Source organism: Salinicola halophyticus (assembly GCF_003206695.1).
GTDB classification, from domain to species: Bacteria; Pseudomonadota; Gammaproteobacteria; order Pseudomonadales; family Halomonadaceae; genus Salinicola; species Salinicola halophyticus.
Window position 1 is genome coordinate 230,686 of the sequence record NZ_PZJN01000004.1, and the last position, 115,343, is coordinate 346,028.

At 62.8% G+C, this 115,343-nt stretch carries 97 protein-coding genes (2 of these 97 only partly in view); 35 read left to right on the plus strand and 62 right to left on the minus strand.

Annotated features, from left to right (window positions below; genetic code table 11):
• The 3 genes from DOM58_RS06285 to DOM58_RS06295 all read right to left on the minus strand — a co-directional run.
• On the minus strand, positions 1-1,147 hold the 5' portion of the coding sequence (locus DOM58_RS06285) for an N-acetylmuramoyl-L-alanine amidase (RefSeq protein ID WP_110692343.1). It extends 275 nt beyond the left edge of the window; 1,147 of the gene's 1,422 nt are visible here — the first part of the coding sequence; it begins with the start codon at positions 1,145-1,147; its stop codon lies off the left edge, out of view.
• A gap of 179 nt (positions 1,148-1,326) precedes the next feature.
• The gene (gene tsaE, locus DOM58_RS06290; RefSeq protein WP_110692192.1) at positions 1,327-1,836 is read right to left on the minus strand and encodes a tRNA (adenosine(37)-N6)-threonylcarbamoyltransferase complex ATPase subunit type 1 TsaE; all 510 of its coding nucleotides are present in this window, start codon (positions 1,834-1,836) and stop codon (positions 1,327-1,329) included.
• Positions 1,814-3,355, minus strand: coding sequence for an NAD(P)H-hydrate dehydratase (locus DOM58_RS06295; protein ID WP_110692193.1), 1,542 nt, complete (start codon positions 3,353-3,355; stop codon positions 1,814-1,816). Before DOM58_RS06295 ends, tsaE begins: the two co-directional genes overlap by 23 nt.
• Positions 3,356-3,523: 168 nt before the next feature.
• Between DOM58_RS06295 and queG the strand changes: the two genes are divergently transcribed.
• Positions 3,524-4,615 (plus strand): tRNA epoxyqueuosine(34) reductase QueG, encoded by a 1,092-nt coding sequence (queG, locus tag DOM58_RS06300; RefSeq protein WP_110692194.1) that lies wholly within the window; start codon positions 3,524-3,526, stop codon positions 4,613-4,615.
• A 27-nt stretch (positions 4,616-4,642) separates the two neighbouring features.
• Here the strand turns inward: queG and orn are convergent, their stop codons facing one another.
• A complete protein-coding gene (gene orn, locus DOM58_RS06305) occupies positions 4,643-5,212 on the minus strand; it encodes an oligoribonuclease (protein WP_110692195.1) in 570 nt (189 codons plus the stop codon).
• A 150-nt stretch (positions 5,213-5,362) separates the two neighbouring features.
• Between orn and rsgA the strand changes: the two genes are divergently transcribed.
• A complete protein-coding gene (gene rsgA, locus DOM58_RS06310; RefSeq protein WP_110692196.1) occupies positions 5,363-6,421 on the plus strand; it encodes a small ribosomal subunit biogenesis GTPase RsgA in 1,059 nt (352 codons plus the stop codon).
• Positions 6,422-6,805: 384 nt separating this feature from the next.
• On the opposite strand, the gene DOM58_RS06315 is transcribed toward rsgA, so the two are convergent.
• Positions 6,806-8,122 (minus strand): NCS2 family permease, encoded by a 1,317-nt coding sequence (locus DOM58_RS06315; protein ID WP_075562622.1) that lies wholly within the window; start codon positions 8,120-8,122, stop codon positions 6,806-6,808.
• A gap of 339 nt (positions 8,123-8,461) precedes the next feature.
• Here DOM58_RS06315 and DOM58_RS06320 point away from each other — a divergent pair, with 339 nt between their 5' ends.
• The 3 genes from DOM58_RS06320 to arfB all read left to right on the plus strand — a co-directional run bounded on the left by DOM58_RS06320 (position 8,462) and on the right by arfB (position 10,765).
• Positions 8,462-9,292 (plus strand): sulfurtransferase, encoded by an 831-nt coding sequence (locus DOM58_RS06320; protein WP_110692197.1) that lies wholly within the window; start codon positions 8,462-8,464, stop codon positions 9,290-9,292.
• Positions 9,293-9,463: 171 nt separating this feature from the next.
• A complete protein-coding gene (asd, locus tag DOM58_RS06325; RefSeq protein WP_425353389.1) occupies positions 9,464-10,309 on the plus strand; it encodes an archaetidylserine decarboxylase in 846 nt (281 codons plus the stop codon).
• 39 nt (positions 10,310-10,348) lie between these two features.
• On the plus strand, positions 10,349-10,765 hold the full coding sequence (gene arfB / locus DOM58_RS06330; protein ID WP_075563886.1) for an alternative ribosome rescue aminoacyl-tRNA hydrolase ArfB: 417 nt from the start codon (positions 10,349-10,351) through the stop codon (positions 10,763-10,765).
• Between the two features lie 31 nt (positions 10,766-10,796).
• On the opposite strand, the gene DOM58_RS06335 is transcribed toward arfB, so the two are convergent.
• From DOM58_RS06335 to DOM58_RS06365, 7 genes are all read right to left on the minus strand, one after another.
• Positions 10,797-11,945, minus strand: a complete 1,149-nt coding sequence (locus tag DOM58_RS06335; RefSeq protein ID WP_110692198.1) for a M20/M25/M40 family metallo-hydrolase — start codon at positions 11,943-11,945, stop codon at positions 10,797-10,799.
• Positions 11,942-13,138: a M20 aminoacylase family protein gene (locus tag DOM58_RS06340; protein ID WP_110692199.1), complete on the minus strand. Its 1,197-nt coding sequence runs from the start codon at positions 13,136-13,138 to the stop codon at positions 11,942-11,944. The genes DOM58_RS06335 and DOM58_RS06340 overlap by 4 nt, the downstream gene beginning before the upstream one ends.
• A gap of 45 nt (positions 13,139-13,183) precedes the next feature.
• Positions 13,184-14,704, minus strand: coding sequence for a M81 family metallopeptidase (locus DOM58_RS06345; protein ID WP_110692200.1), 1,521 nt, complete (start codon positions 14,702-14,704; stop codon positions 13,184-13,186).
• 54 nt (positions 14,705-14,758) lie between these two features.
• Entirely contained in the window at positions 14,759-16,477 is a 1,719-nt protein-coding gene (locus tag DOM58_RS06350; protein ID WP_245392180.1) for an ABC transporter ATP-binding protein, read from the minus strand.
• Positions 16,474-17,379, minus strand: a complete 906-nt coding sequence (locus tag DOM58_RS06355) for an ABC transporter permease (protein WP_223162137.1) — start codon at positions 17,377-17,379, stop codon at positions 16,474-16,476. Before DOM58_RS06355 ends, DOM58_RS06350 begins: the two co-directional genes overlap by 4 nt.
• Positions 17,376-18,323 (minus strand): ABC transporter permease, encoded by a 948-nt coding sequence (locus DOM58_RS06360; RefSeq protein WP_075563882.1) that lies wholly within the window; start codon positions 18,321-18,323, stop codon positions 17,376-17,378. Before DOM58_RS06360 ends, DOM58_RS06355 begins: the two co-directional genes overlap by 4 nt.
• Positions 18,324-18,386: 63 nt before the next feature.
• Entirely contained in the window at positions 18,387-20,024 is a 1,638-nt protein-coding gene (locus DOM58_RS06365; RefSeq protein ID WP_223162138.1) for an ABC transporter substrate-binding protein, read from the minus strand.
• 216 nt (positions 20,025-20,240) lie between these two features.
• On the opposite strand from DOM58_RS06365, the gene DOM58_RS06370 reads away from it, so the two are divergent.
• Positions 20,241-21,191 (plus strand): LysR family transcriptional regulator, encoded by a 951-nt coding sequence (locus DOM58_RS06370; protein WP_110692201.1) that lies wholly within the window; start codon positions 20,241-20,243, stop codon positions 21,189-21,191.
• A 7-nt stretch (positions 21,192-21,198) separates the two neighbouring features.
• On the opposite strand, the gene epmA is transcribed toward DOM58_RS06370, so the two are convergent.
• The 3 genes from epmA to efp form a co-directional block, all read right to left on the minus strand.
• Positions 21,199-22,188, minus strand: a complete 990-nt coding sequence (gene epmA / locus DOM58_RS06375; protein ID WP_280951122.1) for an EF-P lysine aminoacylase EpmA — start codon at positions 22,186-22,188, stop codon at positions 21,199-21,201.
• Entirely contained in the window at positions 22,185-22,955 is a 771-nt protein-coding gene (locus DOM58_RS06380) for an SDR family oxidoreductase (protein WP_110692202.1), read from the minus strand. Before DOM58_RS06380 ends, epmA begins: the two co-directional genes overlap by 4 nt.
• Positions 22,956-23,163: 208 nt before the next feature.
• Positions 23,164-23,730 carry an elongation factor P gene (efp, locus tag DOM58_RS06385; RefSeq protein ID WP_075563880.1) on the minus strand — a complete coding sequence of 189 codons (567 nt, stop codon included), beginning with the start codon at positions 23,728-23,730 and terminating at the stop codon, positions 23,164-23,166.
• A 97-nt stretch (positions 23,731-23,827) separates the two neighbouring features.
• Here efp and epmB point away from each other — a divergent pair, with 97 nt between their 5' ends.
• Entirely contained in the window at positions 23,828-24,874 is a 1,047-nt protein-coding gene (gene epmB / locus DOM58_RS06390) for an EF-P beta-lysylation protein EpmB (RefSeq protein WP_110692349.1), read from the plus strand.
• A 19-nt stretch (positions 24,875-24,893) separates the two neighbouring features.
• Here epmB and DOM58_RS06395 read toward each other — a convergent pair whose 3' ends face one another.
• Genes DOM58_RS06395 through DOM58_RS06405 form a run of 3 tightly spaced genes read right to left on the minus strand, consistent with a single transcriptional unit; the run spans position 24,894 to position 27,317 of the window.
• Complete coding sequence (locus tag DOM58_RS06395) at positions 24,894-25,214, minus strand: DUF2834 domain-containing protein (RefSeq protein WP_110692203.1); 321 nt, start codon at positions 25,212-25,214, stop codon at positions 24,894-24,896.
• 46 nt (positions 25,215-25,260) lie between these two features.
• Complete coding sequence (locus DOM58_RS06400) at positions 25,261-26,658, minus strand: ATP-binding protein (protein ID WP_110692204.1); 1,398 nt, start codon at positions 26,656-26,658, stop codon at positions 25,261-25,263.
• On the minus strand, positions 26,655-27,317 hold the full coding sequence (locus tag DOM58_RS06405) for a response regulator transcription factor (RefSeq protein WP_110692205.1): 663 nt from the start codon (positions 27,315-27,317) through the stop codon (positions 26,655-26,657). The genes DOM58_RS06400 and DOM58_RS06405 overlap by 4 nt, the downstream gene beginning before the upstream one ends.
• Before the next feature lie 457 nt (positions 27,318-27,774).
• On the opposite strand from DOM58_RS06405, the gene DOM58_RS17455 reads away from it, so the two are divergent.
• A complete protein-coding gene (locus DOM58_RS17455) occupies positions 27,775-28,521 on the plus strand; it encodes a glycosyltransferase (protein WP_157957503.1) in 747 nt (248 codons plus the stop codon).
• A 72-nt stretch (positions 28,522-28,593) separates the two neighbouring features.
• Here the strand turns inward: DOM58_RS17455 and DOM58_RS06415 are convergent, their stop codons facing one another.
• The 9 genes from DOM58_RS06415 to pgi all read right to left on the minus strand — a co-directional run bounded on the left by DOM58_RS06415 (position 28,594) and on the right by pgi (position 41,241).
• The gene (locus DOM58_RS06415) at positions 28,594-29,088 is read right to left on the minus strand and encodes a DUF3465 domain-containing protein (protein WP_110692207.1); all 495 of its coding nucleotides are present in this window, start codon (positions 29,086-29,088) and stop codon (positions 28,594-28,596) included.
• 331 nt (positions 29,089-29,419) lie between these two features.
• On the minus strand, positions 29,420-29,839 hold the full coding sequence (locus DOM58_RS06420; protein ID WP_110692208.1) for a protealysin inhibitor emfourin: 420 nt from the start codon (positions 29,837-29,839) through the stop codon (positions 29,420-29,422).
• The gene (locus tag DOM58_RS06425; RefSeq protein ID WP_075563873.1) at positions 29,836-30,888 is read right to left on the minus strand and encodes a M4 family metallopeptidase; all 1,053 of its coding nucleotides are present in this window, start codon (positions 30,886-30,888) and stop codon (positions 29,836-29,838) included. The genes DOM58_RS06420 and DOM58_RS06425 overlap by 4 nt, the downstream gene beginning before the upstream one ends.
• A gap of 287 nt (positions 30,889-31,175) precedes the next feature.
• On the minus strand, positions 31,176-32,900 hold the full coding sequence (locus DOM58_RS06430) for an HD domain-containing phosphohydrolase (RefSeq protein WP_110692209.1): 1,725 nt from the start codon (positions 32,898-32,900) through the stop codon (positions 31,176-31,178).
• Between the two features lie 159 nt (positions 32,901-33,059).
• The gene (gene serB, locus DOM58_RS06435; RefSeq protein ID WP_110692210.1) at positions 33,060-34,280 is read right to left on the minus strand and encodes a phosphoserine phosphatase SerB; all 1,221 of its coding nucleotides are present in this window, start codon (positions 34,278-34,280) and stop codon (positions 33,060-33,062) included.
• 95 nt (positions 34,281-34,375) lie between these two features.
• Positions 34,376-36,628 (minus strand): DNA topoisomerase IV subunit A, encoded by a 2,253-nt coding sequence (parC, locus tag DOM58_RS06440; protein ID WP_075563870.1) that lies wholly within the window; start codon positions 36,626-36,628, stop codon positions 34,376-34,378.
• Positions 36,629-36,784: 156 nt separating this feature from the next.
• Positions 36,785-38,665, minus strand: a complete 1,881-nt coding sequence (gene parE / locus DOM58_RS06445; protein ID WP_075563869.1) for a DNA topoisomerase IV subunit B — start codon at positions 38,663-38,665, stop codon at positions 36,785-36,787.
• Positions 38,666-38,919: 254 nt separating this feature from the next.
• Positions 38,920-39,567: a YqiA/YcfP family alpha/beta fold hydrolase gene (locus tag DOM58_RS06450; protein WP_110692211.1), complete on the minus strand. Its 648-nt coding sequence runs from the start codon at positions 39,565-39,567 to the stop codon at positions 38,920-38,922.
• A 24-nt stretch (positions 39,568-39,591) separates the two neighbouring features.
• Complete coding sequence (pgi, locus tag DOM58_RS06455) at positions 39,592-41,241, minus strand: glucose-6-phosphate isomerase (RefSeq protein WP_110692212.1); 1,650 nt, start codon at positions 41,239-41,241, stop codon at positions 39,592-39,594.
• A 119-nt stretch (positions 41,242-41,360) separates the two neighbouring features.
• Here pgi and cmoA point away from each other — a divergent pair, with 119 nt between their 5' ends.
• Both cmoA and cmoB read left to right on the plus strand, forming a co-directional pair.
• Entirely contained in the window at positions 41,361-42,110 is a 750-nt protein-coding gene (gene cmoA, locus DOM58_RS06460) for a carboxy-S-adenosyl-L-methionine synthase CmoA (RefSeq protein WP_075563866.1), read from the plus strand.
• On the plus strand, positions 42,103-43,113 hold the full coding sequence (gene cmoB, locus DOM58_RS06465; RefSeq protein WP_075563865.1) for a tRNA 5-methoxyuridine(34)/uridine 5-oxyacetic acid(34) synthase CmoB: 1,011 nt from the start codon (positions 42,103-42,105) through the stop codon (positions 43,111-43,113). Before cmoA ends, cmoB begins: the two co-directional genes overlap by 8 nt.
• A 13-nt stretch (positions 43,114-43,126) precedes the next feature.
• Here cmoB and DOM58_RS06470 read toward each other — a convergent pair whose 3' ends face one another.
• From DOM58_RS06470 to DOM58_RS06500, 7 genes are all read right to left on the minus strand, one after another.
• On the minus strand, positions 43,127-45,202 hold the full coding sequence (locus tag DOM58_RS06470) for an LTA synthase family protein (protein WP_110692213.1): 2,076 nt from the start codon (positions 45,200-45,202) through the stop codon (positions 43,127-43,129).
• A 147-nt stretch (positions 45,203-45,349) separates the two neighbouring features.
• Positions 45,350-46,261 (minus strand): serine O-acetyltransferase EpsC, encoded by a 912-nt coding sequence (gene epsC, locus DOM58_RS06475; RefSeq protein WP_075563863.1) that lies wholly within the window; start codon positions 46,259-46,261, stop codon positions 45,350-45,352.
• Positions 46,262-46,402: 141 nt separating this feature from the next.
• A complete protein-coding gene (gene cysN / locus DOM58_RS06480) occupies positions 46,403-47,899 on the minus strand; it encodes a sulfate adenylyltransferase subunit CysN (RefSeq protein WP_110692214.1) in 1,497 nt (498 codons plus the stop codon).
• Positions 47,900-48,823, minus strand: coding sequence for a sulfate adenylyltransferase subunit CysD (gene cysD / locus DOM58_RS06485; RefSeq protein WP_110692215.1), 924 nt, complete (start codon positions 48,821-48,823; stop codon positions 47,900-47,902).
• Between the two features lie 153 nt (positions 48,824-48,976).
• Positions 48,977-49,699 (minus strand): phosphodiesterase, encoded by a 723-nt coding sequence (locus tag DOM58_RS06490; RefSeq protein ID WP_110692216.1) that lies wholly within the window; start codon positions 49,697-49,699, stop codon positions 48,977-48,979.
• On the minus strand, positions 49,699-50,145 hold the full coding sequence (locus tag DOM58_RS06495; protein ID WP_075563859.1) for a DUF1249 domain-containing protein: 447 nt from the start codon (positions 50,143-50,145) through the stop codon (positions 49,699-49,701). The genes DOM58_RS06490 and DOM58_RS06495 overlap by 1 nt, the downstream gene beginning before the upstream one ends.
• 89 nt (positions 50,146-50,234) lie before the next feature.
• The gene (locus tag DOM58_RS06500) at positions 50,235-50,861 is read right to left on the minus strand and encodes an NUDIX domain-containing protein (protein ID WP_110692217.1); all 627 of its coding nucleotides are present in this window, start codon (positions 50,859-50,861) and stop codon (positions 50,235-50,237) included.
• Positions 50,862-51,173: 312 nt separating this feature from the next.
• On the opposite strand from DOM58_RS06500, the gene DOM58_RS06505 reads away from it, so the two are divergent.
• A complete protein-coding gene (locus DOM58_RS06505) occupies positions 51,174-52,589 on the plus strand; it encodes a PhoH family protein (RefSeq protein WP_075563857.1) in 1,416 nt (471 codons plus the stop codon).
• Positions 52,590-52,696: 107 nt separating this feature from the next.
• Here the strand turns inward: DOM58_RS06505 and DOM58_RS06510 are convergent, their stop codons facing one another.
• The 3 genes from DOM58_RS06510 to DOM58_RS06520 all read right to left on the minus strand — a co-directional run bounded on the left by DOM58_RS06510 (position 52,697) and on the right by DOM58_RS06520 (position 54,504).
• Positions 52,697-52,939: a hypothetical protein gene (locus DOM58_RS06510; RefSeq protein WP_075563856.1), complete on the minus strand. Its 243-nt coding sequence runs from the start codon at positions 52,937-52,939 to the stop codon at positions 52,697-52,699.
• A 164-nt stretch (positions 52,940-53,103) separates the two neighbouring features.
• A complete protein-coding gene (locus tag DOM58_RS06515) occupies positions 53,104-53,730 on the minus strand; it encodes a DUF938 domain-containing protein (RefSeq protein WP_110692218.1) in 627 nt (208 codons plus the stop codon).
• 108 nt (positions 53,731-53,838) lie between these two features.
• The gene (locus tag DOM58_RS06520) at positions 53,839-54,504 is read right to left on the minus strand and encodes an alpha/beta hydrolase (protein ID WP_110692219.1); all 666 of its coding nucleotides are present in this window, start codon (positions 54,502-54,504) and stop codon (positions 53,839-53,841) included.
• 189 nt (positions 54,505-54,693) lie between these two features.
• Between DOM58_RS06520 and DOM58_RS06525 the strand changes: the two genes are divergently transcribed.
• Positions 54,694-56,412: an LTA synthase family protein gene (locus DOM58_RS06525; RefSeq protein WP_188113785.1), complete on the plus strand. Its 1,719-nt coding sequence runs from the start codon at positions 54,694-54,696 to the stop codon at positions 56,410-56,412.
• Here the strand turns inward: DOM58_RS06525 and DOM58_RS06530 are convergent.
• The 7 genes from DOM58_RS06530 to DOM58_RS06560 form a co-directional block, all read right to left on the minus strand.
• Complete coding sequence (locus tag DOM58_RS06530; RefSeq protein ID WP_075563852.1) at positions 56,369-57,370, minus strand: TerC family protein; 1,002 nt, start codon at positions 57,368-57,370, stop codon at positions 56,369-56,371. The two genes, DOM58_RS06525 and DOM58_RS06530, sit on opposite strands and share 44 nt — an antisense overlap.
• Positions 57,371-57,631: 261 nt before the next feature.
• Complete coding sequence (gene purU / locus DOM58_RS06535; RefSeq protein WP_075563851.1) at positions 57,632-58,498, minus strand: formyltetrahydrofolate deformylase; 867 nt, start codon at positions 58,496-58,498, stop codon at positions 57,632-57,634.
• Positions 58,495-59,169 (minus strand): sarcosine oxidase subunit gamma, encoded by a 675-nt coding sequence (locus DOM58_RS06540; protein WP_110692221.1) that lies wholly within the window; start codon positions 59,167-59,169, stop codon positions 58,495-58,497. Before DOM58_RS06540 ends, purU begins: the two co-directional genes overlap by 4 nt.
• 13 nt (positions 59,170-59,182) lie before the next feature.
• Complete coding sequence (locus tag DOM58_RS06545) at positions 59,183-62,272, minus strand: sarcosine oxidase subunit alpha family protein (RefSeq protein ID WP_110692222.1); 3,090 nt, start codon at positions 62,270-62,272, stop codon at positions 59,183-59,185.
• The gene (locus tag DOM58_RS06550) at positions 62,269-62,625 is read right to left on the minus strand and encodes a sarcosine oxidase subunit delta (protein ID WP_110692223.1); all 357 of its coding nucleotides are present in this window, start codon (positions 62,623-62,625) and stop codon (positions 62,269-62,271) included. The genes DOM58_RS06545 and DOM58_RS06550 overlap by 4 nt, the downstream gene beginning before the upstream one ends.
• Positions 62,626-62,636: 11 nt before the next feature.
• Complete coding sequence (locus DOM58_RS06555; RefSeq protein WP_110692224.1) at positions 62,637-63,887, minus strand: sarcosine oxidase subunit beta family protein; 1,251 nt, start codon at positions 63,885-63,887, stop codon at positions 62,637-62,639.
• Between the two features lie 209 nt (positions 63,888-64,096).
• Positions 64,097-65,134, minus strand: a complete 1,038-nt coding sequence (locus DOM58_RS06560) for a substrate-binding domain-containing protein (protein ID WP_245392181.1) — start codon at positions 65,132-65,134, stop codon at positions 64,097-64,099.
• Between the two features lie 152 nt (positions 65,135-65,286).
• On the opposite strand from DOM58_RS06560, the gene DOM58_RS06565 reads away from it, so the two are divergent.
• From DOM58_RS06565 to DOM58_RS06585, 5 genes are all read left to right on the plus strand, one after another.
• Entirely contained in the window at positions 65,287-66,273 is a 987-nt protein-coding gene (locus tag DOM58_RS06565; protein WP_110692226.1) for a substrate-binding domain-containing protein, read from the plus strand.
• Positions 66,274-66,345: 72 nt separating this feature from the next.
• Positions 66,346-67,836 carry a sugar ABC transporter ATP-binding protein gene (locus DOM58_RS06570; RefSeq protein ID WP_223162139.1) on the plus strand — a complete coding sequence of 497 codons (1,491 nt, stop codon included), beginning with the start codon at positions 66,346-66,348 and terminating at the stop codon, positions 67,834-67,836.
• Entirely contained in the window at positions 67,829-68,821 is a 993-nt protein-coding gene (locus tag DOM58_RS06575) for an ABC transporter permease (protein WP_110692228.1), read from the plus strand. The genes DOM58_RS06570 and DOM58_RS06575 overlap by 8 nt, the downstream gene beginning before the upstream one ends.
• A complete protein-coding gene (locus DOM58_RS06580) occupies positions 68,818-69,801 on the plus strand; it encodes an ABC transporter permease (protein WP_223162140.1) in 984 nt (327 codons plus the stop codon). Before DOM58_RS06575 ends, DOM58_RS06580 begins: the two co-directional genes overlap by 4 nt.
• An 11-nt stretch (positions 69,802-69,812) precedes the next feature.
• Entirely contained in the window at positions 69,813-71,369 is a 1,557-nt protein-coding gene (locus DOM58_RS06585) for an FGGY-family carbohydrate kinase (protein ID WP_110692229.1), read from the plus strand.
• 36 nt (positions 71,370-71,405) lie between these two features.
• Here DOM58_RS06585 and DOM58_RS06590 read toward each other — a convergent pair whose 3' ends face one another.
• From DOM58_RS06590 to DOM58_RS17460, 4 genes are all read right to left on the minus strand, one after another.
• Positions 71,406-71,996, minus strand: coding sequence for a DNA-3-methyladenine glycosylase I (locus DOM58_RS06590; protein WP_110692351.1), 591 nt, complete (start codon positions 71,994-71,996; stop codon positions 71,406-71,408).
• A gap of 188 nt (positions 71,997-72,184) precedes the next feature.
• The gene (gene fdhA / locus DOM58_RS06595; RefSeq protein WP_110692230.1) at positions 72,185-73,378 is read right to left on the minus strand and encodes a formaldehyde dehydrogenase, glutathione-independent; all 1,194 of its coding nucleotides are present in this window, start codon (positions 73,376-73,378) and stop codon (positions 72,185-72,187) included.
• A gap of 218 nt (positions 73,379-73,596) precedes the next feature.
• Positions 73,597-74,697, minus strand: coding sequence for an FAD-binding oxidoreductase (locus DOM58_RS06600; protein WP_425353388.1), 1,101 nt, complete (start codon positions 74,695-74,697; stop codon positions 73,597-73,599).
• 217 nt (positions 74,698-74,914) lie between these two features.
• The gene (locus tag DOM58_RS17460; RefSeq protein ID WP_223162141.1) at positions 74,915-75,079 is read right to left on the minus strand and encodes a hypothetical protein; all 165 of its coding nucleotides are present in this window, start codon (positions 75,077-75,079) and stop codon (positions 74,915-74,917) included.
• 67 nt (positions 75,080-75,146) lie between these two features.
• On the opposite strand from DOM58_RS17460, the gene DOM58_RS06605 reads away from it, so the two are divergent.
• Complete coding sequence (locus tag DOM58_RS06605; RefSeq protein ID WP_110692231.1) at positions 75,147-76,436, plus strand: aromatic ring-hydroxylating oxygenase subunit alpha; 1,290 nt, start codon at positions 75,147-75,149, stop codon at positions 76,434-76,436.
• A gap of 110 nt (positions 76,437-76,546) precedes the next feature.
• Here the strand turns inward: DOM58_RS06605 and DOM58_RS06610 are convergent, their stop codons facing one another.
• Positions 76,547-78,697 carry a TonB-dependent receptor gene (locus DOM58_RS06610; RefSeq protein ID WP_110692232.1) on the minus strand — a complete coding sequence of 717 codons (2,151 nt, stop codon included), beginning with the start codon at positions 78,695-78,697 and terminating at the stop codon, positions 76,547-76,549.
• A gap of 268 nt (positions 78,698-78,965) precedes the next feature.
• Positions 78,966-80,990 carry a TonB-dependent siderophore receptor gene (locus DOM58_RS06615; RefSeq protein WP_110692233.1) on the minus strand — a complete coding sequence of 675 codons (2,025 nt, stop codon included), beginning with the start codon at positions 80,988-80,990 and terminating at the stop codon, positions 78,966-78,968.
• 270 nt (positions 80,991-81,260) lie between these two features.
• Between DOM58_RS06615 and DOM58_RS06620 the strand changes: the two genes are divergently transcribed.
• Both DOM58_RS06620 and fhuB read left to right on the plus strand, forming a co-directional pair.
• Positions 81,261-82,175 carry an ABC transporter substrate-binding protein gene (locus tag DOM58_RS06620; RefSeq protein ID WP_157957505.1) on the plus strand — a complete coding sequence of 305 codons (915 nt, stop codon included), beginning with the start codon at positions 81,261-81,263 and terminating at the stop codon, positions 82,173-82,175.
• Complete coding sequence (gene fhuB, locus DOM58_RS06625) at positions 82,172-84,169, plus strand: Fe(3+)-hydroxamate ABC transporter permease FhuB (protein WP_110692235.1); 1,998 nt, start codon at positions 82,172-82,174, stop codon at positions 84,167-84,169. Before DOM58_RS06620 ends, fhuB begins: the two co-directional genes overlap by 4 nt.
• 166 nt (positions 84,170-84,335) lie before the next feature.
• Here fhuB and DOM58_RS06630 read toward each other — a convergent pair whose 3' ends face one another.
• Positions 84,336-84,578, minus strand: coding sequence for a hypothetical protein (locus DOM58_RS06630; RefSeq protein WP_342588583.1), 243 nt, complete (start codon positions 84,576-84,578; stop codon positions 84,336-84,338).
• Positions 84,579-84,739: 161 nt separating this feature from the next.
• Here DOM58_RS06630 and DOM58_RS06635 point away from each other — a divergent pair, with 161 nt between their 5' ends.
• Positions 84,740-85,375, plus strand: a complete 636-nt coding sequence (locus tag DOM58_RS06635; protein ID WP_110692237.1) for a transglutaminase-like cysteine peptidase — start codon at positions 84,740-84,742, stop codon at positions 85,373-85,375.
• Here DOM58_RS06635 and DOM58_RS06640 read toward each other — a convergent pair.
• From DOM58_RS06640 to DOM58_RS06665, 6 genes are all read right to left on the minus strand, one after another.
• Positions 85,369-86,253: an electron transfer flavoprotein subunit beta gene (locus DOM58_RS06640; protein ID WP_110692238.1), complete on the minus strand. Its 885-nt coding sequence runs from the start codon at positions 86,251-86,253 to the stop codon at positions 85,369-85,371. The two genes, DOM58_RS06635 and DOM58_RS06640, sit on opposite strands and share 7 nt — an antisense overlap.
• On the minus strand, positions 86,240-87,571 hold the full coding sequence (locus DOM58_RS06645; protein WP_110692239.1) for an electron transfer flavoprotein subunit alpha/FixB family protein: 1,332 nt from the start codon (positions 87,569-87,571) through the stop codon (positions 86,240-86,242). Before DOM58_RS06645 ends, DOM58_RS06640 begins: the two co-directional genes overlap by 14 nt.
• Positions 87,568-89,577: a (Fe-S)-binding protein gene (locus DOM58_RS06650; protein WP_110692240.1), complete on the minus strand. Its 2,010-nt coding sequence runs from the start codon at positions 89,575-89,577 to the stop codon at positions 87,568-87,570. The genes DOM58_RS06645 and DOM58_RS06650 overlap by 4 nt, the downstream gene beginning before the upstream one ends.
• 193 nt (positions 89,578-89,770) lie before the next feature.
• Positions 89,771-91,828, minus strand: a complete 2,058-nt coding sequence (gene dgcA / locus DOM58_RS06655; protein ID WP_110692241.1) for a dimethylglycine demethylation protein DgcA — start codon at positions 91,826-91,828, stop codon at positions 89,771-89,773.
• Between the two features lie 97 nt (positions 91,829-91,925).
• Positions 91,926-92,456 carry a DUF5943 domain-containing protein gene (locus DOM58_RS06660; protein ID WP_110692242.1) on the minus strand — a complete coding sequence of 177 codons (531 nt, stop codon included), beginning with the start codon at positions 92,454-92,456 and terminating at the stop codon, positions 91,926-91,928.
• A gap of 39 nt (positions 92,457-92,495) precedes the next feature.
• Positions 92,496-93,473: a dipeptidase gene (locus DOM58_RS06665; protein ID WP_110692243.1), complete on the minus strand. Its 978-nt coding sequence runs from the start codon at positions 93,471-93,473 to the stop codon at positions 92,496-92,498.
• 385 nt (positions 93,474-93,858) lie between these two features.
• On the opposite strand from DOM58_RS06665, the gene DOM58_RS06670 reads away from it, so the two are divergent.
• Positions 93,859-94,548 carry an AzlC family ABC transporter permease gene (locus DOM58_RS06670; RefSeq protein WP_245392182.1) on the plus strand — a complete coding sequence of 230 codons (690 nt, stop codon included), beginning with the start codon at positions 93,859-93,861 and terminating at the stop codon, positions 94,546-94,548.
• Complete coding sequence (locus tag DOM58_RS06675) at positions 94,545-94,892, plus strand: AzlD domain-containing protein (RefSeq protein ID WP_075563265.1); 348 nt, start codon at positions 94,545-94,547, stop codon at positions 94,890-94,892. Before DOM58_RS06670 ends, DOM58_RS06675 begins: the two co-directional genes overlap by 4 nt.
• 165 nt (positions 94,893-95,057) lie before the next feature.
• Here DOM58_RS06675 and gbdR read toward each other — a convergent pair whose 3' ends face one another.
• Entirely contained in the window at positions 95,058-96,179 is a 1,122-nt protein-coding gene (gbdR, locus tag DOM58_RS06680) for a choline metabolism transcriptional regulator GbdR (RefSeq protein ID WP_110692245.1), read from the minus strand.
• Between the two features lie 427 nt (positions 96,180-96,606).
• On the opposite strand from gbdR, the gene efeU reads away from it, so the two are divergent.
• The 4 genes from efeU (at position 96,607) to efeO (DOM58_RS06700) (ending at position 101,025) form a co-directional block, all read left to right on the plus strand.
• Complete coding sequence (efeU, locus tag DOM58_RS06685) at positions 96,607-97,452, plus strand: iron uptake transporter permease EfeU (RefSeq protein WP_110692246.1); 846 nt, start codon at positions 96,607-96,609, stop codon at positions 97,450-97,452.
• 4 nt (positions 97,453-97,456) lie between these two features.
• On the plus strand, positions 97,457-98,614 hold the full coding sequence (efeO, locus tag DOM58_RS06690; protein ID WP_110692247.1) for an iron uptake system protein EfeO: 1,158 nt from the start codon (positions 97,457-97,459) through the stop codon (positions 98,612-98,614).
• Positions 98,615-98,773: 159 nt separating this feature from the next.
• On the plus strand, positions 98,774-100,072 hold the full coding sequence (gene efeB, locus DOM58_RS06695; RefSeq protein ID WP_110692248.1) for an iron uptake transporter deferrochelatase/peroxidase subunit: 1,299 nt from the start codon (positions 98,774-98,776) through the stop codon (positions 100,070-100,072).
• A gap of 95 nt (positions 100,073-100,167) precedes the next feature.
• Positions 100,168-101,025, plus strand: coding sequence for an iron uptake system protein EfeO (gene efeO, locus DOM58_RS06700; RefSeq protein ID WP_110692249.1), 858 nt, complete (start codon positions 100,168-100,170; stop codon positions 101,023-101,025).
• 142 nt (positions 101,026-101,167) lie between these two features.
• Here efeO (DOM58_RS06700) and DOM58_RS06705 read toward each other — a convergent pair whose 3' ends face one another.
• Positions 101,168-102,409 carry a DUF2254 domain-containing protein gene (locus tag DOM58_RS06705; RefSeq protein WP_223162142.1) on the minus strand — a complete coding sequence of 414 codons (1,242 nt, stop codon included), beginning with the start codon at positions 102,407-102,409 and terminating at the stop codon, positions 101,168-101,170.
• Positions 102,410-102,566: 157 nt separating this feature from the next.
• Between DOM58_RS06705 and DOM58_RS06710 the strand changes: the two genes are divergently transcribed.
• The 3 genes from DOM58_RS06710 (at position 102,567) to DOM58_RS06720 (ending at position 107,476) form a co-directional block, all read left to right on the plus strand.
• Positions 102,567-103,577, plus strand: coding sequence for a DNA topoisomerase IB (locus tag DOM58_RS06710; protein WP_110692251.1), 1,011 nt, complete (start codon positions 102,567-102,569; stop codon positions 103,575-103,577).
• Between the two features lie 242 nt (positions 103,578-103,819).
• On the plus strand, positions 103,820-104,893 hold the full coding sequence (locus DOM58_RS06715) for a lactonase family protein (protein ID WP_157957506.1): 1,074 nt from the start codon (positions 103,820-103,822) through the stop codon (positions 104,891-104,893).
• Between the two features lie 345 nt (positions 104,894-105,238).
• Positions 105,239-107,476: an NADP-dependent isocitrate dehydrogenase gene (locus DOM58_RS06720; RefSeq protein ID WP_110692253.1), complete on the plus strand. Its 2,238-nt coding sequence runs from the start codon at positions 105,239-105,241 to the stop codon at positions 107,474-107,476.
• Between the two features lie 123 nt (positions 107,477-107,599).
• Here the strand turns inward: DOM58_RS06720 and DOM58_RS06725 are convergent, their stop codons facing one another.
• Positions 107,600-109,096 carry a carbon starvation CstA family protein gene (locus DOM58_RS06725; RefSeq protein ID WP_075563274.1) on the minus strand — a complete coding sequence of 499 codons (1,497 nt, stop codon included), beginning with the start codon at positions 109,094-109,096 and terminating at the stop codon, positions 107,600-107,602.
• A gap of 316 nt (positions 109,097-109,412) precedes the next feature.
• Between DOM58_RS06725 and DOM58_RS06730 the strand changes: the two genes are divergently transcribed.
• The 5 genes from DOM58_RS06730 to DOM58_RS06750 all read left to right on the plus strand — a co-directional run bounded on the left by DOM58_RS06730 (position 109,413) and on the right by DOM58_RS06750 (position 113,546).
• Complete coding sequence (locus tag DOM58_RS06730) at positions 109,413-110,129, plus strand: murein L,D-transpeptidase catalytic domain family protein (protein ID WP_110692254.1); 717 nt, start codon at positions 109,413-109,415, stop codon at positions 110,127-110,129.
• 183 nt (positions 110,130-110,312) lie between these two features.
• Positions 110,313-111,419, plus strand: a complete 1,107-nt coding sequence (locus DOM58_RS06735) for a L,D-transpeptidase (RefSeq protein WP_110692255.1) — start codon at positions 110,313-110,315, stop codon at positions 111,417-111,419.
• Positions 111,420-111,607: 188 nt separating this feature from the next.
• A complete protein-coding gene (locus DOM58_RS06740) occupies positions 111,608-112,111 on the plus strand; it encodes a universal stress protein (protein WP_110692256.1) in 504 nt (167 codons plus the stop codon).
• A 104-nt stretch (positions 112,112-112,215) separates the two neighbouring features.
• A complete protein-coding gene (locus DOM58_RS06745) occupies positions 112,216-112,485 on the plus strand; it encodes a DksA/TraR family C4-type zinc finger protein (RefSeq protein WP_110692257.1) in 270 nt (89 codons plus the stop codon).
• 119 nt (positions 112,486-112,604) lie between these two features.
• Positions 112,605-113,546 (plus strand): LysR family transcriptional regulator, encoded by a 942-nt coding sequence (locus DOM58_RS06750; protein WP_075563278.1) that lies wholly within the window; start codon positions 112,605-112,607, stop codon positions 113,544-113,546.
• 52 nt (positions 113,547-113,598) lie between these two features.
• On the opposite strand, the gene nspC is transcribed toward DOM58_RS06750, so the two are convergent.
• Together nspC and DOM58_RS06760 are read right to left on the minus strand one after the other, a co-directional pair.
• A complete protein-coding gene (gene nspC, locus DOM58_RS06755; RefSeq protein WP_075563279.1) occupies positions 113,599-114,771 on the minus strand; it encodes a carboxynorspermidine decarboxylase in 1,173 nt (390 codons plus the stop codon).
• Between the two features lie 7 nt (positions 114,772-114,778).
• Positions 114,779-115,343, minus strand: partial view of a saccharopine dehydrogenase family protein gene (locus DOM58_RS06760; protein ID WP_075563280.1) — the final stretch only. Its footprint extends 635 nt past the window's final position; only the last 565 of its 1,200 coding nucleotides appear in the window; its start codon lies off the right edge, out of view; its stop codon occupies positions 114,779-114,781.

Sequence of the window (115,343 nt, forward strand, 5' to 3'; positions counted from 1 at the left end):
CCTCTTCACGCGGATTGGAAATGAAGCCGGTTTCGACCAGCAGTGACGGAATATCCGGCGATTTCAGCACCACGAAGCCCGCCTGCTCGACGCTGGACTTGTGCAGCTTGTTGATTCGCCCGAGCTGGTCGAGCACCTGACCGCCCGTCGCCAGCGAGTCGTTCATCGTCGCGGTCATGGTCAGGTCGAGCAGCACGCCGCGTAGCACCTCGTCCTTGTCATCGAGGCTGAGACTGCCGTCGACGCCGCCGATCAGGTCGGACTGGTTCTCGCTGGCCGCCAACCAACGCGCGTTCTCCGAGGTCGCGCCACCTTGAGACAGGGCATAGACCGAGCTGCCATAAGGCTGCCTGCTGCGCACCGCGTCGGCGTGAATCGAGACGAAGAAATCCGCTTTCTGCTGGCGGGCGATCAGGGTGCGCTGACGCAAGCCAACGTAATAGTCACTGTCCCGGGTCAGAAACGCCTTGAACCCCGGCGTCTGGTCGAAGCGCTGCTTAACCTTGCGGGCGATCTGCAGCACGATATCCTTCTCGTGCGTACCGTCGGGTCCCGAGGCGCCGGGATCCTCGCCCCCATGACCGGGATCGACGGCAACGATGATGTCGCGCTTGGGGTGGGGCTGCGCTTCGGCGGTCGATGCCACCGCTTCGGCCTTCTGCGGGTTACCCTCGGCAACCGCTTCGGTCTGTGCCCGCTTCGCGGCAATTTCCTGATCGCGGATCATCGCCTCGATGGGATCGATGGGATCCTTGACCGCGCTGGCGCCAGGATAATCGAGATCGACCACCAGGCGATCGCTGTACTGCTCGTTGGGCGGCAGGGTGAAACTCTTGGGAACGACGGCGCGGTCGACATCGAGGACGACACGCAACCCGCCACTTTCGCGCACGCCGGTGCGCACCTTGGAAATGGCGCTGTCGTCCAGATCGAGCTTGTCGATGTCGAAGTTCAGATCGGTGCGGTCGAGATCGATGACGACTCGATCGGGATTATCGAGAGTAAAGACATTGGCGTTGACCGGCCCTGACATGTCGAACACCAGCCTCACGTGATCCGGCGCCGACCATAAGCGCAGGTTATCCACGTTGACCGCCTGGGCCTGGCCGACAACCCCGAGACAGCACAGCGAGGCCAGTGCGACCATCAACCGACGACCGATTTCGAAATTCCTGATCCGATCGCCGCCGCGTCGAACCGACCCCGTCACGAAGGTCACCAGCAGCAGCGTCAGGGGCAGCAGCGCCCTCAAAACGCCAACACGGTATCGCGTCGAGACATCGCACGGTGAAGTCGCGGTCGTGGGCGATATCTCTCGAACATCTTTCAGCATTCATCTTCCTTGTGACTGACGGGTACTTCACCGCTCACCGAATCGCGCAAATCCACCGGCAGGCTAGCCAGCACGGCGTGTCCACGCGGGCTCCGCGCCCTTGCCAGCGCTTGGCGGCCACCGGTCACCACCTCGAGATGGAGCTCCAGGTCCGGCACTGGCAACCAGCCGGCGCCGCGGCTGGGCCATTCGATCAGACACAGCGCGTCGCCGCCCAGCATGTCGCGCGCACCGATGAACTCCAGCTCCTCGGGATCGCCCAGGCGATAGAGATCGAAATGGTAGACGCAGCCCGTGGCGGTCTCGTAGGGCTCGACGAGTGTATAGGTCGGGCTCTTGACGGCGCCGGCATGACCACAGGCACGCAGTATGCCCCGCGCCAGCGTGGTCTTGCCGGCGCCGAGATCACCGATCAGGTGAACCTGGCCGCGACCGGCCAGCGCCCGTCCAAGGGATTCTCCCAAGGCTACCTGGGCGGCTTCATCGTTGAGAATGATCGGCATGACTCGGAAATGGTTGAGGGTTGGCCAAAGTTCGCGCATAGGATGCCAGATCGGTCGCCAGCAAACCACGCTCGCCGCCATCCAGGGCGGCAGCGTCGGCCGCCAACGCATGCAGCAGCACCCCGACACTCGCCGCCTCGCCGAGCGAGGAGAGCTGGCCGAGCGAGGAGAGCTGAACAACGAGCCCGGCAATGATGCCGGTCAGCGCATCGCCCATGCCACCACTGGCCATGCCGGGGTTGCCGAACGGGCACAGCGTGAGCAGTTCGCCGTCGTAGACCAGCGTGCCCGCGCCCTTGAGTACGATCGTCCCGCCCCATCGCCGCTGCAGGGCAACGACGGCGCGACGCCGATCCTGCTGAACCTCGGCGGTGGAAATCCCCAACAGCCGCCCTGCCTCGCCGGGATGCGGCGTCAGGACCCAGTCGTCGCGGCGGCTCTGGGTCGCATCGCGCGCCAGCAGATTGAGCGCGTCGGCGTCGACCACGCAAGGTTTGCCTGCCGCGAGCACGCTCTGCAGCGCCGCTTGGCCCCAGGCATCGCTGCCGATTCCCGGGCCAACGGCGAGAATATCGGCGGCCTCGACCAGCGGTTCGAGGTCCGGCGCGCCGCGCACGCCTCGCGCCATGATTTCGGGAAATCGGGTCAGGCTGGCCGAGACATGCGCGGCATCGGTGGCCAAGCTGACCTTGCCCGCTCCGACCCGCGCCGCCATCTCACTGGTCATCAGCGCGGCGCCGCCCATGCCCGGCGCCCCGGCTACCACCAGCACGTGGCCGTGACTGCCCTTGTGGCTATTGGGTGATCGCGGTGGCAACGCTGCGACCAGATCCTGGCGATTCTGCCGCCAGGCGACCGGCACGATATCGCCATGCCGCAGCGGATCCACGCCGAGCGTGGCATGGATGACCTCCCCGACCACGTCGAGCGCCGCGCCGGTATGCAGCCCGAACTTGTCGCCGATGAAGGTGATCGTCAGCGTCGCCTTGATCGCCTCGGCTTCGACATGGCCGGTATCGACATCGACGCCGGACGGCACATCGATGGCCAGCACCGGGCAGCCGCTGGCATTGACCTCGGCGATCGCGGCGGCATAGGGCTCGCGAAGAGCTCCTTGAGCGCCGGTACCCAGCATCGCGTCGATCATCAGCTCGCCGTCGAGGGTCAGCCCATCCTCCCACGCTACCGGCACGACACCGGCCTCTGCTGCCAGCGCTGCCGCTTTCCGCGCGCTGCCCTCGAGCTCGGCAACCGGCTTGAGAGCCACCAGATCGACCATCAGACCATCGGCGACGGCCAGCGCCGCGATGACATAACCGTCGCCACCATTGTTGCCACCGCCGCACAGCACGCAGAGACGACGTAGCTGAGGCCATCGGGCGCGCAGCGTGTCGTAGGCCGATTCACCGGCACGCCGCATCAACGCGAAGCTGTCGCCCTCGGCTTCGAGGGCTCGGCGATCCAGTTCGCGCACCTGATCGGCAAGATAGAGCGGGCGCTGAGAGAAAGAGGCGGACATCGTGACTCCTGTCGTCTTCCAAAAATTGCAGATGACCCCGGAGGCCATGGATAAACGCAACCCGTGATGAACGGTGCTGCCGAACGCCAATGCGGACGACGTTCGGCTGACGTCAAACTGAAGAGTGGTGTAGGGTAGCGCCCCCATCCCCATCAGCGTTTCGGCGGTATGTCACAGCCACCCAGCATCGATCTCAATGAGCTCGCCTCACGCATCAAGCAGTGGGGACGAGAACTCGGCTTCCAGGCGATCGGTATCACGGATACCGATCTGTCGAACCATGAGCGCTACCTGCAGCGCTGGCTGGAAGCCGGGCATCACGGCGAGATGCACTACATGGCTAAGCACGGCAACAAACGCACGCGGCCTCAGGAGCTCGTGCCCGGAACGTTACGCGTGATCAGCGCGCGCATGGATTATCTGCCGCCCGAGGTCGAAACCACCAAGATACTCGGACAACCGCAGAAAGCGTATGTTTCACGCTACGCCCTCGGCCGCGACTATCACAAACTGATCCGCAAGCGTCTCGATCAACTGGCCCGCAGAATCGAGGACGAAGTCGGCGAGATCGGCTACCGCGCCTTTGTCGACTCGGCGCCGGTGATGGAACGCGCCCTGGCGCAAAAAGCAGGGCTCGGCTGGTTCGGCAAGAACGCCATGCTGCTCAACCCCCAGGCAGGTTCGCTGTTCTTTCTCGGCGAACTGTATACCGATCTGCCGCTACCGGTGGACCCGCCCTTCGAACGCGATCACTGCGGTTCCTGCTCCAGCTGTCAGACGGCCTGCCCGACGGACGCCATCATCGACGACAAGGTGATCGACGCCCGTCGCTGCATCTCGTATCTGACCATCGAGCTCCACGGCAGCATCCCCACCGAGTTTCGCAGGGCCATGGGCAATCGTGTCTACGGCTGCGACGACTGCCAGCTGTTCTGTCCTTTCACCCGCTTCACCCGCGCCAGCACCGAGCCGGATTTCGCCCCGCGCCACGACCTCGACCGGGCCGAGCTGATCGACCTGTTCGCATGGAGTGAGATCGAATTTCTCAAGCGCACCGAAGGCAGTCCGATCCGACGCATCGGCTACCAACGCTGGCTTCGCAATCTCGCCATCGGGCTGGGTAATGCGCCCTGGAGCGAGCGCGTCGAGAGCGCGCTGCGGGCGCGTCTCGCCTACCCGTCCGATCTGGTTCGTGAACATGTGCGCTGGGCGCTGGAAGAGCAACGCACCAAGCGCGAGGCACGGATCGCCAGCGCCTGATGTCTTGCGACGATGCCGGGGCAGCGTTCAGCTCGGCAACTTGAGGAACGTCTCGCGATAGTGCTTGAGCTCCGCCAGCGATTCGCGAATGTCATCCAGCGCCTGATGCGTGTTCTGCTTGGTGAAGCTGCTCGCCGCCGCCGGATTCCAGCGTTTGGCCAGCTCCTTCAACGTCGAAACATCCAGATTGCGGTAATGAAAGAAATTGTTGAGCGCCGGCATCTCTCTTTCCATGAAGCGGCGATCCTGATGCACGCTGTTGCCGCATACCGGCGAGCTGCCGGGCTCGACGTAGGTCGCCAGAAATTCCAGCGTACGGCGCTCAGCTTCCGAGGTATCGACGGTGCTTTCACCAACTCGCCGGATCAGGCCGGATTCGCCGTGGGTCTTCTGGTTCCAGGCATCCATGCCTTCGAGCAGCGACGCCGGCTGGTGCACGGCCAGTACCGGCCCCTCGGCGATCAGGTTCAGGTCGCCATCGGTGATCAATGTTGCCACCTCGATGATGCGCTCTCGATCGGGGTCGAGACCGGTCATTTCCAGATCGATCCAGACCAGCAGGTCACGGCGGGCGCTTGAAGTGGATGGGTCAGACATGAACGACTCCAGGTTGGTGTCGCCCGGCAAGGAACGCGGGCGGACACGGCAAGACGGTAAAGGCTACAATGCCCGCCATTCTACCCCCAGGGCACAACGGGAGAGCAAACCCATCCGCCAGACAACGACAACCATGAGTCATCATAAGCCATGAGCCGCCGCAAACTGACCCGCCAACAGCGCTGGCGCGTGGAGAAGATCCAGGCAGAACGCACCGAACGAGCGTCAAAAAAGGACGAGCGCGACAGCGGCCGCCTCGATGCCGGCGAATACGGCAGCGAGCGCCCCGGCCGGGTCGCCGCGCACTTCGGCCGTTCGCTGGAGGTCGAATCCGTCGAAGACGATCAGATTCGCCTCCACCGCTGCCACCTGCGCGCCAATCTCGAAGGGCTGGTGACCGGCGACCAAGTGATCTGGCGTGAGGCCAACGATGGCAGCGGCGTGGTAGTTGCCCGGGGCGAGCGCCACAGCGTGCTCGAGCGCCCCGACACCCACGGCCAGTTGCGCCCGGTTGCCGCCAATATCGATCAGATCCTGATCGTCGTCGCGGTCGAACCGGAGCCGCATCCCAACCTGATCGATCGTTATCTGGTCGCCGCCGAGAGCACCGGCATTCCGCCGGTGCTGGTGCTCAACAAGAGCGATCTACTACCCGATGAGGGTGGCGCGCTGCGCGACTGGCTGAGACGCTATGATGCGCTGGGCTATCCGCTGATCGAAGCCTCGGCACGCGGCGAGCACGGCCTCGACGCCCTGCACGGTCAACTGGCAAATCGCACCTCGGTATTCGTCGGTCAGAGCGGCGTCGGCAAATCGTCGTTGATCGACAAGCTGCTTCCCGAGGAGACGCTGCGGATCGGCGAGCTGTCGACGGACACCCGCAAGGGCAAGCACACCACCACCACCGCCCGGCTCTATCCGTTACCTCCTGCGGAGAATCTCGACGTAACCGAAGCCGAAGGCAGTCGACGAGGCGATCTGATCGACTCCCCCGGAATCCGCGAGTTCGGCCTGTGGCATCTCGACGAGCGCGAACTGGCCGAAGGCTTCATCGAATTCCGACCCTATCTCGGCCGCTGTCGATTCCGTGACTGCCGCCATCGACAGGAACCCGGTTGCGCCCTGCTGGGTGCCGTCGAACGTGGCGATATCCATCCTCAACGTTTCGCCAGTTTTCAGCGCATCAGAGACGACATCGCCGCGTCCTGAGACGCGGCGATATCTGATCATCCATAAATGCCTGAGCTGACTCATTCAAACAGTACCAGGTCACCACTGACGAAGCCGCTACCGTCCTCCTGCACGTTACTCTTGAGGGGCAAGCCCCTCAAACTCCCCTTTTTGACGCCACAGAACGGCGGACTCCGAACGCTAGAGCGTCTGCGCTCGGGTCGGCGCGAAAGGGCATCCTGCCCAACGCGCCTCTCGCGTCATCCATGACGCGAGACCCGGCTCGACGCTCTGCGTTCAGCGCCGTTCTGGAAGGCGTCTAGGGTGCGAGACTTCGAGCAAATCAACCAGGCTCAGAAATACAACGCCGCGCCCTGAGGCGCGGCGATTGCTTAAGAGCGGCCTGAGCGCAGGCCGTCTGGATCAACCCTCGAACAACATCAGAATGGACAGGAAGAACAGCACCCACATCGCCGGGCGCACTTCCTTCGACTTGCCCACGCCGACCTTGACCACCACGAAGGTCAGAAAGCCGAACACCACTCCGTGGGTGATCGAATAGGTCAATGGGATCAACATCATCGCCACGAAGGCCGGAATGGCATCGTCGTACTGCTGCCAGTCGATGGTCCGGATCGGTGACAGCATGAATACGCCGACCATGATCAGCGCCGGCGCGGTAGCGATGGCCGGAACCAGCGCCAGCAACGGCGACAGAAACAGAAACGGCAGGAACAGTAGCCCCGCGACTACGGCGACCAAGCCTGAACGCCCGCCCTGGCTGATACCCGCGGCGGATTCGACGTAGGCATTGGCCGGGCTGGTGCCTAGCGGCGCGGAGATCAGCGCCGAGGCCGCGTCCACCATCATCGAGCGGCGAATGTTGCGCGGCTCACCATCGGCGTCGAGCAGATTGCCCGCCTGACACACGCCGATGAAGGTCGACATCGCATCGAAGAAGGTGGTGAACAGAATCACGAAGATGAACGGCCAGTAGGCGATCGACAACGCGCCGAGGAAATCGACCTGCCCCATGGCGCCGAAATCGGGCCAGGCGAAGATGCCGTGGAAGTTGACCAGTGTCGGCGAACCGGTGGGCGACATGGCGCTGGCGTCGCCCCACAGACGACCGATGGGAATGGCGATGATCGTGGTGACGACGATACCCAGAATCAGCGCACCCTGCAGGCGTTTTGCCACCAGCACCGCGGTGATGCCGAGACCGATCAGAAAGGTGACCAGGGTCGGCGTCATCTCGCCGAGGCCGACCACCGTGGCCGGGTTGGAGACCAGCATGCCGGCATTGACCAGCCCGATCACGGTGATGAACAGCCCGATACCGCAGGCGATGGCGTGGCGCAGGGTCGCCGGGATCGCATCGACCACGTAGCGACGCACGTTGAACAGCGCCAGAATCCCGAACAGCACCCCGGACCAGAACACGCAGCCCAGCGCCGTCTGCCATTCGATACCCGCGCCCAGCACCATGGTGTAGGTGAACAGCGCATTGATGCCCATGCCCGGTGCGACCAGGATCGGGTTGCGCGCATAGAGACCCATCATCACGCTGCCGAAGAAACTGATCAGCACGGTGGCGGTCAGCGCGCCGGCGAACGGCACACCCGCACTGGAAAGGATCGAGGGGTTGACCACGATGATGTACATCGCCGCCAGGAAGGTCGCGATGCCCGCCAGCACCTCGGTTTTGACCGTCGTTCCCAGCGAGCGCAGAGAGAACATTTTTTCAAGCACGCAGCAATCTCCTGGCAATCATGATTGTTATTGGTAACGCGAGTCGCGTTGGTAAATTTTGTATACGAAACTAGTTCCAATAAAAAGGTCCGGGAGCCATTCCGTTCAAAAATACATCCCGCCCGATTTTACGGCCAACCGGACCGGCGTATTGGCACCACTCTCGAGCGGCGCGCAGTATAACGAATCCTTCCGTTGCCGCCACCCGCCTGCTACCGGGTCGCTACCCGAGGAGCGAGCGTGTGTGCCATCATCATAGCCATCGCCGCATGACGATCACGACACAAACGATCACGACACAAACGATCACGACAGGAGTCACCGCTCATGAGCTCGGAAATTCCTCAGTTGCCGCTGATTGTGGATCCGGCCACGCTTGCGCAACATCTCGAAGATCCACACCTGCTGATCATCGACGTTCCGCTCAAGGCCGAAAGCTACGAATCGGGTCACGTGCCGGGTGCGATCTTCCTCGAGTCCCGCCGCCTACTGGCCGGCTCGGGCGAAGTGCCCAACGATGTGCCTTCCGAAGCCGCCCTGAGCGCGCTGTTTTCCGAACTTGGGCTGACCCCGGAGACCCATGTCGTCGCCTATGACGACGAGGGCGGCGGCTGGGCCGGGCGTCTACTGTGGACGCTGGAACTGATCGGGCATCGTCGTTACTCGTATCTCAACGGCGGCATTCACGCCTGGCGTGCCGACGGCCAGCCGGTCTCCACGACGCAGGACTCGCCGCCCCCCAGCGAATACCAAGCGGCCTATCTCAACCCTCGAGCCCAGATCCGGCGCGAGGAGCTGATCGAGCGTCTCGACGACCCAGATCTCGCAATCTGGGACGCCCGTTCCGATGAAGAGTACCGTGGCATCAAGGGCGACAACCGGCAGCTCGGGCATATTCCCGGCGCGGTCAATTTCGACTGGCTGGACGTGATGGATAAAGATCGCGACCTGCGTCTTCGCGACTATGCGGAGCTTGTCACCGAACTGGAAGCTCGCGGCCTGACCCAGGCCAAGGAGATCGTCACCCACTGTCAGACCCATCACCGCAGCGGGCTAACCTGGCTCGCCGCCAAGGCGCTCGGTTATGACAACGTTCGCGCCTACCCCGGCTCGTGGAAGGAATGGGGCAATCGCGACGATACCCCCGTCGAGAAATAGTACGAGTCGCTCGTAGCTCGTAGCTCGTAGCTCGTAGCTCGTAGCTCGTAGCTCGTAGCTCGTAGCTCGTAGCTCAGTCTATTGCGCGGACCGGGGACTCTCGCTACCTTGTCCGCCTTTCAGCTTATCCGTCTTCAAGCGGGTCTCTCTTCCAATATCGGGGTCGTCATCGTGGATCGCCAGGAACTCTTCGCCAGAATTCAGTACCCGCTGCCCCAGCATGCGATCTCGCGACTGATCGGCCAGCTCGCCGATTGCCGAATCGCCGCGGTCAAGGACCTGTTCATTCGCCGCTTCATCGACACCTACGGCGTTGACATGAGCCAGGCCCTGGAGCCGGATCCGACCCGCTACGCCTGCTTCAACGATTTCTTCACCCGCGCCCTCAAACCCGACGCTCGCCCCATCGGCGAAGGGCTGGTATCGCCGGCCGACGGCGTGCTTTCGCGCTACGGGCGTATCGAACACGGCACCCTGATCCAGGCCAAGGGCCAGACCTACTCGCTCAGCGCACTGCTCGGCGGCGATGTCTCGCGCGCGGCGCCGTTCCGTCAGGGCAGCTTCGCCACGGTCTACCTCGCGCCGAAGGACTATCACCGCGTCCACATGCCGATGACCGGCACCCTGCGCGAGATGACCTACGTGCCGGGACGGCTGTTTTCGGTCAACAGCGCCACCGCCAACCATGTTCCCGGACTGTTCGCTCGTAACGAGCGGCTGGTGTGTATCTTCGATACCGAACACGGGCCGTTGGCCATGGTGCTGGTCGGCGCGATGATCGTCGCCGCGATCGAGACGACGTGGGCCGGCCAGGTCACCCCGTTGAGCGGACGCGTCCAGACCACCCGTTTCGATGAGCCGATCGTGATCGAGAAAGGCGAGGAGATGGGCCGCTTCAAGCTCGGCTCCACCGTAGTGATGTGCCTGGGTCGCGAAACCGCGTTCGGTGACTTCGACCCCGAGGGCAACCCGATCAGCATGGGCCAGACGATGGGCGCACTGCCCGGCACCATCTAAAACACCCATTCAATCTATGGACACTTCAGGGAGCATGCAATGCCACTGGAAATCTCCCGCAACGTGTCGATCCCCGACAACGAGATCGAGCTCATCGCGGTTCGCGCGCAAGGCGCCGGGGGCCAGAACGTCAACAAGGTCTCCTCGGCGATTCACCTGCGCTTCGACATCCGTGCCTCGAGTCTACATCCCGGCTTCAAGGAAAAACTGCTGGCGCTCAGTGACCGACGTATCACCCGCGACGGCGTCGTCGTGATCAAGTCACAGGAGCACCGTACCCAGGAGCTCAACCGGGATGCCGCGCTGGTCCGGCTCAAGCAGCTGATCAAACCCGTGCTCTACGGCGACAAGCCGCGGCAGGCAACCAAGCCCAGCCGTAACGCCAAACGCAAGCGCGCCGATAGCAAGACCCGCCAGGGTCAGAAAAAGCGTCTGCGTGGCCGCGTGGATGAGTGAACTACCTACCCTCTTCGAGACGGTCGAATCGCTATGTCAGTCTTGCCATCAAACCGGCCATCAGTCTCGAGCGCTCGATCAGGCTGTCGACCTCGATGTGTTCGCTCAGGGTATGAATACCGGCACCGCGCAGGCCCAGACCGTCGAGCGTCGCCAGCCCCAACGCCCCGGTGAAATTGCCATCGGAACCACCGCCGTTGCTGGAATGCGGCAGTGGCATTTCCAACTCATCCGCAACGGCCTTGGCGTGATCATAAAGCGCTAGCGTCGCCGCGTTCGGCTCCCACACCGGACGCACCACGCCCAGCTTGACCTCGAAACCGACCCCGCTCTCGTCAAGCTGGTTCCATCGCAGCATGCGTTCGATACCGCGATCCAGATCGGTCTGACGCTTGGCCATGCTCAGCGCCTCGCCGCGGCAGGTGGTCGACACGCAGTTGACCCATTGACCGCCCTGCACCACACCGACGCTGAAGGTACAGTCGTCGTCGGTCATTGCCTCGATTTCGGGAATCCGCGCGACCATCTCGCGAATCGCCGAGTGCCCTTCCGCCAATGCGGCACCGGCATGACTCGGCCGGCCGTGAGCCAGCAGCTCGAAACGGGCAATGGCGTAGCGCCCGCTGACCACGCCATTGCCCTCTCGCGCCGGTTCCGGCACCAGAATATAGCGATGTTTTGACGCTTCCCGTTCGATCAGCTCGCGGGTGCCGGGACTACCGATCTCTTCATCGCAGGTCAGCAGTACATGAATCGGTAACGCTGTGTCGATTCCCGCTTCCCGTAGCGCGACGACCGCTTGAAGCGCGGCGTAAGTCCCGCCCTTCATATCGCAGATGCCGGGGCCGTAACAGCGAGTACCCTCCTGCCTGAAGGGCAATGTTTCCAGCGTCCCGACGGGATGAACCGTATCGAGATGCGCCATGATCAGAATGCCGCCACGTTCGCTATCGGGATGCGGAAAGCTCGCCTTGAGGCAATCGCCAAGCCCCGGCGGACCCGGAATGCGCTCGACATCGGCACCCCAGGTGGCCAGGTCTTCCGCAGCCAGCGTCATCATGCGATTGACCGCACCGGTGTCGAAGGTCGGGCTCTCGCACTCGATCCAACGCTTCAGGCCCGCCAGCAGTTCGTCGAGATCGAACGCAAGAGTCCTTGTGAAATTCTGAGCGAGACTCATGCGCTGATCGCCCCGGCTGCACTGATACCGGCCAGCTCATTGAGACGGCGCTCGGCAATTCGCGCCAGTAGGCTCGCGCCGACCGGCAGAATGCCATCATCGAGCACGAATGCCGGGTTATGAACCGGGATATCGCCAGCGTGACCGACCCAGCAGTAGGAGCCCGGGACTCTTTTCAGCATGTCGGCGAAATCCTCGCTGCCCATCACCGGACGGCCGAGATCGCCGACGCCGGTCTCACCGACGATCTCTCTGGCCGCTGCCGCCAGCGCTTCGGTCTGTTCGACGTGGTTCTCCAGCACCGAGAAGATGTTGCGGATATCGACATCGATCTCGACCCCATAGGCGTCGGCGAGCCCGGCGGCCAGTTCACGAATGCGTCCGTGGATCAACGACGCGACGCTGTCGTCGAAAGTGCGAATGGTCCCGGAGAGCGTGGCCGACTGCGGAATCACGTTATAGGCGGAGCCCGAATGCAATTGCGTGATCGAGACCACGGCAGCGTCCAGCGGGTCGGTATTGCGGCTGACGATGCTCTGCATGGCCTGTGAAAGCTGGGTCGCCACCACGATCGGATCCCGTGCGTTATTGGGCTGCGCACCATGGCTGCCTCGGCCGTGAATGACGATATCGAAAAACTCCGCGCCCGCCATCGCCTTGCCGCTCATCACACGAATATGACCGTGATCGAGGTGCGGCGCGTTGTGCAGCGCATAGACTTCATCGCAGGGAAACTGGTCGAACAGGCCCTCTGCGATCATCCGCCGCGCCCCGCCCAGCCCCTCCTCCGCCGGTTGAAAGATGAGGATCGCGCGACCGGCGAAGTCCCGGGTCTCGGCAAGATAGCGCGCCGCGCCCAGCAGCATAGTGGTATGACCGTCATGACCACAGCCATGAAACCGGCCGGGATTTGTCGACGCAAACGGTAGCCCCGTCTCTTCGTTCATGGGCAGCGCATCCATATCGGCACGCAGCCCTACGGTCTTGCCCGGCCCATGATTACCCTCGATCACGCCGATCACCCCGGTTCCACCGATGCCGGCATGGACCGCGATGCCCAAGCGCTCGAGATAGGCACTAACGATTCCAGCGGTGCGCAGCTCCTCGAAGCCGATCTCGGGATGAGCGTGAATATCGTGACGAATCTCGATCAGTTCAGCGGTAAAGGCATCGATGCGCGGCAACGTGGTCATGAGAACTCCTCGGTAGGGAAAAATCCGCATTGGCGAAAGTCGGGATCAGGCGGGTTCGATAGCCGGTACGAACGCCTGGCCCGATGGAGAGGTACGAACGCCCGGGCGCAGCCGCTTCCAGGGCAGCGCTCCGGGATCGACCGCCATCGGACCGGGTGCAGCGCAGACCAGAATCGTCTCCGCGATCGGCGCGAAGTCGGCGCGGAAATGGACCGAACTCTTGTTGACCAGAATGGCCTGCTCCAAGGGTTCGATGCCCACAGAACGATACATCGCCTGGTCCGCCATCTGCGCCTTGCGGCTGACCACCACGACACAGATATCGTCGATTCGCAGGCAGGCCGAAGGGCCCATGTCGAGGCGTCCGCCGCCGTAATAGGGGCCGGGCGCAATAAAGCGACCGTCCGAGAGCGCTTCGACCGTGAACGCCGCCTCCAGCGGCGAGTCTCCCGCCACACCGGAATGCCCACCGAGCGCCAGCCGGATCACCGCGCCGACGCCCGTCTCGTGTGCGGCACTGGCCGAGGCCGGGTCGAACACATTGCCGATGGCGGCGCGCTGGGCTCTACAAGCGATGAGCGCTTTCAGCATGCCCATGGTGTCGGAGTCGCCACCCGCGCCGGGGTTGTCCTGGGTATCGGCGATGATGACCGGCTTCATCGCCCGTTCGGCCAGGCGCATTGCTTCGCGTACGCCCGCTTCCGGGTCGAAGACCTGTCCGGCAAATGCCGACTCCTGCGCCGCAATCCGCGACACCAGGGCATCGGCAGCCTCATCCGCGCGGGCCTGATCCGCGCCATAGACGATGACACTGGGACCGCAGTCGGCAAAATCCGCGGCCGGGAATCCGGTCAAGAACGACACCGAGGGTAGCGATTCGCTCTCCATCGCCGCCACCTCTGCGTAGAGCGAGCGGCATGGTTCTTCCGCCGTGCACTGCCAGGCGATCGGCATCAGGAAACCGAGCTGGCGAAACGCCTTGGCCGGACGCTGTCCACTTGCCAGCAGCATCGCCAACGCGGCGGCACAGCGGGCGCCGGTTGCGGCCATATCGACGTGCGGATAGGTGCGATAGGCGATCAGCATGTCCGATTGTTCGACCATCATCGGCGTGACGTTACCGTGCAGATCCAGCGTGGCGACGATCGGTACGCCTTCACCCACTAGGGCCCTGACGCGACGGAGCAACTCGCCTTCGCCGTCATCGAAGTGTTGGGCGACCATGGCACCGTGCAGATCGAGATAGACGCCATCGAGCGGCATCGCCTCGTCGATGGCCGCCAACAACCGTGCGGCAATACGCTCGAAGGCGTCCTGGGTGACATGGGCCGACGGACTCGCCGCCGTCCAGAGGGTGGGAATCAGTGTCCATGCCCGCGTTTCGGGAGCATCGATGAAACCGCACAGGCCTATATTACTGGCGGCCACCGCGTCGAAGATTGCTTCGCCCTCGCTCAGCGGTGGCGCTCCACCACCGCGCAGGAAGTCTTCATAGGTCGCCTGACTAGGCGCAAAAGTATTGGTTTCGTGGAGAAAACCACCGACGGCAATCCGGGGGTGTGACATGAACATTCCTTGGTCATGGGGAAGAGAGGATTCGGCCATGTGGCACCCGACCCTTCACTGATAGACGGTGGCGGTTGATGTCGGGTGATCTTCGAAGACGCGATCGAGCGGCCGAAACCCGGCGAAATCCCAATGTCGTCCCGGGGCCGCGAGCATCAGCGAGCGGGTGTAGGCATGCTCGGGCGAGCCCAGCACGCGCTCGGCCGGCCCATACTCCACGACTATCCCTTTCTGCATCACCATCACCTCGTCGCAGATCTGGGCGGCAACACGCAGGTCATGGGTAATGAACAGCACCGCGATGCCGAGCCGACGCTGAAGCTCGTCGAGCAGTTCGAGAACCTGGGCCTGAACCGAAACATCCAGCGCCGAGACTGCTTCGTCGGCGACCAGCACATCGGGCTCCATCGCCAGCGCCCGGGCGATGGCGATCCGCTGACGCTGTCCACCGGAAAACTGATGGGGGTAGCGGTCCAGCGCATCTTCCGGCAAACCTACCAACGCCAGCAGCTCGGCGGCTCGCGCCAGTGCCTCTTCCCGAGGCGTACCGTAGTTTACCGGGCCCTCGACCAGACTGGTGGCGATCGTCAGCCGCGGGTTGAGCGAACGGAAGGGATCCTGAAAGATCATCTGAATCCGCTTGCGATGCGGCTTCAGCGCGGCGTGTCCGAGGCTGGCGATATCCTTGCCCATCACCCGCACGCCACCACCGGTGGGCTCGATCATGCGCATGACGCAGCGCGCTACGGTCGACTTGCCCGAACCGCTCTCACCGACGATGCCCAGCGTCCGCCCGCGCGTCAGCGCGAAGTTGATGTCACTGGCCGCCGGCGTCTGCAATGCCGTCTTACCGGTCCAGCGCGCCCAGGCCGAACGTTCGCCATAACGTTTCTCGAGTTCGATCGCCTCCAGCACGATTTCGCGATCGGTCACTGCGCGTGCCGTTCTCGGTCGCAGGCTCGGCACCGCCGTCAGCAGTTGGCGGGTGTACTCCGTCTTGGGCCAGCGCAGCAGATCCTCGATCGGCTGCGTCTCTACCACTTCACCGTCACGCATCACGCAGACACGATCTGCAATGTCGGCCACCACCCCCATGTCGTGCGTGATGAACAGCACGGAGGTGCCATGGCGCTTCTGCAGTTCATTGATCAACTTGAGGATCTGCTTCTGCGTGGTGACATCCAGCGCGGTGGTGGGTTCGTCGGCAATCAACAGCTTGGGCTCGAGGATCAACGCCATCGCGATCATGATTCGCTGGCGCTGGCCGCCCGAAAGCTGATGCGGCCAGCTGGCGTAGACGCGCGCGATATCCGGCAGCTGTACCTGGTCGAGCATCTCCAGCACGCGGTCCTGGCGCTGCTTCGAAGAGAGCCCCTTCTGGTGCATGATCAGCACCTCTTCGATCTGCTCGCCGACCCGCATCAGCGGGTTGAGCGCCGTCATCGGCTCCTGGAAGATCATCGACATGCGACTGGCGCGAAGGTCTCGCAGCCGGCCCCTCGAAGCCTCGAGCAGGGAATCCCCCTCCAGGTCGATATGTCCCCCGGTTGCCTTGAGAATGCCCTTGGGCAAAAGCCCCATGACCGCCAGCGAGGTGACCGACTTGCCGGATCCGGATTCGCCGACCAGGCAAAGCGTTTCGCCCGCGGCAATCGTGAAGTCGATGCCCTTGAGAATCGGCTTGGTCGGCGTTGATTGCGGCGCGACCCTCAGCCCCTCGATAGTCAGCACCGGATCCGGCATCCGGGCGGGATGGATGGCTTCATGGATCATTGCGCACCTCCACGTTTCTGCAATCGGGGGTCGAGGCGGTCACGGGCGGCGTCGCCGAGCAGATTGATCGACAGAATGCAGATCGACAGCATGATGCCCGGCCAGAAAATCAGCGATGGCTTGATCAGGAAGTAGGTTCGGCCCTCCGCCATGATATTGCCCCAGGTCGGCGTCTCGGTACCGAGGCCAGCGCCCAGGAAGGAGAGAATGGCCTCGGTCAGAATCGCCGAGGCACAGATATAAGTGCTCATCACGATCAGCGGCGCCAGCGTGTTGGGCATCAGATGGCGCCACATGATGGTGAAAAGACTGCTGCCCAGCGCCACGGCTGCCTCGACGTAAGGCTCTTCCCGCGCGGACAGCACCACCGAACGGACCAGGCGCACGATCCGGGGAATTTCGGGGATGGTGATCGCCGCCATGACCGTCCACAGGTTGGCACTGATCAGGGAGACGATGGCGATTGCCAGCAGTACGCTGGGAATCGCCATCAAACCATCCATGACGCGCATAATCACCGCGTCGAGACTGCGAAAGAAGCCGGCCAGAATACCCAGCGGCAGGCCGATGACAACGCTGATCAGGGCGCTGCCGATCCCCACGGTCAGCGAGACTCGAGCCCCGTAGAGCACTCGTGACAGCAGGTCTCGACCGTAGGCGTCGGTTCCCAGCCAGTAGGTGTCGTCAGCCGGCTTCAGGCGGTTTGCCGGCGACATGTTGAGCGGATCGTGAGGCGCCAGCCAGGGTGCCAGGATGGCCACGACAACGATCAGGATTAGACAGATCGCGGCCAGGATGATGGTCCATCCGGGGCGTCGACGTGGCCACAATCGCAGTCGCCGTCGGAGTGGCATGGTCTCGGAGCGCTCAGCGGCAACGGCTTCGGGCCTTGATAGACTCATTGGTAACGAATCCTCGGGTCGAGCAGCGCATAGGAGAGATCGATAGCGAGATTGATCAGCACGTAGACCCCGCTGGTGACCAGAATCAAGCCCTGAATGACGGGATAATCGCGGGAGAGAATGGCATCGACGGTCAGACGACCGAGTCCGGGAATGTTGAATACGCTCTCGGTCACGACCACACCGGTGATCATCAACGCGAAGCCGGTACCGATCACCTCGAGTATCGGCACGCCGGCGTTGCGCAGCGCGTGCTTGAACAGGACCCGCTTCTCGCTGGCGCCCTTGGCGTGCGCTGTACGGATGTAGTCTTCACCCAGCACGTCGAGCATGCTGGCGCGGGTCATGCGCGCAATCAGCGCGATATAGATCGTCGACAGCATCAGCGCCGGGAGAATCGCATGCTGGATGAAAGGTCCGAAGCCATCCTGAGAAATTCGCTTGAAGCCCTGCACCGGCAACCAGCCGAGATCGATGGCGAAGATCTTGATCAGGATGTAGCCGATCACGAACACCGGTACCGAGAACCCCAGCACCGACATCGACATGATGGCGTTATCGATCAGGCTGCCGTGTTTCCAGGCCGCGATGACGCCCATCGGCACTGCCACGACTACCGACAGCGCGATGCTCAATAGGGCCAGGCTGACGGTCGGCTCGAGACGCTGCGCCATCAATTGCGTCACCGGAAGATTCGACATCAACGACGTGCCGAAATCGCCGCGCAACAGCTCGCCGGACCAGTGGAAAAACTGAATATAGATGGGCTGATTCAGCCCCAGGGTTTCGCGGATGCGATCCAGTTGCTCCGGCGTGGCCATATCGCCGGCAATGATCGCGGCGGGGTCACCCGGCGAGAGTCGCAGCAGCAGAAAGACGAACAGCGCAACCACTACCATCACCGGTACTGCCGCCAATGTCCGACGCAGACAGTAGCTGAACATGAGCGTACTCCGTTGCAGTTCACAGCAGGAACGGGACGCGACGACAGCCGCGCCCCTCCTCGATCACTCGGACTTGGTGATGTTCCAGAACACCGGCACCGGCGAATGCAGAATGCCGGAGAGATCGTTATTCCAGGTTGCGGGGACCGAGTACTCGCCCAGCGGGATATAGGTCACCTGTTCGAAGGCATGCTGCTGAATGCGCTCGGCAATCGCCTTGCGGTCATCGTCACTGGTGGCCTTGGCGAACTCGTTGCGCATCGATTCGAGTTCGGCATCGTTCGGCCAGCCGAACCAGCCGCCGTCCTTGCCGCGGCCGTTGAGCATCGGGTTGACCAGCGGATTCCATACCTCGGGGATATACCAGTTGGTAAAGAACATGTTCCAGCCGCCTTCCGACGGTGGCTGCTGGCTGGCGCGGCGCGTCACCAACGTCTGCCAGTCCATCGGCTGCAGATCGACAGTGAAACCGGCCTGGCGCAACAGCTGCGCTGCTATCACTGGCTGTGGGCTTACCGTCGGCGCGTCGGTCGGCTGCATCATGACGACGGGCGTACCATCGTAGCCGGCGTCTGCCAGCATCTTTTTCGCCGCCTCGGTCCCGCCACCGGCTGCCAGCGAGTCCGGTGCGCCGGCATCGGTCGCTAGCGGCGTCTGGCAGCCATACATCGAATCGCAGGGTGTGTAGAACTCGGGATTGCCGATCAGGGAAGCCAGCACATCGGTCTGATTCATCGCGAGTAGCGCGGCACGACGGATCTCGGGGTTATCGAATGGCGGATAGAGAAAATTGAAACGCCCGATGGTCTGATTGCCCAGCTCGTTGATCTTGTCGATGGTCAGTTCAGGATTGGCCTGCAACACGGGCAACAGGTCGGTGGAGGGATTCTCTAGAAAGTCGATCTCGCCGGAATTGAGCGCATTGAGCGCGGTCTGCGCGTCACTCATGTTGATCCATTCGACGCGATCGACTTTGACCACCTTACCGCCGGCGGTCCAGCTGGCCGACTCCTTACGTGGAACGTAGTCTTCGAACTTCTCATAGACGACCCGGTTGCCAGGATCGTACTCGTCGGCGACAAAAGTGAAGGGGCCTGAGCCGATTTGATCCTCGACCGTCAGCGTTTCGTCGGGCGATTTGCTGGCGATACGCTCCGGCATCACGAACAGCGGCACCGATGAAGGCTTCGCCATCAGCTCGAGGACATAGGCGAACGGCGACGATAGCGTCAGCGTCATGTTGCGGGCATCCGTCGCTTCGACGCTTTCGACATGATCCATCAGCATCTGACCGCCGCCATCGCGAGCAGTCCAGCGTTTGAACGACGCCACCACGTCCTTGGCGGTCACTTCTCCCCCATCGTGCCACGACAGTCCATCGCGCAGGGTGAAGGTGTAGGTCATGCCATCGTCGGAAACCGACCAGTCCGCCATCTGCGGTTGCGGCTGAAATTTATCGTCCATGCCCAGCAGCGTGTCCCAGATCATGTAGCCATGGTCGCGGGTGATGTGAGCGGTCGTGGTGATCGGGTCGAGTACGCGCAGTCCGGAGTGCATGACCGCGCGAAGGGTATTGGCCTCGGCCGGCGCAGCGGCAAGCGATGAAATCGCGCCGCAAGTGGAGAGGAATGCCACCATTGTCATACCGCCCAGCAGACGGCGGCGTGCAACGGAAAAACGACGCGAGAAAGGAGTCGCCATGAGAAACCTCGTTGTCGATCTTATGGTTGTCGTTAACGATAAGGACGGACGCGATTGTTATTGTTCCTGCCGTTGGCAGGACCGCCCGGCCCATGTCGCTCTTCCCCGAGAGTAGATCCCGCAGTGAAGAAAACAATACTTTCGTCGACAGGTTAGTGTTGCTTAAAAAGCAACATCCGAAGCATTCTTGGAACTCCTTCTATTCGGACGCGCCCCGTGGCCCATGACAAAGAACCGTTCCCGGCCCACCTGAACAGCCGCTGGCTTCACTATTTCTCGCAGGCGCTCGACGCCGGCTCGATCCGCACCGCTTCGGACCGCCTCGATGTCGAACCCTCCGTCATCAGTCGCCAGATTCGACAGCTCGAGCAGGCGCTCGGCGTGACGCTGGTAGAACGCCATGGTCGCGGCGTACGCGCCACCGAAGCTGGCGGCATTCTGCTCGACTTCTATCGAGAGCGAGATGTCGCCGAGCAGACGCTGCTCGGACAGCTAGCCGAACTGGATGGGCTGCAACGCGGTCATATCAGTCTGGCGATCAGCGAGGGGTACAGCGACCGCTTGATGAGTGGTGTGATGAACGATTTCTGCGCTCGTCATCCACAACTGACCGTCGAAATGAACCTGGCCAACGTCAACGACGTGGTGCGTCAGGTCTACGAGGGCCAAGCCCATATCGGCATCGCCTATGCGCCCAGGCTGACTCCTGGTATCGAGTCGGTCGTCTCAGTCCATCAGCCGCTCTGCGCTATCGTTCACCCGGGACATCCGCTGACTCGACTGCCCCAACCGCTCGCGCTGGATGCCACCCTCGAATGGCCGCTGGGTCTGGTGGGTCATGGTTATGGTATCCGGCAGTTGATCGACGCCGCGGCAATCATCAGCAAGCGTCATTTCCATGCCAGCCTGGTCAGCAACTCACTGGCTACGCTGAAGCAGTACGTGAGTTCCGGCGACGGCGTGACCTTCATCGGCCGCGTGGCTCTGCTGCACGAGCTGCGGCGCGGCCAACTGGTCGCGCTGGAGATCGATCATCCGGTCTTTCAAGAAGCAGAAGCGCACGTCATCGTGCGTCGTCAGCGTCCGCTATCGCCGGCCGCCAAGCAGCTGCTGAGGGAGATCGTCGACCTCTGGCCATTCGGTGAACGCGAGCGGGTCGATTGGTAGGCGCGGTTCAACACCGCGGCGTGGGAAACGCCATGACCTCGGCGATCGAATCTTTCATCAACGCCAGCTGAATCAGGCGATCGACGCCGAGTGCCACGCCGCTGGCGGGCGGCATGCCGGATTCGAGCGCTGCCACCAAACGATGATCGATATCGACCGTTGGCTTGCCAAGCGCCTGGCGCTGGCGGTTGTCATCGGCGAAGCGCACGGCCTGCTCCGCGGCATCGGTCAACTCGTCGTACCCGTTGGCGAGCTCGATGCCGTGAAGATAGATCTCGAATCGCGAGGCCACTTCCGCGCCGTCCTCCGGATCTCGATGCTTGCGCGCCAGCGCCGCTTGGCTGGCCGGATAGTCGACGACGACATCGATCCCCTCTCGGCCCAGCAGCGGCTCAATAGCGAAGCTCATCAGCAGGTCGAGACAGCCGTCACGATCGGCATCGGTCATAGACAACCCGCCGATCTCGGCGCCACGCTGGCGCAAGATCGCGAGCGACGTGGTGAACGGATCGACATCGAGCGTCTCGCGGAAAAGATCACGGTAGCGCCGCTGACGCAGCGGGCCCGGGTCGATCGGCAGTACGTGGCGAATCAGCGCATCGCATTCGTCGATCAGCCCCGCCAGCGACAGACCCGGGCGATACCACTCGAGCATGGTGAACTCGATGTTATGGCGCCGCCCGACCTCGCCGTCGCGAAAACTGCGCGCCAGCTGGAAGATCGGACCGCTGCCGACGGCCAGCAGCCGCTTCATGTGGAATTCGGGAGACGTCTGCAGCCACAGGCGTTCATGGCCATCCGGCGTGATCGCTTCGAGCGCCAGCGAGTCGAGATGCGGATCGGTGCTGCCGCCATGACCGAGAATCGGCGTCTCCACTTCCAGCACGTCCCGAGCCGCGAAGAACGCCCGGATTTTCGCCATCAGCTGCGCCCGCGCGCGCAGCGTCTCGATCGTGGCCGTGGGCTGCCAGTCATCGGCGCCGCGAATATCCGTCACAGGTGGTAGACCTGACTGCGGCCACCGTCGATCAGAATATCGGTGGCGTTGATGAAACGGGCTTCGTCACTGGCCAGGAATAGCGCCGTATTGGCGACTTCGTCGGCTTCGCCCAGCCGTTTGCAGGGCAGCAGCTCGACCTGGCGCTGACGCTCCTGCTCGTCGCACTGCGCCAGCCAGGCCTCGGCGGCGGGCGTGCGGATCAGCCCCGGCGAGATCGAGTTGACCCGAATTCCGCGATCCGCGTACTCGATGCCCAGCGACCGGGTCAGCCCGATCAGTCCGTGCTTGGCTACGGGATACGGGAAGGCACCGGGGACGACCTTGTGGCCGTGAACCGAAGCGATATTGACGATATGGCCGTATCGCGCCGCCAGCATACCCGGCAACAGCGCCTGAATCATGTGCCAGGCGCCCTCCAGATTGATCGCCAGGCAGCGCCGCCAGGTTTCCCGATCGAGTTCGAGCGGATCGCCGAAGACGTTGACGCCGGCGGCGTTGACCAGGATATCGATGCGCCCCGTCGTCGAGAGTGCCTGCTCGACGCCGGCAGCAATGCTGTCGACATCGGCGACGTCGGCCTCGACCCCCACACAGCGCGAGGCAAAGCGGGCAGCGAGCCTTGTCGATTCGCGCTCGAGAGCAACCGTATCGCGATCCAGCACGACGACATCGGCCCCTTCGGCGAGAAAACGTTCCGCGGTTGCCAGGCCGATACCGCTGGCACCGCCGGTGATCAACGCCTTGCGCCCCGCTAGTCTGGCCATTTCATGTCTCCTCACCCACTGTCCGGCGCTATTCGGCAAACACTCTGTCAAGCATAATGCGATCGGCGAACGGCAGTCGATGTCCCGCCGGCCAGCCAGAGGTCGCCCTAACGACGAAAGCCACGCGCAGGCGTGGCTTTCGAAGAATCAATATCGAGTTTCTTCCGCGAACGCCGTGTGCTCTCCCAGCGCTCGCAGGAAGAACTTTTCAAGCTCGGGAGACGTACTCGCCGCTGCGCGTATCGATCTTGAGAATTTCGCCTTGGTTGATAAACAGCGGCACGCGCACCGTCGCCCCCGAGGAGAGTTTCGCCGGCTTGGAACCACCCTGGGCAGTGTCGCCCTTGAGGCCGGGATCGGTCTCGACCACTTCGAGCTCGAGGAAGTTGGGCGGAGAGACGGCAATCGCGTTATCGTTCCACAGCGTCACGGTGTAGACCGCCTGTTCCTTGAGCCACTTCTCGACGTCGCCGATGGCTTTCTTGTCGACCGCGTACTGCTCGAAAGAGCCGTCGGTCTTCATGAAGTGCCACATGTCGCCATCGGAGTAGACATACTCCATGTCCAGATCCATGACGTCGGCGCCTTCCAGCGATTCGCCGGATTTGAACGTGCGCTCCCAGACCCGTCCGGTGTTCAGGTTGCGCAGCTTGACGCGACTGAAAGCCTGGCCTTTACCCGGCTTGACGAATTCGTTCTCGAGAATGTTGCACGGGTCGCCATCCAGCATCACCTTCAGGCCGCCCTTGAATTCGTTGGTAGAATAGTTCGCCATGATTCCTCACAAATGAACGATCGCGGGCCATCCGCGACGACAAATCCCAATTCCGCGCTATGCCCTGCGGCATGCGCTCTGATTTTAAGTGGTCAGCATGATAACCCGAACCCCGATCGCTGTGCATTGCGAAGAGGTCGTACACTCGGCGTCCGTATCCGACACCCCGGCTGGCGACTGGCAGCAACAGCTGCGTGATGTCGTTCGCGATCCCGTGGCGCTATGTCAGCACCTGGCCCTGGACCCCAACTGGGTATTGGGCGCACGGACGGGCCACGAACTGTTCCCCGTGCGGGTACCGCAGGCCTATCTCTCCCGAATACGTCGTGGCGACCCCGATGATCCGCTGCTGCGCCAGGTACTGCCGCTGGACGTCGAAAGCGATGCCGTGCAGGGCTTCGTCGATGACCCGCTGGAAGAGCGCGATCACACTCCCAAGCCGGCCTTGATCCACAAGTATCCCGGCCGGGCGTTGCTGATCGCCAGCCCGACCTGCGCCATCAACTGCCGTTACTGTTTTCGCCGGCATTTCCCTTACGCCGACAACGCGCCCTCGATGCGCGAGTGGGAGCAGACGCTCGATTACCTGCGCGAGGATGCCTCGATCCTGGAAGCGATCCTTTCCGGCGGCGATCCACTCGCCTCCCCGGACCGTCGCCTGGCGACGCTGGTCGAGCGGCTGGATGCGATTCCGCACCTCAAGCGGCTGCGCATCCACACCCGCCTGCCGGTGGTGATTCCCGACCGGGTCGACGATGCGCTGCTCGACTGGTTGCGCAAGACTCGACTGCAGACCGTGATGGTGCTGCATATCAATCACGCTCAGGAGATCGACGAAGCCGTCGTCGCCGCCTGCGCCCGGCTCAAGGGCGCCGGTGTCACGCTGCTCAATCAGAGTGTGCTCCTGCGCAGAATCAACGACGATGTCGACACGCTGGCTGCACTCTCGGAGCGCCTGTTCGAGGCCGGGATTCTGCCCTACTACCTGCATGTGCTCGATCCGGTATCGGGAGCGGCTCACTTCGACGTGCCCGATCACGAGGCCCGTCAGTTGATGGAAGCGCTGCGTCAGCGTCTCGCCGGTTTTCTGATGCCGCGCCTGGTACGCGAAGTACCCGGTGAGCTGAGCAAGACACCGCTATGAGGAACTCAACCCGGTTCCGTCACGAGGAGAGATGTCGATAGTCTCGCCAGCCGCGCAGGGTCAGATAGGCGAGCGGCCCGGCGGAGCCAAAGCAAAAGGTGATGACGTAAAACACCAGTAGATAGCCGATACCGTGGCCGCGTCGGCGTGCGTCGAAGAACATCCATACCGCGACCATGATCAACGCCAGGTAGACATCGAACACTACCATTGCGGTCGTTGGACGACTCATCAAGCCGCTGGCGAATTGGCCCAGCGTCTGGTCGCTGGTGGAAATCGCGAAGATCGTGTATCCCATGAACACGATCAGCGTCATCAGAGGTACGAGAAAACGCAACATCGGCAACATCCTGTGTGGCAGTGCGTTTGACAGGCTTTATAAGAACTCAGGATAGCGGCAGCGTCACCTGAACGCTCAGGCCACTGGCGGCCGGCAAGGAAGTCTCGTCCAGACGGATATCTCCCCCGAGCCGCTCGGCCAACTCCTGAACGATCGACAGCCCGAGCCCCGATCCGCTGGTGCGCTGCCCGGCCAGGCGCACGAAGCGTTCGAACACGCGCTCCCGCTCGGCGACCGGGATGCCCGGCCCGCTGTCGGCAATCTCGATATGCAATCGCATCTCAGCCTGCCACATTCGCAGGCGCACCAGGCCGCCCTCCGGCGTATAGCGCACGGCGTTGTCGAGCAGGTTGCGCAGCAGCACGTAGAGCCCGTTCTCGTAACTGAGCACACTCAACGCCCCGGGGATGTCCTGAGTGAATCGAATCGCCCGACTCTCGATCAGCGGCTGAATGTCGCGCTGCAGTTCTCGCCCCAGTCGCGTCAGATCGATCCTCTGGCGATTCAGGCCACCCTCGCTTTCCAGTCGCGATAGCGTCAACAGCTGTTCGACCACGCGAGTCATCCGATCGACGCCGTAGATGATCGAGCGAGCACCGCGTTGGGCGCGCTCCTCGCCGGTATCGTTCAGCAGGTTCTGGGCGTGCACCTTGATGGCGGCCAGCGGCGTGCGCAGCTCGTGCGCGGCGTTGGCGGTGAAGCGCCGCTCCTTTTCCAGCGTCTCGGCCAGCCGACCGAACAACCCGTTGAGTGCGCTGACCATGCCGCGGATCTCTTCCGGCACCTGGCTGCCATCGATGGGCTCGAGAAAGCTCGGTTGGCGCGCCGTGATCTGGCGGCTGACGCGCAGCAGCGGCAGGAACCCGCGCGCGATGGCGAAGGGTATCAGCAGAGCGATCAACAGCACCCCGATGACCGGCGGCATCAGATTGCGCAGCGCGATCTGCCAGGTCAGTTCGTCGCGCACGTCATCCCGTTGGGCGGCGCTGGCCCAGACACCGTGGACCTCATCGTAGAGCGTGAACGTGCGCCAGTCGTGACCGCCACCTTCGGCATGCGCATAGCCCGGCGCGGGTATCAGCGTGTCCAGCAGCCCGGGGGCTTTCATGCCCAGCAGCGCATGGCCGTCGGTGTCCCAGATCTGGAACCCCAGTTTTTTCTCGTACGGATGGCCCAGCGGCGTGGGCGCATCGGTGGAGCTTTCAGGTACCAGGACCGGTTGCAGTTGAAGATCGCGGATCATCTGCTGAGGCTCGCGGCCGCCATCGCCACGATACTCGAAGTAGAGCGCCACCATCGTTCGCGTGGTCTGCGCCAGCTCGGCGTCGAACAGCTCGTTGATCTGATCGCGGGTGTCGTGATAGCTCCAGAGTGCCGCGATCGAGGTGATCAGCGTCACCGAAATCAGCAGAACACGGCGAAGATAGCGACGAATCGAGATCAATCCGTCGCTCCCAGCCGGTAGCCGACGTTACGCACGGTCGCCACCACATCGCTGCCGAACTTCCGTCGCAGGTGATGAACGTGAACCTCGATGACGTTACTTTCGACCTCGGCATCCCAGCCGTAGAGCACCTCGACCAGTTGATCGCGGGTGAAGACCTGGCCGGGATGTGTCATCAGGTTGGCCAGCAGGTCGTGCTCGCGGCGCCCAAGCGCGACCACAGCGTGATCGAAGCGTATCTCATGGGCTGCCGGGTCCAGCGTCAGGCGACCACAGTTCACCGTGGGTGAAGCACGCCCCGCGCTTCGACGTACCAACGCCCGCAGCCTCGCCAGCAGCTCGCCATTGTCGAACGGCTTGATCAGATAGTCGTCGGCGCCACTGTCGAGCCCGCGAATTCGGTTGACGACATCGTCCCTGGCGGTCAGTACCAGTACGGGAATCTGACTGCGGGACTCCCGCAGCTGTTTCAGCACCTCGAAACCGTCGATATCCGGCAGTCCCAGGTCCAGTATCAATGCGTCGAAAGTGGAGTCGTCGAGCGCCTCGCAGACCCCGCGACCCTCCGTCAGCCACTCCGGCACCATCTGTTCACGCCGCAGTACATCGACGACCCCCTCTCCCAACAACGGGTCGTCTTCAACCAGCATTACCCTCATGGCATTCTCTCTTACTGTCGCCATCGTTTTCGTACGGTCGCCAGCGTGGGCGAAACCGGAATTTCGAAGTCATTCATATCGTTCAGACCGCTCGATCGCCGATTCATTGCACTATCCATTCACTGTCCCAGTCCACTGCGCCGGTCCAGTACCCGTACCCTTTCAATACCACGCCACGCTTCCAGCACCGTGCACTCTTTCAGTACTACGCACTCTTTCGGTACCACGCACTCTTCGATCTGGGTCCCTCACTACCATGGCGGGATGCAATGGTTCCGGCCGGTGGCGATGCCGTAGCCGTCGCGGCATTTCTGCCATGGCATCGTCATGGGCTCGGCCGACAATCGGCAACAGGCCCGGCGGCGAGTGTAAGCCGATTTTAAGATTAGGCTGTCATAGTGAGTGTTCCGAACGGGACGAGCTAAGTCGACGCTTTGGAAACCAACAGGATTTCATCATGCTCGAACTACCCACTCTATCACTCGTGATCATCGTCCAGGACGCCATGCACCGCGTCGGCAACGTTGTCGCCGAGGCTTCCCAGGCGCTACGTCATGCGACGAGTCTCGAATTCATCGTCATCGATGCCGGCTCGGGCGAGAGCGACGACAGAAACAACCGTGGCACCCTGAGGCAGCTAGCGGGCACCGATAACCGGATCCGGCTCTATCGTCAGCCGGCCACCCTCGGTGCGGACGCCGCCCTGTGGCAAGCCGGCAGCCTGGCGCGCGGAGAGTGGATCGTCACGCTCGACGCTCATGGCAGAGATGATCCGCACGATATTCCCGACATGCTCTGCGAGGCCCGGCATCAGGGATTGACCCTGGTCGAAGGGATTCCCCTCGACCCGCGCTGCCGGTGGAGAAAGCCGCTGTTTCGCGTGGCGAGAATCCTCGGTATCGAGCTGGCCGATAGCGAACGCTGTGGCCTTCGCCTGATTCAGCGCGAGGTGCTGACCTCTCTGCCATCGGTGGAAAGCCTGCACCGTTTCCTGCCGTTGCTGATCCGCCGCAGCGGCGGTCGTATCGGCAGCTACCGCGTCAATCGGCGTCAGGTGTCGTCGATGCCGCGGTCTTCACGCTGGTCGATGCCCGCGCGAGTGGCGGGATACGCCAGGGACTGGTTGGGCATGTGGTGGCTTTCCCGACGCTGGCACGCCCAGCGCCCGTCGGGCAAACCCCGGGTTCGTGTCTACGCCCGTTGAGGGCAATGGCTTCCGACGAAAGTGCCTTTAAAGATAGCGCCTTTGACGATGGCGCAGCCGACAGTAGCGACGCTAACGGTAGCGTCGCCCGTCGAGTTCCAGCCAGCCTCCAGGGCGTTCGCCAGCCGGATCGTGATGAGTCCAGTGGATCACGCCACCCTGCGCATTCCAGACATACTCCCCGCGAAAGCGTAAGCGATCGCCCGGCGCGATAGACGCCAGGCGCGGCGCCACGTCGATGTTGTGCGCAATCAGCAGCGTCTGCCCGGTCGCGAGCGCGACGATGATACGCTGGTGACGACTCCCCTCTCGGTCATCCGGCAAGACACGCTCGACCCTTCCCGCCGCTTCGATCCAGAACGCCTCGCGGTGCGTCTCGAACGCATGCTTGAGCGTCGTCTCGGCGCGGCTCTGGGAGGCAACGCCATCACCGGTATCGGAGCCAGGCACGGACGACGGAAAGAGCCCTCCGGCCCCGCCCAGCTGCTTGACCAGCGGCGTCACCGCAGCCAGAACCAACAGCCCGACCAGCACCCATCGATAACGCCTGAAACCGCTTTGTCGCATGCCAACTCGCTTTTCGATCGCCTGGATTTACGTCGATTCGATTTTACGTCGCTTCGACGTCCAATCGACAACGACGACTCAACGCCCTCGACCAAATGCGCCGACATTATCTTCGTCGCTACTATATTCGCCGAAGCTATATTCGCCGACGCTATATTGGTCGGCACTGTCCCGATGTCGAAATCGGCCGTACAGACGCACAAAAAAAGGCCGAACCCAATTGAGGTTCGGCCTACGCTGTGTGCCCGTCCTGGGCTACCTACTCTGAGGACGAACTGTCGAAAGAGTTCCGGCTGGATGAAAAAAAACCCGTAAACTCTCGCCTCCCGGGTTAATCGTCACTCTCATCGAGTATCTGGACTCCCCGTTTCCACAGGCCAATCAACGAGCTGGGCGCCGCGCGTTCATCCAGTTCCCATTCGCGTGAAGGAAGACTCGACGAAATCTCCAGCGTGACGCGAAACCAGCGTCCGTCGGCCCCGGCCGGAGCGGCACCCGAGTTTCGTCGAGCATCCCCCTGAGAGTCCGATGGCGAATCGGCAGTGCCGTTAGCGTCAGCGCTTTGATGGATCGAACCCTGCCGATCGAGCTCTTCCAGCACCCGCTGCAGCTTGTTGCGCTGCGGCTCGCTCAATTCCTGACAGTCGATTCGCCTGGGTGCCGACAGGCCGGGAGTCACCACGAAACCACCCTCTCGGCTAACCAGCAATACGCTGGTCGACTCCAGCCAGAAGCGGCCCTTGCTGTTCATGACAACACGCCCACGTCCGCCCAGGCACGCTGAACGATGCGCGTGGCATCGCTGTCGGCGCCGAACCGCTTGGCCGCACAGTCGACGGTCAGCCGAGCGAACTCGGCGAAATTGCCGTCGCGCTGCAGTCGCGGGTCGGTCAACGCGTCGAACCAGACCGGACCGGCCTGCTCCCAGGCAAAGCCGCCGAACGCTTTTGCCGCCAGATAAAACGCGCGATTGGGAATGCCCGAATTAATGTGCACGCCGCCGTTGTCCGAAGAGGTCCGCACGAAATCGTCCATGTGACCGGGTTGCGGATCCTTGCCCAGCACCGGATCGTCGTAGGCGCTGCCGGGATTGGCCATCGAACGCAGGGCGCGCCCATTGACGCGATCGGTGAGTAGCCCCTCGCCGATCAGCCAGTCGGCCTCATCGACGCTCTGCTCGAAGTGATGCTGCTTGACCATGGCGCCGAAAACATCCGCCAGCGACTCGTTGAGCGCTCCGGACTGATCGGCATAGACGAGTCCGGCTTCACGCTCGATGACGCCGTGGGTCAATTCGTGGGCAACGACATCGAGCGCCGCCGTGAAACGATTGAACAGTTCACCGTCACCGTCCCCGAAGACCATCTGGGCGCCGTTCCAGAAGGCGTTGTCGTAGTCTTCGCCATAGTGGACGGTCCCCAGCAGGGCCATGCCTTCGCCATCGATGGAAGCGCGCTCGAACACTTGCCAGTAGAAGACATGCGTGGCGCCAAGCCATCGATACGCTTCATCGACGGCCACGTCACCGCTATCGGGATCGCCCTCTTCCCGAACCAGATTGCCCGGCAGCGTCTGCTGGTTGTTCGCGGAGTAGATGTAACGCGCGGCCTCGCCGGGTTTGCCGCTATCGGCGGGCCGCGCCTGGATCGCCGTGGCGTTACGCAATCGAAACTGGGCATCGGTCTGCAGCGTCGCCCGCGCACACTGCTGCAGTCGCGCGTTGCCGTGAGACATGATGCGTTCGAGAACATGAGGCGGCATGATGCCTGCGAACCGGGTGGAATCAGTGGTTCCTGCCATTCGATCACCTCCTGTGAGCCAGAGTGAATGCTCACAGTGTGGTCCAATCTTCGGGCCGTCGCTGCCGCGTCATTGTTCCGTTTTGTCAGGAAAGGAACTGAAGGTCGTTTCCCCGCAACGACCTGGGGTTTGTCTGAAAAGTCGCCGAGCGAATGTCGGACAAGGCAAAAATCGGCGAAGAGGGACCGGGCTGGCGTCCCAGTTTCCGGGGTGTAAATGAGGACTTTGAGCCAATTTTTAACGACGTATGGCCGAGGGCAGGCAGTTTTCAGCCAAAGTCCAGCGAGTCAAGCCGCCACTCTCGACAAACCATAGTCCGTGGGTTCTACCACGCCTGACAGCCGGCCGAGCTGCTCGAGACCCTGGCCGGCCAGGATCCGATCAAGACGGCCATGGCGGCTGTGGGCATTGAGAACCAGATGGACCTGCGAGGGTCGGCCCTGGGCGTCCAATCGCTGCACCCAGGCCAGCGCTCCGCTGGCGTATCGCACCAATGAGCCTACGGGGGCGATGCCGAACAGACGCACATAGCGTTGTACCCACACATTGTCGAACACCTCCGGCTGACTCAGCAGATGCCGATACGCATCGACCAGCGGCCAGGCCTTGCGGTCAGCGCGCGGGCGCGTCAGCGCATCGATGACATCGACCACCGCGAGCATTCTGCCCAGATCGTCGATAGCGTCACCGCGAAGCCCGTGGGGATAACCACTGCCGTCGAGGCGCTCGTTGACCTGTTCGATCACTGGCGAGGCGATGGCCGGCGATAACCAGCGGCATTCGGCCAGTCGTTCGCTGATCTGCGTGACATGCCCCGGCAGCAGTGCCCGCTGCGAATCGCTCAGGGGCGCGCGACTCTCGAGCAGGCTGCTCGGCAACGACGCCTTGCCCAGATCGTGCACCAGCGCGCTGGCCACGATCGCTTTCAGCGAGTCGTTATCATATCCCTGACTGCGCGCCATATCGGCGGCGCGCACCGCTACCGACAGCGCGTGTCGCACGGCAGCGGGCTCGGATTCGAGATAACCCAGTGCATAGAGCAACGACTCCCGACTCTGGCTGCCCAGCGTCAGCAGCGTATCGGCGTGCCGTGATAGCAGCGATGGTGCGATCACAGTGCCATTTTGCAGCTGTAGACTCTGGGCATTGAGATAGTCGGCTATTTTCCGCAGACGCCGGACGATCGCGCTGGCATCGCCCGCGGCGACGTTATCGGCGGTGACGGCCGATCTGGCCGATGATGGCCGACGCCCCTTCGGAAACCGAAACAGCGCTGAAGGCTCCAGCGGCTGATCGCTGGCCGATGCCCTGCGCACGCCCTCACGCTCGATCTCCTTGACGCAGTACCACAGAAATCGCTCGCTATCGATCGACAACTCATCGAACTCGCAGCCAACCAGCGCCATGGTCCAGTCGTCATCGGTCCGGATATGCCGCACCCGGCCCTTGAGCTCGAGATACCGTTGATTGGGAAAGATCAGCTCGAGGACGGAAAACGCCTGCGAGGGAGCCAGCTTGACGGCGTCCACCAGCCGCATGGCCAGCAGACATCCGCCCAACGACAAATTGCGAACGTCTGCCTCGATGACGGGCAGGTCGGCCGCCAGGGTCAAACGCGTCTCGACCCCCATCTCAGGACGTAGCGGGGCGCGAAATGTACCGCGCCGGTGAAGCGTGCTGACGAACTCCGGATAGCTGCAGAGAAATTTTATCCGCGGTGTTTCGTCCAGGCGTTCGATCATCGTCAGCGCCGAGGTGCGAACCAGTGCGCCCCTGACATGACCGATGAGGTGAAACGGATCGCCCCGGGTTAGCGGCTCGGCCAGAGCAGGCGCCGTGGTCACATCCACGACCAGAGATTGAGGATGGAGAACGTCGTCCAGCAGCACCGGCCAGAAGGCGCTACCGGCGGCATCGAATGCCAGATTGACGCTGCCCTGAAGACAGAGCGGCTCCAGCCACTCCTGCAGGGCAGGTGCTTGATAGATATCCGTGGAGGCAGAGTCGGACATGAGGGCTCCGAAAACACGTGGCGCGATCGCGAAGAACGGTTCAGGAAACGAGTTTACCGCCGTTTCCCGACATTATGTAACAATTCGTTATCGACCGTTCCGAAACCTTCTTGATCCTGAGCCGCTCTTCGTCGCCCGATCCACTTACAGTGATGTCCCTCAGTGCTCTGGAGAGAGCGTCGCCAGATCCGAGGCGGAGTAGCCCAGTAGATAAAGCAGCCCGTCTAGCCCCATGACCGAGACGGAAAGCGCAGCCTGACGACGTACCAGCGGCTTGGCGTGAAAGGCCACGCCCAGGCCGGCGGCCGCCAGCATCTCGAGATCGTTGGCGCCGTCACCCACGGCCACGGCCTGGCCCGGATCCCAGCCTTCGCGTTCGACGATCTGCTTGAGCATCATCGCCTTGCGCTCGGCGTCGATGATCGGCTCCTGTACCTCGCCGGTCACCCTGCCATCGCGAATCACCAGTTCGTTGGCGTGGATTTCGTCGAAACCCAGCCTCGCCTGCAGATAGCGGGCGAAATAGGTGAACCCGCCGGACAGAATCGCCGTGCGATAACCCAGCCGCTTGAGATAGCCCATCAACCGCTCGAGCCCTGGCATCAGCGGTAACGACTCGGCGATGTCGGCCAGTACCGACTCGTCGAGGCCCTCGAGCTTGCTCATGCGTTCGCGAAAGCTCTGCTGAAAGTCGAGTTCGCCCCGCATCGCGCGCTCGGTTATGGCAGCGACTTCGTCGTAGACACCGTGACGTCGGGCCAATTCATCGATGACCTCGGCCTGAATCAGCGTCGAATCCATGTCGAAGCAGATCAGTCGGCGATGCCGTCGCCAGAGATCGGCAGGCTGCAATGCCAGATCGACGGCGAAACGCTCGCTCAGGGCAAGGATCTTTTCGCGCAGCAGCGTCGAGTCACGTACCGCGCCACTGAGCCGCCACTCCAGACAGGCACCTGCATCGCCCGGCGAGTTGGCCGCATCGAGCCGGCTCTCGGCGGAAAGACGTCTGACCTGCTGGATGGTCAATCCCTGCTCGGCCGTCAGGGCACCGACTTCCGCCATGACCTCCGCCGACAGCGCGGGCGCCATCAAGGTCAGTATCCAGACAGGATCCTTGGCAACATCCGCCCATAGCGTTTCGCTTTTGGCGGACACCGCTTCGACTCGACAATCCAGACCGAACACGTCACCGGCCGTCGGCAGCATCGCGCCGAGATCATCGGCGGTCTCGACCAGCGCTTCCAGCGTGACTTCACCGAAGGCGACGTGCTGGCTCAGGTCCAGCAGACGGCAGTTGGCGCTGACCAGTGCCGTACCCAGTGCAGCCGTCTGACCGGGCCGTGCAGGCCCGGTGGCTCGCACCACAAAACGTTGTGACATCTTTTCCCCACGAAGCGCCGCAATGCGCTTTCTCTCTTTATCAAATGCTCGTTATCAAATACTCGTTACCAGATATTCATCATCAACTCGTGCTTTCAGGACTCGATCTCCAGTCGGTCGACTTTCTGGAATCCCCGCGCCAGCTTGCTGCCGCGGCGGCCGCGCTCGCCGGTGTAGTACTCGAGGTCTGCCGTCTTCAGGGTCTGCTTGCGCTTGCCGGCATGCACGATCAGCGAAGCGCCCTCCGGCAGCAACACCAGATCGCGGACGAACTCTTCACGTCTCGCCGCTTTGGCGCCCGGGATGTCGATCATCTTGTTGCCCTTGCCTTTCGACATCTCCGGCAACTGGGATAGCGCAAAGACCAGCAGCCGCCCCTCATTGGAAACCGCGGCGACCCTTACCCCGTCGCCCGCCGGTATCGCCTTGGGCGACATGACATTGCAACCCTTGGGCACCGAAAGCACCGATTTGCCGGCCTTGTTCTTGCCCAGCAGATCCTCGAGCCTGACCACGAAACCGTAGCCGCCGTCGGACGCCAGCAGATAGCGGGCGCTAGGCACGTCGAGCATCAGCCCGGTCATGGTCGCCCCGGCCGGGGGATTGATCCGCCCGGTCACCGGCTCGCCCTGGCCGCGCGCGGAGGGCAGGTTGTGCGCGCTCAGCGTATAGCTGCGCCCGCTATCGTCGAGCAGCACCAGCGGCTGGTTGGTCTTGCCTCGTGCCGCCAGATGAAAACTGTCGCCGGCCTTGTAGGAAAGTCCCGCGGGATCGATATCGTGGCCCCGCGCCGCACGAATCCAGCCTTTATCGGACAGCACTACTGTGACCGGATCGGCGCCCACCAGTTCCACCTCGGAGAGCGCCCTGGCCTCGCTGCGTTCGACCAGCGGCGAGCGGCGAGGATCGCCGTAGGCCTCGGCCGCTTCCCGCAGCTCCTTCTCGACCAGGTCGGTCATCGCCGACTCGGACCCGAGCAGCTTGTTGAGACGTTTGCGTTCGGCCTCGAGCTCGTCCTGCTCGCCGCGAATCTTCATCTCCTCGAGCTTGGCGAGGTGACGCAGACGCAGTTCCAGGATCGCTTCCGCCTGACGCTCGGTGATGCCGAACGCGCTCATCAGCGCCGGCTTGGGCTCGTCCTCCTCGCGAATGATGCGGATCACTTCGTCGATGTTGAGATACGCGATCAGCAACCCTTCGAGCAGGTGCAGACGATCCTCGACCTTGCCGAGGCGATGCTCCAGGCGGCGACGCACCGTGGTGCGGCGGAACGTCAGCCACTCGCCGAGCATGGCGTTCAGTGCCAGGACCCGAGGCCGGCCGTCCAGCGCGATCACGTTGAGATTGACGCGGATACTCTTCTCGAGATCGGTGGTGGCGAACAGGTGCGCCATCAGTCCGTCGGCGTCGATGCGATTGGAGCGCGGCTCGATCACCAGCCGCGTGGGCGTCTCGTGAGTCGACTCGTCGCGCAGATCCGCCACCATCGGCAGCTTCTTGGCCTGCATCTGGGCCGCGATCTGTTCGAGCACCTTGGCTCCGCTGACCTGGTACGGCACCGCGGTGATCACGATGTTGCCGTCTTCACGCTCGTAGCGGGCGCGCAGCTTGACCGAGCCGCGACCGGTCTCGTAGAGCTTGCGCAGGTCGGCCGGCGGCGAAATGATCTCGGCGTCGGTGGGGAAATCCGGCGCCGGCAGATACTGCATCAGATCCGCGACGCTGGCCTCGGGCTGGCGCAACAGATGGCAGGTCGCCTCGACCACTTCCACCACGTTATGCGGCGGAATATCGGTGGCCATCCCCACGGCGATGCCGGTGCCACCGTTGAGCAGCACGTGCGGCAGGCGCGACGGCAGCACCGCCGGCTCGTTCATGGTGCCGTCGAAGTTGGGCGTCCAGTCGACGGTGCCCTGCCCCAGCTCCGCCAGCAGCGTCTCGGAGAAACGCGACAGCCGCGCCTCGGTATAGCGCATGGCGGCGAAAGACTTGGGATCGTCCGGACTACCCCAGTTGCCCTGACCGTCGACCAGCGGATAGCGATAGCTGAACGGCTGCGCCATCAGCACCATCGCTTCGTAGCAGGCGCTATCGCCGTGGGGGTGGAATTTACCCAGCACGTCGCCGACGGTGCGCGCCGACTTCTTGTACTTGGCGTTGGCGGTCAACGCCAGCTCGCGCATGGCGTAGACGATACGGCGCTGCACCGGCTTCATGCCGTCGCCGATATGCGGCAACGCGCGGTCGAGAATCACGTACATCGAATAATCGAGATACGCTTTCTCGGTGTACTCCTTGAGCGAAAGGCGTTCGACGTCGCCTTCCGCTACCTGAATATCCATGGTCATACGATTTTGACCTTGTTCACGATTGTGGAATCGTTGAGGGCAGCGCCCTCGTTAAACCTGTTAGCCGCCGCGAGCTACGAGCTACGAGCAACTGTAATGGCGAGTCGTTTTTAGCCGTGCAGTCACGTCGCGGAGCCCATTCGAGCGCAGAAAGGCTCAGACTTCGATCTCGGCCATGTTGCCGTAGTCTTCCAGCCAGCTTTTCCTGTCGCCCGCCCGCTTGCGCGCCAGCAGCATGTCCATCATTTCCAGCGTGCCGTCGTCGCGCTCACGGGTCAGCTGGACCAGCCGCCGGGTGTCGACGGCCATGGTGGTCTCGCGCAGCTGTAGCGGACTCATCTCGCCCAGGCCCTTGAAGCGCTGAACGTTGGGCGTGCCGCGCTTGCCTTCGAGGCGTTTGAGCGTGGCCGCCTTTTCGCTTTCGTCGAGCGCATAGAAGACTTCCTTGCCCAGATCGATGCGGTAGAGCGGCGGCATGGCGACGAAGGCGTGACCGGCATCGACCAGCGCCGGGAAGTGGCGCACGAACAGCGCGCACAGGAGTGTGGCGATGTGCAGGCCGTCGGAGTCGGCATCGGCGAGAATGCACACCTTGTGGTAGCGCAGCTTGGAGAGATCGTCGCTGCCCGGATCGAGGCCGATCGCCACGGCGATGTCGTGGACTTCCTGCGAGCTGTAGATGTCGGCGGATTCGACTTCCCAGGTGTTGAGGATCTTGCCGCGCAACGGCAGGATCGCCTGGGTCTCGCGATTGCGCGCCTGCTTGGCACTGCCGCCGGCGGAGTCCCCCTCGACAAGAAACAGCTCGCTCGAGACCGGATCCTGGCCGGAGCAGTCGGCCAGCTTGCCAGGCAGTGCCGGCCCGGAGGTGATCTTCTTGCGCGCCACCTTCTTGGCGCTCTTCTGGCGGCGCTGGGCGGCGTTGATCACCAGTTCGGCCAGCTGTTCGGCCTGGTCGACATGGTGGTTGAGCCACAGCGAGAAGGCATCCTTGACCACGCCGGAGACGAAGCCCGCCACCGTGCGAGAAGACAGCCGCTCCTTGGTCTGGCCGGCGAATTGCGGATCGAGCATCTTGATCGAGAGCACGAACGACACCTTCTCCCACAGATCCTCCGGCGACAGCTTGACGCCGCGCGGCAGCAGACTGCGGTATTCGCAGAACTCTCGCACCGCCTCGAGCAGACCGCTGCGGAAGCCGTTGACGTGGGTTCCCCCGAGCGGCGTCGGGATCAGGTTGACGTAGGACTCGAGCACCGGCTCGCCGCCCTCCGGCAGCCACTGGATGGCCCAGTCGACGCCCTGTTCCTCGTCCTCGAAATGGCCGGTGAAGGGTGACGGCGGCAGCACCTCGAAGCCATCCGTCGCCTGGGCGAGGTAGTCGCGCAGACCATCTTCGTACTGCCACACGTTTTCGGCGCCGTCGGTCTCCTTGAGCACGACCGTGAGCCCGGGACAAAGCACCGCCTTGGCGCGCATCAGATGCTTCAACCGTGGCAGAGAGAGCTTGGCGCTGTCGAAATAGTCGGCTTCCGGCCAGAAGCGCACCACTGTGCCGGTCGCCCGCTTGGCGCAGCTGCCGATGATCGACAGCTCCTCGACCTTCTCGCCCTTCTCGAACGCGATGCCGTAGCGATTGCCCTCGCGACACACCTCGACCTCGAGGCGCGTCGACAGCGCGTTGACCACCGAGACGCCGACCCCGTGCAGACCGCCGGAAAAGCGATAGCTCGACTGGGAGAACTTGCCGCCGGCGTGCAGCCGGGTAAGGATCAGTTCCACCCCGGTCACACCATGTTCCGGGTGAATGTCGATCGGCATGCCGCGGCCGTCGTCGGAGACCTCGATGCCGCCGTCGTCGAGTAGGACGACACGAACCGTCCGGGCGTGTCCGGCCAGCGCCTCATCGACGCTGTTGTCGATGACCTCCTGCACCATATGGTTGGGGCGGGTCGTGTCGGTATACATGCCCGGCCTTTTGCGGACCGGATCGAGGCCGGAAAGCACCTCGATGGAGCTGGCACTGTATTGCGTCATGCAGGGTCTCGCCACGTTTGTAAGGTCAGAATCACTGGGTCAAAGTCACTGGGTCAAAGTTGCCGCGTCAAAGTCACTGGATCGAAATCGCCGCGCCATCAAATCGTCGCGGCAGCCCTGACACCGGCAAGGCGTGATGATCGAACAACAACCGATATCAAGATTTCTCTACCCCGAGCAGGATTGGCGACGATGATACATTACTGGACAGGCATACAGTAATGGTTTTGCCGCCGGAGATCAGCAGAGCTCCCTCAAGAGAACTCGAGGGAATCCGGCACGTGCCAGCCGCCGTGGGCGAAAAGCGCGGGCAGGTAGTCGGGCAGAACATTGAAGCTGTGATCGCCGCCCGGATGAATCAGCGTTCGACTGCCGGCATAGGCGCGCAGCGCGTCCCGACAGTCCAGCGTTTCGTCCGCGCCGCCCAGCAGCAGCAAATAGCGTGCCGGGTGCACGATGCGGTCCCATTGCAGCGTGGTCAATTGGTCGAAATAGCTATTGTCGATCGTGAAACGCTCACCCGAGTCGTCGTTGACCAGCGTCTGCCCCATATAATCGGCCACGAACCGGGCGGGCTGAACCGCGGGGTTGATCAGCACGGCGCGAAGGCCGTGACGCTCCGCCAGAATCGTCGCCAGGAAGCCCCCCATGGAGCTTCCGACCAGCAGCGTATCGTCATGCCCCAGCTGTTCCAGAGCCGCTTCCGCCTGCTGCCACGCCACATTCGGGCGATGCGACAGATCCGGGATCAGACACTCGAACGGGCGCCCTTCGTGCCGCGCCAACGCCTCGCAGGCGCGCTTGACCAGCTGCGCCTTGGGCGAAGCGCTGCTGCTGTTGAAGCCGTGCAGATACAGCAGCGCCCTGGCCGGCCGAACGCCAGCCTGCGGATCATTCGACATTCGTCGCTCCGTCGCTTTCGTCCGTCACCGGGCCTTCTGTCCCTGCCAGATCGCCTCGATCAAGCCACGACTGGAATCGTCCAGCGAGTCCAACCCATTCTGGGTCGCGATGATCTCTTCGGTTTCGGTCGCGATCTGCTTGCCCAGTTCGACGCCCCACTGATCGAAGGAATCGATATCCCAGATCACGCCCTGCACGAATACCTTGTGCTCGTAGAGTGCGATCAAGGCGCCCAGCGTTGCCGGATTGAGGCTGTCGAACATCAGCGTCGACGACGGCTGGTTGCCGCGATACCGCTTGTAGCTGGGCGGCGTACCCTCGGTCTTCACCGCATCGTCGCCGAGCATCAGGACCCGGGATTGCGCAAAGCAGTTGGCCAGCGCCAGGCGATGCTGAGCCATCAGATCATCACGGAAGCGCTCGTCCTCGACGTCGTTGTAGCGGTTGACCGGGGCGATGAAATCGCAGGCCACCGGCTGGGTACCCTGGTGCAGCAGCTGATAGAACGCGTGCTGACCGTTGGGGCCGATCTCGCCCCAGATCACCGGGCAGGTGGAATAATCGACCACGGCGTCGTCGTTGGTCACCGACTTGCCGTTGGACTCCATCTCCAGTTGCTGGAAATACCCGGGCAGGTGCTTGAGACGCCCGTCGTAGGGCAGCACCGCATGGGAGCGAATATCGAGAAAGTTGACGTTCCAGATACCGATCAACGCCAGCTGCACCGGCAGATTTTCCGCCAGATCGGCGGTACGGAAGTGCTCGTCCATGGCATGGGCGCCCGCCAGCAGCTGGCGGAAGTTGGCCATACCCACACGGATCGCGATCGGCAGCCCGATCGCGCTCCAGAACGAATAGCGACCGCCGACCCAATCCCAGAACAGCAGCTGATTGGCGGGATCGATACCCCACTCGGTCATCTTTTCCGGCTTGGTGGAGACGCCGACGAAGTGAAAGCGCTTGATCAACGACTCGCCGCATCCCAGACGGGTGGCGATCCAGTCGAGCGCGGTCGAGGCATTCGATAGCGTATCGATGGTGCCGAAGGACTTCGACGACAGAATGAACAGCGTTGTCTCGGGATTGAGCCAGCTCAGGAAATCTGCCAGCTGCGAGCCGTCCATGGTCGAGGCGAAGTGCGTCGACACCTCGAAGACGTCGTCGGGCTCGAAATCGGTCAGCGCCGACGTCACCATCAGCGGCCCCAGATCCGAGCCGCCGACGCCGAGATTGACCACGTCGGTGATCGGCTTGCCGGTCGCACCGCGCCATTGGCCGTTCAACAGCTTCTCGACCAGCGTTTCCATCTTGTCGAGGGTGGCGTGAACGTCGCTGACCACTTCGACGCCTTCGACCTCGAGTTCGGCATCACGCGGCAGGCGCAGGGCGGTGTGGAGTGCCGGGCGATCTTCGGTGCGATTGACCCGCTCTCCCGACAGCAGCCTCTGGATGGCGTCAGGTACGTCAGCCTCTCGCGCCAGCGACAGCAACTGCTCCCGGACCTCCGTCGTCCACCGCTGCTTGGACAGATCCATCTGAATGCCCGCGGCCTCGAGATGGAACTCGTCGAAGCGCGGCGCCTGCTGGAACAGGGTCTTCAGATGGACATCCCGCATGCCCCCGTCGAGCTGCTGCTCGAGCGCTTTCCATGCCTGGGTTTCACGAATCGACATCTATGGCTCTCCTTGTCACGTGCAGCGAAGAGACGCAAAACGTACACTGTCGCCTCAGCGGGCGTATCCCACGCGTTCCGTTCGCTTCACGCTCTCCCAATTAAGAATATCTTTCGGCAATGATTGACGCATCTTACCGTGACGCCATCTTTTCGACACCCCTCGATCGCGTGGCGAGCTTCTCGTTCGACGAACGGGTGGTGGCCTGCTTTCCGGATATGGTCCGGCGTTCGATTCCCGGCTACGGCCAGATACTCGGCATGTTCGGCGTCATCGCCGAGCGCCACCTGCGCCACGGCGCGCATGTCTACGATCTCGGCTGTTCGCTGGGTGCCGTTGGGCTGGCGCTGGCCGGGCGTCTGCCCGCTGACGCCTTCGCACTGACCGGCGTCGATCTTTCCCCGACGATGATCGCGCGAGCTCGCGAGATCGCCGCGACAGAGTGCCCCGATCACCCGATCACGTTTGTCGAAGGCGACATTCGCCACGTCGACTACTGCTCCAGCGGGATGATCGTGCTCAACTTCACGTTGCAGTTCCTGCCGCCAGCGGACCGTGACGCCGTGATCGCCCGGCTGTACGCGGCACTGGAGCCCGGCGGCATCCTGGTGCTGTCGGAAAAGATTGTTGCCGAGGACGAGCAGGAGAACGCCTGGCTGGTCGAGCGCTACCACGATTTCAAGCGCGCCAACGGCTACAGCGACATGGAGATCAGTCAGAAACGTACCGCCCTGGAGAACGTGCTGGTACCGGACTCGCTGGCCGCGCACCACCAGCGCCTGACTCAGGCCGGTTTCTCGCGGGTCACCACCTGGTTTCAGTACCTTAACTTTGCGTCCCTCATTGCTTTCAAGGACAAGGATGCCTGACACCCCGACGACCACGCTCGAGGACGCCGAACGCCGACTCTATCTCGCTTTTCTGGAAATCGGATTGACTCGCTGGCTGGCGCTGCTGCCCGAGCAGCTGGCAAGTGGGCTCGATCGCCGCCGCCACGGCGATCTGCCGGCGTGGGAGAAGGCGGTGGCCAAGCTGCCGGCGTTGCCGGCCATACGCCAGGTCGACCTGCAGGCTGACAGCGTCACGGTGGAACTCGCACTGAGCGATGCCGAGCGTCGGCGCAGCGAGAACCTGTTGAAGATCCTGATGCCGTGGCGCAAGGGCCCTTATCGGCTCGGCGACATCGAGATCGATACCGAGTGGCATTCGGACTGGAAGTGGCAACGTGTCGCCCCGCATCTCTCCCCGCTGACGGGGCGCCGCGTTCTCGACGTCGGCGGCGGCAACGGCTATCACGCCTGGCGCATGGCGGGGGCCGGCGCGGCCTTCGTGCTGGTGATCGACCCGTCGCCGCGTTTTCATTACCAGTTCCATGCCGTGCGCCACTTCGTCGGCGACGCCGACGGCTATCGCACGCATTTTCTGCCGGTGGGCATTGAGGACGTACCGGAGAAACTTGCCGCTTTCGATACCGTGTTCTCGATGGGCGTGCTCTATCATCGGCCTTCGCCGCTGGAGCATCTGCTGCAGTTGAAAGACGCGCTGGTACCCGGTGGCGAGCTGGTACTGGAAACTCTGGTGGTCGAGGGCGACGCACAGACTGTCTTCATGCCCGGCGAGCGCTACGCCAGCATGCCCAACGTCTATTTCCTGCCCTCATCGAGCGCGCTGGCACACTGGCTTGAGCGCTGCGGTTTCGAGGCCGTCCGCTGCGTCGACGAGACGATCACCACGCTCGACGAGCAGCGTTCCACCGAGTGGATGACCTTCCACTCGCTGGCCGATTTCCTGGATCCGGACGACCGGACGAAGACGATCGAGGGCCATCCTGCGCCACGCCGGGCGACATTGGTCGCCCGCAAGCCCAGATAATGGACCGAACAGCTCAGGGCTTGGGCGACTCTTCAGTCGCCACCGCCTCGCGCCGAATCCGCCAATCTTCCAGACCCACGCGAGCTTGCGCGCGGCGTGCCTGTTCGCGCAGCGCGTCGGAGGGAGCCGCTTCGGATTCCAATAGCCCATTCGACCAGCGATAGTAGGTCGGGTCGGCGAGATTCGTCACCGCGCCAGCCTCGCTCACCATCACGCCTTCCCCGCCATCCTGGTAGTTGAAGGTCAGCGCCGCGGGTGACGCCATCGGCGTGTAGAGATCACGCCCAACCCAGGGTATCCGCGATTCCGACAGCGAATGCGCCCAGAGCGTGGGGAAAATGTCGCGATGGCTGGTCCAGTCGTCGATCTGCGCTTCATCGCCCTGCCGATAGGCTGGCGGCACCCACATCAGGATCGGTACACCGAACTGGTCGAACAGATTCTCGGCGTCGGGATAGCTCATCAGCGAACGGGTATTGTGATCGCCGGTGGCCGCGAACAGGGTATGGTCCATCAGGCCCGCCGCCTCCAGATCGTCGAGGAAACCGCCCATGCTGTCGTTGGCATACTGGTAGGTTTCGAGGATCGAGCTGCCAAGCTCGGACGAGACGGCAAGCGCATCGCCCAGGCTCGAGACATCCAGCGGCCCGGTCTCGTAACTCTCGGAAATCTCGTAAGGCGGGTGGTTGGTGATCGACAGCATCACCAGCAGCACTTTCTCGCCCTTGGCATCGGCCTCCTTCAGCAGCGCCTCGCCGTAGCGGAACATCCACTCATCGAAGAGCCCCCAGGTACTGCCTTGCGCCTCGGGGAATCGTTCCCGGATCGCGTTCTCGCCAAGCACCTCGTCGAAGCCCTGACGCTTGAGCGCGCCATCGAGATTGCGCCAGTGGGCCGAGCCAGACGTCAGAAAGACAGTGTGATAGCCAGCGTGCTCGTAGGGCGCGACCGCCGAAGTGGAGTACTGTCGATAGCCGTAGCGCCCCTGCGTCAGCGGTGTAATCGGCGTATCGAAGAGCAGTCCTTCCAGGCTGGGATGCGTGCCGTTACCGGAGGACAGGGCGTAAGGGAAGTAGTCGGCTTTCTTTTCCAGCCACGGTCGCAGCCGGCCCAGCAGGTCGTTGCGTTCGGGGTCATCGAAATCCAGTGGAGGACGTCCCCAGCTCTCCATCAGGCTGACCACGACGTGCGGTGGTCGGCGCTCTGCCGCGGTGACCGCCGGCGTCTTGTCGCTCATGTGCTCGGATACCGCCTGCGGGGTCTCTGCCCCGGACCAGCCAAGCGCCGCTGCCGCTTCCATGGGTGTGGCGAAACCATAACGCTTCAATCCCGAACGCGGATCGTCATCGATCTGACTCACCTCGCGCTCGCCCCAGGCCAGATAGAACGCCTGCGGCCCGCTAGGCACCAGGTCATTGACGAACGCATTCGACGAGACCGCCATATGCATCTCGCGTAACGGGAATGCGCCCAGACTGCCCCGCCCCAGGCCTACCAGCGCGACGATGGAAACCACAGCGAGAAGACCCATCCGTCGCCAGCCGAGTCCGGGCCGCGGACGTCGGTGGCCATGGCGCATCAACACGATCTGCGTCCCCGTCATGCCGATCAGCGCGATCACCAGGGGGATAAACGGATAGTCACTCCAGATGGTCTGCAGTACCGCTCGGGTATCGTCCTCGAACAGGCCGAAGATCAGCGAGTTGATCGGGCCCTGATAAAAGCTGAAGTAGAAATGGTTGATCAATGCCAGCAGGTTGACCAGCACCATGATCACGATGGCCCAGACCAGCCATAGGCGGCGCCAGCTCGCGATGACGACCCGCGGCAGCGGCAGTAGCGCCGTGGCCACCAGCAGCCAGGGGCCGAGCAGCGTCGCCATGATCTTGGCATCGAAGCGCAACCCCATCCAGAACGCCTTGGCGATCTCGCTGGCCGGTACATCCAGCGAAGGCGGCGCCTCGAGTTGCCACAACGCGAAGCGCATCAGGGCCAGCGTGACGACCGCGATGAGGCCCAACCGCCAGAGCTGGCGGTTCATTTCACGCCAGTGCTGCCAGCGCGTCGTCGTCATGGGTTCGTTGGGCATATGTCATCTCGACCGAATAGGCGGGCACACTATACCGACCCCGGTCGACGCTGACGATGACTTGGCGGACTCGCGAAAAGCGGCGCCCCGTAAACGAAAACGCGCGGCATGAGCCGCGCGTCGTGGAACTTCGTCGTTTGCCTGGCGTCAGGGGCACGGCCCGCTCTGGATATTGGCCTGAGTGATGTTGCGCCCCGGTTCCACGTCGCAGGTCAGCCAGACATTGCCGCCGATGATCGCGCCCTTGCCCACGGTGATACGCCCCAGAATGGTCGCACCCGCGTAGATCACCACGTCGTCTTCGACGATGGGGTGACGCGGCAGGCCCTTCTCGAGATGGCCTTTCTCGTCCGCCGGAAAGCGTTTGGCGCCGAGCGTGACGGCCTGATAGAGCCGCACGCGATTGCCGATGATCGCGGTCTCGCCAATCACCACGCCGGTACCGTGATCGATGAAGAAGCCTTCGCCGATGCGGGCGCCGGGGTGAATGTCGATGCCGGTATCGGAATGGGCCAGTTCGGCGATGATCCGCGCCACCAGCCCGGCTCCCGCCTGATAGAAATAGTGCGCGATGCGGTGGTAGATCACGGCGTGGACGCCGGGGTAGCAGAGCAGCACCTCGTCGACGCTACGCGCCGCCGGATCGCCATAGAACGCCGCCATCACATCGTCGTCCAGGCGCCGACGCAGACTGGGCAGGCTATCGGCGAATCCCTGAATGATCTGCGTCGCCACCGCCTGATGCTCGGCAGCCTTTTCGCCGTTGAGTCTTGCCATATAGCGCAGCTCGAGCAGCACTTCCTCGTGCAGCGCATTGAGCGCCCGGTCCAGCGTGTGGCCGACGTAGAAGTCCTCGCTCTCCTTGCGCAGGTCGGAAGGCCCCAGTCGCATCGGGAAGATCGCCCCGCTCAGGAACTCCAGCGTCTCGCGGATACGATGCCGCGACGGCAGCTCGCGACACCCCTTCTCTTTCTCCCGCCCGTTCTGAGCGCGCCACTGTTCACGGGTGGCACGCAGCTGGGAGACGATACCGTCGAGCTGCCAGTTGACGTGTTGCATGGAAGTTTCCTTTCAATCGCGGACGCAAGCGTCGGGGCCGGAGCGCCATGATACACCTGCCGACGCCCGGGCCAAACGTTGCCGCTGCGGCGCCTTGCCGTGGCAATCGTGAGGCCCGTCGCGCCTATCTTTATGCCTCCCTTATACCTCCCTTTGCCCGCCGCCTCCCGCTTGACGAGCCTCGCGTGAAACGCCTTTCAAAAGCTCACCCATATCCTTGGCTTCCCAGTGGGGGAAGTGCTTGCGGATCAGCGCATTGAATTCGATTTCGAATGCCTGCCAGTCGACGTCGCCGGCCGGTGATGCATGCGTTGCGCTGTCGATAGCGCCCCGAATCAGGCCAGCCCCAACCGTGATATTGGTCAACCGATCGATCACCACGAAGCTCCCGGTACCGGGGCTTCTACGGTAGTCGTCCAGCGGCACGCTGGCGGTCAGTTCGACTCGGCACCGGCCGATGGCATTGAGCGGCAGGCTGGCAGCATCGTGATGCTCGAGCGTATTGACGTCGATCTGGTAGTCGATCGCGGTGATCCGGCCGGCAATCTCCTGCGTGCCGATCTTGAAGTCGTAGAGCCGACCCGGCTCGAGGGCCGCGTCATGCATCCAGACGATATCGGCGGCCAGCGCATTCGACTGGGCGACCTCGGCATCGGCCGCCACCAGCCAGTCGCCGCGGGAAATGTCGATCTCGTCCGTCAGGGTGACGGTGATCGCCTGGCCGGGATACGCCTCTTCCAGATCGCCGTCGAAAGTGACGATACGATCGATGGTGGAAAGCTTGCCCGACGGCAGCACTTTCACTGCCTGGCCAGGGCGTAGGATGCCCGCCTCGAGCGTACCGCAGTAGCCGCGAAAATCGAGATTGGGACGGTTGACGTACTGCACCGGCAGGCGCAGATCGGAGAGGTTACTGTCGTGAATGATCTCGACGCTCTCCAGCAGCTCGAGCATCGCCGGGCCCGGGGCGCCGCCGACCCGATACCAGGGCATGTGCTCGCTGCGATTGACGACGTTGTCGCCCTCCAACGCCGACATCGGCACGAAACGAATATCGCTGGCGTCGAGCTTTTCGGCGAATTCCCGATAGTCGGCGACGATCTCATCGAAACGCGCCTGGGAATAATCGACCAGATCCATCTTGTTGACCGCGATCACGAGGTGCTGAATGCCCAGCAGATCGGCGATGAAACTATGACGACGGGTCTGCACCTGCACCCCGTAGCGGGCATCGATCAGGATCACCGCCAGGCTCGCGGTCGAGGCACCGGTGGCCATGTTGCGTGTGTACTGCTCGTGGCCCGGCGTGTCGGCGATGATGAACTTGCGCTTGTCGGTGGAGAAGAAACGGTAAGCGACATCGATAGTGATGCCCTGCTCGCGCTCCGATTGCAGACCATCGACCAGCAGCGCCAGATCGACCTTGTCACCGGTGGTTCCGCTGGTCTTCGACGCCTGGGTAATCGCGGCCAGCTGGTCTTCGTAGATCATCTTGGAGTCGTGCAGCAGCCGCCCGATCAGGGTCGACTTGCCGTCGTCGACGCTACCGCAGGTAATGAAGCGCAGCAGGTCTTTCTGCTCGTGCTCTTTGAGATACTGTCCGATGTCGTCGGCGATCAGAGTCGATTGGTGAGACATTTAGAAGTACCCCTCGCGTTTTTTCTTCTCCATCGAACCTACCTGATCGCGGTCGATGGCCCGGCCCGAGCGCTCGGAAGTGCGCGTCAGCAACATCTCCTGGATGATTTCGGGCAGCGTGGCGGCCCTGGATTCCACGGCGCCGGTCAACGGATAGCAGCCCAGCGTGCGGAAACGCACCCACTTCTCTTCGGGAACCTCGCCGGGTTCCAGCGGCAGACGCTCGTCGTCGACCATGATCTGCATGCCGTCACGTTCGACTACCGGGCGCGGCGCGGAGAAATACAGCGGCACGATGGGAATCGATTCGAGATAGATGTACTGCCAGATATCGAGCTCGGTCCAGTTGGAGAGCGGGAACACACGGATCGACTCGCCCTTGTCGACCTTGCCGTTGTAAAGGTTCCACAGCTCCGGGCGCTGGTTCTTGGGATCCCAGCGGTGGTGCTTGTCGCGGAACGAGTAGACCCGCTCCTTGGCGCGTGAAGCCTCTTCGTCGCGACGGGCGCCACCGAACGCGGCGTCGAAACCGTACTTGTCCAGCGCCTGCTTGAGCGACTGGGTCTTCATGATGTCCGTGTACTTGGCGCTGCCGTGGTCGAACGGATTGATACCGGCGACGCGCCCTTCTTCGTTGATATGCTCGATCAGTTCCATACCGACGTCCGCGGCCATCCGGTCGCGAAACTCGATCATCTCCTTGAACTTCCAGGTGGTATTGACGTGCATCAGCGGGAACGGCGGCGGCCCGGGATAGAAAGCCTTGCGCGCCAGGTGCAGCATCACCGAGGAGTCCTTGCCGATGGAATAGAGCATCACCGGATTGCCGAACTCGGCCGCGACTTCACGGATGATATGAATGGACTCGGCTTCGAGCTGCTTGAGATGAGTCTGGCGCTGGGCGCTGACGATAGGAGCTGTCATGGTCGATGTCTCACTGTCGCCACCTGATACCAGACGGCAAAAACAGAATATGAACGTAAGGAATGCGTACCTAGGACGCTCACCCTAGCGAGACATTGGTAATAACGTCAAAGAATCAAAGATCATCCAAAAATCGTTTTTAGTTATAAAAAATCAGATGTCGACTCGTTCGACCCAGGTCGATAACGCTTCTCCGCGCAGATCGATCACGCGCAGACCGGGGCGAGCCGCTTCATCGGTCGCAAACTCGTGACTTTTCGCCAGAAACTGATCCGAAGTCGCCGGGCAGCCGTAGACGGCCACCATGCCCTGCCAGGCGGCAAACGCCTGATGAATATGACCACAGATCAGCGCCTTGACCTGCGGATAGGGCGAGAGCGTCTGCCACAGCGCATCCCGGTCCTTCAGACCGATGGCGTCCATCCATACCGAGCCGACATCCAGCGGCGGATGATGCAGCGCCACCAGCACCGGTCGATCGTCCGCTTCCAGCTGGCTGGCCAGACGCTGCAGCTGACGCTGCCCCAGCTCGCCCCCGGGTTGACCGCTGACACGGGAGTCCAGCAACAGCACCCGCCACTCACCGAGATCGACCTCTTCGTGGAACGGCTGGCACTCGGCCATCAGCTCCGGCTGGTCATGATTGCCGGGAATCCAGAACCAGGGGCATTCCAGCGCCGCAAAGGCCTCGCTGGCATGCCGATAGGCCACGGAAGTTTCATCCTGGGCGATGTCTCCGGTCACCAGCAGCACATCGGGACGAAGCGCTCGCGCCCGTTCGACCACGGCGTGCAGTTGACGCAGCGGGAACCCCTTGCGCGAAGCGCCCTTCGGATCGGCCAGCAGATGACAATCGCTGATCTGAACCAGTCGCATCAGGGCGTTTCCGGCACTTCGGCAGCATGGCCATGGGCCAGGCCGTGCTGTAGCCATTCCCCCAGAAACCGATTGATCTGAAGCTTCTCGTCCGGTTGATGCATCTGGGGGTTGGGGTAACGGTAGCGCCCCTGGAAATGGCGCTGACGCTGAAAATCGGTGACTTCCGCCATATTGGCGTCGTGATAAAGATGCACCGTCATCCGCGGTGAATCGACGAAGCCGTCCAGCACGCCGGTCTGGGACACTCGGGCGACGGTCGTGTAAGGAGCCTGCTCGAGCACCTCCAGCCACAGCGTGCCGAAGCGGGCGCGTTCACCGGCGAGCGGCACCTCCCTGACTTCCCCCGCCACCATGTTCATGACCAGACGACGAAGCCGCAGATAATTGCTGCTGCACTCCGCCTGGAGTGTCTTGAGGTCGGTCACGTAAGCAGTCTTTCTCATCAAGTTCTCCCGGCGTCTGACGGCCTTTGCGTAGCCCGAATATCGAGCGGACTATTGGCGGCGTTTTTCAGCAACGCCGCCCGCTCGCGCTAGACCTTGGCTCTCAGCGTGGCACGCTCACGCGCCAGCCAGTGGAAGCCAATCAACGCCATGGCATTGTCCAATTGGCCCGCCATCAGTCGGTCCCAGGCCTCGGGGAACGACATGACGTGAACCAGAATATCTTCGTGTTCGTCTTCTACACCGTGTACCCCACCCACCCCGGCACTGTCGATCAGACCACAGAACAGCGTGACCTGTTCGGTACAGGCACCCGGGCTCGGGTAGTAACGATGGAGCTCGATCAGCTCGGCTATGTCGCAGCCTGCCTCCTCCTGCGCTTCCCGGCGCGCAACCTCCGCGGGGGTCTCGCCGGGCTCCACCAGTCCGGCGACCGGCTCCAGCTTCCACGGTGAGACGTCATCGTCCAGGGCACCGGCGCGAATCTGCTCGACCAGCACGACCTTGTCGCAGGCTGGATCGTAGAGTAGTACGCCCACCGCATCGCGGCGAACGTGAACCTCGCGATCGATCGTCTCGCTCCACTCGCCGTTGAACTGGCGGTGACGCAGGCGGCGTTTCTCCAGGCCGAAGAAACCCGAATACAGCAGCTGATCCTCGATTCGCTCGACATCGTCGGCATCGAAGCGGTTGATCGGCGCAATGTGTCGATCCATGAGTCGGCTCCTCGGGATGAAAGCCCATTATTGCGGTGCCGCAAGTCGATTCCAACCGGACCGGGATAATTCACCGGCCTACCCGGCGCTGTCGACCCGCAATTATTTTCGATATTCAGGGGAAAAAGGGGGTAGCGCTTTGCGTCACATCGCGCCATTCTGATATCGACTTCATCCGTCAGAGAGGTAAGGCCGACACGGTTTTTACGTTCGAACGAGCGTGGCACTGACGGAGCAAGGCGGATGATATTAATCTGTCATCGCACTCTGTCAGGGTCGAGAAGCCTTGAACTCACAGGAGTGCTTTTGCCGATGGTACGAATCGACAAGAAAGCTAACAGGCTCTACGTACTGGACACCAATGTCCTGATTCACGACCCAGCAGCCCTTTACCATTTCGAGGAGCACGATGTCGTCATTCCCATGACGGTGCTCGAGGAGCTCGATAAGCACAAAAACGGTATGCGCGAGATCGCGCGCACGGCAAGACAGATCAGCCGCACCCTATCCGATCTCACCGCCCACGTGACTCCGCAGGAAATCCAGCAAGGCATTCCCATCCCCCGTATTACCGGTGGCCCGGCCGGCCGGCTGCGCTTCCTCTGCTACCAGGATCTGGCGCCGCTGGAGACGTTGGAGAACTCCCCGGACAACCGCATTCTTGCCGAAACCTGTCGGCTACGCGATGAACGCCCCGATGCCTCGGTCACGCTGGTGACCAAGGACATCAATCTGCGGGTCAAGGCCACGGCGCTCAACGTGCCGGTCGAAGACTATCTCAACGACAAGGCGTTCGACGATCTCGATGCCATGATCGAAGGCGCCAAGGTCTACGCCGACGCCGGCCGTGACGGCCGCAGTCTGTGGGAATCGCTGGACGTCGAGGTCATGGTCGAGCGCACCGATGGCCACACTTTCTATCACCTTGAAGGTCGCATTCCCGAAGACTGGCATGTGGGAATGCTCGTCTCCGATAGCGACAACGGCGCGGAGTTCGAAGCGATCGTGCGTGGCCACGGGCCGCGCAAGGCAACCCTGCAACTACTGACCAACTATCGTCATCACGGGGGTGTCTGGGGCGTGCATGCGCACGACAGCCGTCAGAATTTTGCCCTCAATCTGTTGATGGACCCGTCCATCGATTTCCTCACTCTCGCCGGCAGCGCCGGTACCGGCAAGACCTTCATGACCCTGGCAGCCGCCCTGCAGCAGACGCTGGACGGCAAGCAGTTCGAGCGGATCGTTTTTACCCGGGCGCCGATCCCGATGGGCGAAGACATCGGCTTTCTACCGGGCACCGAGGAAGAGAAGATGTCGCCATGGATGGGCGCCTTCCACGACAACATGGACAACCTGCTACGCGACGAGCGCGAAGGCTCGTCGAGCTGGAACGATGGCGCAACGCGGCAGCTGATCGGCTCACGCGTGCAGATCCGCTCCCCCACCTTCATGCGCGGACGTACGCTCAACGACACTTTTCTGATCATCGACGAGGCCCAGAACTTTACGCCCAAGCAGCTCAAATCGCTGATCACCCGCGCCGGACGCAACACCAAGATCGTCTGTCTGGGCAACGTGGGGCAGATCGATACCCCTTATCTCACGGCCAACAGCTGCGGCATGGCAGCGGTCGTGGAACGTTTCCGTGACTGGCCGCATGCCGGCCACATCACCCTGAAAAGCGTCGAGAGATCGAGACTCGCGCTGGCCGCCGAAGAGTTGCTGTAGCCTTTGCTGGAGCTCTGTTTGCTATAGCTCCGTTCGCCAACCGACTACCGATCGCAAAACGCCCAGGCCTTGGCCTGGGCGTTTTCGTCGACGGGTTCCGATCGCCGCTATCGGTCGTCGTCCTCGGACGGTTTCTTGTTGTTCATGACGTCCTCGATCAGCTGTTCGGACTCGCTGCGTGGCGTCTCTGCCATGATCCGCTCGGCCTCTTCCCATGCACAGACTTCCTCGTTGCAGGACGTACAAAACACCTGATCGTCCGGCGACTTGGCCTGTGACACCTTCATCATATGATTGCCGCAGTTGGGGCAACCCTTGGGCATGCGAAATTCTTCGGAAAAATCTGACACGATGTCATCACTCCTTGCTGACCGATAAACGGTAATCGCTGAACACTGATCTCTGAACATGGATCGCTGAACATCGATCAATGTGCGTTGGACGTTCTGGGTTGAGTGTAGTCGAGTTATAGGCCACGACGTCATTCGGTGATGCCGCAATGCGGCCGGCGTGCTCAGCGTCGCCAGACGACGCAGAGATTGTTCGCCGGGAGCTCGTTGACCGCCTCGCAGGTCAATCCCTGGTCGCTGGCCAACGCCTGGACCGCTTCGAGATCACGAATTCCCCACCGCGGATCCCGCAAGCGGAGATCTTGATCGAAGGCCTCGTTGCTGGACGCGGTGTGCTCGCCATCGCGACGGAAAGGACCGTAGACGATAAGTACGCCGCCCACGGGAAGCTGGCGACCGGCCGCAGCGAACAGCGTCTCGCTCGCTGCCCAGGGCGAAATATGCAGCATGTTGATACACACGATAGCCGCGAGATCCGGCAATGTCGGCCACTCCCCGGTGACGTCCAGGCGAACCGGTGCCGCGAGGTTCTCCAACGCTTCCTGGTCGCGCCAGGCGGCGATCGACGCCAGCGCCGTCTCGCTGGGATCCGTCGGCTGCCAGCACAGCGGTGCAAGATGGCGAGCAAAATAGACCGCATGCTCGCCGCTGCCGCTGGCGATCTCCAGCACCCGCCCCGTCTTTGGCAATACCGATCGGAGTACCGCCAGAATCGGCTCGCGGTTGCGCTGAACCGCCGGACTGGACAGGCGTCGGTCGTCTCCGTGCTCAAGACTATCCATGCTGTTCATCAAGGGCTCCGTTCATGAAGGAGTTCGTTCACGAGGGACTGAGCTCATGAGGGACTGGGCTCACGAGGGACTGGGCTCACGAGGGGCTGAGCTTACGAGGGAATGGGCTCATTCGAGCGTGGCGGTCAGCCAGGCTGCGATATCCTGGGCCTGTTCCGGGCACAGGCTGTGACCCATCTCGTAGGTACGATAATTGACCGGATAACCCAGCGACTCGACCCGCTCGGCGCCTTCACGACCCAGCGACTCGGGGACCACCGGATCGGCCGAGCCGTGATGCACTTCGATCGGCAGACGCCGGTTGGCTTCGGCGAGGTCGATGCTGTCGGCGGTGGCGAAATAGGTCGACAGCGCCAGCAGACCGGCCAATGGCTGCGGATAAGAGAGCGCCGCCTCGTAGGCCACCGCACCACCCTGGGAGAAACCGGCAATCACGATGCGACGGCTGTCGATGCCGGCGGCGATCTGGTCGTCGATCAGGGCGTGGATGCGTTCGCCAGACGCGCGCAGCTGATCGACATCGACCCGGCGCCCGAGATTCATCTCCAGAATGTCGTACCATGCCGACATCGTCATGCCACCATTGACGGTGACCGGCAGCTGCGGCGCATGGGGCAGCACGAACCTCACCGCCAGCGAGTCCGGCAATCCGAGCGCCGGCACCAGCGGCTCGAAGTCGTGGCCATCCGCGCCCAGTCCATGGAGCAGAATGACGCAGGCATCGGCCTTTCGCCCATTCGTCGGTTCAATGATCAATTCTTGCGCAGATGCCATGTGAGATCGTCCTCGTCACCCGGGCGGCCCGGTCTGGATTGGAAATTATCGCCGCCCAGTCTAACGTGCCATCCGCGAGCTTGCCCGCTGCGTAGGTTGATAAACGGATCCGACATTCACTCGTCCGACGGCGCCAGGTCAGCAGCGTGCTGACTCCGCAACGCCCGAGGCACTCAAGGAAGAGCCATGATGTTCTCCCATCTTCGGACGCCTCGCGGCTACCTGCTGCTGGCGCTGGTGTTACTCAATGTTCTGCTGCTGACGCCGGAACTGCCCTGGGCCGGATTTCCACCCAGACACTGGATCGCGCTCGAGGCGCCGCTGATTACCGGATTGATGGCCCTGCTGCCCCCCGCGCGCTGGCGACGCTGGATAGCCGGCCTGGTCGCCATCCTGGTCCTCACCGTCGTCCTCGGTGCCGCGGGCGACGCCTTGACCCAGACCATGCAGGGGCGGTCGCTGAACCTCTACACCGATATCAAGCTGGTACCGATTCTGATCGAGCTGATCGCGACCAATCTCGGGCTGCCACTGGCGATCGGCGGGCTGGTGGCCATCGGCCTGGGCCTGTTCGCCGTGGGGCTGGTCCTGGCCAGGCTGCTGCAAGGCTTTCACGCTCGCAATACGTCACGTGGATTGGCGCTGCTGCTGGTTCTGATCGGCGGTGTCGGTCTGGCTCGCCTCGACGCCATGCATCGCGACGAAACCTCGTCATGGGTAGCCAGGATCGGCCACCCCGCGGTCAATTTCGTGACGTTCGAATGGCAGCGCGCGCAGGAAACTCGCCAGGCCATGGCAACGTTCGGCCGTCAGCTCTACGCCGATGATCACGCCTACGCGGCTCCCGGCGGCCAGCCGCTGCCGGGGTTGGCGCATACCAATGTGATTCTGGGCTTCATCGAGTCCTACGGCGTCGCGGCCATCGAGCGCGGGCCGTTCAAGGCCGAAATCCAGCCGCGCCTCGAGACGATCGAGAACCAGCTCGCCGCCGCCGGGCTATCGGTCGTCACCGGACGCGTCACCGCGGCCACGCTGGGCGGCCAGTCCTGGCTCAACCACGCCACTTTCGCCAGCGGCCTGCCGGTCACGTCTGAGCTGCGCTTCGAACTGATGATCGACAGCCCGCATTCGACCCTGATCGACGATTTCAAGGCGACCGGCCACGACACCGCCGCCATCATGCCGGGTATCACGCGGGATTGGCCGGAAGGCAGTCTTTACGGCTACGACGAGATCCATACCTCCGGCAGCATGGGCTATAACGGTCCTTCGATGGGCTGGGCCAGCATGCCGGACCAGTTCACCTGGCAGCGGGTGGAAGACTACGTGCTGTCGCGCCATCCTGGCCCGACCTTCACCGAACTGGCCACGCTATCGAGCCATGCCCCGTGGTCGCCGGTCATCGGCATGATCGACGACTGGTCGACCATCGGTGATGGTCAGGTCTTCGATCGTTGGCAGGGTGCCGGGGAGGATTACGCGTCGCTATGGCACGACACCGAAGCGATGCGGCGGAACTACGCGCCGGCGATAGACTATTCACTGCAAGCGGCCAGCGGCTTCGCCCGGCGCTATTTGGGAAAAGAGGCTCTGGGAAAAAAGGCTCCGGGAAAAAACGATTCTGACAAAGGCGATCGCGGCGATCACACGCTGATGATGATCCTCGGCGACCATCAGGCTGCGCCGGCCATCATCGGCAGCAATCCCGGCAGGGACGTGCCGATGCATGTCATCAGCGACGACCCGGCCCTGCTCGAGGGCTTCATCGATCGCGGCTTCCGGACCGGCATGTTCCCGCCCGGGCCGGAAGCCGCGATTCCCATGCAGGCGATGCGCGGCCTGCTCCACCAGATTTACGGTGCCGTCACTCCTGATGTGACGGCGACGACTTCAGGTTCCGGCTCTTGATCAGGCTGGCCACGGTGGTGATCACCAGCGTGCCGAGGATGATCGTCATCGACAGCCAGATCGGAATCTCCGGGACCAGATGCAGCGGCTGGCCGTCGTTGATGAACGGCAGGCTGTTGGTATGCATCGCCTCGATGATCAGCTTGACGCCGATGAAGGCCAGGATGAACGACAGCCCCAGGCTGAGATAGACCAGACGGGTCAGCAGGCCACCCAGCAGGAAGTAGAGCTGGAGCAGGCCCAGCAAGGCGAAGGCATTGGTGGTGAAGACGATGTAGGGCTCCTTGGTCAGCCCGTAGATCGCGGGGATCGAATCCAGCGCGAACAGCACGTCGGTCATCCCCAACGCCACCACCACCATGAACAGCGGCGTCACCAGACGCTTGCCGTTCTTGACCGTCAGCAGGCGGTCGCGGTCGAACTCGTCGGTCGCCGGCAGGCGCTTCTGGATCCAGCGCACGATGGCGTTGGGCTCGTACTCCTCGTTTTCGTCATGCCCGCCGGCACCTTCGCGCACCAGCTGGAACGCGGTGTAGAGCAGGAACAGCCCGAACAGATAGAACACCCAGCTGAACTGGGCGATGGCCGCCGCGCCGACGGCGATGAAGATGCCGCGCAGGATCAACGCGATCACGATGCCGATCAGCAGCGCCTTCTGTTGATAGGCACGCGGCACCGCGAACTTGGACATGATGATCAGGAAGACGAACAGGTTATCGACCGACAGACTCTTTTCGGTGATGAAGCCCGCGAAGTACTCGGCGCCATGTTGCGCGCCCCAGACCCACCACAGGCCACCACCGAAGATGGCAGCCAGAGCAATGAAGAAGACCGACCACCAGGCCGCTTCCTTGAAGGTAGGATCGTGAGGCTTACGCACATGGGCGTAGAAGTCGAAGATGAAGAGTGCTGCGATGCCAGCGACAGTCGCCAGCCAGACCCAGACGGGTACATGCATAGGGGAACCTCCGGTAGACGGTGAACGTCACCGAAAGTCTCTCCCGTCGCCCTGACCGTCATCTGCTGACTGTCAGGGCGACCGATAACGCCGGGGCATATGGCCCGTGCTGACGACGCTATCGCCGGGGCGGATATTGACCGATCCTGCCCGTGGGATACTCCCCTTCCGTGCTGGCCGCATTGTGTCCTGAAGTCAGGGTGTAAGCAAGCGGGGAAACCGGCGTGGACGCAAACTTCACGAGCGACCGACGGCCTCGCGTCAACCCGTCAGGACCACCGTGCGTCCGCCATGTAGAAACACCCGCTTTTCCTGGTGAAAACGCACGGCGCGGGCCAGCGTCAGGCACTCGATGTCGCGCCCCCGGGCCACCAGATCCTCGGGATAGTGGCTGTGATCCACGGATTCGACCCCCTGCGCGATGATCGGTCCTTCGTCGAGGTCGTCGTTGATGTAGTGCGCGGTCGCGCCGACCAGCTTGACGCCCTTCTCGTAGGCCTGATGGTAGGGTTTGGCGCCCTTGAATCCCGGCAGCAGCGAATGGTGAATATTGATCGCGCGACCGGCGAACTCATGGCACAACGCCGGCGACAGCACCTGCATGTAGCGCGCCAGAATCACCAGCTCCGCACCGCTCTCCTGCACCACGCGCCGAACGGCGGCCTCCTGTTCCAGCTTGGTCTCCGGCGTGATCGGCAGGCAGTGGTACGGCAACCCGTGCCAGCTGGCCAACGGTTCCAGGTCAGGATGGTTGGAGACGATCGCGCGCACGTCGATCGAGAGTTGGCCGGTTCGATAGCGGTACAACAGATCGTTCAGGCAGTGGTCCGCCTTCGAGACCATGATCACTACCGGCAGCCGATAATCCGGCGCCATCAGCTCGAAGGACATGCCGAACTCGGCGGCGCGGGCCGCGAAGCGATCCCGAAAGAGCGACTCGGAGAACTCGGCGAGTTCCGGACGAAACGCCGCGCGGATGAAGAACTGACCACCCTGATAGTCGTCGAACGAATGCAGCTCGGTGATATAGCAGCTCTGCTCTTTCAGGAACCGGGTGACGACATCCACCGTTCCCAGCCGACTGGGGCACTGAGCCGCCAGCACCCATACGTCTCGGGCACCGCTCACGACACCGTCTCCGTGTCCGCGACCGCGGCCCGCGGTGTCGTGGCCGCCACCTTGGCGGGACGATAGTCGATGCCATACTCCTCGCCGGCATCCAGCAACCAGCGCAGGCAGTAGTCGGCGAAACTTCGCCGCACGACCAGTTCCCACCGCTCCTCGCCGACACGCCGGATCACGGCCGTCGCTTTGGCGAAGACGCTGGTGACCCCCTTGCCTATCGGGAAAGCCCGGGGATCGACATCATAGACGGTGGACTTCATCAGCACGTCGATGGCGCGCTCGCCACCGAGCTCGAGCAGCGTCTGACCGCCGCTGACATCGACGATGCTGAAGTGGGAGTCGCCCAGGGCCTCGCGCAGTTCACGCTGAAGACGAAATCCCTCGCCAGCGGCAACGATCAACAGCCACTCGTCCGGCGATAGCCATTGCAACGAACCGGTCTCACCGATGACCAGCCGCTGCGGCTCAACAGGCAGCTCGAGGCCGAGCACGGCCTGGACCGACGCGGCCAGCCCCTGGGGCTCGCCACGCAGCACCAGATGGTCGAGAAAAGCAAGCTCGACCAGCGTGACCCGGCTGTCGCCGGAAGGTTTGCTGGCGGCCCGATGATGAAGCGGCGATTGGGTCGCCGCCCCCTGGACCGGATGCGGATCGAACTGAGCGACTCTAGCCATGTTGACGGCTCCCTCAAATATTCTGACGTTGCCCTTTCGGGTCATAGAAGATCGAGCCGACCACTTCGGCCATGTGGGTCTCGCCGTTCGGCATCGGCAGATAGACTCGCTCCCCCATGCGCTTGTGTCCTCCCTTGACCACCGCCAGGGCAAAACCATGATCGAGCGTCGGACTGTAGTAGCTCGAGGTCACATGGCCGACCATGCGCATCGGAATGGCCTGCTGGGGATCGAGCACGATCTGGGCGCCCTCTTCCAGCACCACCTTCGCATCCAGCGGCTTGAGACCGACCAGCTGCTTACGATCTTCCCGCCGAGTATCGGAGCGGGTCAGCGCGCGCTTGCCGATCCATGGGTACGGCTTGTTGTAGCCGACGCACCAATGCATGCCGAGATCCTCCGGGGTCATCGAACCGTCGGTATCCTGGCCCACGATGATGAAACCCTTCTCCGCTCGCAGCACGTGCATGGTCTCGGTGCCATAAGGGGTCAACCCGTACTTCGCGCCATGGGCGAACAGGGCCTCCCAGACCTGCATGGCGTAGTTGGCCTGCACGTTGACCTCGAACGACAACTCACCGGTGAACGAGATTCGGTAGACCCGCGCCGGTACCCCGGCCACGGCGCCCTCCCGCCACTCCATGAACTTGAAACTATCGCGATCGAGATCGATATCGGTCAGCTCGGCAAGCAGATTTCTTGCTTCGGGCCCCGTCAACGTCAGTGTCGCCCAGTGATCGGTCACGGAGGTGAAGTAGACCTCCAGCTCCGGCCATTCGGTCTGATGCCATATCTCCAGCCACTCGAGAATCGCCGCGGCACCGCCGGTGGTGGTGGTCATCAGGAAGTGGTTGTCGGCGAGACAGGTGGTGACGCCGTCGTCCATCACCATGCCGTCGTCCTTGCACATCAGGCCGTAGCGCGCCTTGCCCACCGCCAGCTTTTCCCAGCCGTTGGTATAGATCCGGCCCAGGAACTCCCGCGCGTCCGGCCCTTGAATGTCGATCTTGCCCAGCGTCGAGGCGTCGAGCACGCCGACCTTCTCGCGCACCGCCCGGCATTCCCTCATGACGGCTTCGTGCATCGATTCGAACTCGCCATCGGCGTTGTCGCGGCGTTTTTGTGGATAGAACCAAGGTCGCTTCCACTGCCCGACGTCCTCGAACGCCGCCCCGTGTTCGATGTGCCACTGGTGCATGGCGGTGTAACGCTCGGGATCGAACAGCTCCCGGCAGTGGCGACCGACGATGGCGCCGAAATTGACCGGCGTGTAGTTGGGCCGAAACACGGTAGTCCCGGTCTGGGGAATGGTCTGGCCCAGACAGCGCGCGGCGATTGCCATGCCGTTGATGTTGCCCAGTTTGCCCTGATCGGTACCGAAGCCCATCGCCGTGTAACGCTTGACATGCTCGATCGACTCGAAGCCCTCTTTCGTCGCCAGCTCGATCGCCGCGGCGGTGACGTCGTTCTGCAGATCGACGAACTGCTTGGGCGCGCGCATGGTCGGCTTGTCGTGGGGAACCTGATACAGCGCGACGGCCGACCCCTCGCGGAGGGTCTCGATATCGGGAATCTTTACGCTCTCGGCGTCGATGCCATCGCTTTCCAGCGCGCGGACGACTTGCGCCACGGCGTCCTCGAGTAACGCGCCGGTCGGGTAGAGACCGGCGGCCGCGCCGACCACACTGAAACCCTCGACCCTCGATGCCGTCTGCCCCGGCACGAAGCCCAGGATGTCATCACGCCAGACCGGCCGAACGCCGGTATGCGCGGCGAGATGCACCACCGGGCTGTAGCCGCCGGACGTGGCGACGGTATCGCAGCTCAGCGTCTCCACTTCGCCACTGACGCGGAAGCCTTCGATATCGATAGCGCCAATCCGGGCGCCGCTGACGCGATGCCCTTTGCGATCAGCGGTCGCCTCGATGACTGCACTGCCGGTCACGATCCGGATCCCTGCCGCTTTCGCCCGTTCGACAAGCTCGCCGTCCGGGTTGGCGCGAGCGTCGGCGATCGCCACGACCTCGCCGCCAGCGTTCTGCCAGTCCAGCGCCGCCCGATAGGCATGATCGTTGGTGGTGGAAAGCACCAGCCGCTGACCGGGCCGCACGGCATAGCGCCGGATATAGGTCGACAACGCCCCGGCAACCAGATTGCCCGGCACATCGTTGCCGGCATAGACCAGCGGCCGCTCGTGGGCGCCGCTCGCCAGCACGACATGCCGCGTCCGCACCCGGTGCAGACGCGAGCGCGACTGTCGACGACCATCCAGGGTTGGCGCCGTGTCACCCAGATGCTCGGTGCGGCGCTCGTGCAGCGTCACGAAGTTGTGATCGAAGTACCCGTTGGCCGTCGTTCGCGGCAGCAACGTGACGTTGTCCATCGCCGCCAGCCGCTCGACGGCATTGCTGGCCCACTCCGAGGCGGCCATACCGTCGATCGTCTCGCCGCTATCCAGCAGCGAGCCGCCGAAGGTCGGCTGCTCGTCGCACAGAATCACCCGGACGCCACTGCCGGCGGCAACCAGCGCCGACATCAGCCCAGCGGGGCCAGACCCGATCACCAGCACTTCGCAGTGCCGGTTGAGGTGATCGTAGATGTCCGGATCGCTCTCGATCGGCGCCCGACCCAGCCCGGCCGCCTTGCGGATATATTTCTCGTAGGTCCGCCACATCGAGGCCGGGGCCTTGAAGGTCTTGTAGTAAAACCCGACCGGCATGAACGGGCCGCCGAACTTGCCGACCAGCCCCATCATGTCGCGCTGGGCGTCCGGCCAGCCGTTGGTACTGCGAGCCGTCAGACCATCGTAGAGCGACTGCTGCGTGGCCCGGACATTCGGCACCTGAGCGGCTTCGCTCGCGCCCAGTTGGACGATGGCGTTGGGTTCCTCCGCGCCGGCGGCGACGACACCGCGGGGGCGCGAGTACTTGAAGCTGCGATTGATGACGTCGACGCCGTTGGCGAGCAGCGCCGAGGCCAACGTATCGCCGGCATACCCCTGGTAAGACTTGCCATTGAAGGTAAACGACAATGGCTTGTCGCGATCGATCTGGCTGCCGGCGCCGCTATTCGATGCCAGACGGCAGGGTTGGGAAGCACTCATGACGGCACTCCCTGGATCGTCGCGGTGTCAGAGGTTCTGCGCTCGATGTCTCGCTCGGCAAGAGTCGCGGTCTCCGCCGTCACACCGGGCTGCTCGCCCATGCGGTAGGTCTCCAGAATCGCGTAGCTGCGAGTATCGCGGGTGATATTGAAGAATTTGCGGCAGCCCACCGCATGCACCCACAGTTCGTGGTGCACGCCGCGCGGATTGTCGCGAAAGAACAGATAGTCGCCCCAGGCATCATCGGAGCTCGCGGTCGGATCCGCCGGCCTCGCGATGTGCGCCTGCCCCTTGGGATGAAACTCCTCCTCCTCGCGATACTCGGCGCAGTAAGGGCAGTAGATATGAAACATGGTCTTTCTCCTTAATGCGCGACGCCGGCTGCGCCATGTTCGTCAATGAGCGCCCCGGTCCGGAATCGATCGATCGAGAACGCTGCCGCGATCGGGTGGGCCTGGCCGTGGGCCAGCGTCCAGGCGAAGACGTTGCCGGAACCCGGCGTCGCCTTGAAACCACCGGTTCCCCAGCCGCAGTTGAAAAAGAGCCCCTGTACCGGCGTCTTGGAGATGATCGGGCAGGCGTCCGGCGTGGTGTCGACGATGCCGCCCCACTGTCGATTCATGCGCACCCGGGAGAACATCGGGAACATCTCGATGATCGCCTGCAGGGTGTGCTCGACCACCGAGAAGCTGCCGCGCTGGCCGTAGCCGAGGTAGCCGTCGATTCCCGCACCAATCACCAGATCGCCCTTATCGGACTGGCTGATATAGCCGTGAACGTGATTCGACATGGTGACGGTATTGAGAATCGGCTTGAGCGGCTCGGACACCAGCGCCTGCAACGGATGCGACTCCACCGGCAGCTGGAAGCCGGCCATCTTCGCCAGCACGCCCGAGTTGCCGGCGGTGACGCAGCCCACCGTTCTGGCGCCGATATCGCCGCGGTTGGTATGGACGCCGACGACCTTGCCGTCGACGATCTTGAAGCCCGTGACCTCGGTCTGCTGGAGCAGGTCGACACCGCGTGCATCGGCACCACGGGCGAATCCCCACGCCACCGCATCGTGCCGGGCCACCCCGCCGCGTGGCTGCCAGGAAGCACCGAGAATCGGATAGCGGGCACGCTCGGAGGTATCCAGCGCCGGCTCGATCTCCTTGATCTGCTCCGGCGTAACCACCTCGCCGTCGATGCCGTTGAGGCGATTGGCGTGGACGCGGCGCTGGATGTCGCGCATGTCCTGCAAGGTATGGCCGAGGTTGAGCACGCCCCGCTGCGAGAACATCACGTTGTAGTTGAGATCCTGGGAAAGCCCCTCCCACAACTTCATCGAATGCTCGTAGAGCGCGGCGGATTCATCCCACAGATAGTTCGAGCGCACGATCGTGGTGTTGCGCGCCGTGTTGCCGCCGCCGAGCCAGCCTTTCTCGATCACCGCCACGTTGGTGATGCCGTGCTGCTTGGCCAGGTAATAGGCGGTGGCCAGCCCATGCCCGCCACCGCCGACGATGATCACGTCGTACTCTTTCTTCGGGACCGGGTTACGCCAATGACGCTGCCAGTTCTCGTGATGGCTGAGCGCGTGTTTGACCAGACTGAAACCGGAATAGCGTTGCATGAGCCCCTCTCTACGCCACGGCGGACGGCGGCATCGATCGACGGATCGATGATTTTCCGCGATGGTATCGTCCGCTCAGGGGGGCATGATGTTCTGCGACGTCACGCTCAAGCGTGTTTGCGACATGACAATGCGATTTGCGACAGGAGCGATCGCCCTTTCCATTCGTGAGGCGGTCCGGGCGTCGCCGCGTGGAGGAGAAAGTAAGGCTATTCGGCCACCCGATTTCCCATGGGATTGCCGACAATCTCCGGCATGACCTCCAGGCGCACCGTCGGATCCTCGGGGGGAGTGTCGATCCAGTCGAAAAGGCGCGCGATCATCGTGGGAACGTCCTGACGCATCATGATCAGTCGGGGGTGGAAGGCCGCCGCCAGCGGGTCCCAGTCGAAGCAGCCCATGATGATCTCGTTCATGTTATGTCCTCCAAGACGCAGCCAGCGGACGATACCTTCCAGCGAAATCGTGGAGTTGACGAACATCGCAGCGGGTAATCGGCCCTCACGATCAACGTAAGCCTCGAGCGCTGCCTGGGCCTTCTCGGCAGCGTAGTCGCAAGGGACGATATCCGTGGGATTCGTGATCAATCCGCGTCTTTCATGGGCATGGCGAAACCCTTCGATGCGTTCCCGAGTGTTGTGATCCTCGGCTCGCCCACCGATGAACAGCACACGCGTCGAGTCGATCTTCCGCGCCTCGAGCCGGTCGAGTAGCGCATCGGTCAAGCGGCGTGCGCCCTCGCGATTGGCGGATATCACCGACGGCGCGGCCGTGCCGGGTAGATCGAGATTGAGACTGGAGATACCCGCCGCGCTGCACATCTCGGCGATGACGTCCGGGTTCGTTGCTCCGGTACAGATCAGATGTTCGACGCGGTAGGCCAGCATCATTCTGGCCGCCTCGCGCTCCTGGTCCGGGTCACGATTGGTACAGGAAACGATGGCGAAAATGCCGCGCCGTCGGGCCTCGGCTTCGAATATCTGGGCAATCGAGCTGAAATAGCGATTGTCGTACAGCGGCAGGATCATGCCGAGAATGCCGGAGCGATCACGTCGCAGCGCTCGCGCCTGCATATTGGTCGAATATCCCTCACGCTCGGCCAGATCCAGGATTCGTCGCGCCAACTTGCGGCTGATCCGGCGCTGCTGCCACGTTCCGTTCAAGACGGCACTGACGGTACTGGGTGAGGATTTCGCCAGTCTGGCGAGATCATAGATCGTCAGCTTTCTGGATTGCTCGATCGACACTGGGGCCCTCTCTTTTAATAGATCAAAGTAGCATTGACCTGATCGGCATAGAAACGAATAGTTGCACAACCGATTGCGCATTCATAAGCGACTTTGGTAAAGACCGCTGAACAGGGCTGCGCTGTCGGACCACTAACGATGGGGAACCGATCATGAAACGCAATTTGTATCTCGCCGCGACCGTCCTCGCGGGCGTTGTCGGCGGCGCTGGCATGGCGCAGGCTCAAGACAAACCCACCATTGCGGTCGTGGCCAAGGTTGGCGGAATACCGTGGTTCAATGCCATGGAAAAGGGCATCGAGGAGATGGGAGACGAACTCGGCGTCGACGCCTACATGATCGGCCCGACCAGCGCCGACCCCGCGCTGCAGGTGCGTGCCGTCGAAGACCTCATCGCTCGCGGCGTGGATGTCATCGGGGTGGTCCCCAATGATCGCGAGGTGCTGGAGCCGGTACTCAAGAAGGCGCGCGACCAGGGCATCATCGTCCTCACTCACGAAAGCCCTGACTCTGAAAATATCGACTACGACTTCGAGATGATCTCTGCCCAGCAATTGGGTGAAGAGCATGCCAAGCTGCTCGCCGACACCACCGGCTGCGAAGGCTCTTATGCCGTCTTTGTCGGCGGACTCAACGTACCGGCCCACAACGCCTGGGCCGATGCTGCGGTGAACTGGCTGGCCGAGCACTGTCCCGACATGAAGCAAGCGGCCGATCGTTTCGGTGTCGCCGAGAGCGTCGACGACAGCCGCAATACCACGCTGGATCTGATTCGCGCCCATCCGGACCTGGCCGGCATCATGTCCTTCGGCAGCCAGGGCACCATTGGTGCCGCCCGAGCCGTCAAGGAGCGAGGTCTGGCCGGGGACATCAAGGTCATGGGTCTGTTCTCCCCCGGCCAGGGTCGCCGTCTGGTTCATGAAGGCGTCATCACCGGCGGCTTCCAGTGGAGTCCGCTGGAAGCCGGCAAGGCCTTCGTCGCACTTGGCGACAAACTCTACGAAGGCGGCGAGATCGCCGATGGCGACGATCTGCCGGTGCTGGGTAAAGTTCATCTCGACGGCCATACCCTCTTCGCTTCCAAGCCGCTGGAGCTGAACGAAAAGACGGTTGACGAGCTGGCCGAACTCGGTCTTTGACGCGGCTGCACAACCATGGCCGCGCGATATCCGCGCAGCCTTTCTTCATCTTGCCTTCCGGGAGAGACAGCGATGGATGACATCGCACTGCGGGCGGAGCACGTCAGCAAGATATTCGGCCAGAGCCGTGTACTCGATGACGTCTCCTTCGAGCTTCGCCGCGGCGAAGTGCTCTGCCTCGCCGGCGAGAACGGCTGCGGCAAAAGCACGTTGATCAAGATACTCAACGGGGTCTACACGCCGGAAGCGGGCGCGGCGTTCTCGTTCGGTAACGCCGACGCCGTGAGCCGCATCACCCCTCACGACGCCCGCTCGCTCGGGATCCATGTCATCTGGCAGGATCTGGCGCTTTTCCCGCATCTGAGCGTTGCCGAGAACATCGTCTTCGACGATTACGTGGCCAGCCCTTTCCGACCACTCTCCCGACGAGCCGCCCGCCAAGAGGCTCTTGCGGTGATCGAACGACTCGGGGTTCCGCTCGACCCCGATAGCCGCGTCGAGGATCTCTCCATCGCGCGACGCCAGTTGGTCGCCATCTGCCGGGTTCTGCGCGCCGGTGCTCGAATCGTGTTCATGGACGAGCCCACGGCATCGCTGACCCGCAACGAAGTGCAGACGCTCCTGGAGATCACGCGTTCGCTCTCGGCGCAGGGAATCTCCATCGTCTTCGTTAGTCATCGGCTGTCGGAGGTATTGGCGGTCTGTCAGCGAGTGACCGTGCTGCGCAACGGTGCCCTGGTCGGTACCTACTCGACCGAGGGCATGACTCAAACTCGGCTGTCGCAACTGATGACCGGCCGCGAACTGATGCTCACTCCACGCCATGCCGCCTGCTCGGGCGACCCCGTGCTCGAACTGCGCGACCTGAGCCGTACCGGCGAGTTCGAGGACGTTTCCCTGACGCTGCATCGCGGCGAGATACTGGGCCTTACCGGGCTACTGGGCGCAGGACGTACAGAGCTCGCCCACGTTTTGTTCGGCATGAACCGCCCCACCGGGGGCGAACTGCTCAAGAACGGCAAGCCGCTCACGCTGCGCTCCAACCGGGATGCGATCCGTAACGGCATCGCCTACGTCTCCGAGGACCGCCTGCGCCTAGGGCTAGTTCAAAACCAGTCGATCAACATGAATACCGCCGTAACGGTACTGGACGAGCTGGAAAAGCCCCGGGGCTTCCTCTCTCCACAACGCCTTCGCGGGCTGACCGCCGATTGGATCCGGCGTCTCGGCACCAAGGTCAGCGACGCCGAACTCGCGGTCTCTTCACTCTCCGGTGGCAACCAGCAGCGGATCGTGCTGGCCAAGTGGCTGGCGACTAAGCCTGACGTGCTGATTCTCGACTGCCCCACGGTGGGCGTCGACGTGGGCGCCAAGGCAGGCATCTTCGAAATCATTCGGCAACTGGCCGACGAGGGCATGTCGATCATTCTCATTTCGGACGAGGCCGGCGAGATATGGATGAACTCAGATCGCGTCGTGGTACTCAAGGCGGGCCGAATCAGCCGGGAACTCACACCGGATGCTACCACCGAGGCATCGCTCGAGGAGATCATCAATGCGTAGATTGCACCTTGGCACCGAGGGCGTGCTGGCCGCGATCATCGTGGCACTTTGTGTCCTCCTCGGGCTGACCACGGATACGTTCCTGACGACGCAGAACCTGTTCGACCTGCTCAACAACCAGTCCGTGAACATGATCTTCGCCGTCGGGCTAGTGGTGGTACTTATCGCCGGCGGCATCGACATCTCGTTCGCGGTGGCGGCGTCGGTGGTGCAGTACGTGGTCATGACGCTATTGATCGATCACATGGGTGGTGGCAGCTGGTTGCTTGGCATCGTGCTGTCGATGACCGTGGGTAGCCTTCTCGGTCTGGTCAATGCCTTCCTGATTCACCGTTTTCGCATCGTCTCGATCATCGTCACCATCGGCACCTTCAACCTCTATTTCGGCCTGCTGATGGTCTTCACCGGCGGAGTCTCGATCTACGATGTACCCGACTGGCTCTACTATTCGGTACCCCTGATCGACCTGCCCGCCTCACGCGGCAGCGCGACACTATATCTTCCTGTCGCGGTGATGGTTGCGATGAGCCTGGCCACCGGATTCATTCTCACCCGGACCGGTTTCGGTCGCGCCATTTACGGTTTCGGCTCAAGCCCCGAAGCGGCCAGACGCTCGGGTGTACGGGTGGGAATGGTCCACGCTTTCGCCTACGGCTGGCTGGGTCTCTGCGCCGGCGTCGCCGGACTGATGCAGGCCCACATCGTGCAGGAGGTGGTCCCCAATGCCCTGATCGGCCAGGAGCTACCGATTCTCGCGGCCGTGGTCCTCGGCGGCGCGACGCTTGGTGGCGGACGCGGCTCGGTGACCGGTGCGCTGCTCGGCGTGCTGCTGCTGGCGGTGGTACAGAACGGGCTCAATCTGCTCGGCGTGACACCCTACGCCTTCCGCATGATCGTCGGCTTCATCATTCTCGTCGCGATCACCTGCAGCAATCTCGACAAGCTGTTGCCCCGTCGCGCGGTTTCCCAGGAGGCAAACTCATGAGCTCCGCATCCGCCCCCCGTCGAGCCTTTCGTCCTGGCGCCGACACTCTCGAAATCGGCATCATGGCGCTGCTGCTCGTGGCGAGTTTCTCGTTCTTCGCATTGATGGCGCCCGGATTCCTGAGCGCGGTCAACGTTCGCTCGATGGCCGTACAGCTACCGGAGCTCGGTCTTCTTTCGCTGGCCATGCTCGTGCCGATCATCTCCGGCGGTCTGAACCTGGCGGTGACGTTCACCGCCAACATCGCGGGGCTGACCACGGCCTGGCTGGTGCAGAACGCCCTCGGTGATGCCGGCGCGCTCGGCATCATTGCGGGTATCGGCGCCGGCCTCGGCGTGGGCAGCGCGGCCGGATTTCTGATCGGCGTCATCGTCGCGAGAGTTGGCGCCCACCCGATTCTGGTCTCGCTGGGCGCGATGATCTTCCTCCAGGGGCTGGGGGAGTTTCTGACCCGAGGCGGCGGCATCTCCGGCATGCCGGCCGGCTTCCAGTGGCTCGGCAGCGGCAGTTTGATCGGTATTCCCATTCCCATGCTGATCTTTCTGCTGACCGCGGGCGGACTCGCCTACTTCATGCAGTTCACCCGTACCGGATTCTCGATCCACATGATCGGCTCCAATTTGCGTGCCACCGAATACTCGGGGATCGACGTGCGGCGGGTGCTGATCGTGCTTTATACCCTCTCCGGGTTGCTGGCCGCGATCGCCGGCATGGTGATGCTGGCGCGTTTCAATTCGGTACGCGTTGGCCATGGCGAAAGCTACCTGCTGATCACGGTCCTGGCCTGTTTTCTCGCCGGCGCCAATCCGTTCGGCGGCTTCGGACGCGTGCTGCCGCTGGTACTGGGTCTGATGAGCCTTCAGGTGATCGCCTCGGGCATGAACCTGATGGGCGCCAGCCAGCACCTTGCCACCGCCGTCTGGGGTGCGTTCCTGATCGTCGTGATGACGCTGCGCATGCCCTTTCTTAAACGCTCTTGAACAGGCCGACCATGACCGATACACATTATTCGTTGGGCGTCGACATCGGCACCGGTAGCGCCCGCGTCGGGGTCTTCGACGACCGCGGTGAACTGCTGGGCGAGGCGAAATCACCGATCGCCATTCATCGTCCTCTCGAACACCATGTCGAACAGAGCACCACCGATATCTGGCGGGCCGTCTGCGACGCCACCCGACGTGCGGTGAGCCAGGCGGACATCAACCCGGCCCTGGTCATGGGCATGTCGGTCAGCGCGACCTGTTCGCTGGTGCTGCTCGATCGCAAGCACGAGCCGTTGACGCTATCGCCTGGCGACGAATCGTGGAACATCATCGTCTGGATGGATCATCGAGCGACGGCCGAGGCGGCAATCTGTACCGCGACTGAGGCAGCCCCACTCGCCAATCTCGGCGGCGTGATGTCGCCGGAAATGCAGATGCCCAAGCTCATGTGGCTCAAGCGAAACCGTCCAGAGCTTTACGGCAGCATCGGTTACGCCGGTGACCTAGGCGACTGGCTGGGCTATCACTGCACCGGAGTCGATCGCCGCTCGGTCTGTACCCTGACCTGCAAGTGGACCTTCGACCCACGCCCGGATCGCGGTTGGGATCGGGAATTTCTCGCCCAGATCGATATGTCGGATGTGCTCGAGCGAGCCGCGCTTCCCGATCGCGCCGCTGCCGTGGGCGAGCCGCTTGGGCGATTGAGCGAGAAGGCTGCGGCCGAGCTCGGACTCACTACCGACTGCCTTTTCGCCGTGGGCATGATCGACGCCTACGCTGGCGCCATGGGCACGCTGGGACGTAGCCTCGACGCGCATTCGGCTCACCGACTGGCGGTGATCGCTGGCACCTCGACCTGTCATATCGGTGCCCAACCGAAACGTCGCGAAGTCCCCGGCGTGTGGGGGCCCTACCCGGACGCCCTGTGCGCCGGATTCGTCGCCAACGAAGGCGGCCAGAGTCTGACCGGCGCGCTGCTGGATCACATCGTTGCTCTGTTCAGCGCAGGCAGCGAGTTTGGCGACGATCCTCACGCGGCACTTTCGGAACTACTGCTGGCGCGGCTTGTGGAAGGCGATCCGGCACCGGGCCTGCACGTTCGCCCGGACTTCATCGGCAATCGTTCGCCGCTGGCCGATCCCGACATTCGTGGCGCCATCGTCGGGCTCACGCTGGAACCGCCGAGAGAAAGCTTCATCAAGGTGTACTGGGCTACGGCAACGGCGCTGGTCTACGGGACCCGCGCCATCATCGAGCGCATGAACGCCAACGGCTATGCCATCGACACGCTCCATCTCAGCGGTGGCCACAATCGTTCGCCGCTGCTGCGCAAGCTCTACGCCGATGGCACCGGCTGTCGCGTGGTGCTGTCGGAAGCGCCGGAACCCGTGCTGCTGGGCGCCGCGGTAGCCGCCATGGCATCTCGGCGGGACGGGGATTTGCTGGCCGTTGCTCGTGAACTTGCGCCCAGCGAAGGTGTGATCGAGCCCGACCCGACGACCAGGGAGCTCCACGAGAGACGCTATGCCGCCTTTCGCGATCTGTTCGGTGGACGCCTGGACTGAGCGCGAGACGAGGCGCCCGCGCCAAGCGTGCGGCGATCACCCCATCGCCGCCACCGGCTTGCGGCGATGGCACGTCTCGGCGTGGTCGTTGACCATGCCCACTGCCTGCATCCAGGCGTAGACGATGACCGGACCGACGAACTTGAAGCCGCGTTTCTTGAGCGCCTTGGAGATATCTACGGAGAGCGGTGTCTGGGTGGGGACCGGCCCATCGCGCTCGAAGTCTCGCTGGATCGGCCGCCCACCGACCATGCCCCACAGGAACTCGGAGAAATCTTCGCCGTTATCACGCATGGCGAGGTATGCCTGGGCGTTGCCGATGGTCGCTTCGATCTTGGATCGCGAGCGGATGATGCCGGCGTTGCCCATCAGCCGTTCGACGTCGTGCTCGTCGTATCGGGCGATCCGCTCGGGATCGAACTCCTCGAAGGCGTCGCGAAAGGCGTCGCGTTTCTTGAGGATGGTGAGCCAGGAAAGCCCTGCCTGAAAGCCGTCCAGGATCAGCTTTTCCCACAGCGCGCGGCTGTCGTACACCGGAACGCCCCACTCCTCGTCGTGATACTCGGCATTCAGCGGGTGGGTCTGAGCCCAGGCACAGCGCGGCAGGTCAGGGATCGGTTCACTCATCATCGGCTCTCGTCACTGTCATGAAATCGTGTCTGATTGTGACGCCCTGCCCCCGGCTCGCCAAATACTAATGAGCCGGCGCCGCTCGAAAGCGGTGCCGGCTGCTTTTTCAGCGCCCCAGAACCGGCGCTATTCGTAGCTCGTAGCTCGTAGCTCGTAGCTCGTAGCTCGTAGCTCGTAGCTCGTAGCTATTTGAGCGTCCCGTGCGGATCGATCACGAATTTCTTGGCCGCGCCGCCGTCGAAATCGGCGTAACCCTGCGGCGCCTCGTCGAGCGAGATGGTCTGCACGTTCACCGCCTTGCCGATCTGTACTCTGTCGTGAAGGATCGCCTGCATCAGCTGACGCTGATAGCGCATGGCCGGGGTCTGGCCGGTGTGGAACGACATCGCCTTGGCCCAGCCGAGACCGAACTTCATCGAGAGATTGCCATGTTTGGCATCTTCGCTATCCGCGCCGGGATCTTCGGTGACGTAAAGCCCGGGAATACCAACTCGTCCGCCGGCCTGGGTGATTTCCATGACGGCATTGAGCACGGTCGCCGGCTGCTCATGCGCGTGGTTGTGGCCATGGCAGTTGGCCTCGAAGCCCACCGCGTCCACCGCGGCATCGACTTCCGGGACGCCCAGCACCGACTCGATCAGCTCCGACATGCTGGCATCCTGCTTGAGATCAAGCCCTTCACAACCGAAGCTGCGAGCCTGATCGAGGCGTTTGTCGTTCATGTCGCCGACGATCACGCAGGCCGCGCCCAGCAGCTGTGCGGAAACTGCCGCCGCCAGCCCCACCGGACCCGCGCCGGCGATATAGACCGTCGAACCCGGCTGGACACCGGCAGTCACACAGCCGTGGAAGCCGGTGGGGAAGATATCCGAGAGCATGGTCAGATCGAGGATTTTCTCCATCGCCTGATCCTTGTCGGGAAAGACCAGCAACTGGAAATCGGCGTAGGGCACCATCACGTATTCGGCCTGCCCCCCGACCCAGCCGCCCATGTCGACATAGCCGTAGGCGCCGCCGGCGCGATCACCGTTGACGTGCAGGCAGATGTGGGTGTCGCCACGTTTGCAGTTGCGGCAGCGCCCGCAGGCAACGTTGAACGGCACCGAAACGATGTCGCCCTGCTTGATGAATTCGACATCACGGCCGCACTCGATTACTTCGCCGGTAATCTCGTGGCCCAGTACCAGCCCTTCCGGTGCCGTGGTTCGGCCACGCACCATGTGCTGGTCGCTGCCGCAGATATTGGTGGTCAGAATCTTGAGGATGACGCCGTGATGGCACTGGCGGCTGCCGAGCGCCAGTTCGGGAAAGGGAATGCTTTCGACGGCGACCTTGCCGGCACCGCGAAAAACGACGCCTCGGTTGGCGGGTGAAGACATGGCGTGAACTCCTGGGTCTGATCTCGGAATGCCTTGTGTCGTGCCGCTCTGGCGACGACATCGAATGAAGGCGCGAAACCAGACTAGGAGTTACCTCGACGGTGGAACGGTCTCGTCACGCCACCGAGTGACGCTGCGACGACAGCCGCCAGGTCCAAAGGTCTAACACTTGCAGCTCTTTGCCCGTAGCTCGTAGCTCGTAGCTCGTAGCTCGTAGCTCAGAAATCGATAACGACTTTGCCCCGCGGCTTCGAGCAGCACGACAGGATGAATCCTTCGGCTTCGTCCTCTTCGGTGATGCCGCCGTTGTGCTCCATCTCGACCTCGCCTTCCAGCTTCATCACCCGGCAGGTGCCGCAGATCCCCATCCCGCAGGCCTTGGGAATATGCAGGCCAAGCTTAGCGGCGGCCGAATGAATGGTGTCATTCTCGCTGACGCGGATACTTTTGCCGCTCCCGGTGAACTCGACCGGTACCAGGTCGGCGGTATCCACCTCTTCGGCATCGGCTTCGGCCTGCTCGGCGAGTTCCAGCACATCCTCCTGAACGCTCAGAGGCGTCGCCCCGAAGGACTCCTGGTGATAGCGCGACATGTCGAAACCGTCTTCCAGCAGCACCTGGCGGATCGCGTTCATGAAGGGCGCGGGGCCGCAGCAGAACACTTCTCGATCCAGATAGTCGGCTGCCATCAGCGTCAGCATCTGACGTGTCAGGTAGCCGCGGAACCCGGACCAGGCCTGGCTGAGCTCGTCACTGCGCTCGCAGACGATATGCAGCCGGAACTCCGGCAGCCGCGAGAACATGTGCACCAGCTCGCGGTGATAGATGATGTCGTTGGGCGCCTGGGCGCAGTGGATGAACTCCAGGTCAACGGCGGCGTTGGTATCGAAGAACCAGCGCGTCATCGACATCAGCGGCGTGATACCGACGCCGCCCGAGAGCATCAGCACCTTTTCCGCCGGATGATCGATGACGTTGAAATCGCCCACCGGCCCATGCACGACCATCGGCTCACCGACCTTGAGGTTGTCGTGGAGCCAGTTGGAGACCCGGCCGCCGGGCAGGCGTTTGACGGTGATCGAGAAACTGTAGGGAATCGACGGCGAGCTCGAGATCGTATAGGACCGCATCACCGGCTGCCCGGCGATCTCCAGCTCCAGCGTGACGAACTGCCCCGGCTTGAAGAAGAACATCACCGGCTGGTCGGCCATGAAACAGAACGTCCGCACGTTCCAGGTTTCCTGAATGACCTTGACGCATCGCACCTGATGCCGGCCGTTGGTCCAGGTTTGCGTATTGACCGGATTGAAGAATTCCATCGCCACCGCGCTCGATCAGGGAAATGGCCTCGGCGAACTGATATCGCCCCGCGCCGCCGTTTCCAGTGAATGACTCTCATGAGCGGATTCTGGACACGCCCGCGCTGATCGACTTGCCCGTTAACGACACGGGCATGCCAACCGTACCCAAAGCGATGATAATCGGTCGGCGCGCACCCGCTTATCTGCTGCGCTGACGCCCCCGATGGCGCGCGCTTCACTCGCCGGTTCCTTCGTCGATTTTCAGAGCGATGCCCGCGATTTTTACCTGTCGGTCGCCCTCGACGCGACGAATGTCGCAGGCGGACAATTTCATCGCCAGCACCTGGGCGACACTTCTCTCGAGGGACAGCTCGAAGGATGAAGTCGCCGCCACTGTCACACGTCAATGATCCGATCGCTCCCGCCGCCATGCGGAGGCGACGCTACACCCCGATGAGGATGCGTTCATGTCTGCACTTCCACGCGACAGCCTGGAGGATTCGCTCGCCGATACCCGTCAAGCCGTGGCCGACATGCTGGACCAGCGAAACCCCCACTTCTCGCTGCCACAGCCGTTCTACAATGATTCGCGTCTGTTCGCACTGGACATGCAGCACGTGTTCGAAAAGCAGTGGCTGTTCGCCGGCATGAGCTGCGAAATTCCTGCCAAGGGCAACTTCTTCAAGGTCGAAATCGGCAGCAACTCGATCATCGTGGTCCGCGGCGCCGAAAATCGCATTCAGGCGTTCCACAATGTCTGCCGTCATCGCGGATCGCGGCTATGTCTCAAGGACAAGGGCAAGGTCGCCAAGCTGGTCTGCCCCTATCACCAGTGGACCTACGAGCTGGACGGTCGGCTGCTGTTTGCCGGCAGCGACATGGGCACCGAGTTCGACATGAGCGCCTACGGCCTCAAGCCGGTGGCAGTGAAGAGCGCCGGTGGTTTCGTGTTCATCAATCTGAGCGACGACCCGGAGCCGATCGACGACTTTCTGGTCTCGCTCGAGCACTATCTCTCGCCCTACGAGATGGACAACGTCAAGGTCGCGGTGGAGTCGAACATCGTCGAGCGCGCCAACTGGAAGCTGGTGATCGAGAACAACCGCGAGTGCTATCACTGCAACGGCGCCCACCCCGAACTGCTCAACTCGCTGATCGAATTCGACGATACCGACGATCCGCGCTCCACCGGCGAATATCGCGATCTGGTCGCCCGCAAGCAGGCCGACTGGACCGCCTGCGAAGTGCCGTGGCAGCTGGCCCGCTTCGGCAAGCGCAACCGCCTCACCCGCACGCCGCTGATCGACGGCATCGTCTCCATGACCATGGACGGCAAGCCCGGCTGCAACAAGCTGATGGGCCACATGCCCAACGCCGACATGGGCTCGCTGCGCATCCTGCATCTGCCCAATTCGTGGAACCACTTCATGGGCGACCACGCCGTGGTCTTTCGCGTGCTGCCGCTAGGCCCGCAGGAGACGCTGGTCACCACCAAATGGCTGGTCCACAAGGATGCCGTCGAAGGTGTCGACTACGATCCCGAGCGGTTGCGCCAGGTCTGGGATGCCACCAATGACCAGGACCGTCGTCTGGCCGAGGAGAACCAGCTCGGCATCAACTCGCTCGCCTACCAGCCCGGCCCCTACTCGACGACCTACGAATTCGGCGTGATCGACTTCGTCGACTGGTACAGCGAGACGTTGAGGGCCAACCTCGGAGTCGATCAGCCCGCAACGCTGCAGGTCGCCGCCCGGTAACACTCACGCGGTAACCATCCTCCGGCCGACGAGCCATCCGATCAGCGATAACGAAAAAGGCGCCCCGCTTCGGGAGCGCCTTTTCCTGTTTCGGCCCGTGTTTCTGCGTCTCAGAACTCGACCGTCGCCGACAGCTTGAGCGTCCGTGGCTCGCCTTGAACCAGTGTCTGATTGCCCGTCGTTGCGGCCGATTCCCAGTAATCCTCGTCGGTGACGTTATCCACACCCGCGCGCCAGATCAGGCTGGCCTCGTTGAGCGGCATGGTGTAGCGGAAACCCAGATCGAGACGATTCCAGGGATCGACTTGGAGGTTGTTGGCGTCGTCGACGTACTGCGAGCCGGTCCGAATGATTCGGCCGGTCGCCGTCAGCCGGTCCATGTGCGGGATATCCCACTCACCGCCCAGCACATAGCGATAGGTCGGCACGCCCGGCGCGTCGTTGCCATCGTTTTCGCCATTGGTGGTATTGCGGAGTTCCGGGTCCATGAAGGTCGCACTCGCCAACACGCGCACGCCATCCAGCGGCACGCCGTAGCCACTCAACTCGATGCCGCGGTTGCGCTGCTCGCCGTTGTAGCCGGCCGTATTGTCCTGGATGCTGACCTGCGGCTGTTCGATCTGGAACAGGCTGATACCACCGCCGAGCTTGCCGTAATCGAACTTGGCGCCGATCTCGTCCTGCTTGGAGCGCACGATGCCGAGAATTTCGCCAGCGTTGCTGGCCAGCGCACCCCCGATTTTCGCCGGTGCTGACTCGCCCTGCTGAAGGGCCTCGATATGATTGGCGTAAAGCGAAATGGCGGCGGTCGGCTTGTAGACGATCCCGTAGACAGGCGTCACGCGCGACTCGCTAAAACGGCTATCGCGGGCCCCCGTGTTGCCGTCGTAGTTGTTGACCTCGATCTCTTGATATCGACCGCCCAGCGTCAGCAACACACGATCATCGAAGAAACCTAGCGTGTCCGACAGAGAAACGCCGTTGTTATAGGTACGCCCGGTCGTCGTGGGGTCGCTCAAATCGCCGCTGGGATAGTTGGGCTCACGCACGGGAACATCGGCCGGATCGTAGATGTTGGTCGGCGCCCCGGTGAAGATGCCATCGAACGCCACGTCTTTCCGGAAGTAGACGCTGGAATAACCCAGATTCAACTGATGCGAAACGGGGCCGGTATCCAGTTGCCCGCGCAGCCCGACCTGACTGGCGAAGGTCTCCGACTGATAAGCCGTATCGAGCTGTGAAACCGTGGCATCGCCATCGTCGTTAATGACGCTCGGTGACCCGGCCAGACTCCGTTCATGCGTGCGATTACCGCCGATGGCCGCATAGCCGGTCCAGGCGTCGCTGAAGTCATACTCACCGCGCAGCATGGCGAAATTGGTTTCCAGGCTCGCGCGATTCCAGCTCGGCGTGTAATTGCTGTCGGCATCGGGCACCGAGGGCACGGAATCACCCGTGTAGTTGGTCAGGTTCACGTTCAGCCGCCCGCCATCGATGACCGATTTCTGGTGACCGACATCCAGCGATGCCCGAGCGCGATCGCCGCGATAGTCGAGCCCAACGATCGCCGAGGTATTCTTGCGACTCTCGTCATCGATAGCCGTGTCCCCACGCCCGCGATTGACGCTGGCCCGCACCCCGTACTCATTCTGGGCGCCGAAGCGTCGTCCGACATCGAGCTGCGTCTCGCCGTAGCTGTCGGAGCGATACCCGGTGCCGACCCGCGTGATCGGCTCGTCGGTCGCCCGCTTGGGTTCGATGTTGACCGCGCCCCCGACACCGGTTCCCCCCGCCGGCACGCCGTTGGCGAAGGCACTCGACCCTTTGAACAGCTCGACCCGCCCCATCATGCTGGTGTTGATCAACTGGCGCGGCAGTACCCCGTAGAGCCCGCCGTAGGAAATATCGTCACCGTAGAGATCGAAGCCACGAACCTTGAACGATTCCGAGTAGTTGCCAAAGCCTCTGCCGACCGTCACCGAGGCGTCGTTCTGCAGCACGTCGCCCAGCGTATCCGACTGCTGGTTCTCGATCAGATCGCGGGTATAGCTGATGACGTTGAACGGCACATCCATCGTGTCCTGCTCGCCCAGAACGCCGATCCGTCCGCCAGCAGCGACCTGCCCGCCCGCATAAGCCGGCGGCGGTGTATCGCCTTGGGTCAGGATCGCCTGGCTGGTCACGGTGACCGTCTCGAGAGACTGACTCTCGCCGGAAGCATTTTGCGCCCAGCTCGCATTGATGAAAGGCGGTGCGCCCATCGTCACCGCAACAAAAGCCAACCTGCCGAAGAGACGTCTGTTCTCGGGAGACGCGATACCTGAGTTCATTAACCTTGGACCTGTCGATATGGGGCGGGCGGAGTAAAAAGCGGGCCCATTCTATAGCGTCCCGAGATCAATATGAATAGAAACGAGAATCATTATTGAATTGCGCATGACGCCAGATGTCGAAAGCCAGGCGCCATCCAACAAAAGCCCGGCATTGGCCGGGCTTCTGTTCATGGCAGAGGTTCAGTGCAGAAATTGTTTACCAGCGGTATTTCAGACTGCCGATGACGCTGCGTGACTCGCCGTAATAGCACCAGTAGTCACAACCGCTGACGTACTCTTTATCCGTCAGATTGGTGACGTTGACCTGCGCGGTCCAGTGCGAATCGATGTCGTAGCTCGCCATCGCGTCATAAACGGTATAGGCCGCCACTTTTGTGTCGCTGTACTGAGGCGAGTCCACACTGGTACCGATGTAACGCGCCCCGGCACCCAGGCCCAGTCCATCCAGCGCACCCCGCGTGAAATCATAGTCCAGCCATAGCGACGCCTGATGACGCGGTATCAGCCCGGCCCGAAGTTCCTTCTGGGTATCGCTGACATCCAACGTCACATCGGTGTAGGTGTACGCTGCGGTAACCTGGAGATTGTCGGTTACGTAACCCACGCCTTCCAGCTCGAAACCGCGCGAATGGCGCTCTCCACCTTGGTTACTGGAAGCGCCGCCGCTGGGAAAGAGCGTGTCGCTCTCTTTCAAGTCGAAAACAGCGGCCGTCACGTATCCATCCAGCCAATTCGGCGCGTACTTCAGCCCTAGCTCCCACTGTTTGCCTTCGCTGGGCTGGTAAGCATCTCCGTCGAGATCGTTGCCGATATTGGGTGTGAACGATTCGCTGTAGCTCAGGTATGGCGAGAGGCCGTAATCACCGAGGTACATGACGCCGCCGGTATAGGACATCTGGGTGTCGTCGTAGCTCTGATCGTCGCCGCCATCCTGCTTGTTGGTCACGTCGACGCTATCATGGCGCGCACCCGCCAGCAGAATCCAGCGATCGTACAGGCGTAACTGATCCTGGACGTAAACGCCGATCTGCTCCTTGCCCTGATCGTAGTAGGCCGAATTGCCAGGTACACCTGCGCCGCTATCCCGTGGATCAAAGATATCGATCTGGTCGTAGGCAAAGTTATCACGACTGAGATAGTCGGCATCCAGGTGCTGATAATCCAGCCCCACCAACAGCGTGTTCTCGGTATTGTCGGTGTACCAGGTGCCGATCATGCGGTTATCGACGGTGAAAGCGTCATAGCTGCCGTCGCGGTAGGTCAGACCCCGCTGAGCGTTACGATCATCGAGCATGTACGAGGGATAAGCCGTACGCAGAAAGAGATCCAGGGACGCGAACCGTGCGTTCTGCTGAAATTTCCAGGTATCGTCGAAGGTATGTTCGAGTTCGTAGCCGACGGCAATCTGCTCATGCTCGAGCCTGTCGTTGTCGTTGTCGCCCAGGTCGGTATCACGGTTCACCTTGCCGAACAGCGTATCGTCGACGGAACCGTAAGGGAGATAGAACACGTTGGCGGGCGTGCCGTGATCGCGTTGGTAGCTGGCGAGCAGCGTCAGCGTCGTTCGATCGGAAAGATCCACCGCCAGGCTCGGCGCGAAGTAGACCCGTTCGTTATCGGTGCCGTCGAGCTCGCCATCCTGGTCCCGGAATAGACCGACGAAACGATAGCGCACGTCACCGCTGTCGGTGACAGGCCCAGACGTGTCGATGCCGACCTGATGATGCCCCTTGTTGCCGGCCTGGATCTCGAACAACCCCTGAGTGTCTTCGGTCGGGCGCTTGCTGACGGCGTTGATGATGCCACCGGGAGGCGCCTCACCGTAGAGAATCGACGCCGGCCCTTTCAGGAAATCGACCCGTTCTAGACCGAAAGGCTCGGTTTTCCACCACAGGTAACCCGCCTCGCGAAACAGGCGCAAGCCATCCTGATAGGTCGAATCCTCACCCGAGAACCCTCGAAAGAAAAACCAGTCCGCCTTGGCATCATTGCCATACGGCGCCGATAGCGCACCGGCGCGGTAACGCAACACATGGTCGTATCGATTGACCGCCCGCTTTTCCAGCTCCGTGTCATTGACGACGGAAGTGGCACGCGGCGTCTCCAGCAGTGGCGTATCGACCTTGAGTGCCGTTCCCGTGACCACTACCGTGTCATTGGTCACGCTGGCATCCTGCGCCGTGGCCGCCGCCGCATAGACAGACAGCAACGCACCGCTCATGGCGGCTAGAGTGTTCCCTGGTTTCATCGGATCGAATGCCCGTTGTATGGCGTTGTAGGAGCCGGCAGCGAGCTGCCGGATATTGTTCTGAGGGTAATTCTAAATGACAATCAGTCTTATGTGTATTAACGATTAGCGTGCGATCGCCAGCGCTGATTGATAACGATTGTCATTCGATCTACCATCATCGCCCGCAGCGACTTCCGCCGCCCGCGTTTCGAATCGGAGGGCGCCCGAGTCTTTACCGTCCGTCATCAGGAATTCGTCGCTTTGTCGCGTGCCCGCCCTTCCACCGTTCTCTCCACGATCGTCCTGATCCTGATGTCGGGATTGGCCTTCGTGTCGATGGGTGCGCAAGCTGGAGACGACTCACCGTCAGGACGAATCGCCGCCTCCAACTGGACCGTGGCAGAGACGCTGGTTGCGCTCGGCGTCGAGCCGTATGCGGTCTCAGACATTCCCAATTACGACGAATGGGTCAAGTCGCCTGCGATCCCCGAATCGACGCTGGACATGGGGCTGCGCAACGAGCCCAACCTAGAGCTACTGGCCCAGAATCCACCGGACCTGCTGATGACCAGCGCGCTGTTTTCTCGCGACAACGCGCGTCTCGAGCGGCTGATGCCGGTCAAGGTGATCGACAACTTCTATACCGATCAGCCCTATTACGAGGCGACCCTGGCGATGACTCGCGAGATCGCCAACGTGACCGGTCGCCAATCCCAGGCAGAAGCCCTGATCGCCGAGACGAACCAGGTTCTGGAGCAGGCGGCGCATGACCTGGAGGATGCAGCGACGCCGCTCTATATCGTCCAGTTCAGCGATGCCCAGCACGTTCGCGTCTTCGGCCAGGGCAACATGATTGGAACCCTTTTCTCGCGCACGGCCCTGACCAATGCCTGGACCGGCCCGACCAACGCCTGGGGCTATGCCAGCATCCCGATCGATCGGCTCGCGGAGCACCCCGAGGCGCGCATCGTCATCATCAAACCCTACCCGCGCGGCGTCGGTGACGAGCTCGACAACAACCAGATCTGGCAGCATCTGCCGGCCGTGCGCGAGGGCCGCGTGAGCTACATCGACCCCGTCTGGCCCTACGGCGGATTGATCTCGTTGCAACGATTGGCTCGCTCGCTGGTTGCGGTCAGCACCCCGGGCCCCGCGGCAATGGAAGGCCGCCCATGATGCTGAGAGCGAAAACGCCGGTCTGGTTCGCGGCCTGCTTGGCCCTGCTGGCGCTGATCCTCGGCTATGCCACTCTCGAGACCCAGTTCGCCGATCTCTCGGGGCACTGGTGGCAAGCCATCGTCGCTCCGGACGACGAGCAGATTCGCCAGATCGTGATGCACTACACCTTCGTTCCAAGGCTATTGGTAGCGATGTTGGGCGGGGCGGCACTGGCGCTGGCCGGGTGTCTGATGCAGCAGGTACTGCGAAACCCCCTGGCGTCGCCGGCCACCTTGGGCGTGACCAGCGGTGCCCAGCTGGCGCTGGTGATCGCCACACTGTGGGCGCCCAGCTGGATGCTGGCCGGCAAGGAATGGATCGCGCTGCTGGGTGGCATCGTCGCGACGCTGCTGGTCTTCGCGCTCTCCTGGAAGCGACGTCTGGCGCCGATGGTAGTGGTGCTCTCCGGAATGGTGGTCAGTCTTTATTTCAGTGCCATCAACAGTGCGCTACTGCTGTTCCACCAGGAGAGCCTGTCGGGACTGTTCATCTGGGGCTCCGGCGCGCTGTCCCAGGACAACTGGGATGACACCCGGTTTCTGATCCTGCGTCTGGCCATCGTGGTGGTATTGGCGCTGCTGCTGTTACGCCCGCTGTCACTTCTCGATCTCGAGGAGGACGGCGCCAGGAGCCTGGGGATTTCGCTGCGCAAGCTACGTTTCGCCGGTCTGGGGCTCGGCGTTTTCATGACCGCCTGCGTGGTCAGCGCTATCGGCCTGATCGGTTTCATTGGTCTGGCCGCTCCTGCCATCGCGCGGCTTTCCGGCGCGCGTACGCTACCCCAGCGCCTGGTCTGGTCGATGATCGTGGGGGCTCTGCTGCTGCTGGTGACGGATCTGGCCGTGCAACAACTGGCGCCATTCACCGCTTCACTGCTGCCGACGGGCGCCATGACGGCAGCGCTAGGGGCTCCACTACTGCTGTGGCTGCTGCCACGACTCAAAGTCGGCGGCACGCGACCGACACCCAGCACGGGGTTGACCCTGCCTCGCGAAGCGCGCCCGCAGCGGCGGCTATGGATTCTGGCAGGATTGACGATCGTCGCCTGTGTGCTGGCACTCGTCGTCGGCTTCAGGCTCGACGCCCATGCGAAAGTTCCCAGCCTGGCGGGGCTCGATGATCTGGCACTGATCGCCGATTGGCGTCTGCCGAGAGTGGCCACGGCTGCGGCTGCCGGGTTGATGCTGGCCCTGGCCGGCACGCTGCTGCAGCGGATGACCGGCAACCCGATGGCCAGCCCGGAAGTGCTGGGGATCAGCGCCGGCGTGGCGATCGGGGTGATCGCGCTGATGCTGCTGCCGCTGGGCATCGCCCCGCTCAGCGGCTCGGTGATGGGATTCAGCGGCGCGGTCGTCGCCTTACTAGTGTTGATCGTCTGCAATCGTCGCAGCGGTTTCGCGCCAGAGCGTCTGCTGTTGACCGGCATCGCCATCTCGTCGCTGCTGGATGCGATGCGCGCCATCGTCCTGGCCAGCGAAGATCCCCGCGCACAGCAGCTGCTTTCGTGGCTGGGCGGCTCGACCTATTACGCCAGTCTGACCTCGACCGCCTGGATCGTGGTGATCGCGCTGGTGCTCACCCTGTTGACGCTGCCACTGCAGCGCTGGCTGACGCTGCTGCCGCTGGGTGCTCCCACCGCCAAAGCGCTGGGGGTGGACGTGGATCGTAGCCGCCTGCTGCTACTCGCGCTGGTGGCACTACTGACCGTCGCCGCAACGCTGGTGATCGGCCCGCTCTCGTTCATCGGCCTGATGGCCCCGCACATGGCCCGGCTGATGGGCTTCCACGGCGCGCGCCATCAGCTGATCGGCGCGGGGCTATTGGGCATGCTGGTGATGGTCACCGCCGACTGGCTGGGCAGGAACCTGTTCTTCCCCTATCAGTTGCCGGCAGGTCTGATCGCCGCGCTGATCGGCGGCGTCTATTTCATGTGGGGATTGCGCCGCCTCTAGGCTTTGTACGAAAACTGCCTGCGCTCGACAATACGGCGTTAAAAATCGCCTCAAAATGCTCATTTACAACCCGTAAACTCCGCTTTTTCGTTGATTTTTTCCTTGTCTAGTCATCGCTCGCCGACTTTTCGTACAAAGCCTAGCCGGATAGTTTAGGATCCGATGATCAGGCAGCGCTAAAGACCGGCAGCAGATGGCGCTCTATCGCCTCTCGGACTGATGGCAGCATCACGTCAGTTTTCTGCATCAGCTCGCGAATGGCCGGTTCCAGCCCCTCGACCCCTCTGGCGCGATGGCAGCCCGCGGCCAGCCGCGCGCAGGTTTCCGGGCAGGCCTCCTCCGGAATGCGTATGCCCAGAGACACCAGTCGTTGACGAAAATCCTCGCCATCGATGAGATCGACGATCATCATATTCCACCTCCCGTTCGACGTTGTTGGCGTTCACCACGCATCACACCGCTAAAATAAGCCTCGCAACGCCAATCTTTATCTCAAACGGTGGGACGACGTCGATACGCGAATCGTCGATCTGTCGGTTTCGAGATAATGGAAGTCACTCATGGAGCGCCATGTCTTCGTCGCACTCATTACGTTGCGTACCTCGCGAACTGGTTCGCGTCTTGGCACTTTGCCTGATCGGGCTGCATGCCGCGGCGGCGCACTCGGCGAGTTTCGTCTACTGGGACGACCCCACGGCTTCGGCCGTCACGCTCACCCGGGCGCAGTTCGTCGACAAGGCAAACGATTATCGGGGCGAAGCGAGGCTCGCTTACGTCAATCGCGTGGTCAATAACGCCGCTCGCCAGCAGTTCGAGAAGATCGATACCTGGAAGGGTTTCGACCGGTTAGCCAAAGATCAATATGGCGACTGCGAGGATTTCGCCATCGCCAAATACCAGATCCTGATCGATGCCGGCACGCCGGCGGATCGGCTCGACTTTCTCGCCGCCGATGACAAGCTGACACCGACCTACCACGCCGTGCTGCGTTATCGACGAGACGACGGCAGCCATCTGATTCTGGATAATCTGACCCTGATGATGCTGCCGGAATCGCGTCGCACCGATCTGGCGCCGATCGTGACGTTCGACCGCGAGAAGGCCCAAATCTACCGCGACGGCGCGTTTCACCCCGTCGATCCGGCGCGCGTCGTGCTCGGCGGCCAGCGGTTATCGGAACGGCTGCCGAAGCTGATGGATTACTGATCGTCCTGCGCGAGGATCTTTTCCGCCCGCAGATAATCGATCAGCTTCTCGGCGGCCTCCTCCGGCGAGAGATCGGTCAGCACCTGACCACCGGTCGCAGAGGACTTGGCCGCGGCGGCCTTGAAACGGTCCCGCGCATTGGTGGACTTGACCACCTTGAGACGCTTGGGCCGCGCGCGGGCCGGCTGCCAGCGCCAGTCGGCGCTGCCGGTGTCGAGGCGCGATTCGTCCGCGGGCAGCAGATCGTCGACGGTCTCGATGCGTCCGCGTCGCGCCGGGCCGAAGGCGCTCTGACGTGGCGCCTCGGCGACAGCGTCCACCGCGATCAGGCACGGCAGGCGGATTTCGAGGCGCCGACGCTGGCCCTGAGGCAGCGCCTGCAGCACCGTCACGCTTTCCTCGTCGCAGCATTCGATAGCGGCAATCCCGGTGGCGATCGACCAGCCCAGCCGCTCGGCGAGCAGATACCCCACCATGCCCGAACCCTCGCCGCACTCGGCGCGCTGGCCGGTGAGGGCTAGCCGTACACCGCGCTGCTCGAGCCACGCTGCAAGCGGCGCTACCGCATCCTCGCCGGCACGCAGCGGCAGGAGCGACAGCTGCCCGTCGCGTTCATCACCAGGACGCCCGCCGTCGAGGCCGTGGTACATCCCCAGATATCCTTCGAGAGACTCCCGCAGCGAAGCCTGCTCCGGGTCGCCTGCGTGCACCAGCGACAGATCGGCGCCGACCAGCGCCAGGCCCATCTCGACGGCTCGGGCATCCTCCCGCGCTCGCCCGGCGCGTCCGGAGACCGGGTGACGACCGCTCGACACCAGCGCCGCGGTCTTCACGCCATGAGGCCTTTTCGCTATGGCTTGGGGTTCAGGCTGCGGCATGTTGCGACTCCTCGTCCTTCCAAGACCCGTCCGAACCGGTCTGGTCTCGCGGCTGGCCGAGACGCTCGCAGACGGCAGCGAGCACCGCGTCGCCGTCGGCGATCAGCGCCAGGTCGGCACGCTTGACCATGTCGCAGCTCGGGTCGTTGTTGATCGCGATGACCCGCTGACACCTGGCGATGCCCTGCAAGTGCTGAACCGCCCCGGAGATCCCCACGGCGATATAGCAACTGGCGGAAACGAACGTGCCCGTCGCACCGACCTGCCGGGCGCGTGGCATGTTGCCGTCATCCACCGCCACCCGCGAGGCGCCTTCGCTGGCCCCCAGCACGCGGGCGGCGTGATGGTAGCCTTCCCAATCGCTGATGCCGCGGCCGGCGGAGAGAATGAACGGCGCCTGGGCCAGCGGGATCTCCTGGGGGTCGACGGCGACCCGGCCACGGTCGATGACCCCGGAGGCCGGCACTTCGTTTGCTGCCGAAGAGAGTTCCCCACCCCTGGTCGCCAGCTCGATGACCCGCGCCTCGTGGCATGTTTCGCTGACCGGTTCGGCGCACTCCGGCAGCGCCAGCATCACCCGAGGCACGTCACGCAAAATGTCCTGGCGGTCCCCCGCGCGGGAGAGCGTCTGGCCATCACTGAGCTGCCAGACCCGCGTCGCCGGACGGGCATCGCCCACGCTACCGCTCGCGTCCTGACTCGCGCTCTGACTCGCGTTTTGAAGAGAGAGACGCGCGGCCAGCCGCCGCCCGAGATCGCCGCCATCCGGCAACGAATCGGCGAAGATCCAGTGTTGGGGCGAGAGCACCGCTTCTACATCGACGAGTGCGGCCAGGCGCGACACCGGGTCGTAGCCGTCGCCGACCTTGGCGGAGAGATCGACGACGCGGTCCGCGCCAGCGTCCTCGAATCCGGCGGCACCGCCCCGGAAGACCACCGCGGTCACCGCCAGATCGCGTCCGTCGGCGAGCTGACGGGCTAGGCCGAACAGGTCGCGGTCGTGGTCGTTGAGCCGACCTTCCGGCAACTCCGGCACCACCACGACATGGCCCACCGGCTGATCGATGACGACCTGGCGCCGCGCCGGCTCCGCGCTCGTCGAGGCAGCCGCCGCCGGGCTCGCCTCCACCGCAGCGCCGCTGCGATCGATGCGCTTGAGTCCGTTGGGCCCGATCGCGCCGAGGGCATGCGGATCGATGCGGACGACGCCTTCACGACTGACCCAGCGCCACGCCGGGCGGGCAAATTCAAGATGGCGCGGATGCAGCCGGTTGCGACGGATACGTTCGGCGTGGGGGTCGAGTCGTCTGACACTCATGCCGGTTCCTCCTCGCGGCTTTGGCTTGGCGCGCTGGTAGCGTTCGTCGCCCTAACGGGCTCCACCAGCGCGTCGGCAACCAGCTCGGCCAGATCCTTGATCCGCGGGCGCGGCTCGACCACGCCCTCGAGCATCGCGGTGCATTGCGGACAGGCTACCGCGACCGTGGTCGCGCCGGTCTCGCGCACGTCCTCCATGCGCATGTCGGGGATGCGCGCGCGACCGGGTAAATCGGCGGGCACGTCGGAGAGCGCCGCCCCGCCGCCGCCGCCACAGCAGCGTGAACGGTAGCCGGAGCGCGCCATCTCAGCGACTTCCAGCCCCAGCGCGGCGAGCACCTGTCGGGGCGCGGCGAACTCGCCGTTGTAACGGCCCAGGTAACAGGGATCATGGTAGGTGACGGTTTCAGCCTGGGCCGGAGCTGCCACGCTGATGCGGCCGGCGTCGAACAGCTCGGCGATAAAGGTCGAGTGGTGGAGCACGTGATAATTCCCGCCAAAGTCGCCGTATTCGCGGCCCAGCACGTGGAAGCTGTGCGGGTCGGCGGTGACGATGCGCTGAAAGCGATAGCGAGAGAGCGTGGCGATATTGCGCTCGGCCAGACGCTGGAAGGTCGCTTCATCCCCCAGCCGTCGGGCCACGTCGCCGCTGTCGCGCTCTTCCTCGCCGAGCACGGCGAAATCGACGCCGCCAGCCCGCAGGATCTTGACCAGCGCGCGCAAGGTGCGCTGGTTGCGCATGTCGAAGGCGCCATCACCCAGCCACAACAGCACGTCGACGCCTGCGGGCCGATCCTGAATACGCGGGATCTCCAGATCCGCCGCCCAGTCGAGCCGCGACGCGTTGTCGAGCCCGCCGGGATTGTCCGTAGCGATCAGGTTGTCGATCGCCGCGGCGCCTTTCTCTGGCGTCTCGCCGCGCTCCAGCGTCAGGAAACGCCGCATGTCGACGATGGCGTCGACGTGCTCGATCATCATCGGGCACTCCTCGACGCAGGCGCGGCACGTCGTGCAGGCCCATAGCGTCTCGGCCTCGACCAGCCGCGGCACGATGGCCTGATTCGACGCACCATGATGGCGACCGACGTCCAATCCGGGATGACCACTACCGGCGTAGCGAGCGTCCGAACCGCCGGCCATGCCCACGACCATGTCCTGGATCAGCTTCTTGGGGTTGAGCGGCTGGCCGGCGGCGTAGGCCGGGCACACCGACTGACAGCGGCCGCACTGGACGCAGGCATCGAACCCGAGCAGTTGCTGCCATTGGAAATCAGCGGGCTTCTCCACGCCGAGCGCCTTCGCGGTCAAATCGAGCGGAAACAGCGCGGTGGAACGGCTGCCCCGATGAGCGTCATGACGCTCGCTCGAATTCGGATCACGATGCTGATCGTCGAAACGCTCGGGTCGGCGATGAAACGCCAGATGCAGCGAGCCGGCGAAAGCGTGTTTCATCGGCCCGCCCCAGCCCATGCCGATCAGCATCTCGGCCAGGCCCCAGGCGACCAGTGCCAGCAGGATCAGCGCCAGCACGCCGCCACCCAGCACGGTCGGCGCCACACCCACCAGCGGCAAGCTGATCAAAAACATCCCGACCGAGTACGCCAACAGGCTCTTCGACAGCCGCTGCCAAGGCCCACTGGATAGTTTTTCCGGGGGGTTGAGACGGCGGTGATTGACCGCCAGCGCACCGACGAACATCACGGCACTTGCCGCCAGCAGTAGTCCACCGAGAATCGGGTTGCGCCACTGGAGCCCGTGGACCACCAGCGCCAGCGCCATGGCGGCGACGAAGCCGCCAGCGGTTGCCACGTGGGTGTGCGCCATCGCCTTGTCGCGGACAACGACGTGGTGTAGATCGTTGAGATAGCGCTTCGGCATCAGAAAAAGGTGGGCCCACACGACCGGCGTCTGCCGCCCCTGACGCCATAGCCGCGCGCGACGCAGCGCGCCGATCACGCCCACCGCCAGCGCCGCGAAGATCAACAGCGGCAGTAAAGAATTGAGCATGGTTCGCTCCTTGGTTTGGCCGCAGGCTTCGAGCTTCGAGCTTCGAGCTTCGAGCTTCGAGCTTCAAGCTCAGATTGTGAGCGCGGCTGGGCCGCGCAATCCCCACTGATTCTGCGAACTCATTGCTCTGTTTTTTAGCAACTAATCACCGCAGTCGGCGCTAGAGCAGTGCTCGTGGCTCGTGGCTCGTGCCTCAGAAGTGCATGCAGAGGCGAAGCGCATCGTAAATCGCCGCATGCGTATTCCTCGGCGCCACGCAGTCGCCCAACCGGAACAGCGCGAATTCGCCACTCTCGGAAAGCGTCGGCTGCGGCTGAACCGCATAGAGCGCCTCAATATCGATCTGCCCGCGGTTGCGCGAACGCTCCTTGAGCGCGTAATAGAGCGATTCGTCCGGTCGCACGCCGTTCTCGACGATCACCTGATCGACCACCCGCTCTTCCTGCTCGCCGGTATATTCGTTCTCGAGCAGCGCTACCCGCTTGTCGCCCTCGCGATAGACCTTGTGCAGGGCCAGATCGCCGGTCATCACCACCGCCTTCTGGTAGAGGCTGCGGTAATAGGTCGGGAAGGTGGTGCCGCCGATCGCCACGCCGGGCTTGGTGTCGTCGGTGACGATCTCCACGGTTGCACCCTTGCTGGCGCAGTAATCTGCCGTCGACATGCCGCTGAACTCGCACATCGTGTCGTAAATGAGTACGTTCTTGCCCGGCTCGACCTTGCCGGAAAGGATGTCCCAGCTGCTGATCACCAGGCCGTCTTCAGCGCCCCACTCCGGCACCTGTTCGAGGAACGGATGGCCACCGTTGGCGAGCACCACGACGTCCGGCTGCAGATCGCGGATCGTCGAGTCGTCGGCGCGGCTCTCGAGTTTGATCTCCACCCCAAGGCGCGCGAGCTCCATCTCGTACCAGCGGGTGATGCCGGCGATCTGGTCGCGCTGTGGTGCCTTGGCGGCCAGCGTGATCTGGCCGCCGAGCTGGGGCTGGGCTTCGAATAGGGTGACGTCGTGGCCGCGCTCGGCCGCCACGCGGGCCGCCTCCATCCCGCCGGGGCCGCCGCCGACCACGACGACTTTCCGTTTCGGTCCGGTGGACTTCTCGATGATATGCGGCAGCCCCATGTACTCCCGCGAGGTCGCCGCGTTCTGGATGCAGAGCACGTCGAGGCCCTGGTACTGGCGGTCGATGCAGTAGTTGGCACCGACGCACTGGCGGATCTGATCTGTCTGCCCCGCCTTGATCTTGGCGATGATGTGGGGATCGGCGATATGCGCACGAGTCATCCCCACCAGATCGACGTAGCCGCCTTCCAGAATACGTTCGGCCTGGGTCGGGTCCTTGATGTTCTGGGCATGGATGACGGGGACCGAGACCACCTCCTTGATGCCCGCCGCCAGATGCAGAAACGGCTCCGGCGGATAGGACATGTTGGGAATCACGTTGGCCAGCGTATCGTGGGTATCGCAGCCGGAACCGACGACGCCGAAGAAATCGACCATGCCGGTGGCATCGTAGTAGGCGGCGATCTGCTTCATGTCGTCCTGGGACAGGCCATCGGGATGGAACTCGTCGCCGCAGATGCGCATGCCGACGCAGAAGTCCTCGCCGACCTCGGCCCGAACGGCCTTGAGCACTTCCATGCCGAAGCGCATGCGATTCTCGAAGCTGCCGCCCCACTGATCGGTGCGCTTGTTGACGCGCGGGCTCCAGAACTGGTCGATCAGATGCTGGTGCACGGCGGAGAGTTCGCAGCCGTCCAGCCCACCCTCTTTCACCCGCCGGGCGCCCTGGGCGAAATCCGAAATCACCCGCCAGATTTCCTCTTCCTCGATGGTCTTGCAGGTGGCGCGGTGAACCGGCTCGCGGATGCCGGACGGTGACATCAGTGTCGACCAGTGATGGCCGTCCCAGCGTGAGCGGCGACCCATATGCGTGATCTGGATCATGATCTTGCCGCCATGCTTGTGAACGGCATCGGCGAGATTGTGGAAATGCGGAATGATGCGATCTGTGGCGACGTTGACCGAACTCCACCACTGCTGGGGGCTGTCGATGGAGACCGGCGACGACCCGCCGCAGATGCAGAGCCCGCAGCCGCCCTTGGATTTCTCTTCGTAGTACTTCACGTAGCGATCCGTGGTCATGCCGCCGTCGGTGGCGTAGACCTCGGCATGCGCCGTGCTGACCACCCGATTACGGATCGTCAGCTTGCCGATCTGGATCGGCTTGAACAGGGCTTCGTGGGCCATTGCCAGTCATCTCCTCGGACCCGGACGGCATCGTTGTGAAAAATGTGCCGCTTCGAGCGTTCTGGTACACAGAATTGCGAATTGCCAAAAGGCGTAATCAGCGCGGCTGGACCTCGAAGTAGCCGACGTCACAGCCCTCTTCGGCGCCACTCTGGGTCTGCTCGGCGCGAGTCCGCACGTCGCTGCCGCGCGCTTCGAGAATCTGATCGATGGCGCCGGCAAACCAGCCGGTGAACATGTACTCCTCGCGCTTGCCGGTCTTGCCGAGCTGGTAGACGAAGCAGGAGTGTTCCAGACATACCCTGGCGGTACCCGCATCCAGATCGATCGACTCGGTGGTGAACTTCCCCCACCCCCGCTGTGACAGCCGGTTCATGTAGTGCTCGAATACCGCCGCACCTTCGATGCCGTGCAGCTCGGCTTCCTTCTCGCACCAGAACCAGGCCGACTTGTAGCCGGCGTCGTAGAGGATCTTTGCATAGGCTTCGACGCCCAGCGCCGCCTCGATCGCCACATGGTTGTTGATGAAAAAGTGGCGCGGCACGTAGAGCATCGGTAGCGCATCGGTGGTCCAGATTCCGGTGTCGCTGTCCACGTCGATCGGCAGTTCGGGGGCCATCAGGGTCATATCGGTTACCTCTGAAGTTTGTTCTTTGAGCTTCGAGCTTTATTCGCCCCAGACGTCCTTCAAGGTCCGCACCCAGTTCTCCCCCATGATTTTCCTGACGACCGGTTCGGCAAGGCCGTGATCCAGCAGCGCCTGAGTCAGGTTGGGAAACTCGCCGATGGTGCGGATGCCCTTGGGATTGATGATCTCGCCAAAGCGGGTCAGGCGGCGGGCGTAACCCTTGTCGTGGGTCAGCCACTCGAAGAACGCTTCGTCCTGGCCTTGGGTGAAGTCGGTGCCGATGCCGATGGCGTCTTCGCCGACAATATTCATGATGTAGACGATCGCTTCGACGTAATCCTCGATGGTGGCGTTGACACCGGCCCGCAGGAACGGCGTGAACATGGTGACACCGACGAAGCCGCCGTGATCGGCAATGAACTTGAGCTCATCGTCGGACTTGTTGCGAGGGTGTTCCTTGAGCCCGGTGGGCAGGCAGTGGGAGTAGCAGACCGGCTTTTGCGATTCGAGGATGACCTCCTCCGAGGTCTTGGAGCCGACGTGGGAGAGATCGCACATCATGCCGACGCGGTTCATTTCGGCGATCACCTCGCGCCCGTAGCCGGATAGGCCCCCGTCGCGCTCGTAGCAGCCGGTGCCGACCAGATTCTGGGTGTTGTAGCAGAGCTGGGTGATACCCACGCCGAGCTTCTTGAATATCTCGATGTAGCCCAGCTTGTCCTCGAAGGCGTAGGCGTTCTGGAAGCCGAGGATGATGCCGGTCTTGCCCTCTTCCTTGGCGCGAGTGATATCGCGGGTGGTGTGTACCGGGAGCACCAGCTCGGCGTTGTCGCGCATCAGCTGGTTGACGGCGACGATATTATCGACGGTCGCCTCGAAGTCCTCCCACACCGATACCGTGCAGTTGGCGGCGGTCAGGCCGCCCTTGCGCATATCCTCGAACAGCGCACGATCCCACTTGGCGATGATCAGGCCGTCGATGATGATGGCGTCGTCGTGGAGCGTTGACCTCGGCATGCGGAACTCCTCCTGGGTTTGTGCGTCTTTCGGACCGTCGCGGCGCCGGGGTGCTTCGTCGAATGCCCGAAGACGAGCGTTCGCAGCAGCATATCCCTGCGCCCGCGCGCCCCGGCGACCGAAAGCGAATCCCAGTGTTCCGATAGCGTCACGCCCGTTTGTCTGTCTGCGACAGTGGGATCCGACGGTGGCGATCAGGCGAGACGCGATTGACGCGCGAGAGCGCGTTGGATAGAACAGTCGATCCGGCTCAGGACTGTCGTCTGCACGACATGGCCGCACCGCCGCCGGCTACTCTCTTCATGAAGGTTTCGTCGAGCCAAGGAAGCGGTATCGAATGTCTGACATCGGGATATCACGTCGGCCCCACGGTTGGCTGACAGGAATGCGTGAAGCGATTCCGCTGCTGGGCGGCTATATCCCGGTGGCGATCTCGTTCGGTCTGATCTCCGCACAGGCCGGTTTCAGCACGATCGAAACGCTGGCGATCTCGACCCTGATCTATGCCGGCGCTTCGCAGTTCCTGTTCGTCGGCATGATCGCCAGCGGCTCGCCACTCTGGCTGACCGTAGCGATGACCCTGCTGATCAACGTGCGCCATGTCGTCTACGCCCCCAATATTGCGCCGTGGCTGCCGAAAAGCCGCTGGTGGCCGTGGCTGATGCACGGTCTTACCGATCAGGTCTTTGCTCTCGCCCATAGCCGGCTGCCGCAGCTGCCCGAGCACCAGCGTGTCGGTTGGTTCCTGGGCGCGGCATTACTGGCCTGGTTCAGCTGGATCGCGGGTTCGTTGCTGGGCGCGGTGGGAGGAGAGTGGCTGACGAGCCGCTGGCCGCTACTGGGCGAGGTCATGCCTTTCGCGCTGCCGGCACTGTTCGTGGTACTGATCGTGCCGCGCTTCACGTCCCGGCGCTGGGCCGCAGCGCTGGGTGTCAGTATCGCGATCGCCCTGCTCTGCACGTTGACCGGATTGACCAATATCGGCATTCCGCTGGCCGCTGCCTGCGGGGCGCTCTGCTTTTATCTGATCCGCCTGCCGGAGACGATCGCCCCGAGAAAAGGAGGTCACCCATGAGTCTCTCACTCTGGATAGGCATGGTGATCGCCGCGCTGGGGACGTATCTGATGCGGCTGCTGCCGTTGCTATGGATGCAGAAACGGCTGAAACGCAGCGATCCGAACGGGGCCGTCGATGCCCTGCCCAAATGGCTGGTGATTCTGGGGCCGATGATGATCGCCGCGGTACTGGGCGTCTCGCTGGTCCCGCGCACGCCCGACATCGCCGGCTGGCTGGCGACGATTATCGGTCTGGGGGTGACGCTCGTCGTCTGGCGTCGTACGCGCTCATTGGGTTGGCCGGTCGTTGCCGGTGTCGCCACTTTCGGAGCCGTGGTGATTCTGGCCAGAGTCGTCCTGTAGCCGTCGGCGTCAAGACATTTTGCCAAGACAAACTGTCAAGACACCCTGTCAAGACATCCGGCGGCGAGCGGCAAAGCGGCAGGCGGCAGGCGGCAGGCGGCAGGCGGCAAAAAACGACATCGGGCGGCACGCGGCCGCCCGATCCATGAACGAAAATCGTGCCTTTCAGCCCAGCGCGATACTGGCGTAGGTCGGTTCTCCGCGAGCGTGACTCAACGCAACGGTCGCGCTGCTGGACTGCATCAACGGGTCGCTTCCCGCCAGCGGCACGAATGCCGGCTCCAGACGCTGAATCTTCAACGTCTCGCCGCGATCTTCCCGCGGCGGCGTGCCGAAGAACTCGCGGTAGCACTTCGAGAAGTGAGGCGTGGAGACGAAGCCGCAGGCCGAAGCGATCTCGATGATCGGCAGCGGGGTCTGCTTGAGCAGCTGCCGCGCCCGCGTCAATCGCAGCTTGAGATAGTAGCGCGATGGCGAACAGTGCAGATGACGCTGAAACAGGCGCTCCAGCTGACGCCGGGAAACATCGACGTAGCTTGCCAGTTCGTCGAGCTCGATCGGCTCCTCGATGTTGGCTTCCATCAGCGCCACGATCTCGAGAAGCTTCGGCTGCGTGGTACCCAGCACGTGCTTGAGCGGCACTCGCTGCTGATCCTCTTCGCCGCGGACCCGTTCGTAGATGAACATTTCGGAAATGGCCGCCGACAGCTCGCGGCCATGATCGCGGCCGATCAGGTTGAGCATCATGTCCAGCGGCGCGGTACCCCCGGAAGCGGTAAAACGGTCGCGATCGATCGAGAACAACCGGGTGCTCCAGGCCGTACGTGGATAGGCTTCCTGAATCGCGGCCAGACACTCCCAGTGGATACTGGCGTCGTATCCGTTCAGCAGCCCCGCCTGGGCCAGCGCCCAGCTGCCGGTGCAGACCGAACCGACTCGCCTCAACTGGCGGTGGCGGCTCTGTAGCCAGGTCAGCAACGCCGGCGTGACGGAACGCTGCGGTGCTACGCCACCGCAGACCACCAGCCAATCGAGTCGTAGCGGCGAGTAGGCGCTGGCGTCCGGCGTCACCTGCATGCCGTCGCTGGCCCGCACGGGGGCACCGTCCATGGTCATCACGTACCAGCGGTACAGCTCGCGACCGGCTAGTTGATTGGCCATGCGCAGCGGCTCGATCGCCGACGCCAGCGAGATCAGGGTGAAGTCTTCCAGCAGCAGAAAACCGAGTGTCTGCGGCTCCGGGACGGCATTGGCGCGGCCGGGGCCCCGCACGGGATGGATTGCCATTTCACGTCTCCTCCAAGGATATAGGACGATTATTGTTATCGGGGTTCCCTGGCGTCTGTCGGTCTCGATCCATGGCGATTTCATCGGCGTCGGACGACTCGTGACAGCGACCGTCAGGCGACTTTTCCAGTGCCTTGACGACCTGATTCGACTGTAATCCCTGTGACGACACGACGCATGCGTTTTTATCTCTCAGCGACAGCGACACCGTCTCTGGATAGCTCAGTGTCGTTTTCAGAACAGATCGGCCTGTTTAGCCCCGCTGCCGCCCTTCCCAGTGACGTCCTCCATGACGTGCTTTACACGTTGGCATCGAAAGGGCGAAAAATATTACCCGCTGCAGTTGATAACAAGTATCATTCACGCCAATCCTTAACCTTTCTACGACTCTTCATCGGTCATCGCGACTCGTCACTGGATTTCTGCCATGTTGGTACCGTTTCTCATCATGCTGCGGGAAGGCCTGGAAGCGGCCCTCATCGTCGGCATCATCGCCAGTTATCTTCGTCAGACCGGGCGTGGCGCGTGGATGCCCGCCGTCTGGATCGGCATTTTTCTCGCTGCCGCTCTCGCCCTGTTGCTTGGCGCAGGTCTGCAATTTGCCAGCGCGGAATTTCCGCAGCGTCAACAGGAGCTGTTCGAGGCCGTGGTTGGCTTTCTCGCCGTCGGCGTGTTGACCTGGATGGTGCTATGGATGCGTCGTGCCGCCCGCGGCATGCGCCACGAGCTGAATCAGGCGCTCGACCAGGCGTTCCGCGCCGGTCGGCGGCACACCTACGCGCTGATCGCGATGGTGTTTCTCGCCGTGGCCCGAGAAGGGCTGGAATCGATCTTCTTTCTGCTGGCAGTCTTTCAGCAGAGCCATGATGCCCATGCGCCACTGGGGGCACTACTGGGACTGGGCGTGGCCGTCGTTCTGGGGCTGGCACTCTACCGCGGCAGCCTGCGCTTGCCGCTGGGCCACTTCTTCCGGGCTACCGGATTGTTCATCCTGCTAGTAGCCGCCGGCCTGTTTGCCGGATCGGTGCGTGCGCTACATGAAGCCGGGCTGTGGAATCATTCCCAGCAGGTGGTCTTCGACCTCAGTGACCTATTGCCGCTGGACACCCCTTTGGGCTCGCTGTTCTCGGGAATCTTCGGCTACCAGCCTGCCCCCACGGTCAGTGAAGTGACGGCCTATATCGGCTATCTTCTCATTGCGCTATGGCTGTTGCGGCCGCGTCCGTCCTACCGTGTGACGCCGGCAGCGCACGCCCGGCCAGAGCGAGCGTGACCCCATGACTCGCAACGCTGAACTCGTCCCGCCGTCACCTCGCGCGATGCGCCTCGGGCTCGTCATGTCGTTTTTGCTGATGCTGTTTGCCCTGGGCGTATTTATCCTGTCGCTCGAGGCGGTCAGAACGCCGAACGACGATGGCTATCGGGTCGACGTCACCGCCAGTGGCTGTGAGCCGAATCGTCTGGAAGTCCCCGCCGGTCAACGAACCTTCACCGTGGTCAATCGATCGGATCGAGCCATCGAGTGGGAGATCGTCGACGGCGTCATGGTGCTCGCGGAGCGCGAGAACATCGCCCCCGGCCTGCGCCAGCCGCTGACCGCCACGCTCAAAGCCGGCGACTATGCGATGACCTGCGGTCTACTGAGCAACCCCCACGGCACCCTGCACGTCGTCGCCGGCGAATCAGATGCCGAGACGCCCGCGCTTTCCACCACGGCCTTCGTCGGGCCGCTGGCCGAGTATCGTGTCTATACCACTCTGCAGCTGCGAAAGCTCCACCGCAGCGCCGCGGAACTCCGTGACGCCATCGCTGCCGGCGATCTCGAGGCGGCGCAGCAGGCCTATCGGGACGCGCGTCGTGTCGATCTGCATCTGGCCATGCCGATCGGTCTGTTCAGTGATCTCGACCAGCGTCTCAACGCCCATGCCGCCGATTTCGAACAGCGCGAGAACGACCCCGCTTTCGTCGGTTTCCAGCGCCTCGCCGGCGGCCTGTTCGAGCAGCAGAGCACGGCCGGTCTGAACGGCGCGGCCGAACAGCTGGTGGCGGACGTGGATACGCTGACCGCCCGGCTCAAGAGCGCCTCGATTCCACCCGCGCAGCTGGCCGATGGCAGCGCTCGCATCCTCGAGACATGGCTCGATCATCATCGCGACGACGACGCCATCGGGCAGCACGATCTCGCCGATCTGGTCGCCCTGACGGAAGGCGCCGACAAGATCGTCTCGCTGCTGTCGCCGCTACTGGAAAGCCAGTCTCCGGCAACTCTCCATACACTCGAGGCCAATCTTGCCGCCCTGCAGCGGGACCTTCAGGCGGATGCCGATTCGTCCGCGTCCCGAAGCGCCGCCGACGATGCCGACCTGCTGCAGGCAACCCGGGCGCTGGCCAGGTCACTTACCGGCATCAACCCTGCACTCACTCTGGAAGGTTAACGACCCGGTTTATCGCTTATGAGTCAGTCCGATCGTTCATCACGCTGCCCTTTTTCACTCAAGCCCCCCTCTCGTGAGAACAAGCCTCGTGAGAACAAGCCTCGCGAGAACGAGCCTCGCGGAGCCGAGGCTTCTGAATCGAGGGCAATCGATGTCTCGATGAAACTCGAACGCCGCCGGTTTCTCAAAGGTGCGGGAATGTCCGGGCTTGGCGTCGCACTCGGCGGTTTCGCGCTGGGCAGCGCCTGTCCCGCCCGGGCGCTGGCCGCCACCGGCCATGGTCAGGACGTGACCAGCGCACCGCAGCAACAGGATTCGCAGCTGCGCTACCCGTTCCACGGCCTCCATCAGCAGGGGGTCGTCACGCCCCGCCCGGCCAGCGGGATGCTGGTCGCCTTCGACGTGCTGGCGCGGGATCGGGATGATCTGGAGACGTTGCTGAAGATCCTCACCGAGCGCATCGCCTTTCTCACTCAGGGCGGCAGGATCCCCGAGCGCGATCCGCTGTTCCCGCCGCCGGATTCCGGCATTCTGGGGCCGCAAATCGCCCCCGACGGGCTGACCGTCACGCTGGCGGTGGGCGACTCGCTGTTCGATGACCGCTACGGGCTGGGTGACGTAAGGCCCAGACATCTGCAGCGTATGCAGGGCTTTCCCAACGACGCGCTGGAGGCCGCGCGCTGTCATGGCGACCTCGCGCTGCAGATCTGCGCCAACACGCTGGATACCGGCTACCACGCCCTGCGCGACATCATCAAGAACACGCCGGGGCTTTTGATGGTCCGCTGGAAGCAGGAAGGCACCGTGCCGCTGCTACCGCCCGCGCCGGGCGATGTCGATGGCAGTGCCCGCAACTTCCTCGGCTTTCGCGACGGTTCCGCCAACCCCGAGGGCGACGACGCAGCGCTGATGGACGAACTGGTGTGGGTCGGCAAGCACCACGACGAGCCGGCCTGGGCCAACGGCGGCAGCTATTTGGCAGCGCGCATCATTCGCAACTTCGTCGAGCGCTGGGACCGTACCCCGCTACACGAGCAGGAGATGATCTTCGGCCGTCGCAAGGTGAGCGGCGCGCCGCTTTCCGAAGACGGCCCGGAGGGAAAGGAGCAGGACGTTCCCGATTACTCGTCGGATCCGGAGGGCGAGATCACCCCGCTCGATGCCCATATCCGCCTGGCCAATCCGCGCACGCCGGAGACGGCGGGGAATCGCATTCTGCGCCGACCGTTCAACTACTCCAACGGCGTCGAGGCCAATGGCCAGCTCGATATGGGGCTGCTTTTCCTCTGCTTTCAGGCTGACCTGGAGGCCGGCTTCATCACCGTTCAGCAGCGTCTCGACGGCGAACCGCTGGAGGAGTACATCAAGCCGGTAGGCGGCGGCTACTTCTTCGTACTGCCCGGCGCGCAAGACGATACCGATTTTCTGGGTCGCAGCCTGCTGGCTGCGACCGCTTGAGCCAATTCGATTCTGGAAGACAACACCGCTCGCGACGACGAGCCGATGGTTCATGACCGCCGACTGGCACCCGGATCATTCAATGGAGACACACAATGAAGACGATCATACCCAAGACGTGGCTCGCCGCCGGTGCACTCGGCCTTGTCTCGTCAACCATGACGCTGACCACCACCGCTCACGCCGATGTCGCGCCGGCGGCGCTGGTGGGCCCGGTCGCCGACTACAAGCTCTATGTGCTCGACAACCTGGAACAGCTGGTCTCGCATACCGAGGATTTCACCGCCGCCGTTCAGGCCGGTGACGTGGACAAGGCCCAGGCGCTCTACGCGCCGACGCGGGTCTACTACGAGCGCATCGAGCCGATCGCCGAGCTTTTCGCCGATCTTGATGCCAGCATCGACGCGCGCGAAGACGACTACGAAAAAGGCGTCGAGGATCCCGATTTCACCGGTTTCCACCGTCTCGAGTACGCCCTGTTCCACGACAACAGTACCCAAGGCATGGAGACCTATGCTCTGGGGTTGATGGACGACGTCAACGATCTGGACGGCCGCGTTCAGGACCTGACCTTTCCGCCCCAAACGGTCGTTGGCGGCGCTGCCGCGCTGATGGAAGAGGTCGCGGCAACCAAGGTGTCAGGCGAAGAGGATCGTTACAGCCGCACCGACCTATGGGATTTTCAGGGCAACGTCGACGGCGCCCGCGAAATTTTCGATCTGTTCAAGCCGCTGGCAGCCAAGGAGGACGCCGACTTCGTCGCTCGAGTACAGGACAATTTCGACGACGTGGAAGCGACCCTGGCCGACTATCGCCTGGACGCCGACGACCCGAATGCCGGCTTCGAATCCTACGACAAGGTCAGCGATGCCGATCGCCGCGCGCTGACCGGGCCGGTGACGGTGCTCGCCGAGGATCTGTCGACGCTGCGCGGGGTGCTCGGCTTGAACTGAATCATCAGGTGATAACGCGCCGAAGCCCGAAATAGGCGTCTTGACGGGGCGAAGCGCACTTCTTCAACAGGCCGGCTGATCGCCGGCCCTGTTCGTTCGGGGCCGCGGTTCGAAGGCTTCCCGACATCGCTTCGGAATCGGTTCATGCCCGCCGCGCCGCTTTCACACGCTGACGGTCCTCTTCCAGCGTCAGTCCGATATCGAAGCGATTGATAAGCCGTTCACGATGTTCGTCGACGAGGCGCTTGACGCGGTTGTCTCCGATTGCGCCTAACGCACTCAAAGCCTTCTGCAAGCGAATGCCGACCTCTACCGTTGCGGCGCCATCGCGAGCGATGGGAGTGAAGAAGTCCTCGAACAGGTCTTTCGTCTGTAACGCCTCGACATACACATGCCGGACCGGCTGGTCCGACTCGTCGATACCGCCCTCCGCATGACGTACCCATGGCGTCAGCACCCGGACGCCGCAGCCAATCACGTCGATTGCCGTACCGGGGTCGTTGATTCCCGGTGACAACGCTCTCGACGCCACCTCCGCCAGCACGATGATGCCGAATCGCGGATCCTCCTCGAAACGGCGCGACGGGCTGATCGTGAAGGCCTCGGCAATTTTCTCGGCACGCGCCTCATCCAGCGTGGGCGTCGACGCCAGCACTCTGGTCATGTCGAGGAACGTTCCCGGCAATGCCTGCACGTAGATGGCATGGCCCAGATCCTCGGCCAGCGAATCCAGCAGCGGCATGTCGATGTGCTGAAGATAACCCACCTTGCCGGCGCGAACCGGCTCGAGCCCTTCCGGCACCGTGGCAGGCATCGCCTGGCCACCCAGATAGGGCTGATCCATGCGCCCTTCCAGCGCTTTCCTGGCCGCCGTTTCCACTTTGTCGATGGTGTCTCGCACCCGACCCAGCCGAGTCAGATAACCGGCCCACTTGATCAACTGGTAGACCATCATCACGATGACGACGAGCGTCGCCGCGAACAGCAGTGTCCGGCCATCTTCGTCGTAGATGCCGGCCGCCAGCGCAATGATCCCGACCAGACTGAACAGGAAGGCGCCGATGAAGGTTGCCAGCGTGTTCTGCGTCACGCGGTCCTCGATCAGCAGAAGATTGGCCCGCGGGCTGACGTTGCTGGTAGCCGAACCGTAGGCAGTCACCATCGCGCCGAGAGAGAACGTGGTCACCGCCAGCATGCTCGAGGCGATGATATTGAGAATGCTGTCTACGGCTCTAGCCCCGATGCTGACCACCGATGGCACGTCCAGCCAGGGCGTCACCAGCCAGGCGACCAACGCCGTGACCACGCCGCCCAACGAAAAGAGCGTTGCGCGGTACCACAGAGAGCGGCGTAGCTGACGCCACACCCATTGAAAGCGCCCCATTAACATACGGTTCCCATCCCTGGATTGAATCACGCTCAGTCTACGCCAAACGGGCTATCGACGAGCCTTTTGCCGATGCTGGTCTATTCTGATCTCGAACCTGTCCATCACGATGACGGACAGCATCGACCATCGGTTCGGGCAAAAGGAGCTTGCCATGACCACGACCCCCGCAAGGCGGGTGACCCGCCATCGCTGCGGCAAGGGCTTCACCTATCGCACACCGAATGGCAGGACGCTGAACGACAAGGCGTGGCGCGACTGGATCCGGTCGCTGGCGATCCCGCCGGCCTGGCGCGATGTCGAGATCGTGCTCGACAAACGTCACCATATCCACGCTTCCGGCCGCGACAGCGCCGGCCGCAAGCAGTACGTCTACAACGCCGAGTGGCGCGAAAAGCGCGAAGTGCTGAAATTCGACCGCATCGTCGAATTTGCTTTACGGCTGACGCCCATGCGTCGCGTCACCGGCCAGCATCTCACGCTCGAAGGAATGCCCCGGCAGAAGGTGCTCGCCTGCATGGTGCGGCTGATCGACAGCGCCTACTTTCGACCGGGGAGCGAGCGCTACCGGGAAGAGAACGAGTCCTACGGCTTGACCACCATGCGCTCCAGGCACCTGACCATCGATGGCGACGAGCTGATATTCGACTACCAGGGCAAGAGTGGCCAGCATCAGCATCGCGTGGTCGAGGATGAGCGCCTGGCCAGGATCGTCGGCGAGCTCGACGACATTCCCGGCTACCAGATCTTCAAGTATTTCGACGACGACGGCCGCAAAGTGAGAGTCGACAGTCACGATCTCAACGACTACATCCATGAAGTGATGGGCGAACGCTTCAGCGCCAAGGATTTCCGCACCTGGGCCGGCACGTCGATTGCCGCACTGGCGCTGGAAGAGCTCGGCCCGGGCGACAACGACAAGGTCAGCCAAAGCAATGTCCGCCAGGCGGTCGAACGCGTCGCCAAGACGCTGGGCAACACGCCGAGTATCGCCAAGGCGAGCTATATCGATCCGCGGGTCGTGGAAAGCTATCTCGATGGCCGGACGCTGGATCATTTCCGCAAACTGGTGGAGACCGAACTGGAGGCGGACGACAAGCTGACCGGCCCGGACGAGCGCGCCATTCTCAGGTTGTTGAGAAGCCGGCTGGAATCGGCGAGCTGACGCCCCACCGCTGGATGGAACCCGCACCTAGCAGGTCTTCACTATGCGCTATCGGCACGAGCGACCGATGCGGGCCATCGCCTTGTCGACCTATCGACAATCGACGCTGCCAGACGCTCAATGCTAAAAAGAAGGTTTGTCCACCGACCGTGCCGCATTGCCCGCCCCGTGCATGACATGTCATGCACGGGGCCGCGGCGGCGGATATCTCGATCTGTTCCTCCCACCGTCAAGGAAAGCGCATGAACCCAGCCGAGCCCTCCATCGATACTGTCGTCTACGTCGCCAGCTCAGGAGATGGGACCATTGGCAGCTATCGCCTGGACCGTCAGACCGAAAAGCTGATCCCGCTAGCCACCACCGAGGCGGCGGAGAACGTCATGCCGTTGGCCGTCAGCCCGGACAAGCAGTTCCTTTACGCCGCCATTCGCAGTGATCCATTGCGGGTACTGAGCTATCGCATCGACTCGAACACCGGTGGATTGACGCCACTGGGCAGCGGCGCGCTCTACGGCAGCATGGCCTATGTCGCCACCGATCGATCCGGGCGTTACCTGCTGGCGGCTTCCTACGGCGGCAACCTGGTCAGCGTCAGCCCCATCGACGGCAACGGCGTGGCCGGCGATGCCACCCAGACCTTGGAAACCGGCAGCCGCGCCCACGCGATCCTGACCACGCCGGACAACCATCACGTCTTCGCCACCAATCTGGGAGACGACCGGCTGGCCCAGTTCTATTTCGCGGACGGTGCGCTCGCCCCCAACGATCCGCCCGCTGCCGAGACCGCCGCCGGGGCCGGGCCGCGTCACTTCGTGTTCTCACCCGACGGCCGATTCGTCTATGTGCTGGGCGAGTTCGACGCGACGGTAACGACCTTTGCACTGAATGCCGACGCCGGTACGTTGTCCCAGGTCAGCGTGTGTCAGGGCCTGCCGGATACGCTCGAGCTGGCGCCGGGCATGCCCCGCGAGGAGATCCCGGCCGGTGACGATACTCCACGCATCTGGGCAGCCGATCTGCATATCACCCCGGACGGTCGCTATCTTTACCTTTCCGAGCGTACCAGCAGCACGCTGAGTACGCTGCGTGTCGATCCGCAAAGTGGCAAGCCGCAGTACGTCGCCAATCAGCCCACCGTGAAGCAGCCCCGAGGTTTCGAGATCGATCCTGCCGGACGCTATCTGGTCGCCGCCGGCGAGCTGAGCGATCACCTGTCGCTCTACCGCATCGACTCCGCCAACGGTGAGCTGACCCATTTAAGCGACGCCCCGGTCGGTCGCAAGACCAACTGGGTGGAGATCGTGTCGTTCGGCTAGTCGAGGCGCTTTCGCGGGCGCGCCGCGTGAATGCGTTGGTCACGTGGCGCTGGTATACTCTGTCGCGACCGCAGGTTGTCGACAACTTCAATTCACAGCCGTCACGACCGATTTCAGGACCACGCTGCCGGTTGACCCACGGTTGCTTCAGTCAAGGGGGAACCGGCGCCGTGCTGCATGGCGTCCTGCGGGCGAACCGGTGATGACGGACGATATCAACCGGAGACGCCCGTCCGACGTATCGATCGCCAGCGTCTTCATCGCACCACTGGCGCGAAGCGTATTCGAATTGCTGTCAAGCACGCGATACTCGTGCCATTGCCAAAGAGAGGTTAACGAATAGACATGTCCAATACCCCGAAGATCATCTACACCCTGACCGACGAAGCGCCTGCACTGGCCACCTACTCTCTGCTGCCGATCATCGAGGCGTTTACCGGTACGGCCGGTATCACGGTCGAGACTCGCGATATCTCGCTGGCCGCCCGCGTGCTTTCCCAGTTTCCGGACCTACTGAGCGACGAGCAGCGCGTCAGCGACGACCTCGCCGAGCTTGGCCAGCTGGCGACGACGCCGGAAGCTAACATCATCAAGCTGCCCAACATCAGCGCTTCCGGTCCGCAGCTCAAGGCGACGATCAAGGAGCTGCAGGGCCAGGGCTACCCCCTGCCGAACTATCCGGACGAACCTTCGAACGACGAAGAGAAAGCCATCAAGGCGAGTTACGACAAGGCCAAGGGCAGCGCGGTCAACCCGGTGCTGCGCGAAGGCAACTCCGACCGTCGCGCGCCGAAATCGGTCAAGAACTACGTCCGCAAATACCCGCATCGCATGGGCGAATGGAGCGGCGATTCCCAGTCTCACGTCGCCCACATGAGCGAAGGCGACTTCTACGGCAGCGAACAGTCCGCCGTGATCGCCAAGGCCGGCAAGCTCAAGATCGAACTGCAGCAGAAAGATGGCACCCACATCGCCCTGAAGGACGGCCTCGCGGTCAAGGAAGGCGAAGTCGTCGACGCTTCGCGCATGAGCAGCCGTCGCCTGCGCAACTTCATCGATAGCGAAATCAAGGATGCCAAGAAGCGCAACGTGCTGTTCTCGCTGCACTTGAAGGCGACCATGATGAAGGTCTCCGACCCGATCATGTTCGGTATCGTGGTCGAGGAGTTCTACAAGGACGTGCTCGAGAAGCACGCCGAGGCGCTCAAACTCGCGGGCTTCAACGCCAACAGCGGCATCGGCGATCTCTACAGCTCGATCGAATCGCTGCCCAGCGAACAGCAGGATGCGATCAAGAGCGATATCGACGCGCTCTACAAAGAGCGTCCGCCGATGGCGATGGTCGACTCCCACAAGGGCATCACCAACCTGCACGTGCCGAGTGATGTGATCATCGACGCCTCGATGCCGGCGATGATCCGTGACTCCGGCAAGATGTGGGGCACCGACGACGCGCTGCACGACACCAAGGCGGTGATCCCCGATCGCTGCTACGCGACGATCTATCAGACCGTGATCGAGGACTGCAAGAAGCACGGCGCCTTCGATCCCACCACCATGGGTAGCGTGCCCAATGTCGGTCTGATGGCGCAGAAAGCCGAAGAGTATGGCTCCCACGACAAGACTTTCCATATCCCGGCGGACGGCACCGTGATCGTCACCGACGAGAACGGTCAGACACTGTTCAGCCACGACGTCGAAGCCGGTGATATCTGGCGCATGTGCCAGACCAAGGACGCGCCGATCAAGGATTGGGTCAAGCTGGCCGTCACTCGCGCCCGTGAAAGCGGCGCCCCGGCGATCTTCTGGCTTGACGCCGACCGTGCCCACGACGCCAAGCTGATCGAGAAGGTCGAGACCTATCTCAAGGATCACGATACCGACGGCCTGGATATCCGCATCCTGGCGCCGGTGGAAGCGATGAAAGTCTCTCTCGAGCGTATCCGCAAGGGCGAGGACACCATCTCGGTCACCGGCAACGTGCTACGTGACTACCTGACCGACCTGTTTCCGATCATGGAACTCGGCACCAGCGCCAAGATGCTCTCGATCGTGCCCCTGATGAACGGTGGTGGCCTGTTCGAGACCGGCGCCGGCGGCAGCGCACCCAAGCACGTTCAGCAGCTGCTGGAAGAGAACCACCTGCGCTGGGATTCGCTGGGTGAATTTCTCGCCCTGGCGGCGTCTCTCGAACATCTGGGCAGCACCTTCGACAACGCTCGCGCCAAGATCCTGGCGTCCACGCTGGACCGCGCCAACGGTGAATTCCTCGACGCCGACAAGTCGCCCAAGCGTAAGGTCGGCGAGCTCGACAACCGCGGTAGCCACTTCTACCTGGCGCTCTACTGGGCGAAAGAGCTGGCCGCTCAGACCGAAGACGGCGAACTCAAGGCGCTGTTCGAGGAGATCGCCAAGACCCTCGGCGACAACGAGAAGGCCATTGTCGACGAGCTCAATGCCGCGCAAGGCAAGCCAGTGGACATCAAGGGCTATTTCCATCCCGATCGCGAGCGGGTGAGTGACGCCATGCGTCCCAGCAAAACGCTGAACGCAGCGCTGAACAAGCTCTACCAGGCGTCCTGATCGGCGACCGGCTCGGACTACCGAGCCGGTATCCCGTCTTTCGTCCTGCTTCGGCAACGACGGAGCCAAAAAGAAACGGGCCCGTGCCAATGGCACGGGCCCGTTTGCTTGGGCGGGTAGGCGTTACCAGAAACGCGATATCGACAATAGGCTCGTTGCCAGTAATCCGGTTGCCTTACCATTCTTGAAGACCGGTACTTCCGGCTCGTCGACGGCAAAGATGCCGCCGCTCAGCCGGCGGACGCGCTTCATGAACAGCGCGATGCAGATCAGCGTGCCGATTGCCGCCACCACGTAGCTCATCTGCAGCGACAGACCGAAGCCGATCGGCGCGTAGGCCAGATAGGTAAAGGTCGCCATGGTCATGAATACTGCCGGAATCGAAGTGATCAGGTGCGGCTTGCGCGCCAGCACCAGATACATCGTCGCAACCCAGAGAGCGATGACCGCCGTGGTCTGGTTGGCCCAGGAGAAGTAGCGCCACAGCAGCGTGAAATCCATGTGGGTCAACGCGTAGGAGATCACGAACAGCGGCGCGGCGATGAGCAGACGCTTGACGATGGGCCGCTGATCGATCTTCAGATAGTCGGCAATGATCATGCGCGCACTGCGGAAAGCCGTATCGCCGGAGGTGATCGGCAACACGATCACGCCGAGAATCGCCAGCGTACCGCCAATGGCGCCGAGCATGGTGGTCGACACTTCACTGACTACCGCGGCCGGGCCGCCGGCAGCCAGAACGTCGGACAGCGTGTGGTCGCCATGGAACAGACTCATCGCCGCAGCGGCCCAGATCATCGCGATGACGCCCTCGGTGATCATCATGCCGTAGAAAATCTTGCGGCCGTTGCCTTCGTTCTCGGTGGTGCGCGAAATGATCGGCGTCTGGGTGGCGTGAAAGCCGGAGAGCGCGCCACAGGAGATGGTCAAAAACAGCAGCGGGAAGATCGGCGCGCCCTGCGGATGCATGTTCTGGAACGAGAGCTCCGGGATAGGGGCCCCGGTGAAGATCATGCCGAGACCGATACCCAGCGCGCTGAACACCAGCAGCGCACCGAAATAGGGATAGATTCGGCCGATGACCTTGTCGATCGGCAGCAACGTCGCCAAGAGGTAGTAGGCGAAGATTACCATCGTGATCAGCGTGATCGACAGCGGCGTCATGTTGGCCAGCAGCGCCGCCGGCGAGGTGACGAAAACGGTGCCGACCAGCAGCAGCAGCAGGATGGCGAAACCGTTGACGATGTGCTTCATCGCCTTGCCCAGGAACTTGCCCGCTAGCTGCGGCAGGTGCGCGCCGTGATTACGGATCGAGATCATGCCGGTGAGATAGTCATGTACCGCGCCCGCAAAGATGCAGCCGACCACGATCCAGACGAATGCCACCGGACCATACAGCGCACCCAGGATCGGCCCGAAGATGGGTCCGACACCGGCAATATTGAGAAGTTGGATCAGCGAGTTACGCGTCGTGTTCATCGGCACGTAATCGATGTTGTCACGCATGGTGAAAGCGGGCGTGCGCCGCTTGCGGTCGGTGACGAAGACTCGCTCCACGAATTTTCCATACGTGAAGTAGCCCGCTATCAATAGCAGGATCGATCCAATGAATGTAATCATTTAGTGCCCCTGAAGCGAAGGGGATACCTTGTGGGTATCCGGCAGGTACCTTGATAGGGATGTTGGCGGGCCAACGGCGGTCGCAGTATGGTTATCCGCGCCAATTTACGAACAAGGTCAAATAATTACATTTAGACTTTAGTGGCGGACTCGGCGCCGAGGCGCTTGCCGGGTCTCGCCTTGTCCCGCATGCTGACGCCTTTCCCGTCACCTCGGGTAGCCTGCTTCGATGATCAAGACATATGCGTCCTTACTCTCAGCGCCTTTTATCGACTCCCTGACTTCGAAAGCCGTAACGGCTGCCATCGTGTTGTCGATGTCGATCTCTGCCGCGGTCGCGTCGACACCACCGCACTCTCACGATCTTCTGGCTCGTGCCGATGTGGTGTATCAACCCACCGTGACATCCCTCGAGCACCTCGCCCCGGACGCCGATCCCGACGTCATCGCCCTGGGTCTTGCCACCATGCAGTGCGCCCAGCGCCACGGCGTGGGCGAAGCTGCGCAGCGCCTGGCGATCATCGATTACAGCCGCTCCTCGCTGACACCACGCCTGTGGGTTTTCGATCTCGCCCGGAACAAGCTGCTGTACCGTGAAGTCGTGGCCCATGGTCAAGGTTCCGGGGGTGACGTTCCCGATCGATTTTCCAACCAGGAAGGCTCACACGCCTCGAGCCTGGGTCTGTTCGTGACGCGCCAGACCTACGAGGGCAAGAACGGCTACTCGTTGCGTATGGATGGGCTCGAGCCCGGCTTCAACGATGCCGCCATGAGCCGCGCGATCGTGATGCACGGCGCCGATTACGTCGATCCTGGCATTGCCGAGCGTCAGGGACGACTCGGACGTAGCTGGGGATGCCCCGCTCTGCGTCCCGGCGTCGCTGGGGATGTCATCGACGTGCTCAAGGAAGGCCAGTTCATCTTCTCCTACTATCCCGAACGGGAATGGCTGATGAATTCGGCGCTGGCGCAGTGCGCTCAGGCCCGCGTCGAGCAACAGGACACCGGCGAGTATTTCCTCGGCACACGCTGATCAAGCATCGCCTTTATCGAGTGCAGGCGGGGGCGCGCACGACGTCGATAGCGAGTACCCTGTTCATGGCAGTCATCCCATCATTGGCGGCCGCCCCACCCACAGCAGCCACCGATCCCGGTAGTGCGCACGACGTGAATCAAGAATGCGTCGTTCTTCGGCGCGTCGTTCGAGGGAGTCAGCATGTCACGTACGGGAATTACACTGCTGCTATTGATCGTCACCCTGATGGTTTCGCCAGCGAGCTTCGCCGTGCCCTACTGGGGCGAAAAACAGTCAAGCCCTGTCGATACGCCGATCGACCAGCTTCCTCCCGGCGCCTGGATCTGGGGTGGCGATGACAGGCATGCCGGCCCGATGGCCGTCGTCGTCAGCCTCACCGAGCAGCGCGCCTACGTCTATCGCAACGGGATCCTCATTGGCGTGACGAGCATCAGTACCGGTCGCGAGGGTTACGAGACGCCGACCGGCGTCTTTACCGTGCTCCAGAAGGACAAGGACCACTACTCCAACCTCTACGGCAATGCACCGATGCCGTATCAGCAACGCCTGACCTGGGACGGTGTGGCGCTGCATGCCGGCGGGCTGCCCGGTTACCCGGAATCCCACGGCTGCGTCCACTTGCCGACCGAATTCGCTCGTCTGTTGTTCGATGCATCCAACCTGGGCATGACGGTGGTCGTGGCGAAGGCGGGCCAGGCGCCGATCTCCGTGGTTCACCCGGGACCATTGAGCCCCATCGATGCCCATACTGGCAGTGGTGTCGAGATTCCTCTGTTGGCCAGTGGCAGCAGCTGGCGCTGGGCCATGGACCCTCCTTCCGAAGGCCCGGTCTCGATGGTTCTCAGCCGTAGCGATCGCCTGATCGTGGTCTATCGCAATGGCGTCGAAATTGGCCGTTCACGCGTCGAGATCGGCAGCCCCGACAGGGTGACGGGTACGCGCGCCTATATCGTCGAAGGCCATTTCCATCCACCGCCGGCTAGAGAGAGCGATGAAGTGCCCCTGCGTACTCTTCCCATGCCGACCTGGATCGCAATTGGCGTCCCCGGTTACGAAAGCACTGCCGGCCAACTGGTCTCGACCAACCTGGTCAATCAGGTGGTCGTACCCGATGGTTTCAAGCGGAAGGTGTTACCCCTGCTGGAACCCGGCACCGTGCTGGTCGCAACCGATGCCCATCTCACCGCGGAAAATAGTGGTGAGTCCATCCGGGTGATCGATAGCGTTGGCCCCCGTACCTGGCTCGATGATGTCATGACGCTGCTCCATCCCGGCACGGACCGCTAACGTCGGCATGCATCCCCGCTCAGCCTGGGGTGCGTCACACTGTGCGACATTTATCCGCTAGGACATTCCTCGCGGGTAACCTATGTTGAGAGTCGCAAGGCGACTCGGCTCGCCGCAGCGACAGATAATCAGCAACCAGGCGGTACCCGAGCGCTTCCGTTCGATGCTTTCACGGTGGCGAGGTGTTTATGTTCAAGTCTCTGCTAGTCCCGATCGATGGTTCCGAGGACTCCCATATCGCGCTCAACGTTGCCTGTCAGTTGGCAGCACCGGTTCAGGGCAAGCTGTATCTGCTCAACGTTCGCGACCCTTACCCACAACTGCATAAAGGCGAATTGCTCAGTGTCGAAGCGGCGATCAAGGCGGCTTCGGTGGATACCGCCGATCACGAGGGTCACGCCATTCTCGATGCCGCGCTTGATACGCTACCTTCCTTCCCCGGTTATAACGGGGAGTTCGATACGCTCGTCAAGCAGGGTTCGCCGGCACGCATGATCGTCTCCGAGGCCGAGCGGCTGGGCGTCGATGCCATCGTGATGGGCAGTCGTGGCATGGGGCAATTCAAAGGGCTGATGATCGGCAGCGTTTCGCACAAGGTGACCCATGTCGCCAACTGTCGTGTTATCTGCGTACACGAGACCCCGCATCGGCATGCAACCCAGGCGCCTCACGAGTTCATCGACGTGGATTAACGCGGCCACCTCCGTAGCTTGCAGCTGGCCCACGCCTTGCAAGGCCGCGGGATCGCCACCATGTTGAAACAGTGCCGAGAGGCAAAGTCTCGAGGAGAAAGATCATGGCCAGCGGTTGGGCAAAAGATGGCGCAGTGCAGGAGCAGATCGACAGCACCGTCCAAGACGGTATCGAGGAAGCACGCCAACGGCTTCGGAATCAGGGCCCTAGCCTGACGGTCTGTGAAGAGTGCGAGGCACCGATTCCCGAGGCACGGCGACAGGCCGTTCCCGGCGTGCGCCTGTGCATCGCGTGTCAGGCGGAAGCAGACCGTCATCAAACCCATCGCGCCAACTACAACCGTCGCGGCAGCAAGGATAGTCAATTGCGCTAGCGGCCAAATACGCCCCAACCAACTCCATCGGCGGTCATCCCGCGCCGGGCATCGGCGCCCGGTAATGCTAGAATCATGGCGTCGTCACAGCCTGCCGAGCGCTGAAGGAGTCCGGTCTCATGCATTTCGATCTCGCGGACTTGCGCATCTTTGTCCATGTCGCCGAAGAGAGCAGCCTGACAGCCGGGGCTCAGCGCGCGCATCTTTCTACCGCTGCGGTCAGCGGCCGAATCAAGTCTCTCGAAGCGCAACTGGAAAGTCGGCTGTTCTATCGTAGCAGTCAGGGTGTCGAGCTGACGCCGGCCGGCGAGCGCCTGCTGCAGCACGCACGCCTCATCCTGCGCCAGGTCGAGCGGGTCAAGAATGAATTCTCCGGTTACGCCAGTGACGCCATCGGCCATTTACGGATATTCGCCAACACCACCGCCGTCATCGAGTTCATGCCCGAGGTACTGGCCGATTTCCTCGCCACGCGGCCCGGCATCACGGTGGATCTTCAGGAGCGGCTGACCAGCGATATCATTCGCGGCGTTCTCGATGGCACCGCCGATATGGGAATTCTCGGCATCATGGTGGGCGTCGAGGTGCCTTCACGACTGAAAACGCTGCCATTCAGTCAGGACAGGCTGGTCCTGGCCACGCCACTCGATCATCCGCTGACCGAACGCGAAGAGATCACCTACGAAGATGCGCTGGATTATCCCCACGTGACGCTTCACGAAGGCAGCACCCTCTTTCACTACCTGGAGCGCAAGGCGCTGGAGTTCGGCAAGCCATTGCCGGTCAGAATTCAGGTTTTCGGTTTCGAATCGGCGTGTCGGATGATCGAAGCCGGCGTCGGCGTCGGCATCCTGCCGGAGTCCTGCGCCTTGCGCTATCAGAATCACATGCGGTTGAGCGTGCGCCATTTGAGCGATGCCTGGGCATATCGGGAACGCAGCGTGCTGATCCGCGAAGATCATGTCCTCCCCGCTTTTGGCCAGGAGCTGCTGGATATCATCACCCAGCATCAGACGTCTCGGAGCCCCTCGCTGGAGCGCCACGAACCGGCTTCGCCATGAAAAACGCCCCGTATGGCGGGGCGTAATCGTTTCGGTTATTGCCAACTCGGGCTCAACTCAAGCGCTGAGCGTAGTCCTCGTAGCCGAAGGTCTTAACCGTGCGCACTTCGCGGCTCGTCTCGTCGATCCGACAGATCGACGGCAGACGGATGCCATTGAAGGTGGTGGTCTTGACCATGGTGTAGTGCGCCATGTCGGTGAACACCAGACGGTCACCGATCTCGAGCGGACGATCGAAGGCGTAATCGCCGATCACGTCACCGGCCAGACACGTCGTGCCGCCCAGTCGATAGGTGTACGCCTTCTCGCCGGGCCTGGCGCCGCCGAGAATCTCCGGACGATACGGCATCTCCAATACATCGGGCATGTGCGCCGTGGCGGACGTGTCCAGAATCGCGATCGGGCCATCGTTTTCGACGATATCCAGCACGCTGCAGACGAGATAACCGGTATTCAGCGCAATCGCCTCGCCGGGTTCGAGATAGACCTCGAGATGCGGGTGGCGCGACCGGAAGTCACGGATCACTCGCACCAGCCGTTCGACATCGTAGTCGGCCCGCGTGATGTGGTGACCGCCGCCGAAGTTGACCCAGCGCAGGCTGGCCAGATACTGGCCGAACTTCCGCTCGAAGGCATCCAGAGTCGCTTCCAGCGCGTCGCTGTTCTGCTCGCAGAGCGCGTGAAAGTGCAGTCCCTCCAGCCCCTCGAGATCCTCCGGCGCCAGATCCGCAGCCCGGGTGCCGAGCCGTGAACCCGGCGCGCAAGGGTCGTACAGCGCCACCTCGCCGGTGGAGTGCTCGGGGTTGACGCGCAACCCGCAGGAGACTTCACGCGGCGACGCTTTCACGGTGTCGCGAAAGTGCCGCCACTGCCGCGGGGAATTGAAGCTCAGGTGGTCCGCATAGCGCAGCACCACGTCCATTTCAGGCGCGGTGAACGCCGGCGAGTAGACGTGCACCTCGCCACCGAAGGTCTCGGCACCCAGACGCGCTTCATCCTGACCGCTGGCGGTGGTTCCAACCAGATACTGGCTGACCAGCGGGAAGGTATTCCACATGGCGAACCCTTTCAGCGCCAGCAGAATTCTCGCGCCGCTGTCGGCCTGCACCTTGCCCAGCAGTTCCAGATTGCGCCTGAGCAGCGCGTCGTCGACCACGTAGGCCGGCGACGGACAGGCCCGAACGTCGAAGGGATAGTCGGCGATGGGAGAGGCGATAGTCGTCATCTCCTGCTCAGGCCAGCGGGTCTTGATCGGGGTCGAGCTCGACCATCTGCCACGGCAGGCCCATCTCGCCGATGCGCTCCATGAACGGGTTAGGATCGAGCTGCTCGACGTTGTAGACGCCCTCGCCCTTCCAGATGCCTTCCAGCATCAGCATCGCCCCGGTCACCGCCGGCACGCCTGTGGTGTAGGAGATCGCCTGGGACTGGACTTCCTCGTAGCACTTCTCGTGATCGCAGATGTTGTAGATGTACACCTTGCGACGCTTGCCATCCTTGATGCCGTCGAGGATGACGCCGATGTTGGTCTTGCCCTTGGTACGCGGACCGAGCGAAGCCGGATCCGGCAGGACCTGCTTGAGGAACTGCAGCGGCGAGATGTCGACGCCGTTGACCTGGATCGGATCGATGCGGGTCATGCCCACGTTCTCGAGCACCTTCAGGTGGGTGATGTACTTTTCGGAGAAGGTCATCCAGAAACGGATGCGCTCGAGCCCCTTGATGTTTTGGGACAGCGATTCCAGCTCTTCGTGATAGAGCAGATAGAGATCTTTCTCGCCGATGCCGTCGAAATCG

Coding starts and splice junctions, on each gene's coding strand:
- DOM58_RS06545 (WP_110692222.1), bottom strand. CDS start 62,272: ATGAGTGCTTCCCAACCCTGCCGTCTGGCATCGAATAGCGGCGCCGGC.
- DOM58_RS06735 (WP_110692255.1), top strand. CDS start 110,313: ATGTCACGTACGGGAATTACACTGCTGCTATTGATCGTCACCCTGATG.
- arfB (WP_075563886.1), top strand. CDS start 10,349: ATGCCACTGGAAATCTCCCGCAACGTGTCGATCCCCGACAACGAGATC.
- DOM58_RS06490 (WP_110692216.1), bottom strand. CDS start 49,699: ATGCGACTGGTTCAGATCAGCGATTGTCATCTGCTGGCCGATCCGAAG.
- DOM58_RS06590 (WP_110692351.1), bottom strand. CDS start 71,996: ATGAGTGAACCGATCCCTGACCTGCCGCGCTGTGCCTGGGCTCAGACC.
- DOM58_RS06360 (WP_075563882.1), bottom strand. CDS start 18,323: ATGTTCAGCTACTGTCTGCGTCGGACATTGGCGGCAGTACCGGTGATG.
- DOM58_RS06405 (WP_110692205.1), bottom strand. CDS start 27,317: ATGAGGGTAATGCTGGTTGAAGACGACCCGTTGTTGGGAGAGGGGGTC.
- DOM58_RS06585 (WP_110692229.1), top strand. CDS start 69,813: ATGACCGATACACATTATTCGTTGGGCGTCGACATCGGCACCGGTAGC.
- pgi (WP_110692212.1), bottom strand. CDS start 41,241: ATGTCGATTCGTGAAACCCAGGCATGGAAAGCGCTCGAGCAGCAGCTC.
- DOM58_RS06530 (WP_075563852.1), bottom strand. CDS start 57,370: ATGCATGTACCCGTCTGGGTCTGGCTGGCGACTGTCGCTGGCATCGCA.
- DOM58_RS06320 (WP_110692197.1), top strand. CDS start 8,462: ATGAGCTCGGAAATTCCTCAGTTGCCGCTGATTGTGGATCCGGCCACG.
- cysN (WP_110692214.1), bottom strand. CDS start 47,899: ATGTCTCACCAATCGACTCTGATCGCCGACGACATCGGACAGTATCTC.
- epmB (WP_110692349.1), top strand. CDS start 23,828: ATGATAACCCGAACCCCGATCGCTGTGCATTGCGAAGAGGTCGTACAC.
- DOM58_RS06600 (WP_425353388.1), bottom strand. CDS start 74,697: ATGGAATTCTTCAATCCGGTCAATACGCAAACCTGGACCAACGGCCGG.
- DOM58_RS06355 (WP_223162137.1), bottom strand. CDS start 17,379: ATGAGTCTATCAAGGCCCGAAGCCGTTGCCGCTGAGCGCTCCGAGACC.
- DOM58_RS06730 (WP_110692254.1), top strand. CDS start 109,413: ATGTCGATCTCTGCCGCGGTCGCGTCGACACCACCGCACTCTCACGAT.
- DOM58_RS06645 (WP_110692239.1), bottom strand. CDS start 87,571: ATGAGTGTCAGACGACTCGACCCCCACGCCGAACGTATCCGTCGCAAC.
- efeO (WP_110692249.1), top strand. CDS start 100,168: ATGAAGACGATCATACCCAAGACGTGGCTCGCCGCCGGTGCACTCGGC.
- DOM58_RS17455 (WP_157957503.1), top strand. CDS start 27,775: ATGCTCGAACTACCCACTCTATCACTCGTGATCATCGTCCAGGACGCC.
- DOM58_RS06540 (WP_110692221.1), bottom strand. CDS start 59,169: ATGGCTAGAGTCGCTCAGTTCGATCCGCATCCGGTCCAGGGGGCGGCG.
- gbdR (WP_110692245.1), bottom strand. CDS start 96,179: ATGGCAATCCATCCCGTGCGGGGCCCCGGCCGCGCCAATGCCGTCCCG.
- DOM58_RS06350 (WP_245392180.1), bottom strand. CDS start 16,477: ATGATCCATGAAGCCATCCATCCCGCCCGGATGCCGGATCCGGTGCTG.
- DOM58_RS06555 (WP_110692224.1), bottom strand. CDS start 63,887: ATGCAACGCTATTCCGGTTTCAGTCTGGTCAAACACGCGCTCAGCCAT.
- fhuB (WP_110692235.1), top strand. CDS start 82,172: ATGATGCTGAGAGCGAAAACGCCGGTCTGGTTCGCGGCCTGCTTGGCC.
- DOM58_RS06345 (WP_110692200.1), bottom strand. CDS start 14,704: ATGTCACACCCCCGGATTGCCGTCGGTGGTTTTCTCCACGAAACCAAT.
- DOM58_RS06660 (WP_110692242.1), bottom strand. CDS start 92,456: ATGACCCTGATGGCCCCCGAACTGCCGATCGACGTGGACAGCGACACC.
- DOM58_RS06720 (WP_110692253.1), top strand. CDS start 105,239: ATGTCCAATACCCCGAAGATCATCTACACCCTGACCGACGAAGCGCCT.
- DOM58_RS06650 (WP_110692240.1), bottom strand. CDS start 89,577: ATGCTCAATTCTTTACTGCCGCTGTTGATCTTCGCGGCGCTGGCGGTG.
- parE (WP_075563869.1), bottom strand. CDS start 38,665: ATGACGCAATACAGTGCCAGCTCCATCGAGGTGCTTTCCGGCCTCGAT.
- efp (WP_075563880.1), bottom strand. CDS start 23,730: ATGGCGAACTATTCTACCAACGAATTCAAGGGCGGCCTGAAGGTGATG.
- DOM58_RS06675 (WP_075563265.1), top strand. CDS start 94,545: ATGAGTCTCTCACTCTGGATAGGCATGGTGATCGCCGCGCTGGGGACG.
- efeO (WP_110692247.1), top strand. CDS start 97,457: ATGACTCGCAACGCTGAACTCGTCCCGCCGTCACCTCGCGCGATGCGC.
- efeB (WP_110692248.1), top strand. CDS start 98,774: ATGAAACTCGAACGCCGCCGGTTTCTCAAAGGTGCGGGAATGTCCGGG.
- serB (WP_110692210.1), bottom strand. CDS start 34,280: ATGTCACAACGTTTTGTGGTGCGAGCCACCGGGCCTGCACGGCCCGGT.
- fdhA (WP_110692230.1), bottom strand. CDS start 73,378: ATGTCTTCACCCGCCAACCGAGGCGTCGTTTTTCGCGGTGCCGGCAAG.
- DOM58_RS06580 (WP_223162140.1), top strand. CDS start 68,818: ATGAGCTCCGCATCCGCCCCCCGTCGAGCCTTTCGTCCTGGCGCCGAC.
- DOM58_RS06505 (WP_075563857.1), top strand. CDS start 51,174: ATGGTACGAATCGACAAGAAAGCTAACAGGCTCTACGTACTGGACACC.
- DOM58_RS06550 (WP_110692223.1), bottom strand. CDS start 62,625: ATGTTTCATATCTACTGCCCTTACTGCGCCGAGTATCGCGAGGAGGAG.
- DOM58_RS06315 (WP_075562622.1), bottom strand. CDS start 8,122: ATGTTCTCTCTGCGCTCGCTGGGAACGACGGTCAAAACCGAGGTGCTG.
- DOM58_RS06610 (WP_110692232.1), bottom strand. CDS start 78,697: ATGGGCGCACCGCCTTTCATCAATGCGAGCTGGGCGCAAAATGCTTCC.
- DOM58_RS06380 (WP_110692202.1), bottom strand. CDS start 22,955: ATGGCCAGACTAGCGGGGCGCAAGGCGTTGATCACCGGCGGTGCCAGC.
- tsaE (WP_110692192.1), bottom strand. CDS start 1,836: ATGCCGATCATTCTCAACGATGAAGCCGCCCAGGTAGCCTTGGGAGAA.
- DOM58_RS06575 (WP_110692228.1), top strand. CDS start 67,829: ATGCGTAGATTGCACCTTGGCACCGAGGGCGTGCTGGCCGCGATCATC.
- orn (WP_110692195.1), bottom strand. CDS start 5,212: ATGTCTGACCCATCCACTTCAAGCGCCCGCCGTGACCTGCTGGTCTGG.
- DOM58_RS06670 (WP_245392182.1), top strand. CDS start 93,859: ATGCGTGAAGCGATTCCGCTGCTGGGCGGCTATATCCCGGTGGCGATC.
- parC (WP_075563870.1), bottom strand. CDS start 36,628: ATGACCATGGATATTCAGGTAGCGGAAGGCGACGTCGAACGCCTTTCG.
- epsC (WP_075563863.1), bottom strand. CDS start 46,261: ATGCAACACGTCAACTGGCAGCTCGACGGTATCGTCTCCCAGCTGCGT.
- nspC (WP_075563279.1), bottom strand. CDS start 114,771: ATGACGACTATCGCCTCTCCCATCGCCGACTATCCCTTCGACGTTCGG.
- DOM58_RS06745 (WP_110692257.1), top strand. CDS start 112,216: ATGGCCAGCGGTTGGGCAAAAGATGGCGCAGTGCAGGAGCAGATCGAC.
- DOM58_RS06450 (WP_110692211.1), bottom strand. CDS start 39,567: ATGTCGAATGATCCGCAGGCTGGCGTTCGGCCGGCCAGGGCGCTGCTG.
- DOM58_RS06420 (WP_110692208.1), bottom strand. CDS start 29,839: ATGAACAGCAAGGGCCGCTTCTGGCTGGAGTCGACCAGCGTATTGCTG.
- DOM58_RS06335 (WP_110692198.1), bottom strand. CDS start 11,945: ATGAGTCTCGCTCAGAATTTCACAAGGACTCTTGCGTTCGATCTCGAC.
- DOM58_RS06725 (WP_075563274.1), bottom strand. CDS start 109,096: ATGATTACATTCATTGGATCGATCCTGCTATTGATAGCGGGCTACTTC.
- DOM58_RS06515 (WP_110692218.1), bottom strand. CDS start 53,730: ATGAACAGCATGGATAGTCTTGAGCACGGAGACGACCGACGCCTGTCC.
- DOM58_RS06750 (WP_075563278.1), top strand. CDS start 112,605: ATGCATTTCGATCTCGCGGACTTGCGCATCTTTGTCCATGTCGCCGAA.
- DOM58_RS06705 (WP_223162142.1), bottom strand. CDS start 102,409: ATGGGGCGCTTTCAATGGGTGTGGCGTCAGCTACGCCGCTCTCTGTGG.
- cmoB (WP_075563865.1), top strand. CDS start 42,103: ATGCCTGACACCCCGACGACCACGCTCGAGGACGCCGAACGCCGACTC.
- DOM58_RS06500 (WP_110692217.1), bottom strand. CDS start 50,861: ATGGATCGACACATTGCGCCGATCAACCGCTTCGATGCCGACGATGTC.
- DOM58_RS06430 (WP_110692209.1), bottom strand. CDS start 32,900: ATGTCCGACTCTGCCTCCACGGATATCTATCAAGCACCTGCCCTGCAG.
- DOM58_RS06635 (WP_110692237.1), top strand. CDS start 84,740: ATGTCTTCGTCGCACTCATTACGTTGCGTACCTCGCGAACTGGTTCGC.
- DOM58_RS06395 (WP_110692203.1), bottom strand. CDS start 25,214: ATGTTGCGTTTTCTCGTACCTCTGATGACGCTGATCGTGTTCATGGGA.
- DOM58_RS06715 (WP_157957506.1), top strand. CDS start 103,820: ATGAACCCAGCCGAGCCCTCCATCGATACTGTCGTCTACGTCGCCAGC.
- dgcA (WP_110692241.1), bottom strand. CDS start 91,828: ATGGCCCACGAAGCCCTGTTCAAGCCGATCCAGATCGGCAAGCTGACG.
- cysD (WP_110692215.1), bottom strand. CDS start 48,823: ATGACAGCTCCTATCGTCAGCGCCCAGCGCCAGACTCATCTCAAGCAG.
- rsgA (WP_110692196.1), top strand. CDS start 5,363: ATGAGCCGCCGCAAACTGACCCGCCAACAGCGCTGGCGCGTGGAGAAG.
- cmoA (WP_075563866.1), top strand. CDS start 41,361: ATGATTGACGCATCTTACCGTGACGCCATCTTTTCGACACCCCTCGAT.
- DOM58_RS06710 (WP_110692251.1), top strand. CDS start 102,567: ATGACCACGACCCCCGCAAGGCGGGTGACCCGCCATCGCTGCGGCAAG.
- DOM58_RS06630 (WP_342588583.1), bottom strand. CDS start 84,578: ATGATCGTCGATCTCATCGATGGCGAGGATTTTCGTCAACGACTGGTG.
- DOM58_RS06615 (WP_110692233.1), bottom strand. CDS start 80,990: ATGAGCGGTGCGTTGCTGTCTGTCTATGCGGCGGCGGCCACGGCGCAG.
- DOM58_RS06565 (WP_110692226.1), top strand. CDS start 65,287: ATGAAACGCAATTTGTATCTCGCCGCGACCGTCCTCGCGGGCGTTGTC.
- DOM58_RS06665 (WP_110692243.1), bottom strand. CDS start 93,473: ATGCCGAGGTCAACGCTCCACGACGACGCCATCATCATCGACGGCCTG.
- DOM58_RS06495 (WP_075563859.1), bottom strand. CDS start 50,145: ATGAGAAAGACTGCTTACGTGACCGACCTCAAGACACTCCAGGCGGAG.
- DOM58_RS06570 (WP_223162139.1), top strand. CDS start 66,346: ATGGATGACATCGCACTGCGGGCGGAGCACGTCAGCAAGATATTCGGC.
- DOM58_RS06295 (WP_110692193.1), bottom strand. CDS start 3,355: ATGTCCGCCTCTTTCTCTCAGCGCCCGCTCTATCTTGCCGATCAGGTG.
- DOM58_RS06740 (WP_110692256.1), top strand. CDS start 111,608: ATGTTCAAGTCTCTGCTAGTCCCGATCGATGGTTCCGAGGACTCCCAT.
- efeU (WP_110692246.1), top strand. CDS start 96,607: ATGTTGGTACCGTTTCTCATCATGCTGCGGGAAGGCCTGGAAGCGGCC.
- DOM58_RS06365 (WP_223162138.1), bottom strand. CDS start 20,024: ATGGCGACTCCTTTCTCGCGTCGTTTTTCCGTTGCACGCCGCCGTCTG.
- DOM58_RS06470 (WP_110692213.1), bottom strand. CDS start 45,202: ATGCCCAACGAACCCATGACGACGACGCGCTGGCAGCACTGGCGTGAA.
- DOM58_RS06415 (WP_110692207.1), bottom strand. CDS start 29,088: ATGCGACAAAGCGGTTTCAGGCGTTATCGATGGGTGCTGGTCGGGCTG.
- queG (WP_110692194.1), top strand. CDS start 3,524: ATGTCACAGCCACCCAGCATCGATCTCAATGAGCTCGCCTCACGCATC.
- DOM58_RS06640 (WP_110692238.1), bottom strand. CDS start 86,253: ATGCCGCAGCCTGAACCCCAAGCCATAGCGAAAAGGCCTCATGGCGTG.
- DOM58_RS06525 (WP_188113785.1), top strand. CDS start 54,694: ATGTTCTCCCATCTTCGGACGCCTCGCGGCTACCTGCTGCTGGCGCTG.
- DOM58_RS06340 (WP_110692199.1), bottom strand. CDS start 13,138: ATGACCACGTTGCCGCGCATCGATGCCTTTACCGCTGAACTGATCGAG.
- DOM58_RS06425 (WP_075563873.1), bottom strand. CDS start 30,888: ATGGCAGGAACCACTGATTCCACCCGGTTCGCAGGCATCATGCCGCCT.
- DOM58_RS06605 (WP_110692231.1), top strand. CDS start 75,147: ATGTCTGCACTTCCACGCGACAGCCTGGAGGATTCGCTCGCCGATACC.
- DOM58_RS06520 (WP_110692219.1), bottom strand. CDS start 54,504: ATGGCATCTGCGCAAGAATTGATCATTGAACCGACGAATGGGCGAAAG.